We start from the raw sequence: 107,768 nt of genomic DNA, 5'->3' as shown, positions 1-107,768 counted from the left end.
TTCCCGGGCAGCCATCCGGCCCAGCTGACCACGCTGACCCGCCGCGCCGAGCTCGTGGAAGAACTCGGCATCGACGTGTTCCTGGTGGTGCCGTTCACCGCCGAGTTCATGAAGCTGACGCCGGAGCGCTACATCCACGAGCTGCTGGTGGAGCGGCTGCACGTGGTGGAGGTCGTGGTCGGGGAGAACTTCACGTTCGGCAAGAAGGCGGCAGGAAATGTGGAAACGCTACGGCAGGCGGGGGAGCGGTTCGGGTTCGCGGTGCGGGCGATGTCGCTGGTCGCCGAGCACCACGACGACCAGACGGTGACGTTCTCGTCCACCTACATCCGGTCCTGCGTCGACGCCGGTGACGTCGTGGCTGCGGCCGAGGCGCTGGGCCGCCCGCATCGCGTCGAGGGCGTGGTGGTGCGTGGCGACGGCCGCGGCCGGGTGCTGGGCTTTCCGACCGCCAACGTGGCGCCCCCGATGTATGCGGCGATTCCGGCAGACGGCGTGTATGCGGCCTGGTTCACCGTGCTCGGGCACGGGCCCGTCGTCGGCTCGGTCGTGCCGGGCGAGCGCTATCAGGCCGCCGTGTCCGTCGGCACCAACCCGACGTTCTCCGGCCGGACCCGCACCGTCGAGGCGTACGTACTGGACACCTCCGCCGACCTCTACGGCCAGCACGTCGCCGTCGATTTCGTCGCCCGCATCCGCGGGCAGCGCAAGTTCGCCGAGGTCGGGGAGTTGATCAGCGAGATGGAGAAGGACACCGAGCGGGCCCGCACGATTCTGTCGGCCCAGTGACATCCTGCTAAACTCGCCGCCGACATGGCGACGTGCTGCAGTCCGCGGCGGCCTCGCTGATTTTCGAAGATCGTGGACCGACGTATGGAGTTGAATTCGTGGCGCTCACTGCCGAACAGAAGAAAGAAATCCTGAGGGAATACGGCCTGCACGAGACCGACACCGGCTCGCCGGAGGCCCAGATCGCGCTGTTGACTCGGCGGATCAACGACCTCACCGAGCACCTCAAAGTGCACAAGCACGACCACCATTCGCGGCGGGGCCTGCTGCTGCTGGTCGGCCGGCGGCGCCGGCTGGGCAAGTACCTCGCCGAGATCGACGTCGAGCGGTACCGGTCGCTGATCGACCGCCTCGGCATGCGCCGGTGACGCTGCCGGCGATCAATCTCGGGCTAGGCGCACCGGCGTGCCGTAGCGACTGAACACGGGATCGGCCGTCACGATCTCGAGGTCCTCCAGCGCGGCCTGTGCCACCAGCATGCGATCGAACGGATCTCGGTGTATCGGCGGCAGTTGCGCTACTCGCAGCGCATGGCTGTGAGTCACAGCAAGGGGTACGACACCGGACCGCCGCATCCGATCGGGCACGTAATCGGCGGGCGGCTCGGGAAGCGGTAGCTTGCCGAGCTCGTATTTGATCGCGATCTCCCAGGAACTGGCCGACGACAACACGAGCTCGTTGCCGAGGTCTTCAAGCATCGCCAGCACCTGTCGGCTGATGCGGGTGGGGTCGGTTTGCAGCCACAACCACACGTGGGTGTCGAGCAGCAATCTCATGCTTCGAACGTCTGCACCACGTCAGCGGGCAAAGGGGCGTCGAAGTCATCGGGGACGACGAACCTGCCGACGTCGACGCCGAATTCGCGCTGCCGTCGAGCGGGACTCGGCACCAGTACCGCAACCGGCTCACCGCCGCGGACGATGGTGATTTCCTCGCCGGCTTCTACCCGCCGCAGCAGTTTCGAGAAGTGAGTCTTCGCATCGTGGACGCCGACCTCCATAGCGCCAGCGTAGACTAAGTCGTGGACTAAGTCGTCGCAACCACCTGGGCGGAGCAAGCTCGGCTGCGAAATAGGGTTGCCACCAGCACCGGTGTAAAGTAAGGACGTTCCGAGCCATCCGGCTCGGACTCGCATGTCAGACAGTGGCCAGCCTGCATCGGGCGGTCTTCGGTAGTGGCTGTCGGGCTCCGCATACAGAGTCCGGCCGCTTCGATCGACGGCCGTAGCCGCATCAGGCCGATGCCGTTCAGGTTGCCCGCCACTGCCTCCGTGCGACGACAACCGAACGAAGGAAGGCCCCCGGATTGTCATGTCTGTAGCCGAAATCGACGAGGGCGTTTACGAGTCAACCGCCACCATCGACAACGGGAGCTTCGGCACCCGCACCATCCGCTTTGAAACCGGCCGGCTGGCCCAGCAGGCCGCCGGCGCCGTGGTCGCCTATCTCGACGAGGAGACCATGCTGCTCTCGGCGACCACCGCGAGCAAGCAACCCAAGGAGCACTTCGACTTCTTCCCTCTCACCGTCGACGTGGAAGAGCGCATGTACGCTGCCGGCCGCATCCCCGGCTCGTTCTTCCGCCGCGAGGGGCGGCCGTCCACCGACGCGATCCTGACGTGCCGGCTCATCGACCGCCCGCTGCGCCCGTCGTTCGTCGACGGCTTGCGCAACGAGGTGCAGGTGGTGGTGACCATCCTGTCGCTGGACCCCGACGAGCTCTACGACGTGCTCGCCATCAACGCCGCATCGGCCTCCACGCAGCTGGCCGGCCTGCCGTTCTCCGGGCCGGTCGGCGGTGCTCGGGTGGCGCTGATCGACGGCACCTGGGTCGCGTTCCCCACAGTCGCGCAGCTCGAGCGGGCAGTGTTCGACATGGTGGTCGCCGGCCGCGTCGTGGGTGACGACGTCGCGATCATGATGGTCGAGGCGGAGGCCACCGAGCACGTCATCGAGCTCATCGACGGCGGTGCGCAGGCACCCACCGAGTCGGTGGTGGCCGAAGGCCTGGAAGCGGCCAAACCGTTCATCAAGGCGCTGTGCGTGGCTCAGCAGGAGCTGGCCGATCGGGCCGCCAAGGAGACTGCAGATTACCCGGTGTTCCCCGAGTACAGCGACGATGTCTACTACGCCGTGTCGTCGGTGGCCACTGACGACCTGACGCAGGCGCTGACGATCCCGGGCAAGGTCGAGCGCAACCAGCGCACCGAAGAAATCCGCGCCGAGGTGCTCACCCGACTCGCCGACACATACGAAGGCCGTGAGAAGGAAATCTCCGCGGCGTTCCGGTCGCTCACCAAAAAGCTTGTGCGCCAACGTATTCTGACTGATCACTTCCGCATCGACGGCCGTGGCATCACCGATATCCGGGCGCTGAGCGCCGAGGTGTCCGTGGTGCCCCGGGCGCACGGCAGCGCATTGTTCGAGCGCGGTGAGACCCAGATTCTCGGCATCACCACGCTGGACATGATGAAGATGGCCCAGCAGATCGACTCGCTGGGCCCGGAAACCACCAAGCGCTACATGCACCACTACAACTTCCCGCCGTACTCCACTGGCGAGACCGGCCGCGTCGGCTCGCCGAAGCGGCGCGAGATCGGTCACGGCGCATTGGCGGAGCGGGCGCTCGTGCCGGTGCTGCCGTCGGTCGAGGAATTCCCGTATGCGATCCGGCAGGTGTCCGAGGCGCTCGGCTCCAACGGCTCCACCTCGATGGGCTCGGTGTGTGCGTCCACGCTCGCGCTGCTCAACGCGGGTGTGCCGCTGAAGGCGCCGGTGGCCGGCATCGCCATGGGTCTGGTGTCCGACGACGTCGAGCTGGACGACGGCAGCACCGAGCGGCGGTTCGTCGCGCTGACCGACATCCTGGGCGCCGAGGATGCGTTCGGCGACATGGACTTCAAGGTCGCCGGCACCAAGGACTTCGTCACCGCACTGCAGCTGGACACCAAGCTCGACGGCATTCCGTCGAAGGTGCTGGCCAATGCGTTGTCGCAGGCCAAGGATGCGCGGCTGACCATCCTGGACGTGATGGCCGAGGCCATCGACCGGCCTGACGAGATGAGCCCGTATGCGCCGCGCGTCACCACGATCAAGGTTCCGGTGGACAAGATCGGCGAGATCATCGGGCCGAAGGGCAAGATGATCAACTCGATCACCGAGGAGACCGGCGCCCAGATCTCGATCGAGGACGACGGCACCGTGTTCGTCGGCGCCACCGACGGCCCGTCGGCGCAGGCCGCGATCGACCGGATCAACGCGATCGCCAACCCGCAGCTGCCCAAGGTGGGCGAGCGGTTCCTGGGGACGGTGGTCAAGACCACCGACTTCGGCGCGTTCGTGTCGCTGCTGCCCGGGCGCGATGGGCTGGTGCATATCTCCAAGCTCGGCAAGGGCAAGCGGATCGCCAAGGTCGAGGACGTGGTGAACGTCGGCGACAAGCTGCGCGTGGAGATCGCCGACATCGACAACCGCGGCAAGATCTCGCTGATCCTGGTTTCCGACGACGATTCAGCCGAGGCCTCACCTGCCCCAGCGGATGCCGCGCACACCGGCCCGTAACGCCGGCGCCGACCTCCGGCGCACCACACTTCCCGGCGGTCTGCGCGTCGTCACCGAATGCCTGCCCGGCGTCCGCTCGGCGTCGGTGGGCGTCTGGGTGGGTGTCGGTTCCCGCGACGAAGGTCCCAGCGTGGCGGGGGCGGCGCATTTTCTCGAGCACTTGTTGTTCAAGGCGACCCCCACCCGCACCGCGGTGCAGATCGCGCAGGCCGTCGACGCGGTCGGCGGTGAGCTGAACGCGTTCACGGCCAAAGAGCACACCTGCTACTACGCCCACGTGCTCGACGCCGATCTCGAGTTGGCGGTCGATCTGGTGGCCGACGTGGTGCTCAACGGGATCTGCTCGCCCGACGACGTCGAACTCGAACGCGACGTCGTACTCGAGGAACTCGCGATGCGCGACGACGATCCCGAGGACGCGATCGCCGACGTGTTCCTGGGTGCGCTGTTCGGCTCGCACCCGGTGGGCCGGCCGGTGATCGGGACTCACACGTCGGTGTCGGCGATGACGCGTGCGCAGCTGCATTCGTTCCACGTGCGGCGCTACACCCCGGAGCGGATGGTGATCGCGGTCGCCGGCAACGTCGAGCATGACCACGTCGTGTCGCTGGTACGCCAGTACTTCGGTGCCCGGCTGCAGCGGGGCCGCATCCCGGTACCGCCGCGCAAAGGCGCCGGGCGGGTGCCGGGGCGTCCGACGCTGCGACTGTGCCCACGCGACGCGGATCAGACGCACATGATGCTCGGGGTCCGCTGTCCCGGTCGGCACTGGAAGCATCGCTGGGCGCTGGCGGTGCTCAACACGGCGATCGGTGGCGGGCTCAGTTCGCGGCTGTTCCAACAGATCCGGGAGGAGCGCGGGCTCGCGTACAGCGTGTACTCGACGGTCGACACGTTCGCCGAGAGCGGTGCCCTGTCCGTCTACGCGGCATGCCTGCCGGACCGGTTCGGCGACGTCGTCGACGTCACCATGTCAGTACTCGACGATGTCGCTCGGAACGGGATCACCGCCGAGGAATGCCGCATCGCGAAGGGCTCGCTTCGCGGCAATTTGGTTCTGGGACTGGAGGATTCGGCGTCGCGGATGAACCGGATCGGCCGCAGTGAACTGAACTACGGCGAACACCGCAGCATCGAGCACACGCTCGGCCTGATCGACGCCGTCACTCTCGACGAGGTCAACGCCGTGGCGCGGCGGGTGCTGGCCGGACCGTACGGGGCGGCGGTGCTCGGTCCGTACAAATCGAAACGCGAACTCCCACAGCGGCTTCGGAAGGTCTGACGAATGGACGTCGAAGGCAGGGTGGCAGTCGTCACCGGCGGGGGCTCGGGTATCGGGCGAGCGCTGGCCCTCGCGCTCGCCGAGTCGGGCGCGCGTGTGGTGGTTGGTGACGTCGACGGCGGGGCGGCGCAGCGGACCGCCGAGTCAATCGCGGGGGATGCGGTGGCACGCCAGGGCGACGCCAGCGTCGAGGGTGACATCGTCGAGCTGATCCGCTCGGCCACAACAAATTTCGGTGAGGTGGATATCTACGTCGCGAACGCCGGCATCGGGGGAGCGCCCGGGCTGGGCACCGGCGACGCGGACTGGGACCGGGTGCTGGACGTGAACCTGCGCGCGCACATCCGCGCAGTCAGGCAGCTGATCCCCACCTGGGTGTCGCGCGGCTCTGGCTACTTCGTGTCGGTGGCGTCCGCCGCCGGGCTGCTGACTCAACTCGGCGCCGCTGGATATGCGGTGTCCAAACATGCGGCGCTCGCCTTCGCGGAGTGGTTGGCGATCACCTACGGCGACGACGGCGTGGGCGTCAGCTGCGTCTGCCCGATGGGGGTGGAGACTCCGCTGCTGACCGAGCTGCGTGAATCCCCTGATGCCGATGGACGATTGGCGGGCCGTTCGGTCACCAGTGCGGGTGAGGTGCTGACGCCTGAGACGGTGGCTAGGGCTACGTTGGATGCGGTGCAGCAGAACAGGTTTCTGGTGTTGCCGCACCCGGAAGTGCTCGACATGTACCCGATGAAGGGCTCTGACTACGAGGGGTGGATCGCCGGCATGCGTCGGTATCGCCGGAGTTTGACCGCCGATGGCTGAGCTGTCGCGGCGCGGGCTGCTCCTCGGTGCGGTGCTGATAAGTGCCGCCGGGTGCAGCGTGAAGTCGACGCTGGCCGACCCAGCCGAGCCGCTGCCTGCGCTCGACGAACAGATCGCGGCTCTGGAACGTCGGCACAACGCCCGAGTGGGGCTGTTCGCGTCGGACCTCGGGTCGGGGCGCTCAGCGGAGTACCACGCCGACGACACGTTCGCGATGTGTTCGACGTTCAAGGGCTACGCCGCGGCGAGCGTACTGCAACGCTGCGACCGCGCAGAACTGCATCTGAGCGATGAGGTGTTCGTCGATCCCCAAGCGGTCGTGCCCAATTCGCCCGTCACGGAACCACAGGCCGGGCATGCGATGACACTCGGGCAGCTGTGTGCGGCAGCGCTGCAGCGCAGCGACAACACCGCAGGGAACCTGCTGCTGACCACGATCGGTGGGCCGGGGCAGATCACCGCGTTCGCGCGCAGCATCGGCGACGACAGGACGCGCCTCGATCGCTGGGAGACCGAACTGAACACCGCGCTGCCGGGGGATCCGCGCGACACGTCGACCCCACGGGCGCTGGGCAATGGTTACCGCGATTTATTGACCGGTACGGCGTTGACGGTGTCCAGTCGCCAGCAGCTCGACGATTGGATGAGGGCCAATGTGACGTCGAGTATGCGCGCGGGATTGCCGCAGGGATGGACCAGCGCCGACAAGACCGGCAGCGGCGACTACGGCAGCACCAATGACGTCGGCATCGCGTACGGGCCGGATGGGCGGAAGGTTCTACTGGCGATCATGACCCGGACGGCCGGTGACGATCCGAAGGCGGACAACGACCGGGCGCTGATCGGCGAGCTGACTTCGCTGACCTTCTCCGCTCTCAACTGACGTCGGCTAACCCAACACGGCCGCCGGTTCGGTGAAGGGCAGGCCGAGGTCCTGCGCCACCTGCTTGTTGAGCAAGGCGCCCTGGTGCGTCGAAAGTCCCTTTGCCAATGCAGGATTCGCTCGGCATGCGTCGCGCCAGCCGCGGTCCGCGAGTGTGAGTGCGTAGGGCATCGTGGCATTGGTGAGCGCGAATGTTGACGTGCGGGGCACAGCACCGGGCATGTTGGCGACGCAGTAGAAGACGGTGTCGTGCACGGGGATGGTCGGCTCGTCGTGGGTGGTGGGTCGGGAGTCCTCGAAGCAGCCGCCTTGGTCGATGGCGACGTCCACCAGCACGGCGCCGGATTTCATTTGCGCCACAAGGGCTTTGGAGATCAACCTGGGTGCTTTCGCCCCGGGGACGAGCACCGCGCCGATCACCAGGTCGGCGCGCTTGACCGCGCTCTCCAGCTCGAGGGTTGACGAATAGCGGGTGCTGATACGTCCGCCGAACTCCGCGTCCAAGGCGCGCAGCTTGGCGACGTCGACGTCGAAAACAGTGACGTGGGCTCCCATGCCGCAGGCGATGCGCGCGGCGTTGTAGCCGGCAGTGCCGGCGCCGATCACCACGACGTCGGCGGCCCCGACGCCGGGCACGCCGCCCATGAGTACGCCGCGGCCGCCGGTCGGTTTCATCAGGTGGTATGCGCCTACTTGGGCGGCGAGTCGTCCGGCGACCTCGCTCATCGGTGCCAGCAGAGGCAGTGCGCCGTCGGCAGTCTGCACCGTTTCGTATGCGATCGCGGTGACGCCCGAGCGCAGCAGTGCTTCGGTGCACGGCTGCGACGCCGCGAGGTGCAGGTAGGCGAACAGCGTTTGGCCGCGGCGCATCAACGCGTATTCGGCTTCGATCGGCTCCTTGACCTTCAGCAGCAGATCCGCGTGCCCCCAGACGCGTTCGGGGTCGGCGACGATCTGGGCGCCGGCGGACTTGAAGTCGGTGTCCGAGATCGACGAGCCACGGCCGGCGCCCGCCTGGATGACGACGTCGTGCCCGCGCCGAGTGAACTCGGCTACTCCAGCCGGCGTGATCGCGACCCGGTATTCGTTGTTCTTGAGTTCGGTGGGGACGCCGACGCGCATGCTGGCTCCTTGATGGCCGGTGAACCAATTCTGAAGAAGCTTCGGTTTCCGTGCAATCCACCGGTACAAAATTCTGTAGAGTCGCAGTGTGACAGAACGATCGACGAAGATCGGGGTGGACCGCGGGGAGCGCCCGAAGAATGTTCAGCCGCAACTCGACGACGTCGACCGGCGAATTCTCACCGCTCTCCACGACGACGCGCGGATATCCAATAGCGCGCTGGCAGAGCTGGTGGGCATCGCGGCGTCCACGTGCCACGGTCGCCTGCGTCGCCTGCAGGACATCGGCGTGATCCGCGGCTTCTATACCGACGTCGATCCGGCGGCGATCGGCCGGCCACTGCAGGCGATGATCGCCGTGAGCCTGCAGTCGAGCGCTCGCGGACGCATCCGCCACTTCATCGCCGAGATCCGCAAACTGCCGCAGGTGATCGATGTGTACTTCCTGGCGGGCGCCGACGACTTCATGCTGCACGTCGCCGCGTGCGACACCGAGGACCTGCGGGCGTTCGTCGTCGAGAACCTCAACGCTGACCCCGATGTCGCGGGCACGCAGACGTCGCTGATCTTCGAGCATCTGCGCGGCGGCGCACCCTTGTAAAGCGCGAACGTGCGTGAAATGGCAGGTGCGACGGCGTGTCGCTGTACAGACACGCGCGCTCGCGGGGGCAGGCCGCGGCAGTAGGCTGCACGGCATGCGAGTCGGAGTACTGGGTGCCAAAGGCAAGGTCGGTGCGACGATGGTCGCGGCCGTCGAGAAGGCTGACGATCTGACGCTTTCCGCGGAGGTCGACGCCGGTGATCCGCTGTCGCTGTTCGTCGACACCGACACCGAAGTCGTCATCGACTTCACCCATCCCGACGTCGTGATGGACAACCTGAAGTTTCTGATAGACAACGGAATTCACGCCGTCGTCGGCACGACCGGATTCACCGACGACCGATTGCGGCAAGTCGAAGAATGGCTTGAAGACAAGCCTCAGACGGCGGTTCTGATTGCGCCGAACTTCGCGATCGGCGCCGTCCTGTCGATGCGCTTCGCCCAAGAGGCGGCCCGGTTCTTCGAATCCGTCGAGGTCGTCGAACTGCACCACCCCAACAAGGCCGACGCGCCGTCGGGCACCGCGGCGCGCACCGCAAAGCTGATCGCCGAGGCGCGAAAAGGTCTGCCGCCCAACCCCGATGCCACCTCGAGTGCGTTGCCGGGCGCACGGGGCGCCGACGTCGACGGCATCCCGGTGCACTCTGTGCGGCTGGCCGGGCTCGTCGCGCATCAGGAGGTGCTGTTCGGCACCGAAGGGGAGACGCTGACTATTCGTCACGACAGCATCGACCGCACGTCGTTCGTCCCCGGCGTGCTGCTCGCGGTGCGGCGCATCCGAGAAAGGCGGGGTTTGACCGTCGGCATCGAACCGCTGCTCGACCTGTGAACGACGCGCGCCGCATCCAGCTGCTGATCGGTTTCTTCTGCGTCGCGCTGATCGTCTACTTCGTGATGCTGGGCCGCATCGCCACCGCGCTCGTCGTCTCGGGTCAAGCCGCAGCGATCGGGCTCGGCCTGGCCCTGATGGTCCTTCCGCTCATCGGGCTCTGGGTGATGGTCAGTACGCTTCGTGCGGGCCTGGCTCACCAGCGCCTGGCCCACCTCATCCACGACGACGGCATGGAGCTCGATGTCAGCGCGGTTGCGCGGCTGCCGTCCGGTCGGATCCGGCGCGATGCGGCTGATGCGCTGTTCGACGCTGTGCGTGAAGAACTCGACCGCGATCCCGACGACTGGCGCCGGTGGTATCGGCTCGCTCGCGCCTACGACTATGCCGGTGACCGGGCTCGGGCCCGCAAGGCGATGAGCAAGGCCGTCGACATGCAAGCCCGCGAGGCCAGGCGATGACCAAGACGCTGCTGGTCGTGCATCACACCCCGTCGCCTTCCACCCGCGAGCTCCTGGAAGCTGTTCTTGCCGGAGCCAACGACCCGGACATTCACGGGGTCGACGTGGTGGTGCGGCCGGCACTCGCGGCCACCTTGCCCGACATGCTGCACGCCGACGGCTACCTATTCGGTACGACGGCCAACTTCGGGTACATGTCCGGTGCTCTCAAGCATTTCTTCGACACCGTCTATTACCCAAGCCTTGATCACGTCGCGGGGCGGCCGTATGGGCTGTGGGTGCACGGCAACAACGACACCGTCGGCGCGGCGGCGGCCGTCGAGAAGCTCGCCACGGGACTGGAACTGGCCAAGGCTGCCGGGACGCTTGAAGTCACCGGCGCAGTGACTTCGGCAATGCGCGAACAGGGCTATGAACTCGGTGGCACGCTGGCCGCACTGTTGATGGAGTGAAGACCATCCCTTTCACTGCGATCACAACGGTGACGCGTGGAAGGCTTCTGGGGACGCTGCTGGGATGCGCTCCGACCGAGACGTTAGCTTCGCGGAAAGTCAGCTAAGCGTACCCACCCCAATCTGGTGGTCACTAAATTGAACATCGATCGGTAGCTCGACTGCCTCGTTTTGCTGCAGGATTGCGGTATCGTACGCAATACTTGCCTGCGCTCGGGAGTCGAGACTGCAACTAACTTCCGGCCAGAGGGGGATGACCGTCGACGATCAAGATTCGCTGACACCGCGAATTGCGGAGAACGCGTCGGACTCCGAAACCTTTCCGAAGTCTGAGAGTCCGACGCAGCCGCCACAGCGCAAGTCGTCCCGCGGAAAGCTGGTCAGGCAAAAAACTTCGATGTTCATCGAGCACCCCCTATGGACCACCTTGGGGGCGATTACCGGAGTCATTGGCATCGTGATATCAATCATTCAATTGACGGATAGCTCGAACTACACGCCTGCGGCCATCGAAGTTGCAATCGTGAATATGGGAGCTGCCGAAGAAATCGAGGCTCGGCGGACTTCGGCCGGCAAAGACGAGACCTTGACGAGTGTTATCGCACCGCCGGTCGAAATCACGCTTAAGAACAATGGCGACAAGCCATCCCTCATCACGCAAGTCAACGCAGAGGCTTTGTTCTTCGCTCAACTGAGCGACTGTACGAAGCCGGCTTCTGCCACTACTACTTCGTCGGTGTATGGCGCGTATTCGATTAAGTTACCGACCGCGGATAATGCGAACCGCATTGAGCAGCGGATACATATGACGAGTATGCGATTCGAAGTGAAGCCCGGCGCCGTCGACCGTATAACGCTGACTGTGGGCCCGGACAAGCAGACTTCCGCTACGACCGTCATGGCGGTACATTTGACACTTACTCATGACGGGTCGGAGACGCTCGACGTTGGAACGGTGCTGACCGCAGCCACGCGAAAGGACCTCGAGGCTCGAGATGGGTCTCCCGTAGATCAGATTTGTGTAAAAGAGAATTTACAAGTGTTGGACAAACTGTACTCGATTCAAGGTTACCGGGCTCCCGACTTAGACCGAATGCGGAAGAAATATCAAACGCTAACGAGCTAGAATCGCAGTGGTATCTTGGCTCGCCGTTGCTGATTGCAGCCTCGTCGCTCAACACGCCTTTTGGGGCGACGCTGGCGGCCGATCATAGTTATAACGAACGCGATTCTGCTTCGCGATAAGCGGCGAGCGGTTATGCTTCTGCCAAGTCTTCGCTTCCGAAAAAGGAGTATATTAGAAATGAATCGACCCTTTGGCTCGGAACCGCATCACCCTGAGATGGGAGCTAGTTCTGAACACTGGTCCGCGCCTACTCGACCTACGGGTGGTGACGGCTTTAAGCCGCCGGGTAGCCCATTAGGTCCACACCGCAACTTCTTCACACGCGCCTTAACGGCCTTAGCCAAGCATCCGGCATGGACAGCTTTTGGCGCGGCGGTCGGCATCATCGGAATTGTATTATTTGTCGTACAACTCGTGGTTCCATCTGAAACGGACGCCCCGGCCCTTGAGGTTGCCGCACTTGCGGTCGGGACTCCCGAGGAGATAGATGGTACGGAGGGTACCTCTATCACTGGGAGCAATTATCCAGATCGGCCGATGTCTTTTAGCGTAACTCCTGTCGACATTACCCTCAAGAACAATGGCGATAAGCAGGCTGTCGTAACAAAGGTGGAGGCAGAATTGCTTTACTCCGCTATGCTGTATGACTGCACCGAGAGCGGAGCTGGACCGGCCGTGATAACCGGTAACTATGCACTGCAGTTTCCCCTGCAAGGCGATTTTGAATTCGGTGATCTCAAGCATGAGAACGCATCCACCACTATGCAGTTCGTCGTCAAGCCTGATTCGATTGACCGGATGCAGGTAACGGTAGGCCCGCAGCGGCAAAGCGGAAACAATTATCCAACGGTGTTGGCCGTTCGTTTGAACCTTGTTCACGACGATTCCCAGAAACTCGACGTAGGCACAGTTGCCGTGGCTGCGAACGCGGACAAAATACAAAGCCAAATCGAGAAGGCTAAGAGCCGTTCGTGCGCCGAGAAGAACCTCTCTAAGCTTGACGAGCTCTATGCCGTCGCAACCGTGCATTCGCCGGAGCTGGACCGTCTGCGGCAGAGGTACGAGCAGTTGGTGGGGCGTTAACCCATACTCGCATGCCATGCCGCAGCAACTCTAGGGTCGGCTAAGAACCACGTTTCGCCGAGGCTCGACACTGTCGGCGCGGCGGCGGCCGTCGAGAAGCTCGCCACCGGACTGGAACTGACCAAAGCTGCCGGGACGCTTGAAGTCACCGGCGCAGTGACTTCGGCAATGCGCGAACAGGGCTATGAACTCGGTGGCACGCTGGCCGCACTGTTGATGGAGTGACGAGAGGACTGCCACATGCCCGGTCTTGCCGAACTCGCCATCGGCGCCGCGCCCCTGGCCGGGGGAGCCATGCTGGGTTTGGCGGCCGGCCAGCTGAAGGGTCCTGACTTCCGGGGCACGATCAAACAAGACATGGAGTTGTTGCAAGCCCTGCCGCCGGAGCAAGCGGCTCGCCGTGCAGCCCTGCAGCGCACGATCGACCAGCGCATCGACGATCTCGTCGAGGCCAACGAACGCACCCGCCGACTCAGAGTGGCCGCTGCCGGCTACCAGGGCAACTGGCGCGACATCATCCTGTTCATCTCCGCGGTCTTGTTCACCATCATCTGGTGGACCAAGGACAAGCACGGCAACAACTGGCTGCCCATGCTGGTGGTGCTGATCGCCATCTGCATCGTTTCCGCGTTCTACGCGTTCCGTGGCATTCGCCGCAGCCTGGCGGCGCTGCTGCGCCGTCCGAAGCGCTAGCCCGGCAGCGCCGCCTCGAACAAGCGCTGCAGCGCAAGCCAATGCCGCTCGGCGGCTTGCGGGTTGTACGGTACGTTGTCCGGCACCGCGAATCCGTGTGCGGCAGGGTAGGTCTCGATCGTGTGCGGCACCCCGGCGGCCTCGAGTGCCTTGTCCAGGATCTCCGCCTGCTCTGCAGTGAACGACCCGTCGTTCTCGGCTGCGGCCACGTACACGGTCGCGGTCATCCGATCGGCAAGCAGATGCGGACTGTCTTCGCCGTCGGTGACCAGTCCACCGCCGTGAATCGACCCGGCCGCCGCCACCCGATGAGGCACCCGGCCCGCGACGATCACCGAGATCCGCCCGCCCATGCAATAGCCGCACACGCCGAACCGGTCCCCGCGCACCTCGGGCCGCTGCTCGAGAAAGTCGAAGTAGGCGGCCGCATCGGAGGCCATCATGTCTTGGCTGATGCTGCCGATCATCCCGAACAGCCGCTTACGCTCAGCCGCGTCGCTGAACGCGGTCTTCATGTCGAACGGCCGCCAGCCGGGGTGGCGGTAGTAGACGTCGGGCAGCAGCACCGCGTAACCGAACCCGGCCAGCGTGTCGGCCATCTCGTGGAACGTGTCGCGCACGCCGCCGGCATCCGGGTACATGACGACGGCCGGCCACGGGCCGCTGCCGTGAGGCGTGTGCAGGGTGACGGGGCAGGACCCGTCCGGGGTGCTGACGGTGGTTGCGACGCTCGGCATGGTTCCGTTCTACCTGCCGTCCCGACAAGTAAGCTGACCGACGTGCCGATCGCCACGCCTTACGAGGATCTGCTGCGCCTGGTGATGGAGCGGGGAACGCCGAAATCGGACCGCACCGGCACTGGCACAAGAAGCCTGTTCGGTCATCAGCTGCGCTACGACCTGTCCGCCGGATTCCCGCTGATCACCACCAAGAAGGTCCACGTCAAGTCGGTCATCTACGAGCTGCTGTGGTTTCTGCGCGGCGACTCCAACGTCGGCTGGCTGCGCGAGCACGGCGTCACGATCTGGGACGAATGGGCTTCGGAGACAGGGGATTTGGGGCCGGTGTACGGCGTGCAGTGGCGGTCTTGGCCTACACCGTCGGGTGAGCACATCGACCAGATCAGCGCCGCGCTCGAGTTGCTGCACACCGACCCGACTTCCCGACGGATCATCGTATCGGCGTGGAATGTGGCCGACATCCCCAAGATGGCGCTGGCCCCGTGCCATGCGCTGTTCCAGTTCTACGTCGCCGACGGCCGGCTCAGTTGTCAGCTGTACCAGCGCAGTGCCGACCTGTTCCTCGGCGTGCCGTTCAACATCGCCAGCTATGCGTTGCTCACCCACATGATGGCCGCTCAGGCCGGGCTGCGCGTAGGCGAGTTCGTCTGGACCGGCGGCGACTGCCACATCTACGACAACCACGTCGAGCAGGTCGCCGAGCAGCTGAGCCGCGAGCCTCGCCCGTACCCGCAACTTGTTCTCGCGCACCGGGATTCGCTGTTCGACTACACCTACGACGACATCGCGATCGTCAACTACAACCCGCATCCGGCGATCAAGGCGCCCGTGGCGGTATGACGCACGTTGGGCTGATCTGGGCCCAAACGACTTCGGGGGTGATCGGTCGCGCCGGCGGTATCCCGTGGCGCCTGCCCGAAGACATGGCCCGCTTCAAAGAACTCACGATGGGCCACACCGTCGTGATGGGCCGGCGCACCTGGGAGTCGTTGCCGCCCAAGGTTCGTCCGCTGCCGGGGCGCCGCAACGTCGTCGTCACCCGACAATCCGACTACGGCGCCGACGGAGCTGACGTGGTGACGTCACTGCACGATGCGCTCACAGATCAACAGGTGTGGGTGATCGGGGGAGGGGAGATCTATCCGCTGGCGCTGCCCCACGCGTCGGTGTGCGAGGTCACGGAGATCGATCTGGACATCCCGCGGCAGGACGACGACGCGGTGGCTCCGGTTCTCGACGAGAGCTGGGTTGCCGAGGACTCGGAGTGGCAGTCGAGCCGCAGTGGCCTGCGCTACCGGTTCAGCACCTACCGTCGGCGATGACGGTCCTCACCCGCGATCAGGCTCGTCGGATCGCGGTTGCCGCCCAAGGATTCGCCGAGCCGGTGCCCGCACGCGTCACCCGTGCGCATCTGCGTCGCTTGATAGCGAGAATCCAAGTGCTCCAGCTTGATTCGGTATCGGTAGTCGTCCGCGCTCATTACGCGCCGGTGTTCAGCCGGCTGGGACCCTATGACCGCGCACTGCTGGACAGGGCGGCGTGGAGTCACAGCGCGCGCTCGCCGCGGTTGCTCGTCGAGTACTGGGCGCACGAAGCCGCGCTGATGTCGGTCGACGACTGGCCGCTGATGCGCTGGCGGATGCGCGAGTACCGGTACGGCCGGTGGGGCAAGCACATCGTCAAGGCCAACCCACAACTCGCCGAGGACATCATCGCTGCGGTCGCCGAACTGGGCCCGTCCACGGCCGGCCAGATCGAGGAGTATCTCGAGTCCGAGCCGCGGCGCGCCAAAGGGGCATGGTGGAACCGCAGCGACACCAAATGGGTGGCTGAGGCCTTGTTCGCGTCGGGAGTACTGACGACGGCCACGCGCGTCGGTTTCGCACGTCACTACGACCTGACCGAGCGGGTGCTGCCGCCGGAGGTGCTGGCGCGCCGCCTCGACGACGACGAGGCCATCCGGCAGCTGACGCTGCGGGCGGCGACGGCACTGGGTGTGGGTACTGAGGCTGACATCCGCGACTACTTCCGGCTGTCGGCCCGTCAGGTCAAGCCCGCGATCGCCGCGCTGTTGGCAGCCGGTGAGTTGCAACGCGTCGACGTCGAGGACTGGACCGCGCCTGCGTATCTGCGTACCGGGCAGATGGTGCCGCGCCGCGACCGCGGCACGGCGCTGCTGTGCCCGTTCGACCCGCTGATCTTCTTCCGGCCCCGTGTTCAGCGGGTGTTCGGTTTCCACTACCGCATCGAGATCTACACGCCCGCGGCCCAGCGTCGATTCGGCTATTACGTGTGGCCGTTCTTGCTCGACGGCCGACTGGTCGGCCGCGTCGACCTCAAGCGCGCCGACGACGCGCTGCACGTCGTCGGCGCTTTCGTCGAGCCGGGGGAGTCGCCGTCACGCGTCGCCACCGCGTTGGCCGAGCAATTGCACAACATGGCGACGTGGCTCGGGCTGAGCGAAGTGGCCGTCGGCGAGCGTGGCAACTTGGTCGACGAGTTGCGACTTCGGTGCGCAAAACGGCGCTGAGCGCCTGTTTGCGCACCGAAATCGCCGGTTAGGCTTGCCCACCGTGGCCCAGACCGCGCCGCTGAAGGTGCAGCTGATCGCGAAGACCGAGTTCGTCGCGCCGCCCGACGTCCCGTGGAGCACGGACGCGGACGGCGGGCAGGCGCTGCTCGAGTTCGCCGGCCGCGCCTGCTACCAGAGCTGGTCGAAGCCGAACCCGCGGACAGCGACCAACGCCGCATACCTGCGGCACATCATCGACGTCGGGCACTTCTCGGTGCTCGAGCATGCGTCGGTGTCGTTCTACATCACCGGGATCTCCCGCTCTTGCACCCACGAGCTGATCCGCCACCGGCACTTCTCCTACTCGCAGCTGTCGCAGCGCTTCGTCCACGAGCGCGAATCCCAGGTGGTGCTGCCACCGGGCATCGAGGACGATCCGGAGTTACAGCAGCTGTTCCTCGACGCGGCCGACGCCAGCCGTCACGCATACACCACGCTCCTGGACAGGCTCGAAGCCAAGTTCGCCGACCAGCCGAACGCGGTCCTGCGACGCAAGCAGGCCCGCCAGGCGGCGCGGGCGGTGCTGCCCAACGCCACCGAAACCCGCATCGTGGTCACGGGCAACTACCGGGCGTGGCGGCACTTCGTCGCGACGCGGGCCAGTGAACACGCCGACGTCGAGATCCGCCGGCTGGCAATCGCCTGCCTGCGCCAGCTCGCCGATGTCGCGCCCGCGGTGTTCGCCGACTTCGCGATCACCACGCTTGCCGACGGGACGGAGGTCGCGACGTCTCCTCTGGCAACCGAGGCTTGACGGGTAGCCTAAGTGCCTGTGAGCACCAGCGGAATCGACGTCGGCGCGCGACTGGGCACCGTGCTGACCGCGATGGTGACGCCGTTTGCGCCAGACGGCTCGCTGGACCTGTCCGCCGCTGCGCGGCTGGCCACCCACCTCGTCGAGTCGGGATGCGACGGGCTGGTGGTGTCGGGCACCACCGGCGAGGCCCCCACTACCTCCGATGACGAGAAGATCGCGCTGCTGCGCGCGGTCCTGGAAGCCGTCGGCGACCGCGCCAAGGTGACCGCCGGTGCCGGCACCTACGACACGGCGCACAGCATCAAGCTGGCCAAGGCATGCGAAGCCGAAGGGGCGCACGGCCTTCTCGTCGTCACCCCCTACTACTCGAGGCCGCCGCAGTCCGGACTGGTCGCTCACTTCACCGCCGTTGCCGACGCGGTGAACGTGCCGGTGGTGCTCTACGACATCCCGCCGCGGTCGGTGATACCCATCGACTTCGACACCATCCGCGCACTGGCCGACCATCCCAACATCGTCGCTGTCAAGGACGCCAAAGGCGATCTGCACGGGGCCGCCGAGATCATCGCGTCGACCAAGCTCGCGTACTACTCCGGTGACGACCCGCTGAACCTGCCGTGGCTGGCCATGGGCGCCATCGGCTTCATCAGCGTGATCTCCCACCTGGCCGCCGGCCAGCTGCGAGAGCTGTTGTCCGCGTTCGAATCCGGAGACGTCGCGACCGCCCGCAAGATCAACGTGTCGCTGAGCCCACTGTGCGACGCGATGAAGCGGCTCGGCGGTGTCACCATGGTCAAGGCCGGCCTGCGTCTGCAGGGCATCGACGTCGGTGATCCGCGGTTGCCCCAAGTCGCCGCCACCCCAGCAGAAGTCGACGCACTGGCCGCCGACATGCGCGCCGCTGCGGTCCTGCGCTGATGGCCGAGCTCACGCCGCCGGGGCCGTTGGCGCCCGGCGCGCTTCGCGTGACGGCACTGGGCGGGATCGGCGAAATCGGCCGCAACATGACCGTTTTCGAGCATCTCGGCCGGTTGTTGATCGTCGACTGCGGGGTGCTGTTTCCCGGTCACGACGAACCTGCGGTCGACTTGATCCTGCCCGACCTGCGCCACATCGAAAACCGGCTCGACGACGTGGAGGCGCTGCTGCTCACCCACGCGCACGAAGACCACATTGGGGCCATCCCGTACCTGTTGAAACTGCGCGGCGACATCCCCGTCGTCGGTTCGAAGTTCACGCTGGCTCTGGTCGCCGAGAAGTGCCGCGAACACCGCCTCAAGCCGACGTTGATCGAGGTCTCCGAAGGGCAAAAGCAGCGCTACGGCGTGTTCGAGTGCCGCTATTTCGCGGTCAACCATTCGATTCCCGACGCGCTGGCCATTGCGATCGACACCGGCGCCGGCACCGTTCTGCATACCGGCGACATCAAGTTCGACCAGTTGCCGTTGGATGGTCGCCCGACCGACCTGCCCGGCATGTCGCGGCTCGGCGACAGCGGCGTGGATCTGCTGCTCGTCGACTCCACCAACGCCGAAATGCCGGGTGTCGGCCCGTCGGAAAGCGAGATCGGACCCGCGCTGCACCGGCTGATCCGCTCGGCCGACGGTCGGGTGATCGTCGCATGCTTCGCATCCAATGTGGCTCGGGTGCAACAGATCATCGACGCGTCGGTGTCGTTGGGCCGCAAGGTGTCATTCGTCGGCCGGTCGATGGTGCGCAACATGGGCATCGCACGAGAACTGGGGTTCCTGCAGGTCGCCGACGACGACGTGGTGGATATCGGCGCCGCGGAGGAGATGCCGCCAGAGCGGGTGGTGCTGATCACCACCGGCACGCAGGGCGAGCCGATGTCGGCGCTGTCGCGGATGAGCCGCGGCGAGCACCGCAGCATCACGCTGACCGCGGGCGATCTCATCGTGCTGTCGTCGTCGCTGATTCCCGGCAACGAAGAGGCGGTGTACGGCGTCATCGACGCATTGTCGAAGATCGGCGCTCGCGTGGTCACCAATAATCAAGTGCGAGTGCATGTTTCGGGTCACGCTCACGCCGGGGAGCTGCTGTTCCTGTACAACGGGGTCCGGCCGCGCAACGTGATGCCCGTGCACGGCACCTGGCGGCATCTGCGGGCCAACGCCGCGCTGGCTGCCAAGACCGGTGTGCCCGAAGAGTCGATTCTTCTGGCGGAGAACGGTGTCAGCGTCGACTTGGTCGCAGGCAGGGCGCGCATCTCCGGAGCGGTCCACGTCGGCAAGATGTTCGTCGACGGGCTGGTGCTGGGCGACGTCGGCGATGCGACGCTGGGCGAGCGGTTGATCCTGTCGTCGGGCTTCGTGGCGGTGACGGTGGTGGTGCGTCGGGGGACTGGTCGGCCGGCCGCGCCCGTGCATCTGATGTCGCGGGGTTTCTCGGAAGACCCCAAGGCGCTGGAGCCGGCCATGCGCAAGGTCGAAGCAGAGCTGGAACTGCTTGCGCAGGAACGGGTTACCGAGCCCACGCGGATCGCCCAGGCGGTGCGGCGCACCGTCGGCAAATGGGTGGGCGAGACATACCGTCGTCAGCCGATGATCGTGCCGACAGTCATCGAGGTCTGACGCCCGGGGTTTCGACGGCGTCAGCGTTTGTTGACGTATCCGGCGTCGACGGGCAGTGTCACGCCGGTGATGTAGCGGGCAGCGTCGGACACCAGAAACGCCACCGCGTTGGCGATGTCCTCTGGCGCCAGCACGTCGACAGGCAACGCATTGCCCATGTCGACGTCGGCCGTGCCGACCACCTCCTCGAGCCATCCGCGGATGAACTCGTTGTTGATCATCGGGGTGTCGACACCGGCCGGGTGTATGGAATTCACCCGGATCTTATGCGGCGCAAGGTGATTGGCGTACACCCGCATCAGCCCGACCATCCCGTGCTTGGCGGCCGCGTAGCCGATGGACCCGGGATCCTCGCTGCCACCGCCGACCAGTCCCATCACCGAGCTGATCAGTACGATCGACCCGCCGCGGCCCTGCTCGACCATGATGGGCTTCGCGGCCTCCACGGTGTGGAACGCGCCGGTGAGGTTGACGTCGATCACGTCGCGCCAGCCGTCCTCACCGGCTTGCATCGGGGCGATCCCGGCATTGGCAACGACGATGTCCAGCCCGCCGAGCTCGTCGACCCCCGCCTGCAACGCGCTGGCCAACCCGGCCGCGTCACGCACGTCGGCCTCTGTGGCGACAATGCGTGCCCCGGTCTCCTCCACCAGCTTCACCGTCGCAGCCAGGTCGTCGGCAGTGGCCAAAGGGTAAGGGACCGAGGCGATCTGGTCGCACAGATCGACGGCGATGACGTCGGCGCCTTCGCAGGCCAGCTTCACTGCGTGGGCGCGACCCTGCCCGCGGCCCGCGCCGGTGACAAACGCGACCTTTCCGTCTAGCGAACCCATCTGCTAGCCCCGCAGCGTGCCCTTGGCCGGATCGCCCGCAGGCACGGGTTGCAGCATCTTGATGTCGGGCGCGCCGTCCAGGTGCTCGCCGACCTCACCGAACAAGGTCGCGATCGCGGGTGCGGTGCTGTGCGTCTTGAGCGCCTCCTCGTCGGCCCACTGCTCGACGAACACGAACGTGCCATTGCTCTCGTGCAGCGCGTACAGCTCACAGCCGGGCTCCTGGTGCACCGCTTCGATCGCCCGCTTACAGGCGTCGCGCACAGTGTCGACGGACTCGGGCTTGGCGGTCATGGTGGCGACGACGACAACGGCCATGTGACTCCTCGGTTCAATGCGGATGAGATCCGCTTCACCGTAACCGTGAGCACTTCGTAGCGACCGTGCCACTCCGCGACAATGACTCCGCAACGTCGGTGCCGTTCGCTGGTCGGCATGTCCACCATCTACGCACAAATCGGCGGAGCCGTGGCCCTGGACGCCGTGGTCGACGACTTCTACGGCCGTGTGCTCGACGATCCCGAACTCGCCGGCTTCTTCCGCGGCGTCAACATGTCGCGCCTCAAAGGCCGGCAAGTCGAATTCTTCGCAGCCGCGCTCGGAGGACCCGAGCCGTACACCGGGGCGTCGATGCGCCAGGTACACCAAGGCCGCGGCATCACGATGCGGCACTTCGATCGGGTCGCCGGCCACCTGACCGCAAGCCTGGAGGCAGCCGGTGTGCCGGGGGAGACGGTCACCCAGATCATCGCGGTGATAGCGCCGCTTGCCGACGACATCGTGACCGCCAAGTCGGCATAACGAGACGCTTTTGTAACTAGTGTGGCGAATGGTGCGATTGAGGCTCATGGGACTAGGCTTGCCGGCATGCCCAGCAAGACCGCAGCCCGCTCGGGGAGTCGAACGACCAGGTCAAAGGCCAGTTCGCGGAGCGGCTCGCGGCCGGCACCACGTAAGAAACCGGTCAATCGGCGCAAGCCGGCCGGCCATGGATCCGTCGCCGCCGGAGCGTTTGCGGTCGGCCGCGGCGCACGGGCTACCTGGCTGCTGGTCGCCCGGGCTACCGGCACAGCGGCACGGTCGGTGGGCCGGGCTCACGACATCGAGCCGGGTCATCGCCGCGACGGCATCGCGCTGGCACTGATCGCCGTTGCGGTGCTGATCGCCGCCAGCAGCTGGTTCGACGCAGCCCGACCTGTCGGCCTGTGGGTGGATACGGCGCTGCGCACGCTGATCGGCTCGGCCGTGGTGCTCCTGCCGATCATCGCGCTCGCCGTCGCGGTGACGTTGACCCGCACCGAACCCGAACCGGAGGCGCGGCCCCGGCTGGTGCTCGGCTCGACCATGATCGCGCTGCCCGCTCTCGGACTCTGGCACTTGTGGTCCGGTTCGCCGTCGACACCTGCCGGTCGCCAGCACGCCGCCGGTTTCGTCGGGTTCGCGATCGGCGGACCGCTGGCGGACGGCGTGACTGCGTGGATCGCCGCGCCGCTGCTGTTCATCGGGGTGCTGTTCGGCGTGCTGCTACTCTCAGGCACCACCGTCCGCGAGGTGCCGGCGACGCTGCGCGCGATGTTCGCCGTCCGAGGCCTGCCCGCCCGGCACGAGTACGACAACGACGACAACGACTACGACGACAAGGACGACGACTCGTCCGAATACGACGACTACGACGAGGCGCAGGCGTCGAAACCGGCTTACGGCGGATACCCGAACGCCGACGCCTACCCGCTCGACGAGGACGCGCCGACCATCCCCGAACCTCCCGTCGCGGCGGGGCCGCCCGCCGAGACCAAACCGCGCCGCCGCGCGAAGAAGCCCGCCGCCGCGGATTTCGCCGTGCTCGACCGGGTCGTCGAAGGTCCCTATGTCCTGCCGTCGCTGGACCTGCTGATCCCCGGCGATCCGCCGAAGCGGCGCAGCGCAAGCAACGACCACATGGTCGAGGCGATCTCGTCGGTCCTGCAGCAGTTCAAGGTCGACGCCGCCGTCACGGGCTGCACTCGCGGCCCGACCGTCACCCGCTACGAGGTAGAGCTCGGGCCCGGCGTGAAGGTCGAGAAGATCACGCAGCTGCAGAAGAACATCGCCTACGCCGTCGCCACCGAGAGCGTCCGGATGCTCGCGCCGATCCCCGGCAAATCCGCCGTCGGCATCGAGGTGCCCAACGTCGACCGCGAGATGGTGCGGCTGGCCGATGTGCTCACCGATCCGTCCACCCGTCGCGACCACCATCCGCTGGTGATCGGACTCGGGAAAGACATTGAGGGCGAATACGTTTCGTGGAACCTCGCCAAGATGCCGCATCTGCTGGTGGCCGGTTCCACCGGTTCGGGCAAGTCGAGCTTCATCAACTCGATGCTGGTGTCGCTGCTGGCCCGTGCCACACCGGAGGAGGTCAGGATGATCCTGATCGACCCCAAGATGGTGGAACTGACGCCGTACGAAGGCATTCCGCACCTGATCACCCCGATCGTCACGCAGCCGAAGAAAGCGGCGGCCGCGCTGGCATGGCTGGTCGAGGAGATGGAGCAGCGCTACCAGGACATGCAGGCCTCGCGGGTGCGTCACATCGACGACTTCAACGCCAAGCTCAAGGCGGGCCAGATCACCACGCCGCTGGGCAGCAAGCGCGAGTACCAGCCGTACCCCTATGTGGTGGCAATCGTCGACGAGCTCGCCGACCTGATGATGACGGCGCCGCGCGACGTCGAAGACGCAGTGGTGCGGATCACGCAGAAGGCCCGCGCCGCCGGCATCCATCTTGTGCTGGCCACGCAGCGCCCGTCCGTCGACGTGGTGACCGGACTGATCAAGACCAACGTGCCGTCCCGGTTGGCATTCGCGACGTCGTCGCTGACCGACAGCCGGGTGATCCTCGACCAGCAGGGCGCCGAGAAATTGATCGGGATGGGCGACGGGCTGTTTCTGCCGATGGGCGCCAACAAGCCGATCCGGCTGCAGGGCGCCTACATCACCGACGAAGAGATCCACGCTGTCGTCGCCGCGTGCAAAGCCCAGGCCGAGCCGCAGTACACCGAGGGCGTCACTGCCACCAAGACCAGCGGCGAGCGCAAAGAGGTCGACCCCGACATCGGTGACGACATGGACGTCTTCCTGCAGGCCGTGGAACTGGTGGTGTCGTCGCAGTTCGGATCGACGTCGATGCTGCAGCGCAAGCTGCGGGTGGGGTTCGCCAAGGCCGGACGGCTCATGGATTTGATGGAGACCCGCGGCATCGTCGGCCCCAGTGAGGGGTCCAAGGCCCGCGAAGTGCTGGTCAAGCCCGACGAACTCGCCGCGACGCTGGCGTCGATCCGCGGCGTCGACGCCGCCGACGACGGCGAGTAGCGATTTCGGTGCGTTTCCCGGCGCTGAGCGCCGGTTAGCGCCCCGAGATCGCCTAGAGCATCAATAGCATTCGCGAGTTTCCGAGAATGTTGGGCTTGACGTAGGACAGGTCGAGAAACTCCGCCACACCGGTGTCGTAGGAGCGGCACATCTCCTCGTAGACCTCCGCGGTGACGGGGGTGCCTTCGATCTCGACGAAGCCGTGCTTGCTGAAGAATTCGGTCTCGAAGGTGAGCACGAACACGCGCTGCAGCTCCAGTTCGCGCGCGACGCGGAGCAACTGGTCGACGATCGCGTGGCCGATGCCCCGGCCCTTGACCTTCGGGTGCACGGCGACCGTGCGTACCTCGCCGAGGTCCGACCACATCACATGCAAAGCCCCGCAGCCGATCACTTCGCCGTCGAGTTCGGCGACCCAGAATTCCTGGACTGCCTCGTACAGTGTGACGAGGTTCTTCTCCAGCAGAATCCTGCCGGCGTAGATGTCGACCAGGTCCTTGATGGCCGGCACGTCGGATGTTCTCGCCCGCCGAATCACCAGGCCGTCGGGACGCGCGTCGCTCACACACCGAACATATCGGCTGCGTGCAACGGATATTCTGATGCGGTGCCAGCGCCCACCTCACGTGACCCGGCGGCGGCGACCACGTCACCGACGGCGCGGCTGGTCAATATCGCCAACGTGCTGACCGCTGTCCGGCTTGTGCTCGTGCCGGTGTTCCTGTTCGCGCTGCTCGCCGACGGTGGCGATGAAAGCCGTTGGCGGATCGCGGCATTCGTGATTTTCGCGGTGGCCATGATCACCGACCGGTTCGACGGCGCGTTGGCCCGCAGCTACGGGATGATCACCGAGTTCGGCAAGCTGGCCGATCCGATAGCCGACAAGGCGCTGTTGGGCGCGGCGCTCGTCGGGCTCTCCCTGCTGCACGAATTGCCCTGGTGGGTGACGGTGGTCATCCTCGTCCGCGAGATCGGGGTGACCGTGCTGCGGTTCGCCGTGCTGCACCGCGGCGTGATCCCGGCAAGCCGCGGCGGCAAGCTCAAGACGCTGGTGCAGACGGTCGCGATCGGGCTGTTCATCCTGCCGCTGGCCGGGATGTGGCACACCGCCGCGGTGGTGATCATGGCCGGCGCGATCCTGCTCACGGTGGTCACCGGAATCGACTACGTCACGCAGGCGGTCAAGGGCGCACGCCGGGCTGAGGACCGGGCCGCCGGGAACCATCCGGCGGGCGGCTGACGTTGCCAATGGAGAGGTCGTCCGTAGAGATCCGCCACTGAAGGAGTGCACCATGGCAGCGTTGCTGCGCGAGGTGATCGGCGACGTGCTTCGCCGCGCCCGCATGTCGCAGGGGCGGACCCTGCGTGAGGTTTCCGACTCGGCGAGAGTGAGCCTGGGCTATCTGTCGGAGGTGGAGCGGGGACGCAAAGAAGCGTCGAGCGAACTACTGACTGCGATCTGCGGGGCGCTGGACATCCCGCTGTCCGAGGTGCTCACGGATGCCGGCCGCCAATTGCAGCGTCAGGAGCGCGCCGAGGTGGCCGACGTTGTCACCACGGCGGCCAAGATCGACGAGGCAACCAAGGTGGTCATCCCGCCGGTCGTCTCCCTGGCGGCCGACGAGGGCGTGCCCGAAGAGCAGATGGCGCTCGCGTGACCCCCTGCGGTTGACGGCGGGAAACGGATAAATTGGCCACACGCCCGTTGTCTAGGCCCGACAGCACGACACCAACTCCAGAAACGAAGGTGGAACCGACTCATGGCCAACCCGTTCGTCAAGGCGTGGAAGTACATGATGGCGCTGTTCTCGTCCAAGGTCGACGAATACGCCGACCCGAAGGTCCAGATCCAGCAGGCCATCGAGGAGGCACAGCGCCAGCACCAGGCGCTCACCCAGCAGGCCGCCCAGGTGATCGGCAACCAGCGTCAGCTGGAGATGCGGCTCAACCGTCAGCTCGCCGACGTGGAGAAGCTGCAGGTCAACGTGCGCCAGGCGCTGACCTTGGCCGACCAGGCCACTGCGGCAGGGGATGCAGCCAAGGCCGCCGAGTACAACAACGCTGCCGAGGCGTTCGCGGCACAGCTGGTCACGGCCGAGCAGAGCGTCGAGGACCTCAAAGCCCTGCATGACCAGGCGCTCAACGCTGCCGCGCAGGCCAAGAAGGCGGTCGAGCAGAACGCGATGGTGCTGCAGCAGAAGATCGCTGAGCGCACCAAGCTGCTCTCGCAGCTGGAGCAGGCCAAGATGCAGGAGCAGGTCAGCGCGTCGCTGCGGTCGATGAGCGAGCTGGCCGCACCGGGCAACACGCCCAGCCTCGACGAGGTCCGCGAGAAGATCGAACGCCGCTACGCCAACGCGCTGGGTGCCGCCGAGCTGGCGCAGAACTCGGTGCAGGGCCGGATGCTCGAGGTACAGCAGGCCAGCGTGCAGATGGCCGGGCATTCGCGGCTCGAGCAGATCCGGGCGTCGATGCGTGGGGAGGCTCTGCCCGCCGGCGGCACGACAGCGTCGCCCACGCCGGCCACCCCGGCTACTGAGCCGGCGCAGCAGAACCCCCTCAGCCAGCAGTAAGGCCCGTGTCGATGGCGGTGAAACCTCGAAGCGCCTACCGCTCGCTGTGGCAGCGGGGTGTCGACACCGTCAGTGAGTACGCCGACCTGCTGGCGCACACGATCAAGCGTGCCGCCGATCCGCGGGCGCGGCTACTGCGCAAGCGCCGCTGGGCGGCGCGGCTGACGCTGTTGTTTACCGGCACGTTCTTGTTCTGGGCGATGGTGACGGCGTTACTGGCGTCGTGGAGCACGCCGGCGTGGGCGCTGCCCATCCCCGGCGCGTTCGCGGTGGGATCGGCCTGGCTGGCGACGCTGCTGGGCTTGCGGTGGCGCTGGCTGCATAAGGAACCACTGCCCGCACCCCGCCCGGGCGTGGTGCGCCGGCTGCCTCCGTTCGGGTCGGCGGCGCGGGAGCCCATGGCCGCGCTCGCCGCGGCAGAACGCGGGATGTTCTCGTTGCTCGGGGTCATCGAGCGCGCAGAGCTGTTGCCGCCCAATGAAATTCAGGAAGTGACCCGAACCGCCGACGAGGCAGCCGCAACGATGGCGGCCACAGCCCGCGACATCGTCTCGATGGAGAAGACCATGCGCGCCACCCCGTCGTCACGCGTGTCGCTGAGCCCGACGATCCACGCTTTCGCCCAGCAGCTCGACCACGGCGTGCGCCAGTACCACGACATGGTCAACGCCGCCGCGCAGCTGGTGTCCACGTCGAGCTCGCCGATGTCGCGTCAGCAGTACCGCAACGAGCTCGTCGGCGCCACCGACCGTCTGCTCGGCTGGGCGCAGGCGTTCGACGAACTCAACGGCCCTCGACGGCTGATCGGCTAGCTACAGCGACCGCCGCAGCGGCGGGATCGCGATAGCGAGCAGCCCGCGCACCACCGCCTTGAGGAAGTCCACCGCGTCGAAGTAGTCGCGCCACAACGTGATTCGGCCGTCGCGGACCTCGAACACGCCGCACACCCAGAACTGCGCCTGGAACGGGCCGAACGCCAGCACGTCAGTGCGTTCGGTGAGCACCGACGAGCCTTCGGTGGCAATCCGGTGGAACTTGACGTCGAAACCCGCGCTGGGCCGGCTCAGCCCCCGCATGAGTTTCATCGTGCGCCGGCGGCCGCGAACCCTCGAGTAGCCGACGTTCTCGTAGACGACGTCCTCGGCGAGCGCGGCGTCGGCGGCGTCGAAATCCTTGTCGCGCAGGGCGTAGAGAAAGCGCTCGACGACGGCCGCCGGGTCGGTGGTCACTGGACGGGCGGGCAGCTGATCGGTCATGCCCGCCAGCCTAGGAGCATTGCGTGTGGCAGGGTAGGCCGGTGCGTGTGGCCGTGGTCGCCGGGCCTGATCCGGGGCACTCGTTCCCGGCCATCGCGTTGTGCCTGAAGTTCCTGGCCGCCGGTGATCAGCCGACGTTGCTGACCGGCGTGCAGTGGCTGGACACCGCGCGCGCCGCGGGTGTCGACGCGATCGAGCTTTTGGGCCTAGACCCCACCGAGCTCGACGACGACCGTGACGCCGGCGCGAAGATCCACCAGCGGGCGGCGCGGATGGCGGTGCTCAATGCGCCTGCGCTGGCGGCCCTGGAGCTCGACGTGATCGTGTCCGACGTGATCACCGCCTGCGGAGCGCTGGCCGCCGAGATGGTCGGCGTGCCGTGGATCGAGTTGTCTCCCCATCCGTTATATATGCCGTCAAAAGGCTTGCCGCCCATCGGAAGTGGGCTCGCGCCCGGTGTCGGAATCCGCGGCCGCGTGCGAGACGCCGTGATGCGCCGCCTGACGGCGCGCTCGCTGCGGGAGGGGCAGCGGCAACGCGCGGCGGCGCGGGTGGCCGTGGGCCTGCCGGCGAAGGGTGTCGATCCGCTGCGGCGGCTGATCGCGACCCTGCCGGCGTTGGAGGTGCCTCGGCCGGACTGGCCGGCCGAGGCCGTGGTGGTGGGGCCGCTGCACTTCGAGCCCACCGACGCCGAGTTGTCGCTGCCGCCCGGCGACGGGCCCGTCGTCGTGGTGGCGCCGTCGACGGCGCAGACCGGTGCGCTGGGCTTGGCGCAGGTAGCGCTGGACTGCTTGATTCCGGGCACGACGCTGCCGGACGGGGCGCGGGTGGTGGTGTCGCGGCTCGCCGGTGAGGATCTGCCGGCGCCGCCGTGGGCGGTCGTCGGGTTGGGGCGTCAGGACCGGCTGCTGTCGCGTGCCGACGTCGTCGTGTGCGGCGGCGGGCACGGGATGGTGAGCAAGACCCTGCTGGCCGGCGTGCCGCTGGTGGTGGTGCCCGGGGGCGGAGACCAGTGGGAGATCGCGAATCGCGTTGTGCGACAAGGAAGTGCGCGGCTGGTTCGGCCGCTGACCGCCGAGGCGCTGGCATCGTCGGTCGGGGAGGTGCTGGCGTCACCCGGTTACGGTGCGGCCGCGCGGCAGGCGGCCGCGAGCGTCGCCGACGTGGCAGATCCGGTACGGGTGTGCCGCGACGCGGTGGCGTAATTTGGGCTGCGATGCGGCTGACGGAATTCCACGAACTGGTCACTAAACAGTTCGGTGCCGCGTATGGGGCGTCGGTGCTTGTCGACCATGTGCTGACCAGTCTGGGAGGACGCACAGCGGCGCAGGCGATCGAGGACGGTGTCGATCCGCGTGACGTCTGGCGGGCGCTGTGCGCCGACTTCGACGTGCCTCGCGACCAATGGTGAGTGGCTCGGCGTGTCATCTTGAGTCGAACAGATGTTCGTCTACAGTGGTCGATGTGCGGCGGACGGGACTTGTCGGTGGTCTGCTCTAGCGTCGCGACCAACTGATCGAGACCTCGATCAACCGAACATCACTACGTGAGAGAGGCATCACTCATGACGCAGGCTCCTGACCGCGACAAGGCGCTGGAACTGGCGCTGGCCCAGATCGAGAAGGCCCATGGCAAAGGCTCGGTGATGCGCCTGGGGGACGAGGTGCGTCAACCCATCTCGGTGATCCCGACAGGCTCGATCGCGCTCGACGTGGCGCTGGGTATCGGAGGCCTGCCCAAAGGCCGGGTCATCGAGATCTACGGCCCCGAGTCCTCGGGTAAAACCACCGTCGCTCTGCACGCGGTGGCCAACGCCCAGGCGGAGGGCGGCATCGCGGCGTTCATCGACGCCGAGCACGCGCTGGACCCCGAATACGCCAAGAAGCTCGGTGTGGACACCGAGTCGCTGTTGGTGAGCCAGCCCGACACCGGCGAGCAGGCGCTGGAGATTGCCGACATGCTGATCCGCTCCGGCGCGCTGGACATCATCGTGATCGACTCGGTGGCGGCGCTGGTGCCGCGCGCGGAGATCGAAGGCGAAATGGGCGACAGCCACGTCGGTCTGCAGGCCCGGTTGATGAGCCAGGCGCTGCGGAAGATCACGGGCGCGCTGAGCAATTCGGGGACGACGGCGATCTTCATCAACCAGCTGCGGGAAAAGATCGGTGTGATGTTCGGGTGCGGTTCCTATGACACCCGCGTCCAGTTGGCCGACGGCACCACCGAGAAGATCGGCAAGATCGTCAACCAGAAGATGGACGTCGAGGTGTTGTCCTATGACCCGGACACCGACCGGATCGTGCCCCGCAAGATCGTGAACTGGTTCAACAATGGTCCCGCCGAGCGGTTCTTGCAGTTCACCGTCGAGAAGTCCGGCGGAAACGGCAAGTCGCAGTTCGCCCTGACGCCTAACCACCTCATCCGCACGCCGGCTGGTTGGACGGAGGCTGGTGACATCATCGCGGGCGATCGTGTGATGGCGAGCGAGCCGCATCTGCTCAGCGAGCAACAGTTCCAGGTGGTGCTCGGTTCGCTCATGGGAGACGGCAACCTTTCACCGAACCGGCGCAACCGCAACGGTGTGCGGTTCCGGTTGGGACATGGCGCCAAGCAAGTGGACTACCTGCAGTGGAAGACCGCCCTACTGGGCAATATCAAGCACACGATGAGAGTGAACGACAAAGGCGCTCGCTTCGTGGACTTCACTCCGTTGCCGGAACTAGCTGAATTGCAGCGTGCGGTCTATCTCGGAGACGGCAAGAAGTTCTTCTCCGAGGAGTACCTCAAGGCGCTCACCCCGCTGGCGTTGGCGATCTGGTACATGGACGACGGCTCTTTCACTGTGCGGTCGAAAGGAGTGCAGCAGCGCACCGCTGGGGGCAGTGGCCGCATCGAGATCTGCGTTGAGGCGATGAGCGAAGGTACCCGAATGAGATTGCGGGACTATCTTCGTGACACCCATGGCCTCGATGTCAGGCTCCGTCAGCTGGGCAGGGCTGGTAAGGCAGTGTTGGTGTTCTCCACGGAGGCCACAGCGAAATTCCAAGAGTTGGTGGCGCCTTACATCGCGCCGTCGATGGAGTACAAGTTGCTGCCTCGTTTCCGCGGACAGGGCACGGTGACGCCGCAGTTCGTCGAACCCTCGGAGCGGCTGGTACCTGCGCGCGTCCTCGACGTCCACGTCAAGCCGCGCACTCGGTCGATGAACCGCTTCGACATCGAGGTCGAAGGCTCGCACAACTACTTCGCCGACGGGGTGATGGTGCACAACAGCCCCGAAACAACCACGGGCGGAAAGGCATTGAAGTTCTACGCCTCAGTTCGCTTGGATGTCAGGCGAATTGAGACACTGAAAGACGGCACCGACGCGGTGGGCAACCGCACCCGCGTCAAGGTCGTCAAGAACAAAGTCAGCCCGCCGTTCAAACAGGCCGAGTTCGACATCCTGTATGGCAAGGGCATCAGTCGCGAAGGCTCGCTGATCGACATGGGGGTGGAGCAGGGCTTCATCCGCAAGTCCGGCTCGTGGTTCACCTACGAAGGCGAGCAGCTGGGCCAGGGCAAGGAGAACGCCCGCAACTTCTTGCTCCAAAACGTCGACGTGGCCAACGAGATCGAGAAGAAGATCAAGGAGAAGCTCGGCATTGGCGCCGTGATCACCGATGACGTACTGCCAGCCCCCGTCGACTTCTGAGAAGCGCGAGGAGCAGGCGCGGGCACTGTGTCTGCGCCTGCTCACCGCGCGGGCCCGCACCAGGGCAGAGCTGGCCGCACAGCTGAAGAAGCGTGGCTATCCCGACGACGTCAGCGCCAAGGTGCTGGATCGGTTGACTGATGTCGGTCTGGTTGACGACGCCGGGTTTGCCGAGCAGTGGGTGCAGTCACGCGGAGCCAGCGCGTCAAAAGGCAAGCGCGCGTTGGCCGCCGAGTTGCGGACCAAGGGTCTCGACAATGACGTCATCGAGGCGGCGCTGGGTCGGCTCGATGCGGCTAGTGAGCATGACAGGGCCGTCACGCTGGTCCGCACGAAGCTGCGCCGGGAGAACCTCGACGGCGACCAAGCCAAGGTCATGCGGCGGCTGGTCGGAATGCTGGCGCGGCGCGGCTACAGCGAAGCCCTGTGCTTCGACGTCGTCAAGACCGAGCTGGCGCTGGAGCTGGAGCGGCGACGGACGTAGACGCTGGGTGGGGCGTTTGGCGTGGCTGGCTCAGGGTAGCCAGCCGAGATGGAAAACCGCCTCGCATTGGTGACGGGCGCCTCGAGCGGGATCGGATACGAACTGGCCCGATGCTTCGCCAGAGATCGATACGACCTGGTCCTGGCCGCTGACGAGCCAGCCGTGGTCTCACGAGCCGACGAGCTTGCCGACGCTGGCGTGCGTGCCCGGCCGGTTCAGGTGGATCTTCGCCATCCCGAGGGAGTCGAACGTCTCTACCGCGCGGTCACCGAAGACGGGCGCCCGCTTGACGCGGCGGTGCTCAACGCCGGTATCGGTCGGGCCGGGCCTTTTCTCGAGGGGAGTCTGGAGGACGACCTCGCGATCGTCGCGCTGAACGTGCGCTCCACGGTCCATCTGGCCAAGCTGGTGATCAAAGACATGGCTGCTCGCCGAGCCGGCAGGGCGTTGTTCACCTCGTCGATCGTGGCGGGAATGCCCGGATGGGATCAGTCGATCTACAACGCGTCGAAATCGTTCGTCCAGTCGTTTGCCCTGGCTCTTCACGACGAGTTGCGCGGCACCGGAGTCAGCGTCACCGCGTTGATGCCTGGCCCTACCGCGACCCGCTTCTTCGCGCGCGCTGGTATGGCCGACACCTTGCTCGGCCGTATGCCCAAAGAAGACCCATGCCGAGTGGCCGAGCAGGGCTACGCCGCGATGATGCGCGGCGATCGGAAGGTCATTGGCGGGTCATGTATTTCGAAAGCTGTAGGCGTCACTAACTGGTTCTTGCCCGACTCGGTGAAGTCGGCTGCGAACCGGTTGATCCTCACCCGAACAGGAAGCCACTGAAAGGACGCGGAATGACATCGCCGAAAGAAGCCGACAGCCCACTGACCGCGACGCGGGACACGACGGCAACGCGTCAGCGGGTCTGGGAGGTGATCGCGGACGGCTGGACGTATTCGCAATGGGTGGTCGGCAACACCAGGATGCGGGCAGTCGATCCTCGCTGGCCCGCCCCGGGCAGCAAGATTCACCATACGATCGGCATTTGGCCGGTGGTGCTGAACGATGAGACCGAGGTCGAGTCGTGCAAACCGGAGGAAGAGATCGTTCTCCTCGCAAAGGGCAGGCCGTTCGGCGGGGCGCGAATAACGTTGCGGCTCTTCGATAATGAAGACGGATGTCGGATCGACATGGCTGAGGTCCCTGTCGGCGGTCCGCTCAGTTGGGTGCCGCGCCGACTGGCGCTGGCTGCGGCATGGCCCAGAAACAAGGAATGCCTGCGCAGGCTGGCTGCTCTGGCCGAACGCCGCAGTGAGCCTCAGTGAGCAGCCGAACGGCTGACGCGGTCGTCATCGGCGCCGGCCACAACGGGCTGGTGGCTGCCGCGATGCTTGCCGATGCCGGCTGGGATGTGCTCGTGCTCGAAGCACAACCCGCACCGGGCGGCGCGGTCAAAAGCGCCGAACTGTTCCCGGGATACATTAGCGACTTGTACAGCGCGTTCTACCCGCTGTCGGTGGTGTCGCCGGCGCTGCAGGCGCTGAACCTCGAAGAGCATGGGCTGCGCTGGACTCATGCCCCAGCCGTCGTCGGACATCCAAGCTCGGCTGATGACGAGGATGCGCCGCTGATCTACCGAGACCTGCACCGCACCGTGGCCGAACTCGACCGACGCCATCCTGGCGACGGGCAGCGGTGGGCCGAGTTGTTCGAGCAGTGGCAAGACATCAAGGACGGCCTGCTGGCAACTCTGTTTGCGCCGTTCCCCCCGATTCGCGGTGCAACTGCGCTCTTACGCAAGCTCGGCGCATCCGGCGCTCTCGATTTGGCCCACATGCTCATGCTGCCCGCCGGTGTGATGGCTGAGCAGCTCTTCGGCGGCGAGGCGGCCCGGCTTTTGCTGTTGGGAAACGCAATGCACGCCGATGTGCCGATCGACGCTCCCGGTAGCGGGGTGATGGGGTACCTGCTGATCATGATGGCCCAAGACGGTGGCTGGCCGGTACCCGTCGGCGGTGCCGGTCAGCTGGCGGCGGCGCTGGTCAACAGGGCTACCTCCGCCGGCGCGCAGATCCAGTGCGGCCGCGAGGTCGTCGGGATCGACGTGCGCGGCGGCCGCGCCGTCGGAGTGCGCGTCGCCGACGGCACGACCGTGCAGGTGCGCCGGGCCGTGATCGCTGACACGTCTGCGCCGCGGCTCTTGTGCGAACTGCTCCCTGCCGATGTGATCCCCGACGTGGTGTCTCGCGGTATGAGCCGATTCATTTGGGACACACCGGTTTTGAAGATCAACTATGCGTTGGACTCTGCGATCCCATGGCGGTCCAAGGCCTTGACCGAAGCGGGCACGGTACACCTCGGTGCCAACCATGACGGGCTGGTGCGGTGGATGGCCGACTTGAACACCGCCACCGTTCCACAGCGCCCGTTCATGTTGTTCGGGCAGATGACCACCGCCGATCACACCCGCTCACCAGCAGGCACTGAAAGTGCTTGGGCTTACACGCATTTGCCTCGCGGCGTATTCGACGACGCGTCCGCCGACCGACTGTCGCAGGCTGTCGACGAAGTGCTCGAAGAACACGCGCCCGGGTTCAGCGAGCACGTCGTCGGCAAAGTCACTCAGCGGCCTTCCGACCTCGAGGCCAGCGACGCCAACTTGCACGGCGGAGCGGTCAACGGTGGAACGTCTCAGCTGTACCAACAGTTGATCTTTCGGCCTGCCCCTGGATTCGGCCGAGCCGAGACACCGGTCGAAAACGTCTTTCTCGGCAGTGCGGGCGCTACCCCGGGCGGGGGAGTGCACGGTGTGTGCGGCCGCAATGCCGCTCGTGCGGCGCTGATGTCCGACGGTGCGCGCGGTTGGCCGCGACGACGGCTGAGCCGGGCGCTGCTGCGCCGAGTGTCGGGTTGATCCACGCCTCATCATGAAAAGCGTGGAACAACCTCACACTCGGCGCAGGGGCAAATCTCAATACCGGTCGATTCGCGGCGGCGGCGGCGCCTTGTAGCCGGACGGCCCCAGGTTCTTGTCGAACGCCGCCTGCCATGCGCCGCTGTCGATCATCTTCTGCAGCGCACCATTGATCTTCACCCGAAGATCATTGTTGTCCTTCGCCAGTCCGATTCCGTACAGTTCCAGCGAAAACGGCTGCCCCACAAGCTTCATCGTGCCGGGATCCTGTGCGGCGTAGCCGGCCAGGATCACCGCGTCCGTGGTCACCGCCTCTACCATGCCGTCCTTCAACGCCTGCACGCACGCCGAGTACGTGTCATACAACCGCAACTGCACATCCGGATACTTCTGCTTGATCCGCTGCGCCGATGTGGAATCCGGCACCGAGCACACTATCCGGTTGCCAGTCAACGACTCTGGGCCGACGATGTAGTTGTTGTCCGCACGCACCAACAGGCTTTGCCCCGACTGGAAATAGGGTCCGGCGAAGCCGATCTTCTGCTTACGCTCTGGCGTGATCGAATACGTGCCCACGACGTAGTCGACCTCGCCCTGCTCGATCAGCTGTTCGCGGTCTGCCGGCCGCGCCTCCTTCCACTCGATCCGGTCATCCTGGTATCCGAGCTGCCCGGCCACATATCTCGCCACATCCACGTCGAAACCGCTCATCGAGCCGTCCGGCTTTCTCAGCGACAAACCCGGTTGGTCGTACTTCACGCCGATGGTGATCTTGTCTGCACTCGGCTGCCTCACCACGAGGATCACCACGGTGGCGATGACCGCGAGCACGAGGGCGCCAAGTATCAGCAGGCGGCGGCGGCTGAGCAGCTTGTCTCCCAAGAACTTCCCCCTGCAGCTCTACGCTCCAGCCGTGTCCATTTCGGCCGTTCGTGTGACTGGCGCCGTCGCCGCAGCGGTACGGCTACGACGACGCAGCCTAGCCTCCAGCCGGCCGGCAAGCCATGACAACGTCACGTTCGCCATGATCATCAGGACAGCGATCACCACCAGAGCGGGCACATAGTTGCTGTACTGCGCACCGATCAAGGTGCCCTGGCGGACCATCTCCAGAAATGTGATCTGGTAGCCGATGGCCGTGTCCTTGAGCACCACCACCAATTGCGAAACCAGCGCGGGCAGCATCGCCGTGATCGCCTGCGGCAGCAGGATCAACCGCATCGTCTGGCTGGGACGTAGACCGAGCGCCAACGCGGCCTCGGACTGGCCCCGGGGCAGCGCATTGACCCCGGCGCGCACGATCTCGGCGATCACCGCGCCGTTGTACAACGTCAACCCTGTCACCACACCGGCCAACGCCAACTGCTTGGACGGGAATACGTCGTACAGCGCATACAGGAAGTACGCGAAGATCATCATGATCAGTACCGGCACCGCGCGGAAGAACTCGACGACCGTGCCGGACATCCACCGGATCGCCCGCGATGTCGACAACCGGCCCACTCCCAGCACCACGCCCAACGCAAACGCGAGCACGATGGATATCGCCGCCGCTGTCAACGTGCCTTGGACGCCGGGCAGGATGTAGGTCTGCCACAGATTCGACGTCGTGAAAGGTCGCCACTTCTGGGCGCTCAGTTGATCTTTCGCGTCGAGCCGGGCTATCACCACCCACATCGCTGCTGCCAGCGCCACCACGATGACCACGGAGACGATCCGGTTGCGTGCCACCGCGCGAGGCCCTGGCACGTCGTAGAGCACTGTCGATTCGCTCACCTCGCTACCGCCAACCGTCGTCCGAGATACGTGAAGACCACACCCAGCGGCAATGTCAACACCACGAAGCCGGCTGCGAAGATCGCGCCGACGGCAAGCAGTGCGGCGGTGTTCTCGATCATGTCTTTCATCAGCAGCGCCGCCTCGGCTACACCGATCGCCGAGGCGATCGTGGTGTTCTTGATGAGCGCGATGAGGACCGACCCCAGCGGCGCGATCACCGCCCGAAAGGCCTGCGGCAGCAGGACTATTCGCAAGTTCTGACTGAACGTCAGCCCCAGCGAACGCGCCGCCTCGGCCTGTCCGAGCGGTACGGTGTTCACCCCGGCGCGGACCGACTCGCACACGAAGGCGGCGGTGTAGATCGCCAACCCCAGCACGGCCAGCCGAAAGTTACTGTCTTCGATAAAGGTTGGCGACTTCCCCGAGGCGAGTGTGATTCCGAGGGTTTGTGCCAAACCGAACGAGCAGAACAACAGAATCAACGTCAGCGGCGTGTTGCGCAGGATGGTGACGTACGCCGCGCCCAGCCACCGCAGTATCGGCACCGGCGAAAGGCGCATCGCGGCAAGCATTGTGCCGAGCACCAGCGCACCAATCGCCGAGTAGAGAGCGAGTTTGATCGTGGTCCAGAAGGCGTCGATGATCTGGCTGCGATACTGCGACAAGACCTGCGAGCCGGCCTCGGCCGCCGGGCGCGCCACATATCGGTCGATCTTCGGCGGCGGAGGAGGCGTATAGCCCGACGCGCCGAGATTCTCCTCGAAGAACTTCTGCCACTGCCCGGTGTCGATCATCTTCTGCAGCGCATCATTGATCTGCGTACGCAGTTCGTCGTTGTCCTTGGCCACCCCGATGCCGTAGAGCTCCGTCGAGAACGGTTTCCCGGTCAGCTTGAGCACGCCGGGATTCTGCTGCACGTAGCCGGCGAGGATGACCCCGTCGGTGGTGACGGCGTCGACGGCCCGGTTCTTGAGCGCCTCCACGCACAGCGAGTAGGTGTCATAGCGCTGCAGCTGCACGCCCGGATACTTGTCCTTGATCCGTTGCGCCGGTGTGGAACCGGCTACCGAACACAGCCTCTTGTTGTTCTGGAGCGACTCCGGGCCGACGATGTCCGTCTCGTCCGACCGCACCAGCAGGCTTTGACCGGTCTGGAAGTACGGGCCCGCGAACGCGACCTTCTTCTTGCGCGCATCGGTGATCGAATAGGTGCCGACGATGTAGTCGACTTGGCCGTTCTGGATCAAGGTCTCCCGCTGGCCCGACGGCGCTTCTTTCCATTCGATCTCATTCGGCTTGTAGCCCAAGTGTTCTGCGACGTACCTGGCTACGTCGATGTCGAATCCGCTCAGCGAACCGTCGGGTTTGCGCAGACTCAGACCCGGCTGGTCGAACTTCACACCGACGGTCACCTTGTGGCCACCGGTGCCGCAACCGGACATCATGAGCGTCGACATCAGCATCGCAACAAGCGCGGCCAGCTGAAGCGGTCGTCGACGCATGCGGCGTTCCAATGTCAGTGCTCGAGGATCTTGCCGAGGAAGTCCTTGGCACGGTCGCTCTCGGGAGATTCGAAGAACTGCGCCGGTTCTGCCGCTTCCACGATCGCACCGTCGGCCATGAACACGACCCGGTTGGCAGCGCGCCTCGCGAATCCCATCTCGTGGGTCACCACCACCATCGTCATGCCGTCAGAGGCCAGATCGGTCATGACGCCCAGCACTTCGGCGATCATCTCGGGGTCGAGCGCGCTCGTCGGTTCGTCGAACAGCATCACCTTCGGATGCATGGCCAATGATCGGGCGATCGCCGCCCGCTGCTGCTGGCCGCCGGACAGCTGCGCCGGGTACTTGTCGGCCTGGTTGGCGATGCCGACACGATCCAGCAGCTCCAACGCCTCCTTGCGGGCCTGGTCGCGTTTGACCTTGCGGACCTTGACCGGGGCGAGCATGACGTTGTCGATGATCGTCTTGTGGGCGAACAAGTTGAAGGACTGGAACACCATGCCGACATCGGACCGCAGCCGCGCCAGCGCCCGGCCCTCAGCAGGCACCGGGACGCCGTCCACGGTGATCGTGCCGGAGTCGATGGGTTCCAGCCGGTTGATGGTGCGGCACAGCGTCGACTTGCCCGATCCCGACGGGCCCAGGATCACCACCACCTCGCCCCGCTGCACGTCGAGGTCGATGTCTTTGAGCACGTGCAGGTCGCCGAAATGCTTGTTGACGCCGCGCAGCGAAACCATCGGTGTCGCGCCCTCAGCCATGGGGCTGACCATACCCAGCGGATGCTCAGCTTGACCCGGTGACCAGAATTGCGATTTGAGGCCCTCCGTACCATTGGGCACGTGACTCAGACGGTGGCGACGTCATCGCAGGCGGCCCGGACCTACCAGGTCCGCACCTATGGCTGCCAGATGAACGTCCACGACTCCGAGCGCCTGGCCGGGCTGCTGGAGTCGGCCGGATATGTCAAAGCCGACGACGGCGCCGACGCCGACGTGGTGGTGTTCAACACGTGCGCGGTGCGCGAGAACGCCGACAACAAGCTGTACGGAAACCTCAGCCACCTGGCCCCGCGCAAGCACCGCGACCCCGGAATGCAGATCGCGGTGGGCGGCTGCCTGGCGCAGAAGGATCGCGACGCGGTGCTGAGCCGGGCCCCGTGGGTGGACGTGGTCTTCGGCACCCACAACATCGGTTCACTGCCAGTGCTGCTGGAACGCGCCCGGCACAACAGCACCGCGCAGGTGGAGATCGCCGAGGCGCTCCAGGAATTTCCGTCGAACCTGCCTGCGGCGCGCGAATCCGCCTATGCCGCCTGGGTTTCCATCTCGGTAGGCTGCAACAACACCTGCACGTTCTGCATCGTGCCTGCGTTGCGCGGCAAGGAAGTCGACCGCAGCCCCGACGACATCCTCGCCGAGGTTCGCTCGCTGGTGGACCAAGGCGTGCTCGAAATCACGCTGCTGGGCCAGAACGTCAACGCCTACGGCGTGTCGTTCGCGGACCCACGGCTGGCGCGCGAACGCGGCGCGTTTGCGTCGCTGCTGCGCGCCTGCGGCGACGTCGACGGGCTCGAGCGGGTCCGCTTCACGTCACCGCATCCGGCCGAATTCACCGACGACGTGATCGAGGCGATGGCCGAGACGCCGAACGTCTGCCCCGCCCTGCACATGCCGCTGCAGTCCGGCTCCGACCGCGTACTGAAGGCGATGCGCAGGTCCTACCGCGCCGAGCGTTACCTCGGGATCATCGACCGTGTGCGCGCCGCAATGCCGCACGCCGCGATCACCACGGACCTGATCGTCGGGTTTCCCGGTGAAACCGAAGATGACTTCGCAGCCACGCTCGAGGTGGTCGAGCGCGCCAGGTTCGCCAGCGCGTTCACCTTCCAGTACTCCAAGCGGCCGGGCACTCCGGCTGCGGACATGCCCGGTCAAGTGCCCAAAGATGTTGTGGCAGAACGGTATCAGCGGCTGATAGCGCTGCAGGAACGGATCTCGCTGGAGGAGAACCGCGCCCAGGTCGGCGCGACGGTGGAACTTCTGGTGGCTGCGGGGGAGGGCCGCAAAGACGACCGCACGTCGCGGATGAGTGGTCGGGCTCGCGACGGCCGGTTGGTGCACTTTGCGCCCGACGGCGACATCCGCCCAGGCGACGTCGTCACCACCGTCGTCACCGGTGCGGCGCCGCACCACCTCATCGCCGACGGGCCCGTCCTCACCCACCGCCGCACCCGCGCCGGTGACGCGCACGAGGCCGGGCGGCGCCCGCGCACCGTCGGGTTGGGGCTGCCGCGCATCGGGGTGTCACGGTGAGCAACAACGACTTCGAGGCGTTCAAGAAGGACATCGACGCCGCAGAGCGACGGGTGGCCGGCGAAATCGAGCCCGGCGCGCGGGCTTTGGTGGTCGCGATCCTGGTCTTCGTCTTGCTGTTGTCGTTCGTGCTGCCGCATACCGGCCACGCTCGCGGCTTCGACGCGCTGCTCGGTGGTCCCCGCGCGGCGGAGGCCGCAATCGCGCTGCCGCAGCGGGTGTTCAGCTGGCTGGCGTTGGTGTTCTCTGTCGGGTTCTCGATGCTCGCGCTGCTGACCCGCCGCTGGGCGCTGGCCTGGCTTGCGCTCGCCGGCTCAGCGGTGGCCAGCGCGGCCGGCATGCTGGCGGTGTGGTCGCGGCAGACGGCCGGCGCGGGCCATCCAGGTCCGGGCGTGGGGCTGATCATCGCCTGGATCGCGGTGATTCTGCTGACGTTCCACTGGGCACGGGTGGTGTGGACCCGCACCGCGGTACACATCGCGGCCGAGGAGGCACGCCGCCGGGCGGCCGCCGAACGCCAGTCCAAGGACCTTCTGCAAACCCTCGACGACGACGAGGACGACTCCGAAAAGTAGCGGCGCCTAGCGGCTGCGTCTGCCCAGCGCCCCCTCGGCGGTCTCCGCCCACTCACGCCACTGCCGCGCGTTCGCGCGTGCCTCCTCGGCCTCGGCGGTGCGGCCGGCCGCCTCCGCCTTCTGCGCTTGCTGTTCGAATTGCTCTGCGCGAGCACGGAATTGCTCCGCGCGAGCCTGCGCCTGCGGATCGATGGAGTCCGGCGCCGAGGCCTCGCGAACCCGCTTCTCCACCGCGCGCAGCCGGCGTTCGAGTTCGGCCGCGCGATCGCGGGGCACCTTGCCGATCGCGTCCCATTTCTCGGCGATCGAGCGCAACTCGGCCCGGGCGGCAGCGATATCGGTGGTGTCGAGTTTCTCGGCCCGCGCCAGCAGTTGCTCCTTCGCGGCAGCATTCGCCCGCAACTCGGCGTCACGTTCGGCGCTCACGGCGTTGCGGGCGGAGAAGAACTTGTCCTGCGCCGCTTTGAACCGCTTCCACAGCGCGTCGTCGACCTCTTTGGCCGCCCGGCCCGCGGCCTTCCACTCGGCGAGCAGCTGACGGAACGCCGCGGCCGTCGCATTCCAGTCGGTGGAATCGGCCAGTTCCTCGGCGCGCTCGCACAGCCGCTCCTTGGCTTGCCGCGCACTGGCGCGCTCCCGGTCCAGCTCGGCGAAATGCGAGCCGCGCCTGCGGTTGAACGTCTCCCGCGCCGCCGAATAGCGCTTCCACAGCGCGTCGTCGGTCTTGCGGTCGACGCCGGTGATGGTCCGCCACTCCTCGAGGATGGCCCGCAGCCGATCGCCGGCCGCCTTCCACTGCACCGAATTCGCCGCCAGTTCTTCGGCCTCCGCGACCAGCGCCTCTTTGCGGGCGATCTGCTCGGCGCGGTGCTCGTCGCGCCGCGCTTTCTCGGCCTGCGCAGCTTCGTCGGCGCGCTCGCGGATCGTCCGCAGCCGCGCGGCCAGCGCGTCGACGTCACCCAACACCGCCGCCGTCGCCAGCCCTTCTTCGAGGCTGGCCGCCGACGACCGGATCTTGCGGGCGTCGCTGGTGCCTGAGGCCAGCCGCCGCTCCAGTAGTTCGATCTCCGTCTTGAGGTCGTCGTAGCGGCGCCCGAAATGGGCGTAGGCCGCCTCCGGATCACCGGCCTGCCAAGCCCCGATCACCCGCTCACCCGCGGAGGTGATCAGCCAGACGGTGCCGTCGGGATCCACCCGCCCGAACCGATGCGGATCGCTGCCGGCCGACGCACCCGGCCGAGCGGCCGGACGGACCGGCCCCGGTCGTGGAACCGGCCTCGGTACAGCGGAAGGCCGGGAGTCCTGCGCCTCCGGGTGGGCGGCATCGCTTTCCGTCATCTCGTACACCTCTCGCGGGTCGCAGCCCGCACACCTGCCGCGCAGCGCGGCGCCTGGTAGCTATCGTCGAAACCGCGAACGCCTCGACCTCCGCTATTCAAGCAGGTCGATGTGGTGTGCGCCCCCACGTTCCGCTACCTGCAAAGGAGCGCTGATGGCCAAGGCCGACATCGCCGCCCTGCTCGCGCTGGGCGCGGCCCTGTTCATCGCGATCGGCGACGTCATCCACCAGCGCTCGGCGCACCAAATCACCGACGAGCCGGTCGGCCACGTCGAGCTGTTCGCCCGCCTGCTGCGCGACCGGCAGTGGTGGGCCGGCAGTCTGGTGGCCGCCGCAGGCTTCGGGTTTCAAGCCGCCGCACTGGCTTTCGGCTCGGTGCTGCTGGTGCAGGCGCTGATCGTGAGCTCGCTGCTGTTCGCTCTGCCGATGAGTGCCAAACTCGCCAGTCACCAGGTCACCCGCTGGGAATGGCTCTGGGCGGTGATCCTCGCGGGCAGCGTCGCAGTGATCGTCACCGTCGGCAATCCGCAGGCCGGGCAGTCGCGGGCATCGCTGGAAACCTGGTCGGTGGTCGCGGCGGTCCTCGGGCCTGCGCTGCTGCTGTGTGTGATCGGCGCACGGATCTGGTCCGGCTCGGTGGCCGCGGTGCTGCTGGCGCTGGTGTCCGGATCGCTGTGGGGTGTGTTCGCCGTGCTCACCAAGGGCGTCGTCGACCAACTCGACGACGGCATTCTGCCGCTGCTGCGCAGTCCCGAGCTCTACGCATGGGTGGTGGTCGCCCTCGCCGGAACAGCGTGGCAGCAGTCGGCCTTCCGGGCGGGAACCATGACCGCGTCGCTGCCCGCGATGACCGTGGTAGAGCCCGTCGTCGCCTCCGTGCTCGGCATCGTCGTGCTCGGCGAAACGCTCGAGACCAACGACATCGGGTGGTTCGCTCTGGCGGTGGCCGTCGTGGCGATGGTCGCTGCGATCGTCGCGCTCGCTCGCGGCGAAGCGCTGGCCTCTGATTCGGCGGACCACGCCGCCGTCGCGCAGCGCATACCGTGAAGCCGTGCTGAGCGCCGTCGCGATCGTCCCGTCGGCACCTGTGCTGGTGCCGCAGCTAGCCGGTGCGGCGGCCGCCGAGCTCGTCGACCTGCGCCGTGCGGTGTTCGCAGCGGCCGGCGCGCTGCCACCGCGCTGGCTGGCCGTCGGCGTGGGTCCGGCCGATCAAGTGATCGGACCGCATGAAGCCGGCACCTTCGCCGGGTACGGCGTCGACGTGCGTGTCGGGCTGTCGCCCACTGCCGCCGACGTCGGGCAGCTGCCGTTGGCCGCGTTGATGACGGCCTGGGCGCGCGGCGAGTCGAGCCCCGACGCGCACGCCGAGGTGCGGGTGTTCAACGCCGGCCACACCGCCGACGACGCCCTGCGCCGCGGGCGGGAACTGCGCGACGTCGTCGACCGGGGCGCCGAGCCGGTGGGCGTGCTCGTCGTCGCCGACGGCGCCAACACCCTGACCGAACGAGCCCCCGGCGGCTACGACCCCGCCTCTGTCGAGGTGCAAAGGGCGCTCGACGACGCCCTCGCGGCGGGCGACGTCGGGGCGTTGGCCCAGGTGCCGCCGTCGATTCCCGGCCGGGTGGCCTGGCAGGTGCTGGCCGGTTTGGCCGGCGACCGCCCGCGATCGGCCAAGGAGCTGTACCGGGGCGCGCCGTTCGGAGTGGGCTACTTCGTAGGCGTGTGGGTGCCATGAGCCGGCCGATCGCGATCATCGGCCCGACTGGCACCGGCAAGTCGCAGCTGGCGCTCGACGTCGCAGAGGCTGTGGGTGGCGAGATCGTCAATGCCGACGCGATGCAGCTCTACCGCGGCATGGACATCGGCACCGCGAAGCTGGCGCCTCAGCAGCGCCGCGGCATCCCGCACCACCAGCTCGACGTCCTCGACGTCACCCAAACCGCGACCGTCGCCAACTACCAGCGCGGCGCAGCCGCCGACGTCGAGGCGATCCTGGCCCGCGGCGGGGTGCCCGTGATCGTCGGCGGATCGATGCTCTACGTGCAGTCGCTGCTGGACGACTGGGCCTTCCCCGCCACCGACCCTGTGGTCCGCGGTCGCTGGGAGCAGCGGCTGGCGGAGATTGGCGTCGAGCGGCTGCATCGCGAACTGGCGCAGGTCGACCCGGCCGCAGCGGCGTCGATCCTGCCGTCCGACGGGCGGCGGATCGTGCGGGCGCTGGAAGTGGTGGAACTGACCGGGCGGCCGTTCGCGGCGTCGGCGCCGACCATCGGAACTCCGCGCTGGAACACCGTGATCATCGGGTTGGATTGGGACACAGCCGAACTCGATGAGCGTCTAGCCAAGCGCACCGAGCAGATGTTCGCCGACGGGCTGGTCGACGAGGTCGTCACGCTGCTAGGCAGGGGTCTGCGGGACGGCGTGACGGCGTCACGGGCGCTCGGCTATGCGCAGGTGATCGCCGAGCTCGGCCGCGGGGGCGACGGCAGCGCCGCGCGTGAACCGACGTTCGTCGCCACCCGCCGCTATGTGCGCCGCCAGCGCTCGTGGTTCCGCCGCGACCACCGCATCCAGTGGCTCGACGGCGCCGATCCGGGCAATGCAGAGGCCGTGGTGCGGGCATGGCGGCACGTATCCTGGGCAGGTGATGCGTCCCGACGACTGTGATGCCGGCGCAGCCGGGATCGTGGGGCTACCACCCGCGTACGGGGGAGGGCGGCGCACATGATCTTCGCCAAGGGCCACGGCACCCAGAACGACTTCGTGCTGTTGCCCGACATCGAGGCAAAGCTGCCACTGACTCCGGATCTGGTGGTCGCCTTGTGCGACCGTCGCCGCGGGCTCGGTGCCGACGGGGTGCTGCGGGTGACCACCGCCGGCGCCGCGGCGGCTTGCGGAGCAATTCCGCGGGTGCCCGAAGGCGTGCAGCCGCAGGACTGGTTCATGGACTACCGCAATGCGGACGGGTCGGTTGCCGAAATGTGCGGCAACGGCGTGCGCGTGTTCGCCCATTACCTGCGCGCCAGCGGGCTGGAGGCGCGCGACGAGTTCGTCGTCGGCTCGCTGGCGGGTCCGCGGCCAGTGCAGGTACACCGCGTCGACCACACCTTCGCCGACGTCACCGTCGAAATGGGCAAAGCCAACCAGCTTGGCACCGGCGAGGCGGTCATCGGCGGCCGTCGCCTCAGCGGGCTGGCCGTCGACGTCGGCAATCCGCATCTGGCGTGCGTCGATGCGGAATTGACCGACGACGAGCTACGCGCCTTGGACGTTGCGGCGCCGGTAGTGTTCGACCGCAATCAATTTCCCGACGGCGTGAACGTCGAGGTGCTGACGGCGCCGGTCGGCGGTGCGGTGTCGATGCGGGTGCATGAACGGGGAGTCGGCGAGACCCGTTCGTGCGGAACCGGAACCGTCGCCGCCGCGGTGGCGGCACTGGCGCACGACGGCGCGTCCACGGGCTCACTGACGGTTCGTGTCCCGGGCGGCGAGGTGCTCGTCACCGTGACCGCGGCGACCAGCTACCTGCGCGGTCCGTCGGTACTGGTCGCCGGCGGGGAAATCTCGGAGGAATGGTGGCAGGCGCAGCGGTGTTAAATCAGGTGCGCGCCGCAGATCCGGCGGGCACCATGTCTTATTGCTTATGACTGATCCAGAATTTCCTGTAGACGACACACCCAGCATCGGCGAACTGGCCCTCGAAGACCGGTCCGCCCTGCGCCGCGTGTCCGGGCTGTCGACCGAACTTGCCGACGTCTCCGAGGTCGAGTACCGCCAGCTGCGGCTTGAACGCGTGGTGCTGGTCGGCGTGTGGACCGAAGGCAGTGCGGCCGACGCCCAGGCCAGCCTGGCCGAGTTGGCGGCGCTGGCTGAAACGGCGGGCTCGCAGGTGCTCGAGGGCGTGATCCAGCGCCGCGACAAGCCCGACGCGTCGACCTACATCGGCTCCGGCAAGGCCAACGAGCTGCGCGAGATCGTGCTCGCCACCGGCGCCGACACCGTGATTTGCGATGGCGAGCTGAGTCCGGCACAGCTGACGGCGCTGGAGAAAGCCGTGAAGGTGAAGGTGATCGACCGCACCGCGCTGATCCTCGACATCTTCGCGCAGCACGCCACCAGCCGGGAGGGTAAGGCGCAGGTGTCGCTGGCGCAGATGGAATACATGCTGCCGCGTCTGCGCGGCTGGGGCGAGTCGATGTCACGTCAGGCCGGCGGCCGCGCAGGCGGCAGTACCGGCGGTGTGGGTCTGCGTGGCCCCGGTGAAACGAAGATCGAAACAGACCGCCGCCGGATCCGTGAGCGAATGGCCAGGCTGCGCCGCGAGATCAAAGGCATGAAGCAGGCCCGCGACACCCAGCGCGGCCGACGGTTGCGCAGCGACGTGCCGTCGATCGCGATCGTCGGGTACACCAACGCGGGCAAGTCGAGTGTGCTCAACGCACTCACCGGCGCCGGCGTGCTGGTCCAGGACGCCTTGTTCGCCACCCTCGAACCGACCACGCGCCGAGGAGAATTCGACGACGGGCGGCCGTTCGTCATCACAGACACCGTCGGGTTCGTCAGGCATCTGCCCACGCAGCTGGTCGAGGCGTTCCGCTCGACTCTGGAAGAGGTCGTCGACGCGGACCTGTTGGTGCATGTGGTCGACGGGTCGGACGCCAATCCGCTGGCACAGATCAACGCGGTGCGCGCGGTGATCCGCGAGGTGATGATCGAACACGACGCCCATGCCGCACCGGAACTGTTGGTAGTGAACAAGATTGATGCCGCCGGTGATCTCATGCTCGCCAAGTTGCGACGCGCGCTGCCCGGCGCGGTGTTCGTCTCCGCTCGAACCGGCGAGGGGCTGGACCACCTGCGGGCCCGGATGGCCGAGCTCGCCGTACCCACCGACACCGCGATCGACGTCGTGATTCCTTATCACCGCGGCGATTTGGTGGCCCGCGTCCATGCCGACGGCCGCGTGCAGGAGTCCGAACACAACGCCGACGGCACCCGGATCAAAGCGCGGGTTCCGGTGGCCTTGGCGGCGAGCCTGCGCGAATTCGTGTCGAGCTAGCGTCGGCGCCTATGCGATTTCGTACACGTCGGCTGCGCCTGCGGCCATAATGCGTTGCGCCAGTTCGGCTTTCAACACGTCCAGCCGTGCCTCCTGCGCCTCTGTGCGAGCGTCGTTCTGGGCCAGGTCGATGAATTCTTCAGTGACGAAGCCGTCGCGCAGCACCAGCGTCACTGAACGGTCGCCGATGCGGACTTCGAAGACAAAACTCTCCCGCAGCCGTCCGAGGTCGCGACGTGACAACGCGGGATCCACGACGTAGCGACCGTCGCTGACTGCCCGCGTCACCGCCTCGATCCCGTCGCGTGCCCCCGGCCCGCGGAACGCGGTGCGCACCACCACCTCGCGGCGCGGCGGCGGCGCGTCGGGCGAGAGCACCTCGAACGCGCGCTGCAGAACTTTGAATGCGTTGGCCACACCGCCGGGGGAGCCGGGGCCGTGGTAGCGCATCAGGTCGTCGAACGCGAACTCGAGGATCCGCCCACGCTCCTGGACGCGGATGATCTCGGCCACGGCCTCACTGTAGGCCGCGTGGCCGGGGCCAAACCAACCATCCGGTTGGTATATCTTTGGGCGCAGGTTCCCGATACCGGAGGTCACCCCGTGGGCAATGTCGTCAGATACCAGCGCACCCTTTTCGAGCCCGAGCACGAGCTGTTCCGCGAGTCGTATCGCTCCTTCTTGGAACGCCACGTCGCGCCGTACCACGAGCAGTGGGAGAAGGACAAGATCGTCGACCGCGGCGTCTGGCTGGAGGCCGGCAAGCAGGGCTTTCTGGGAATGGCGGTGCCCGAGGAATACGGCGGCGGCGGCAACGCCGACTTCCGGTACAACACGGTCATCACCGAGGAGACGACCAAGGGCCGCTACAGCGGAATCGGCTTCGGGCTGCACAACGACGTGGTGGCCCCGTATCTGCTGAGGCTGGCCAACGAAGAACAGAAGCAACGCTGGCTGCCGAAGTTCTGTACCGGCGAGCTGATCACCGCGATCGCGATGACCGAGCCGGGCACCGGCAGCGACCTGCAGGGCATCAAGACCCGCGCGGTCAAAGAAGGTGACCACTACATCCTCAACGGGGCAAAGACCTTCATCACCAACGGCATCAACTCCGACCTGGTGATCGTCGTCGCGCAGACCGATCCGGAGAAGGGTGCGCAGGGTTTCTCGCTGCTGGTCGTCGAGCGCGGGATGGAAGGCTTCGAGCGCGGCCGTCATCTGGACAAGATCGGGTTGGATGCCCAGGACACCGCCGAGTTGTCGTTCACCGACGTCAAGGTGCCCGCCGAGAACCTGCTCGGTGAGGAAGGCAAAGGCTTCATCTACTTGATGCAGAACCTGCCCCAGGAGCGGATCTCGATCGCGATCATGGCGGCCGCGGCGATGGAAGCCGTGCTCGAGTCGACTCTCCAATACACCAAGGAGCGCAAGGCTTTCGGCAAGCCGATCGGCAGTTTCCAGAACAGCCGCTTTCTGCTCGCCGAGCTGGCCACCGAAGCAACCGTCGTGCGGATCATGGTCGACGAGTTCATCCGGCTGCACCTCGACGAGAAGCTGACCGCCGACCAGGCCGCGATGGCCAAGTGGTACTCCACCGAGAAGCAGGTCCATCTGATCGACCGGTGCCTGCAGCTGCACGGCGGCTATGGCTACATGCGCGAGTACCCGATTGCGCGCGCGTATCTGGATGCCCGGGTGCAAACGATCTACGGCGGTACGACCGAGATCATGAAGGAGATCATCGGACGCTCGCTGGGCGTCTGAGCCGGCGAAACGTCAACTGGCGCAGTCCGTTCGGCGGTGAGCCCCGCGGGCTGCTCCGTGGTGCGGATCAGGGAACCGGGTACGGCCACACGCAGATGTAGATGTTGCCGTCGCAGCGGGTGAGCACTTCCTGACTCGGGGCGCCGACGAACGCGCCGCCCGGTCCCAGCTGCGGAATGCAGCCGTAGCCGTTGGGATTGGGCACCATGCCCCGCGGGCACATCGCGACATGGCTTTCGGCGCTGGGCGAGCCGACCGCGGGGACGACGAGCGCCGCTGCTCCCATCACCGCTGCTCCTATCGCCTGCACCGCCCGGGACGCTCGCATGAGTCCACCATGCACCCGAGGCGCGGTGTGCGGGTCAGATTTTGCGGATCACCGTGACCACACGGCCGAGAATGGCGGCATCGTTGCCGGGAATCGGATCGAACGCCGGGTTGTGCGGCATCAGCCAGACCTGGTTGCCGGTCCGCTTGAACGTCTTCACGGTGGCTTCTCCGTCGATCATCGCCGCGACGATGTCGCCGTTGTCGGCGGTGTTCTGCTGTCGCACCACCACCCAGTCACCGTCACAGATCGCGGCGTCGACCATCGACTCGCCCACGACCTTGAGCAGGAACAACGATCCCTCGCCCACCAATTCTCGCGGCAGCGGGAACACGTCTTCGACCGCCTCCTCGGCGAGGATGGGGCCGCCTGCGGCAATGCGTCCGAGCACGGGCACGAACGTCGGCTCCGGCAGCGCGTCCGAACCGGCGACGTCGGTCGTGACGGCCGTCGCCGCGTCGTCGGCCCCGCGGACATCGACGGCGCGGGGACGATTCGGGTCGCGGCGCAGATAGCCCTTGCGTTCCAGCGTGCGCAGCTGATGTGCCACCGACGACGTGGAAGTGAGGCCGACGGCGTCGCCGATCTCCCGGATGCTCGGCGGATATCCCCTGGTGGTGACCGATGCGCGGATCACCTCCAGGATGGTCCGCTGACGCTGGGTGAGACCGCTGCTGTCACTCATAAGTGCAAATCTAGCGGTCGTCACCGACATCTTCAAACATGTGTTCGAGGCGTGTCGCGTTCGTGATGCGTGGTCACGAGCGCCATGTCGTGGCGAGTGGGCTGTCGTATGCCTCTGGTACACATCGATCAAACGTTCGGATTCGAACGCATGATCGACTATATTCGAACAAAGGAGCGAACGGTGGCGACAGAAGGGGCGCTCATGACCGTGATCGACTGGGACGTACCGGCGCCGACGCTTAGGGCTCGCCGTCCCGCACCGAAGCGGCCGGGCGGTGCCGCCCTCACATATCGGCGCACAGGCGTGGCGATGTCGTATGCACCGCACCGGCCGCGACGCGTCAGCGCGACCGTGACCGTCATGCTGGCGGCGGTCGCGGCGTTGATCACGGTGTGGCTCATCGCGATCGCCCAAGCCCGCAGCGCCGACACGACGGGCACCGCCGCGCCGCAGCAGTTGGCGGTCGTACAGGTGCAGCCCGGCGAGAATCTGCAGCGGCTTGCGGCCAGAGTGGCGCCGGACGCGCCGGTGGCCGGGGTGATCGAGCGGATCCGGGAGCTCAATCACCTTGACTCTGCAGCGCTGGATGCCGGGCAGACGCTGATCGCCCCGCTCGGATGATGTCCCCGGCGACGTTGGCCCGCGTCCGCCGCCCGCGGGTAGTCTCGGAGGCGTTCGACTCGACCGAATGTCTTCGCGGCGAAGGAGCAGTCATGCACTGTCCGTTCTGCCGCCATCCCGATTCCCGGGTGGTCGACTCACGGGAAACCGATGAGGGCCAAGCGATCCGACGCAGACGCTCATGCCCAGAATGCGGGCGAAGGTTCACCACCGTCGAGACGGCCGTGCTGGCGGTGGTCAAGCGCAGTGGGGTCACCGAACCGTTCAGCCGCGAAAAGGTGATCCGCGGTGTGCGACGGGCATGTCAGGGCCGCCAGGTCGACGACGACGCGCTCAACCTGCTGGCGCAGCAAGTGGAAGACACCGTGCGGGCCACCGGTTCACCCGAGGTGCCCAGCCACGAGGTCGGCCTGGCCATCCTGGGTCCCCTGCGCGATCTGGACGAGGTGGCCTACTTGCGGTTCGCCTCGGTGTACCGGTCGTTCACCTCCGCCGACGACTTCGAGCGGGAGATCGAGGCGCTGCGGGCGCATCGCAAGGTCAGCGCGTCGAAGTAACCCCTTCAGTCGACGCGCACGGTGCCGTCGTCGACGACGCGGCCGCCCACCGTCACCCACCCCTCAGGGCTCCACCGGGTGGAGATGACGGACCCCTTGCCCTGGGTGATCGTGAGATCTCGGCTGAGAATGTCGGTGATGCGTACGGCCGCGGCGCCGGTCGCCTCGTCTTCGGCGACGCCGAGATCGGCCGCGAACATCCGCGACCGCAGGTGTCCGCGCGACTTGTCGAGCCAGGCCCAGATGTAGTGCGGGTCGTCGTCGGGGTAGTCGTCGGGATCCGCGTTGACGACGTCATCCGGCGAGGGCAGTTCGTGGAAGACAAACTCGGGCGCCCAGTCGGCGCGTGCGCGTACCGTCGTCAACTCGTCCTCGTAGCCGACGGCGACCACACCCGCTGGCACTTGCAACGTGCGGATCGCAAGCCCCTGTTGTTTGAGCCACCACGACAACCCCACCGTCGGGTGCCCGGCGAACGGCAACTCCGTCGCAGGAGTGAAGATGCGAGCGTGGGCGGTGGTTGCGCCCGGATCGGGCATGTCGACGAAAATTGTTTCGCTGTAGCCCAATTGAGCCGCGAGCCCTTGCCGGTCGCGCGGCGCGACGGTGCTCGCGTCGACGATGCCGAGCGGATTGCCGAAGTTTCCTTCCGCGTCGGTGAATACCCGCACCACGAACACGTCGGTACCCATGCGCCCGACTCTACTCAGCGGGAGCGCCGGATCAGGTTGCGCTGCGCTCGTCGGAACTCATCGCGTCGAGCACCGCGACGCGGGTGTCCATCGGACCCGAAATCGTCTGGTCGCTGACGCCGGCGCGTAACAGCGACCGCAGCCGATCCTGGTCGTATTCCGCGGGTTCCGTGGAATCGATGAACTGCTCGACGACCTCGACGAAGCGGTCCGGGTCGTCGTGGAACGGAAAATGGCCGGAGTTCTCGAAGACCTCCAGCCGTGAACCCGGCATCGCGGCGTGCGCCATCTGCGCATGAGCCACCGGGATCACCGAATCGTGCTCTCCCCAAATCAACTGCACCGGAACAGATTGCGTCAAATAACATCGGTCCAGCATGGTCACCACCTGGCCGCGCCAGTCCACCACCGCGCGCAGCGTCCGCGAAAACGCCGACGACGCCGTCGGCTCCGGCAATTCCGCGAGCACCCGCAGCACGTCGGGCAGGTCATGGCCGAACCGCGTCGGGGCCAGGCCCGGTGCCGCGGTGGCAGCGGCATTGAGCATGGCGCCCAACATGCGCCCGACGGTCTGCAACGCAGGCAACGCTCCCGGAAGCCGCAACAGCGCCAGCGCCTCGGTGCCCATCGGCAGCGACGCGAGGCGCAGCGCGAAGTGGACGTCCTTGGTCACCCCGCCCGTCCCGACGAGCACGATGCGTTCCACCAATTGCGGGTACTGGTAAGCGAATTGCATCGTGACGCCGCCGCCGAGCGAGTGCCCGATCACGGTCACCCGGTCGATGTCGAGCACGGCCAGCAGGTCGCGCATGCCGTTGGCGTACGCGGCAACCGAGTAGTCGGCCCGCGGTTTGTCCGACTTGCCGTGACCGAGCAGGTCCGGGGCGATCACCGTGAACCGTTGCGCGAGTTTTGTCTGCACGGCCTCCCAGGTCGACGAGTTGTCCCCGATGCCGTGGATCAGCAGGATCGCGGGCCCGTCACCGGCGACGCGAAACGCGCGGCGGTAGCCGTGAATCGTGCGGAACTCCAGCGTCGTTCGCACGTCGCGTACCGGCCGCAGATTCGTCGTCCGCGCAGTCATAGGGCCACCTCCGCTTCGGGCCGGCGGCCCGGGTCAGCTCACTTCTTGTCGTCGCCGTCTCGGAAACCGTCCGAGAAGTCACCTGTCTGCTGCGCCAGGAAGCGTTCGAACTCCCCGGCCAGTTCTTCGCCGCTGGGCAGCTCTTCGTCGCGCGCCAGCAGCGACCGGTTCTCCTGGGCCGCGACGAACGCGTCGTACTGACGCTCCAGCGCGGACACCACCTGCGCAACTTCGGGGCTGGAGTTCACCTGCTCGTCGACCTTCGCGCGGATCTCGGCAGCGGCCTCGGTGAGCGCCGCCAACGGGATCTGCAGCGATGCGACTTTGCTGACTTCGGCCAGCAGCGCCTCTGCCGCGGCGGGGTAATCGGTCTGCGCCAAGTAGTGCGGGACGTGCACGGTGAAGCCGACGACGTCGTGGCCGTGCTGGGCCATCCGGTATTCCAGCAGATTCGACGCGCTGCCAGGCACCTGCACCTCGCCGACCCAGGGCTGATGATGGGCGATCAGCTCCTTGTTGTTGGAGTGTGCCGTCATGGTCACCGGCCTGGTGTGCGGCACAGCCATCGGGATGGTGCCCAGACCGATCGTCTGCCGCACGCCCAGCCGCTCGGCCAGCAGTCGCACCGCGGTGACGAACCGCTCCCACTTCAGGTCGGGTTCCATGCCGGCCAGCAGCAGAAACGGTGTCCCGACGGTGTCGTGCAGCGCGTAGAGGCTCAGTTCCGGATCGTCGTATGCGGTGAAGTGGTCGGTCTTGAACGTCATCAGCGGTCGGCGCGAGCGGTAGTCCAGCAGCTCGTCGATCGCGAACGATGCCACCAGCTCGGTGTCGAGTGCCTGGCGCAGGTAGCGCGAAGACAGCCGGATCGCATGGCCTGCGTCCGAGAAACCTTCCAGTGCGTGAATCAACACCGGACCGCGGCCGTCGGGCGACGACAATTGCGGAGCCGGAAACTCGAGCTCGTACATTCCACTCTGGTCCGGCCGGTATTCATCGCGGTGCTCAGCCATTCTTCTCGCCTCCTTCCGCGGACCCGGTGACGTCTAGTGTCGCTGCCGATCGGCTGAGCCGCCACCGCAGGCCGCAATATCGCGAACGCGGGTACCCCTGTTTGCTCAACGCGACACTGGCATCGTTGCGTTCCAGGATGATCGACATGATGCGTGTGCGGCTGGCTCCCCTGCTGCTTCTGGCCGTCTGCCTGCTGAGCTGTACGCCGCGACATCAGCCCGGCGTCGCGGATGCGCCGCCGCCACCGACGTCGGCGACCGCCGCGCCCGTCGCTCCCGATCCGCTGGTGGGGGCGTTGTTCCTTGGGGCCTCAGACATGCACACCTGTACCGGATCGGTGCTGCATTCGGCCACCGGCGACCTGATCCTCACCGCCGCACACTGCGTGGCCTCGGGCTATCCGACGACATTCGCGCCCGGATTCGGCGGCCGGGCCGGCGCCGCCGGCACCTGGACCGTCGGAGCGATCTACCTCGACCCGCGATGGCTGGCCAGCAGGGATCCCGTCGCCGACTTCGCCGTGGCACGGGTCAGCCGTGACGACGGTCGCTCCATCGAATCGGTGGTCGGTGCAGGGCTGCGCCTGGGTGCAGCGCCGCCGCCCGCGGCCGTCGTCACCGTGACCGCCTACCCGATGGGCACCGGTGGTGCTCCCATCGGCTGCCGCGCCGCCACTGCGACGGCGCCCGGCGGGTTCCCGTCGCTGACATGCGCGGGCCTGATGGCCGGTACCAGCGGCGCGCCGTGGCGCATCGACGGCACGGTGGTCGGACTGGTGGGCGGCCCGCACGGCGGCGGTTGCGACGACAGCGTCTCGTACTCTTCTCCGTTCGACCGCCGCGTGGCCGACCTGCTGCATCGGGCAGAAGCCGGCGGGGCCGGTGACACCGCGCCCGCGGTGTTCGAGGACGACTGCTAGCTACGAGCGGTACTGGCTCAGCGCGCGCATCTTGTTCATCACGTCCAGCGCGGCGACCTTGTATGCCTCCGAGAACGTCGGATAGTTGAACACTGCGTCGACGAGGTACTCGATGGTGCCGCCACAGCCCATCACCGCCTGGCCGATGTGCACGAGCTCGGTGGCGCTGGTGCCGAAGATGTGCACGCCGAGCAGCTTCAGGTCGTCGGTGGACACCAGCAGCTTGAGCATGCCGTACGAGTCGCCGGCGATCTGGCCGCGCGCGAGTTCCCGGTACCGCGACACCCCGACCTCGTACGGGATCGAGTTCTTGGTCAGCTCCACCTCGGTGGCGCCGACGTAGGAAATCTCCGGGATCGAGTAGATGCCGATCGGCTGCAGGTCCGTCATGCCGGCGGTGGGTTCGCCGAATGCGTGGTAGGCCGCCAGCCGACCCTGCTCCATCGAGGTTGCGGCCAGCGCAGGAAATCCGATGACGTCGCCGACGGCGAAGATGTGGTCGACCTTGGTCTGGAACCTGTCGTCGACGAAGATGCGACCGCGACTGTCCGCCTCGAGCCCGGCGTTGGCCAGGTCGAGATGATCGGTTTGGCCCTGGCGGCCGGCGGAGTACATCACGGTCTCGGCAGGGATCTGCTTGCCGCTGGCCAAGGTCGTGACAGTGCCGGCGGAGCCGACGTCCACCGCTGTCACCTCCTCGCCGAACCGGAATGTGACCGCCAGATCGCGCAGGTGAAATCGCAGGGCCTCGACCACCTCGGGGTCGCAGAAGTCCAGCATCGTGTCGCGCTTTTCGACGACGGTCACCTTGGTGCCCAGCGCGGCGAACATCGACGCGTACTCGATGCCGATCACGCCTGCACCTACTACGACCATCGACGACGGCAGCGCCTTGAGGTCCAAGATGCCGTCGGAGTCCAGCACCCGGCATTCGTCGAACTCGACACCGGCCGGACGCGCCGGCTTGGTGCCCGTGGCGATCACGATGTAGCGACCCGTGATCGTGATCCGGTCGCCCCGGTTCGGGTTCTCGATGAGGACGGTGTGCTCGTCGACGAACCGGCCATGCCCGATGTAGACCTCGATGTTGTTGCGCATCAGCTGCGAGCGGACCACGTCCTGCTCTTTGTTGACGACGTGCGTGGTGCGAGCCAGCAGATCAGCCGGCGTGATCTTGTCCTTGACCCGGTAGCTCGCGCCGTACAGTTCGCGCTGGCTCATGCCGGTGAGGTAGAGCACGGCCTCGCGCAGTGTCTTCGACGGAATGGTTCCGGTGTTCACGCAGACGCCGCCGAGCATCCGGCCGCGCTCGACGATGGCGACGGACTTGCCGAGCTTCGCCGCGGCGATTGCGGCCTTCTGCCCCCCGGGGCCGGAACCGATGACGACGAGGTCGTACTCCATTGCCATGTGTAGACATCTACGCCGTTTGGCGTGATCTTGCACCCGGACCGAACCAAGAGCTGTGCCCCGGTGCCCTACGTCCGCGGCTGGGGCGGTTCATCCACAGTCTTGCGTTCGTCCACAGCGAGGGACCATCGGTTCGTCAGCGCCCCGTTGTCGACGGTGCCGCCCGCAAGGGTCAGAACATGACCACTTCACAGCCTGACTTCATTCTCAACAGGCCCGGCGCGCTGATCGCGGCGCTGCCCGCGGTGCTTGGCTTCGTTCCCGAGAAATCATTGGTGCTCGTCACCGTCGACCGCGGCGAGATGGGGGCGGTGATGCGGGTGGATCTGTCGCCACAGCTGGCCGACACCGTCGAGCATGTCGCCGAGGTGGCCGCGGCGGCCGGGCCGGACGCGGCGATCGCGGTGATCGTCGACGCTGACGGGGCGTTGTGTCCTGCGTGCGCCGACGACTTTCGCGACCTCGCGTCGACGTTGTCGGATGTGCTTGCACTACAAGACATTACGTTGTTGGCCACTCACGTGGTGAATCGTGTCGCCGCGGGTGGTCGGTGGCATTGCGCCGACATGTGCGGAGCGGGCGGCACCGTCGACGACCCGGCATCGTCGCCGCTGGCCATGGCCGCCGTGCTGGACGGTCGGCGGCTCTATGCGCGCCGCGAAGACCTGCAGAAGGTGGTCGAGGTGACCGATGCCGCGCGCGTCGAGCGGTTGGCGCGGCGGATTCGGCGGCGACTCAAGGCACGGGCAGAAAGCGATGAACAATCCCCGCGAGGTGACGTCAACTTTGCGGTCGCACTCGCGGCGAAGATGGCTGGCGGAACGGAGCCCTCGGATGCTCAGGTCGCCGAAATGGCTTGCGCCCTGGCCAATGTGGACGTGCGAGACACGCTGTTCGCGTTAGCGGTCGGCGACAAGGCGGCTGAGGCCGAGGAGCTGTGGGCGATGTTGTCACGTGTGCTTCCGACGCCGTGGAGAGTGGAAGCCCTTGTGTTGCTTGCCTTTTCGGCCTATGCCCGCGGCGACGGTCCGCTCGCCGGGGTGGCACTTGATGCGGCGCTGCGCTGTGACAACGAGCACCGGATGGCCTCGATGCTCGACACCGCGCTTCAATCGGGATTGCGCCCGGACGCGGTTCGCGAACTGGCGATCAGCGGTTACCGCGTGGCGGATCGGCTCGGGGTCGGCCTGCCGCCGCGGCGAAGATTCGGTCGACGGGCGAGCTAGACCTTCTCGACCTTCACCGCGTGCGCCATGTGATGGGGCAGTTCGACGTCCTCGTGCCCGGGAATCACGATCGTGACGCTGCCGGACGGATTGGTCTGCACAGTCACCCTGGCGTTGGGCACCACGCCGGCGTCCTTGAGCCGGGTGATCAACTCGACGTCGCCCTGCACGTGTTCGGTGAGCTGCCGGACCACCACGGCCACGGGAGCACCGGCGGGCAGCTCGGTCAACCGGACCAAGCTGCCGCGCTCGGGCTGCGAGGTCGGGTCGACGCCCAGCTCGGCAAGGCCGGGGATGGGGTTGCCGAACGGAGAGATGGTCGGGTTGTCGAGCACCTGCACCAAGCGCCGCTCGACCTCCTCGCTCATCACGTGCTCCCAGCGACAGGCCTCGGCGTGTACGTCTTCCCACGGCAGCCCGATGATGTCGACCAGCAGGCGTTCGGCCAGGCGGTGCTTGCGCATCACGGCGACGGCCAGTGTGCGCCCCTTGGGGGTCAGCTCCAGGTGACGGTCGCCGGCGACATGCAGCAGGCCGTCGCGCTCCATCCTCGACACGGTTTGGCTGACGGTCGGACCGCTCTGCTCGAGCCGTTCGGCGATGCGGGCACGCAGCGGCACCACGCCCTCTTCCTCGAGGTCGTAGATGGTCCGCAGATACATCTCGGTCGTGTCGACAAGATCGTTCATTCACCCACCCTCCGTCGGCTGCAGTCTACCGGTCTAGCTGGCAAAAAGGCGGCCTCGCGCCGTCGGGGCATCCCGCGCCGCACCGGCAACAACACGCATCACCCGTCCCGTCACGCCAGTGTGCCCACCGGAAGTTCCGGTGGGCACACCGTGGGGGGAGTCAGCTTGCGTAGGAGCGAAGCCGATCGGCGCGTTCGCCGTGGCGCAGCTTCGCCATGACCTCGCGCTCGATCTGACGCACCCGTTCCCGGGAGAGCCCGAACAGCTTGCCGATCTGGTCGAGCGTGCGGGGCTGGCCGTCGTCGAGGCCGAACCGCAGGCGGATCACCTGCTGCTCGCGCTCGTCGAGTGTGGCCAGCACGTGCCGAATATCGGTGTGCAGCAACTCGGAGATGACGGCGTTCTCAGCCGACATCGCCTCGGCGTCTTCGATGAAGTCGCCGAGCGGGGCTTCCTCGTCACTGCCGACCGGCATGTCAAGGCTCACCGGATCACGGCTGTGCTCCAGCAGGTCGTTGATCTTCTCGACGGGAATTCCGGACTCGGCAGCCAGTTCCTCGTCGGTTGCTTCACGGCCGAGGTTCTGATGCATCTCGCGCTTGATCCGCGCCAGCTTGTTGACCTGCTCGACGAGGTGCACCGGCAGTCGGATCGTGCGGCTCTGGTCGGCCATGCCGCGCGTGATCGCCTGACGGATCCACCAGGTGGCGTACGTCGAAAACTTGAAGCCCTTGGTGTAGTCGAACTTCTCCATCGCGCGGATCAGGCCGAGGTTGCCTTCCTGGATCAGGTCCAGCAGCGGCATGCCCCGCCCGGTGTAGCGCTTGGCCAGCGACACCACGAGCCGCAGATTGGCTTCGAGCAGATGGCGCCGCGCTGCCTCGCCGTCGCGCACGACCATCTGCAGCTCGCGCTTGCGGTTCTCGCCGAGGCGCTTGCGCGTGTCGAGCAGGTGCTGGGCGTACAGGCCGGCCTCGATCCGCTTCGCCAGCTCGACCTCGTCGGCCGCGTTGAGCAGCGCCGTCTTGCCGATGCCGTTCAGATACACCCGCACGAGGTCGGCAGCTGGACTCTGGGCGTCCAGATCGTTGTCAACCCGGCTGGTGGTGGCATTTGCCATTGCGGCCTCCTGATCGCCTCGAACTGTCATGGAGTGCAACGCTCGAAGCGCGGTCGAAGTTCCCGTGCAATCAGTCGGGTAGCCCCTCTGAACTGCGGTTATTCAGTGGCGGCCTGAGAATAGGCTGAGAAATAAAGCCAGAGTGCCCTAATCCGGCTTGGGCTCGGTCGGATTCGGCCGGTCGAATTGCGGCGCGGCAGCGTGCCCTAGGTCAAGTTCTTGGCGATGCGCTGTCGGGAACAACGGCGTGCGGTGGGACTGCTTGTCGAACCGCCGAGGTTCCTCCGCGCGGCGCGGCGGGCGGTCGTTGGCGATCAGCACCGCCATCCACGGCAGCGGCACCGACGCCGCGACGATCAGCAGCGAGATCAATCCGTTGTGCCAAATGCCGTACGCGATCGCAGCCAGAATCAGCGCGGGGATGCGCCACGTCATCAACGTCAGGTACTTGCGCACCCGCCTGCGGTGTTCTTCTTCGTAGGGGAGCGCGGCGGCGGTGATCAGGACGGGCCGACCGTCGTCGTCGAAACTCAGCTCGTGGCCGTGTTTCATCCCTCCACTGTTTCACAACATGGCGCGGCCTGCGGAGGCGGTTTATTACGGTTCCCGGACCGGGCACAATGGCGAGCATGCAGACCGACACGATCGAGCGCACCAAGCCCGACGAACGCGTCGACGACGGGACCGACAGCGACACCCCGAAGTACTTCCATTACGTGAAGAAGGACAAGATCGCCGAGAGCGCCGTGATGGGCACCCACGTGGTGGCGCTGTGCGGCGAAGTGTTCCCGGTGACCCGCTCTCCCAAGCCGGGATCGCCCGTGTGCCCGGATTGCAAGCGGATCTACGAAACGCTCAAGAGGGGCTGATCCGCTCGGCCGTCGCCGGTTGCGGTTCGGGTTGCGGTTCGTCGGCGACGATCTCTTCGGCCCGTGCCTTGAGCCACCACCGCAACCGCCGGGCATGGGTATCCGGTGCTGGCCACTGCTCCTGGATCGCGTTGTTGAGTTCGGCGCCGATCACAACCGCGAACCCGAGGAAGAACGCGAACAGCAAGAAGGCGATCGGGGTGGCCAGCGCGCCGTAGGTGTAGCCGGTGCTGGTGATCCACTGCAGATACAGCCGCAGCACGTAGCTGGCCAGCAGGAACACCAACGTGGCCAGCACCGCCCCGAGGACGAGGCGATGGGTGGGCAGCGGGTTCGGCAACGACACCCGGTAGAGCACCGTCACGATGAGCACCAGGCCCAGTCCGAGCAGCGGGTAGTAGCAGTACTGCAATACCGTGTTCCAACTGTCGGGAATCCACTGCGCGATCTTTTGCGGGCCCAGCGCGATCAACGGCATCACCACGATCGCGACGACCAACATCGCCACGTAGATGCCCAGCGCGAAGAACCGCTGCCGCACCGGATGGCGCAGCGGTGTCTGGCCGTGCGCTTCCACGACCGAATCGACGAACGCCGAAATCGCCGACGATCCCGCCCATAGCGAGATCACGAAGCCAAGTGACACCACTTCGCCGCGAGCCCCTTGCACGATGTCGGTGATCGTCGGCGCGATGATCTCGTTGACCACGCTGGGGGAGAAGAAACTGTTCGCGGCGCTGACTAGCCGGTGCTCGATCGTGGGCAGTGTGTCCGGACCGAAGAACGGCGCGATGTAGGCGAGGCTGCCGAGAAGCCCCAGCAACAGCGGGGGAAGCGACAGCACTTGCCAGAACGCAGCTTGCGCCGACTCGGAAAATATTGAGTCGTCCCAAGCCTTGCCCAGCGTCCGGATGACGACGTGGCGAACCTGGTGTTTGGACACTCGCGCCGGCGCTTGGTCAGTCATGACCCGTCCAGCATTGCTGAACGACGGTGCGCCTGCCCAGCACCCCGGCGGTTACGCCTCGACGGCGCTCACCTCGAGCACCGCCGCCAGCTCGACCAGCTTGGCCTCGTGCTTGTTGGCGTGGTGTTGGCAGAAGAGCAGTTCGCCTCCGGAGGGCAACTTGGCCCGAACGCGAGCCGCAGCACCGCAGCGATCGCAGCGGTCAGCCCTGGTGAGTTCCGGACTGGTAAGCGTTGCGGTCATTGGTGTTCCCTTCTCGCGTTGTGGCTGTGGGCCCCTCTCGCGTCTCTAACTGTGACAGACACTTTCCCGTTCGGCTTTGTTCCGAAGCCCGCTGCGGGTGTGTCGTGTCTCACGTTTCACATCGCCTGTAGTAGGCGCATGGTTACCCAGATGTCTGTCCTGTTACATCTCTGTTCAGCAACAGATTGGGCGGACGCGCGACGACTCGGCGAGTACCGCCCGCCGTCGCTACGGGAGACCGGCTTCGTGCATCTGTCCACACCCGAACAGGTGCACCTTCCGGCCAACCGGCTCTACGCCGGGCGAACCGACCTCGTCCTCTTGCACATCGACCCCTCACGGCTTGAAGGGCCGGTGCGCTGGGAGCCCGGAGTAGCAACGGATCCCGCCTCGATGATGTTCCCGCACCTGTACGGTCCGCTGCCGGTGCGGGCGGTTTTCGCGGTGAGCGAATATCGGCCCGGGGCGGACGGCCGGTTTCCGCCGCTTCAGTCGGCGACGTAGGCGTCGGCCTCGATCTCGACTAGCAGCGCCGGGTCGATGAGCGCGGAGACCTCGACCATGGTGGCCGCGGGCCGGATGTCGCCGAACACCTCGGCGTGCGCCGCGCCGACGCGACGCCACTGGCTGATGTCGGTGACATAGATGCGAGTGCGGATCACGTCGGCCAGTGAGCCGCCCACTTCACGCAGTGCGGCATCGATCCGGTGCAGCGCGTCGCGGGTCTGAGCGGCGACATCGGTGCCGCTGCCGGTGGTGCCGGAGACCGCGATGTGTGGCCCGACCCGGACCGCGCGCGCATAACCCACTGCCGATTCAAAAGGCGAGCCGGAAGACAAGTTGCGCCGCACCCTGCGGAGCGTATCCAAGTGCCTCCCTACACTGACCGTCCGTGGGAATTCTCTTGGGTTTCGCGCCGTGGGTCGTCTACTGGGTGCTGGTCGGCAATGTCCCCTTCACCGCTGCGGTGCTGGTGGCGCTCGGCATTGCCGTGCTGTCGTTCGTCATTGCACGCGTTAAGAGTGCGCCCGCGCGGACGCTCGAAATCGGTGCTGTCGCAACATTTGTGGTGCTCGGGGTGCTGACGTTCACGGTGAGCCAGTCGTTCCTGGAACGCTGGATGCAGCCGTTGAGCAACGCCGGCATCTTCCTCGTTGCGCTCATCGGTGTACTGATCGGAAGGCCGTTCGTGCGTGAATTCGCCGAAGTGGGTCAGCCGCCCGAGGTGATCGAAAGTGAGCTTTTCGGCCACATCACCACGCTGCTGACGTGGATATGGGTCGCCGCATTCGCCGGGATGACAGTGTCGTCGGCGATTCCGCCGATCATTCAAGGCGATGCGACGATTCTCGACACGACGACCCCGCTGTCGTTCGTCTGTTACTGGGTGATTCCGTTCGCGCTGCTGGGGCTGGCGGCGTTGGCGTCGCGGTTGCTGCCGGAGCGGATGGCGCCCGCGCCCGAGGATGTGGTCCGTCAGACCACGTTCGTGGCGTACTCCGAAGCCACGATCGACGAGCTGTACTACCTGGCACAGGAGCACGCCAAACGCGAAGTGGGACCGGGCAAAGAGCCCTACGACGTCAAGGTCGGGGGCAAGGGCACTCCGCTGGTGGGCGACGAGTCCCGGCAGTCGTGGCCGTCGACGTACAAGGTGCGCGTACGCAGCTGAGCGCGTGGCGGCTCGGGGGAGGCCCATCGACTTCGTCTTGAAGATTTCGAAAAAAGTGTCCCCGCCGGGGCGAGTGGTCGCTCCTAGCAGGTGAACGCAGCCCACCGGAGGTTGCGCCACCCGAAGGAGACACCATGTCCACCATCCAAACCAAGTCCCAGAACCGGCGGACAAAGGCGGCTGCCGCCGCGATGCTGTTGGCCGCCGGCGCAGTGGTCGCCGGGGCTGTGAGCACCGCCGCACCGGCCAATGCACAAGACAAGTACGTCGCGATCTCGTTCTCACCGGAGACCGGTGCTTACGGCTGGGGCAACAACTACAACGACCTGGACGGCGCGCGGATCCGCTCGCTCGTCGAGTGCCAGAACCACGGCGGCTCACACTGCGTGTTCATCGCATGGGCTCAGAACTGGTGCGCGGCGCTGGCGGTCGGCGACCGCGGCGTGTACGGGCAGTACGACAACTACTACGGCTGGTATGGCCCGACCCTCGCCGATGCCGAGCAGCAAGCGCTGGCCAAGAACGGCGGAGGCCGCATCCTGGTGTCGCGTTGCGCGACCGGAAACCAGGGCGTGGGCTAACAGCAGCACCTGCGGTCGGCCCGCCATCGCCTGTCGGTGGCGGGCCGGCGTTTGGCAGCGCCAGATGTGGGGATATCGAACGCATGAAATTGCATCCGATGCCGGCGTTGTGCGCCGCGGCGTTGACAACCTGCGCGCTGGTGACTGGATCGCCGCCGGCCGGCGCAGCGCCGTGTCCCGACGTGGAGGTGGTCTTCGCCCGGGCGACGACGGAGCCGCCCGGCATCGGGGGAGTGGGGCAGGCGTTCGTCGATGCTCTCCGTTCCCGAGCCGGCGGGAGGTCGGTCGGGGTGTATGCGGTGAACTATCCGGCCAGTGAGGACTTCGCCCCGTCGGCGTCGACTGGTGCTGCGGATGCCAGCGCTCATGTGCAGGCGACGGCGGCGAGCTGTCCCAACACCAAGCTAGTGCTCGGCGGATACTCGCAGGGCGCGATCGTGATCGATTTGATCACCGCGGTACCGGTTCCGATCGGGGGTTTCGAGCCGGCGCCGATGCCGCCGGACGTCGCGGATCATGTTGCCGCCGTTGCTGTTTTGGGAAACCCGGCGGACAGGTATGTGGGTGCGCCACTGAACGTGATCAGCCCGCTGTATGGAGCGAAGGCCATCGACTTGTGCGCGCCGGGAGATCCGATCTGCTCGCCGGGGAACGTGTCGGTACCGAGTCGCGACGAGATGTTTTCCGCCGCGCACCTGTCGTATGTGACGTCTGGGCTGGCGGCGCAGGCGGGGTCGTTTGCGGCTGGTCGGTTGTAGCGGAGCCGGGCATTCCGAAGGGTTCGCGGAAAGCGTTGTGGGACAACGTTTTCCGCTCGTCAGCAGTGCATCAGGCGGCACGGGCAATGCCGATAGTTTGCTGTCGTGTAACAGCAATGCTGATAGCCGACGCAGAAGCCGCCACACAATTGTCGGGACGGTTTGCTGATTGCTGAGACAATGCTGTCGATCGCTTGTGATACTGCTTCGCATCCCCTGACAAAGACGTCTCGGGCGAAGGAGGCGGCGAAATGACGACGATTACTCGAGGACTAGCGATCGGGGCCTTGCTTGCCGGTGCTGCGGTTGGCCTGGCGAGCCCGGCATGGGCTGATCTGACCCCCGGCAATTACACCGCGACCATGCTCGACCCAGGAGCGTCGGGGAAAAAGGTTGGTGGCACAGTCAACTGGCCCGTAACCGAATGCGGACCCGATTGCCTACATATCAACGCGTGGGACCTGCGCCGGCAGGGCAATACGTGGACGGGCAACGACTCGAACGGCGCGCAGGTGTCAGTCGACAACAGCTCGTTGATTCTGACCATTCACTACGCGAATCCGCAGCAACCCGATGTCGTGATCGGCCTGACCAGAAACGGCTGAGCAGCGCGCTCAGTCCAGGTAGTCGCGCAATACCTGAGAACGGCTGGGGTGGCGCAACTTTGACATCGTCTTGCTCTCGATCTGGCGGATGCGTTCGCGCGTGACGCCGTACACCTGACCGATCTCGTCGAGCGTGCGCGGCTGTCCGTCGGTGAGCCCGAACCGCAGCCGCACCACGCCGGCCTCGCGCTCCGACAGCGTCTCCAGCACCGACTGAAGCTGATCCTGCAACAGCGTGAAGCTCACCGCGTCGACGGCCACTACGGCCTCGGAGTCTTCGATGAAATCGCCCAGCTGCGAGTCGCCTTCGTCGCCGATGGTCTGGTCCAAGCTGATCGGTTCACGCGCGTACTGCTGGATCTCCAGCACCTTCTCGGGCGTGATGTCCATTTCCTTGGCCAGCTCTTCGGGTGTCGGCTCGCGGCCCAAGTCCTGCAACAGTTCCCGCTGAATGCGGCCGAGCTTGTTGATCACCTCGACCATGTGCACCGGAATACGGATGGTGCGCGCCTGATCGGCCATCGCGCGGGTGATCGCCTGCCTGATCCACCAGGTGGCGTAGGTCGAGAACTTGTAACCCTTTGTGTAGTCGAACTTTTCGACCGCGCGGATCAAACCGAGGTTGCCCTCTTGGATGAGGTCCAAGAACGCCATGCCGCGGCCGGTGTAACGCTTGGCCAGCGACACCACGAGTCGCAGGTTCGCTTCGAGGAGATGGTTTTTCGCACGATCGCCGTCACGGCAGATCCACATCATGTCGCGACGCTGAGCGGGGGGCAGCTTCTCGCCGCGCTCGGCCATCTCGGCCATCAGCTGCGTGGCGTACAGGCCGGCCTCGATCCGCTTCGCCAGCTCCACTTCCTCCTCGGCGTTGAGCAGCGCCACCTTGCCGATCTGCTTGAGGTAGGCGCGCACCGAGTCGGCCGATGCGGTCAGTTCGGCATCCTTGCGGGCCTGGCGCAGCGCTTCGGATTCCTCTTCGTCCCAGACGAAGTCGCCCGACGCCTTGTCCTTCTCGCTCGGTTCGGCGATCTCGTCGTCCTCGGCGGCCGGCAACTCCTCGCTCGCTTCGGCGGTCTCGCTCTCGCCTTCGGCCTCCTCGGCCTCCTCGGCGGCGTCCTCGTCCACTTCCTCTTCGAGGTCCTCGAGTTCTAGATCCGCATCGTCGACGACGATGTCGTCGACCGGCTCCTCGAGTTCGAGATCGGTGTCGAGTTCTTCGGCGGCGTCTTCGACGCCGGCGCCCTTGGTGTCGACGGACTCCGGCGACGTCGCCTTCTTCGACCGGCTGCGCGAGGGCGCCTTGGCCGGTTCGGCCTCAACCGCCTCGTCGCGGGCAGTCCGGGGCTTGGTGGTTGCCTTCGCGGCTGCCTTATCGGGCGCCTTAGCCGCCGTCGACTTCGAATGAGCCGTCTTCGTCGCCTTCGTCGCGCGCTTGGCCGGCGCGGACGCCTTGGCCGCTGTCCGCTTGGCGGGGGTCTTGGTAGCGGTGCGCTTCGCCGGCTCTTCGGTCGCCTGGCTTGCCTTCGTCGCTGCCACGTACACCCTTTCGCGTCTGCCGACATCGCCAGCGTTGCGCAGGGGCCTCACCTGGAGCGGCCCAGTTGCGGCTGCCTTGCGCTGTGTCGAATGTCGGCGTGTTGTTTCAGTCTTTGATTCTCGCCGCTGTCTTCGATTTGCGGCCGCCGACGACCATTGTAACGACAGTGCCCGCTCAAACCCCGCTGAGCGGGCTGATTGTGCTGGTCACATCGACCTCTGCGGCCATTGCCGCGCCGACGATTCCGGCTGTGTTCTGCAGCGCTGCTGCAACCACCGGGGTGCGGCACTTGAGCAGTGGGATCCATTTGTCGGCTTTGCGGCTGATGCCGCCGCCGGCGATGAACAGATCCGGCCAGATTGCGTTCTCGATCGCCACCAGCACTTTGGTCACTTCGGGCGCCCAGCGCTTGTAGCTCCAGCCGTGCTTTTCCTTCACCGACGACGCAGCCCGGTGCTCGGCCTCCATTCCGCCCACTTCGATGTGGCCGAATTCGGTGTTGGGCAGCAGCACGCCGTTGTGGATCACCGCCGAGCCGATACCGGTGCCGAACGTCAGCAGCACGATGACGCCGGTCTGGTCCTTGCCCGCCCCGAACCTTTCTTCGGCCAGGCCCGCCGCGTCGGCGTCGTTGAGCACGGTCACCGGCTGCCCGTCGAGTGCCGCGCCGATCACTTTCGTGGCCTCGAGGCCGATCCACGCCTTGTCGACATTGGCAGCCGTGCGGATCACGCCGTTGGTGACCACGCCGGGATACGTCACGCCCAGCGGCTCGGTCCAGCCGAACTCCCTGACCACGGCCGCGATCGTCTTGGCCACGGCCTCGGGAGTGGCCGGCTGCGGCGTCGGCAGCTTGAACCGGTCGCCGATCAACTGGCCGGTCTGCAGGTCCACGATTCCGCCTTTGACGCCGCTTCCGCCGACGTCCACGCCGAACCCGCGACGACGCGCGCCGGCGGGCCTTGCGCTGTCGGTGATCGGGGTGTCGGTGGCGGTCATGGGCACTCCTGGGCGAGGCGGCGGCAGTCGACGCGACCCCAACCCTACTGGCTGCCGCTGGCGCGAGTCGGGATTCGCGTGCTGCGATGTTGCGGTGACCGTACGCGACGACGACGCGGCCGAACTGCGCTCGGTGGCTGAGAAACTGGCGGCGGAGGCGGCCGAGTTCGTGCGCGCTCGTCGCGCCGACGTCTTCGGCGGCGGCCGGCAAGATTCCGACGACGTGGTGCAGTCGAAGAGCACGCGCACCGATCCGGTGACCGTGGTGGACACCGAGACCGAACGGCGGCTGCGCGACCGGTTGGCCCGGCTGCGTCCCGGCGAACCGGTGCTGGGGGAAGAGGGCGGCGGATCGGGCGTCGACGCCGACGCTGACGCGGTCACCTGGGTGCTCGACCCGATCGACGGCACGGTCAACTTCGTGTACGGAATACCCGCCTATGCGGTGTCTGTGGCCGCCCAGCGCGGCGGCGTGTCGGTGGCAGGCGCGGTTGCCGACGTGACGCGCAATCAGGTGTATTCCGCGGCCAGGGGGCTGGGGGCGCGCATGGTCGACGGACACGGACTGTCAAAAGCCTTGCAGTGCAATGAGCTTCACGAATTGTCGATGGCACTGGTCGGCACCGGCTTCGGGTATTCACCGCAGCGGCGCGCCGCTCAGGCCCAGGTGCTGACCGGCGTGCTGCCCCGCGTACGCGACATTCGCCGGGCAGGCTCGGCCGCGCTGGATCTCTGCATGGTGGCCAGCGGCCTGCTGGACGCCCACTACGAGCATGGGCTCAACCGCTGGGACTGGGCGGCCGCTGCGCTGATCGCCGCCGAAGCCGGCGCCCATGTTCAGCTACCGCAAGCCGACGGGCCCGACCTGACGTTGGTGGCGGCACCGGGTATCGCTGCCGAACTTCACGAACTGCTCGAGCGCCTAGGGGCCCACGATCGGCTGCCCGACGGCTAGCACGAGTTGTCGTGGATCTTCGGCAGCAGCGAAAGATCCGGCGGTGCGGCCGCCTCAGGTCGCAGGCTGGCCAGCATCGCGTCGATGTCGTCGCTGTGGCTCAGCGCCTTGAACTCCGTGCCCAGCGCCAAGTCAACCGTGTCGTCGGGACGTTGGTCCTGATACAGCTCGACGCACGGCGCGACCAGCCAGACCGCCGCCGCGGCCGCCTGACCGGCCTTACCGAATCTGATCTGCCCTTGACACACCAGCCTGGTGTTGGCGTAGACGGCGTCGTTGTCGGCACTGGGCTGACCGAAGCCCAAATCGCGAAGGCCGTCGGCCACCGTGGCGGCCTGTCCGCCCTGCCCGCTGGCGTTGAGCACCCTGACCTTCACGTCGGCCAACTTGGCCGGCGCCACGTCGGTCATATTGGCGCGCGAGACTTCTTCGCCCAGCGTCGGCTGCGACGGGTCGCTCGGCCCGGGTGGTGGATTGCAGGCGGTGGCTTGATGCACATCGGAAGGACGGGTCAGGGCGATTACCCAGATGACGGTGGTGGCGAGCAGCAGCACCACCCCGACGATGATGGCCGGCGTGTAGTTTCGTCGCCGAAACGGCCGTCCGTGCCGGTCGTAGGCGGTGCCTTCGGTGATGAGCGCGACCACCCCTGCACTGTAGAGGCAGGCGCCGACGTGATCCGCAACACTCCCGTAAGGAGTGTGATGTAAATCACAGTTGAACAGTTCGGAATCCGGGCACGAATCGTTTGGCGGATGCGTTCGAGGCTGGTACAAAGCTCTGCTGCAATAAGTAGATAAGGGGGCAAGGGGATGGCTACGGACTACGACGCCCCGCGGCGTACCGAGACCGACGACGTGTCCGAGGACTCACTCGAGGAGCTCAAGGCGCGCCGCAACGAGGCGCAGTCGGCGGTGGTTGACGTCGACGAGTCGGAGTCGGCCGAGTCCTTCGAGCTGCCCGGTGCGGATCTGTCGGGGGAAGAGCTGTCGGTGCGCGTCATTCCGAAGCAAGCCGACGAGTTCACGTGTTCCAGTTGTTTTTTGGTTCACCATCGCAGCCGGCTGGCCAGTGAAAAGGACGGCCGGATGATCTGTACCGACTGCGCGGCCTAAGGGCGCTCAGGGCGCAGGCGACTGCTGTAGCGCCGTTAGCACGCGCTCCGGGCGGCGACTGCTCACCAGCCAATAAGGCGTCGGGTCATCGGGGTCGTCGAGAACGAGCAACACCATGGGTCCGACCCACGGTCGATGCAGAACGTAGGCCGCAGGATCGAGTTGGCGACCCAGCGCCGCCGATTTCGCCGATGTCGGAATCTCTGCGAAGCGGCTGACCACCGCGGCCGGCAGGTGTGCCGGACCGGCCCACAGCTCGGCGCCCTCGGCGCCGTCGACCACGCGAATTTCCACGCGGCCGAACCAGATCAACACGCCCGCGGCGACGGCGCCAAGCAATGCGAACGACACCCAGCCGGGAAGCTGGCGCGCCGCCTGGTTGACCTCCAGCGCCACCAGCGCGGCCAGCCCGAACGCCGGCGGCCACCACCACCACGGCACCGTCAACCGCTCGCGATAGCGCACCGATTGCGACGTTGCGGGGCTTGCCGACACCCGGCCAAGGGTAGTCTTTGGGGTCGTGTCCACCCGTCTGGCGGTCGTGCGCTTGGACCGCGACTTGCCGATGCCCAGCCGAGCCCACGACGGCGACGCCGGTGTCGACCTCTATAGCGCACAAGACGTCGAGCTCGGTCCCGGCGAGCGGGCGCTGGTATCCACCGGCATCGCGGTGGCCATCCCGTACGGGATGGTGGGACTGGTGCATCCGCGCTCGGGATTGGCTGCGCGCGTTGGACTTTCGATTGTCAACAGTCCCGGCACCATCGACGCCGGCTATCGCGGCGAGATCAAGGTGGCGCTGATCAACCTCGATCCCCGCACGCCGATCGTCGTGCACCGCGGTGACCGAATCGCCCAGCTGCTGGTGCAGCGGGTCGAATTGCCGGAATTGATCGAGGTGTCGTCGTTCGACGAAGCCGGCCTGGCGCAGACGACGCGCGGTGAGGGCGGGCACGGCTCCTCCGGAGGACATGCGAGTTTGTGATGGCAGAAGGCAATCAATCCATCGACCCGGACGTCGACGGGCCGTTCGACATCGAAGACTTCGACGACCCGGCGCAGGCCGAAGTCGCGCGACTCGACCTGGGCTCGGTTCTGATACCGGTGCCTGAAACCGGCCAGCTTCAAGTCGACGTCACCGAAATGGGCGTGCCGAGCGCGGTCTGGGTTGTCACGCCCAACGGGCGGTTCACGATCGCGGCCTACGCCGCGCCGAAGAGCACCGGGTTGTGGCGAGAGGTCGCCACGGAGCTGGCCGAGGCGCTGCGCAAAGACGGCGCGAAAGTGTCGATCGAGTCCGGCCCGTGGGGCCGCGAAGTGGTGGGCGTCGGAAACGGCACCGTGCGGTTCATCGGAGTGGACGGCTACCGGTGGATGGTCCGCTGCGTGGTCAACGGACCGGACCAGACCATCGACGCGCTTGCGGCCGAGGCCCGCAATGCGTTGGCCGACACGGTGGTTCGCCGAGGCGACACGCCGCTGCCGGTGCGCACGCCGCTGCCGGTGCAGCTGCCCGAGGTGATGGCCGCCCAATTGCGGGCCGCGGCCGAGCAGCAGGCCGCCGCCCAGCAAGCTCAGCAGCAACCTCAGCAGCAGGACGAACCGCCGCAGCCCACGGCGCGCCGCACCGCGCCCGGCTCGGCGATGCAGCAGCTGCGTACCTCGATGGGCGGCGCTTAGCGCGCTCAGGCTTCGTTGAGTGCGGCCAGGCACGCCGCCCCGAGCGCTGAGGGGTCGGCACCGAATTGGTCCAGGGTCACCGTGCGCAAGGCTGCCCTCGGCGCCGCGGTAGCCCACTGGACAGCCACGTCCACCGGATGCACCGGGTCATCCACGGCACCCACGACACCCAACGGGACAGTCAGCCCTTCGAGCTGCGCGCAGGTGGGTGCGACGTAGCCGGCCGCCTCTTCCATGGCGTCGGGCAGTGCCGGCCACTGCGCAGCCCAGGAGCGGGCGAGTTCGTCGGCAAGCCATGGCGGGCTCGACGCACGCATCTGAGCCGTCGCTGCGGCCAGGCCGTCACGTCGCAGCACGAGCGCCGACTGACGGGCGGCCAGGGCGGCGGGCGCGGTCGCCGGCGAGCCGGTCCAGGCCGGCAACGCCGCCATCACCGCCACCGCGCGGCGCGCGTGAGCAAGCGCCCACGCCACCGCGACCGCTGCGCCGATCGACACGCCGCCGACGGCTATCGGACCGTCGGCCGCCGCGTCGTCCAGCGCGGCGAGGTAGCCGGCGACCAGGCCGCCCGGCCGCGGTGCCACCGGGACGACCCGTGCGCCGGCCCGATGCAACGACGGGGAAAAGGCCCGGTAGACGTAGTCGTCGTCGGAACCGGTGCCGGGCAGCAGCACCGTGCACACTCCGCGCAGGTCGACCGCCACTGTTCGATCCTGCCTGCCTCGCTGCGCGACACGCACAGCAACTCCTAGGTCACATGGCAGATCGACTTCAAGAGGTCTACCGTTGCGGGGGCAGGATGCAAACACACAGACGTGTCAGGAGCGGGTCATGGCTGTGGCCGATGGCAGGGCCGACGGAATACTGAAACGGCTCACTCGTCGGCTGACCGAAGACCCCGAGCAACTCGACGCCGAAGAGCTCACCGACGAAGCGGCGAGTACCGGCGCCCAGCGGGCGATCGACTGTCAGCGCGGTCAGGAAGTCACCATGGTCGGCACGCTGCGCAGTGTGGAAACCAATGCGAAGGGGTGCGCCGGCGGGGTCAAAGCCGAGCTGTTCGACGGCACCGACGTGGTGACGCTGGTGTGGCTGGGCCAGCGGCGGATCGCGGGCATCGAACCCGGACGCACCCTGCGAGTGCACGGTCGGCTGGGCAAGCTCGAAAACGGATCCAAGGCCATTTACAACCCCCACTACGAAATCCAGCGTTGAGCGACCTCGACCGCGAAATTCGTGTGAAAGAAAAGCGCGACGTTCCGCGGCAGCTGCTGGCCCAGATGGGCGGGGTCAGCGGGCTGGTCTACTCCTCACTGCCGGTGGTGGTTTTCGTCCCGGTGTCAACGGCGTTCGGCCTGATGCCGGCGATCATTTCCGCGCTTGCGGTCGCAGCGTTGATCCTTGTCTGGAGGCTGTTCCGGCGGGAAAGCGTGCAGCCTGCGGTGCAAGGGTTCCTCGGCGTAGCCATCTGCGCGGTGATCGCATATGTGATGGGGGAGAGCAAAAGCTATTTCCTGTTGGGCATTTGGAGCTCGTTGTTCTGGGCCGCGGTGTTCGCGATTTCGGTCGTGGTGCGCCGGCCGATCGTGGGTTACATCTGGAGCGTCATCAAGGAGCACGACTCCAGCTGGCGCAAGGTGCGAAAAGCGGTGTGGGCCTACGACATTGCGACACTGATCTGGGTGGGCGTGTTCTTGTCGCGATTCCTCGTGCAGCATTACCTGTACGACTTGGGCCAGACCAACTGGCTCGGCGTGGCGCGGATCGCGATGGGATGGCCGCTGACGATCCTCGCCGCGCTGTCGATGTATTTCCCGATCCGGATCGCCCAGCGCGCGGTGCACGACGCCGAACAGCGCGAAAGTGACGTTCTGCAGGAATAGGTCGATTAGCAACCGACACAACGTCGCTCTCGACGACTACACCTCTGGCAGCAGCAGCTTGCGCAGTTCGTCTTCGACCTCTGTGGTCGCCACGAACAGCAGCTCGTCACCGCCTTCCAGCGGCTCGTCGGCCTCGGGCACGATCACCCGCGGACCGCGCAGGATGGTCACCAGCGCAGCGTCGCGGGGCAGCTCCAGCTTGCGCACCGGCCTGCCGCCCCACGGGGTGTTGTCGGGCAGGGTGATCTCCACCAGGTTGGCTTGGCCCTGCCGGAATTCCATGAGCCGCACCAGATCTCCGACCGCAACCGCTTCCTCGACGAGTGAGGCCAGCATTCGCGGCGTGGACACGGCGACGTCGACGCCCCACGCGTCGTCGAACAGCCACTCGTTGCGGGGGTCGTTGACCCGCGCGACTACTCGCGGCACCGCGAACTCGGTCTTGGCCAGCAGGCTCACCACCACGTTGGCCTTGTCGTCACCGGTCGCAGCGACGACGACGTCGTACTCCTCCAAGTGCACCGATTCCAGCAGCGACAATTCGCAGGCGTCGCCGAGATGCCAGCGGGCCGCCGGGATTGCGTCGACGTCGATGTGCTCGGGATTGCGCTCCAGCAGCATGATCTCGTGGTCGTTCTCGATGAGCTCGCGAGCGATCGAGCGCCCGACGGCGCCGGCCCCGGCGATGGCGACTTTCATGGACCCAAGTCCTCACTGGGGGGAAGTGCCGCAATGGCCATCGCCTCCGCGATGCGTCCTGCGATCGCCGCGATGTACACCTGATCGCCGGCCTGGATCACGGTTTTCGGCTCGGGCAGCAGACCGCCGCCGAACCGGATCATGAACGCCACCCGCGCGCCCGTCGCCGCCTCCAGGTCGGTGACGCGGTGGCCCACCCAGTCCTCGTGCAGCGCAACCTCGGCCACGCCGACGTTGCCCGACGGGTCGCGCCACTTGGTGGTTTCGGTCTCGCGGGTCAGCACGTTCAGCAGCCGGTCGGTGGTCCACGGCACGGTGGCCACCGTGGGAATGCCCAGCCGCTCGTACACCGCGGCGCGCTTGGCGTCGTAGATGCGGGCGACCACCCGCTGCACGCCGAATGTTTCGCGCGCCACCCGCGCCGAAATGATGTTCGAGTTGTCGCCGGAGGACACCGCCGCAAACGCGCCGGCCTCTTCGATGCCGGACCGCAGCAACACATCGCGGTCGAACCCCATGCCCAGTACCCGCTCGCCGGGGAATTCCGGCGATAGCCGGTGGAACGCCGTGCTGTCGCGGTCGATGATGGCGACGTCGTGGCCGATCCGGGCCAGTCCGTCGGCCAGCGAGGCGCCGACGCGGCCGCATCCCATCACCACGACGCGCAACTTCCGTCCTTTCCGGTGGCTGGGAGCCCCTCCCGCGGCGCGCACAACTGTGGGCACAACGCTACAGCCACCTGCCCGGTGCGAATAGTGTTGGTCCTCGTGTCCAAGCTTTCGACCGCGGCCCGGCGGCTGTTTCTGGGACGGCCGTTCCGCAGTGACAAACTGGCGCACACGCTGCTGCCCAAGCGGATCGCGCTGCCGGTGTTCGCTTCCGATGCGTTGTCGTCGGTGGCGTACGCGCCGGAGGAGATCTTTCTGGTGCTGTCGGTGGCCGGGCTGGCCGCCTACTCGATGGCTCCGTGGATCGGTGTGGCCGTCGCCGCGGTGATGCTCGTGGTGATCGCCAGCTACCGCCAGAACGTGCACGCCTACCCGTCCGGCGGCGGTGACTACGAGGTGGTGACCACCAACCTCGGGCGCACCGCGGGCTTGACCGTCGCCAGTGCACTGCTGGTCGACTATGTGCTGACCGTCGCGGTGTCGATGTCGTCGGCGATGAGCAACATCGGCTCGGCGCTGCCGTTCGTCGCGCAGCACAAAACCGGGTTCGCCGTGGCCGCGATCCTGATCCTGGCGTCGGCGAACCTTCGCGGGATACGGGAATCCGGCACAGCGTTCGCGATCCCCACCTACGCGTTCATGATCGGCATGTACCTGATGCTCGGCTGGGGCTTCTTCCAGCTGTACGTCTTGCAGACGCCGCTGCGCGCCGAGTCGGCCGGCTTCGAGCTGCACGCCGAACACACCGACATCATGGGCTTTGCATTGACGTTCCTTGTAGCACGGGCGTTTTCGTCCGGCTGCGCCGCGCTGACCGGTGTGGAGGCGATCAGCAACGGCGTGCCGGCGTTCCGAAAACCGAAGTCGCGCAATGCCGCAACCACGCTACTGATGCTCGGCCTCATCGCCGTCACGTTGTTCTTGGGGATCATCCTGCTGGCCAAGGCCACCGGCGCCAAAATCGCCGAGCGGCCGCACGAACAGCTGATCGGCGCACCGGCCGACTACCACCAAAAGACGCTGATCGCCCAGCTCGCGGAATCGGTGTTCCACGACTTCCCGCCGGGGCTGTTCTTGATCGCCGGCGTCACCGCGCTGATCTTGGTCCTGGCCGCCAACACCGCGTTCAACGGTTTCCCGGTGCTGGGTTCGATTCTCGCGCAGGACCGCTACCTTCCGCGCCAGCTGCACACCCGCGGCGACCGCCTGGCGTTCTCCAACGGCATCCTGTTCCTGGCGTTCGCCGCGATCGCGTTCGTCGTCGCGTTCCGCGCCGAGGTGACTGCGCTGATCCAGCTCTACATCGTCGGGGTGTTCGTTTCGTTCACGCTGAGCCAGATCGGGATGGTGCTGCACTGGACCCGTTTGTTGCGCGCTGAGGAGGACGCCGCGGAGCGCCGGCGGATGCAGCGCTCCCGGGTGATCAACACCGTCGGGTTTCTGTGCACTGGCACGGTTCTGATCATCGTGGTGCTGACGAAGTTCGTGGCGGGCGCGTGGATCGCGATCCTTGCGATGTCGGGACTCTTCGTACTGATGAAGATGATTCACCGCCATTACGACACGGTGAGTCGCGAACTGGCCGACCAGTTGGAGCAGCAGGGCGACGTGGTGCTGCCCAGCCGCAACCATGCGGTGGTGCTGGTGTCGAATCTGCACTTGCCGACGCTGCGTGCGCTGGCCTACGCGCGGGCCACCCGGCCCGACACGCTGGAGGCGATCACGGTCAACGTCGACGACGACGAGACCCGCGACCTGGTGCACAAGTGGGAAGAAAGCGATATCACGGTGCCGCTCAAGGTGATTGCGTCGCCGTACCGCGAGATCACCCGGCCGGTGATCGACTACGTCAAGCGGCTCAGGCAGGAGTCGCCGCGCACGGTGGTCACCGTGTTCATTCCCGAGTACGTCGTGGGCCACTGGTGGGAACACGTGCTGCACAACCAGAGCGCGCTGCGGCTGAAAGGCCGGTTGCTGTTCGAACCGGGCGTCATGGTGACATCGGTGCCGTGGCAGCTCAGCTCCTCCGAGCGCCTCAAGACGCTGCAGCCGCACAGCGCGCCCGGTGACGCCCGCCGCGGAATCCTCGATTGACCGAACTCACGCTCACTGTCGGCGCGCCCGCCAACGGCGGCAGCTGCGTGGCGCGCCACGAGGGCCGCGTGGTGTTCGTCCGCTACGCGCTGCCGGGCGAAACCGTGCGGGTGCGGATCACCGCCGACAAGCACGCGTACTGGCACGCCGAGGCCGTCGAGGTCGTCGACCCGTCGCCGCACCGGATCGAGTCGCTGTGCCCGGTCGCCGGGCCGCAGGGTGCCGGGTGCTGCGACCTGGCGTTCGCCGATCCCGACGCTGCCCGCGTCCTCAAGGGTCAGGTGGTGGCGAACCAGCTCGAGCATCTCGCCGGCTTGAACCCTGGGCAGCTCGTCGCCGAGCGCGTGGGGATCGGCGAGGCGACGGGCTGGCGCACCCGAGCTCGGCTGGCCGTCGACATGCACGGCCGGGTCGGCTATCACCGCTATCACTCCAACGATCTGGTGACCGCGCCCGACTGCGGACAGTTGCCGCCGCGCATGCTCGACGGCGTCGTCGACCGCACGTTCGAGTCGCGCGCCGAGGTGCATGTGGTGCTCGACGACGACGGGCAGCGGCACGTGGTCAGCGCAGGTCCGTGGGTAGGCCGGGGGCCGCGCGGCCGGGGGTTTCCGCGACCCGACTTCCGCGTGGTGCAGGGCAGCCGCGAATCGGTGCAGCGGGTGGGCGAGCGGACCTGGCTTGTTCCGGTGACCGGTTTTTGGCAGGCCCACCGCGACGCGGCCCGGGTGTACAGCGAACTGCTCGCCGACTGGGCCGACCTGGCTCGGGGGATGACGGCCTGGGATCTGTACGGCGGCGTCGGGCTGTTCGCGGCGGTGCTGGCCGACGGTGTCGGCGAGATCGGCCAGGTGCTGTCCGTCGACATGTCGCGCTCGGCGTCGTCGGCGGCTGCCCGGGCGCTGGCCGACCTGCCGCAGGTGCAGGTGGTCAACGGATCGGTGCGCAAAGTGCTGACCGGCCTGCGTGAGCGGCCCGACGTCGCAGTGCTCGACCCGCCGCGCGCCGGCGCCGCCAAGGAGGTGATCAAGCTGCTGGCCGACAGCGGGGTGGCGCGGGTGATCCACTTCGGCTGTGAAGTTGCCTCGTTCGCCCGCGACGTCGCGCTTTACCGTCAGCATGGGTTTGCTGTGGAGCAGCTGCGGGTGTTCGACGCGTTCCCGCTGACCCACCATGTGGAATGCGTCGCAATCCTTACGGCCGCCTCGTCATAGCAGACTTGCGGCCGGCGTCCGTGCGTACACTGGCGGAATGCTGGAACAGATCCGCGGTCCTGCAGATCTGCAACGTCTCTCGCAAAAGCAGCTCACCGACCTTGCCGACGAGATCCGGCAGTTTCTGATCCACAAGGTCGCTGCCACCGGCGGGCATCTGGGGCCGAACCTCGGGGTGGTGGAGCTGACGCTGGCCCTGCACCGCGTCTTCGATTCGCCGCACGACCCGCTTATCTTCGACACCGGCCATCAGGCGTACGTGCACAAGATGCTGACCGGTCGCGCGCACCGGTTCGACACCCTGCGCAAGAAGGACGGCCTGTCGGGCTATCCGAGCCGGGCCGAAAGCGACCACGACTGGGTGGAGTCCAGCCACGCGTCGTCGGCGCTGTCGTACGCCGACGGGCTGGCGAAGGCCTTTGAGCTGACTGGCCACCGCAACCGCCATGTGGTCGCCGTGGTCGGGGACGGCGCCCTGACCGGCGGGATGTGTTGGGAGGCGTTGAACAACATTGCGGCGGGCGGGCGCCCGATCGTGATCGTGGTCAACGACAACGGGCGCAGCTACGCCCCGACGATCGGCGGGTTCGCCGAGCACCTGGCTCGGCTGCGGCTGCAACCCGGCTACGAGCGGATGCTCGAAGGCGGCCGGCGCGCTGTGCGCGGCATGCCGGTGATCGGCGAGTTGTGCTACCAGGCGCTGCACAGCATGAAGGTGGGCATCAAGGACGCGCTGGCTCCGCAAGTGATGTTCACCGACCTCGGGCTGAAGTACGTCGGGCCGGTCGACGGACACGACGAACACGCCGTCGAGACCGCGTTGCGCAGCGCCCGCGGCTATGGCGGGCCGGTGATCGTGCACGTGGTCACCCGCAAGGGCATGGGATACGCGCCGGCCGAGAACGACGAAGCCGAGCAGATGCACTCCTGCGGGGTCATCGACGTGCACACCGGACTGTCCACCGCGGTGGCCGCGCCGGGCTGGACGTCGACGTTCGCCGACGCACTGGTGGCCTACGGCGCCCAGCGCCGCGACATCGTGGCGATCACCGCTGCGATGCCCGGACCCACCGGATTGTCCAAGTTCGGCGAGCGCTTCCCGGACCGGCTGTTCGACGTCGGGATCGCCGAGCAACATGCGCTGACCTCCGCCGCGGGGCTGGCGATGGGCGGCCTGCATCCCGTGGTGGCGGTTTACTCCACATTCCTGAACCGGGCGTTCGACCAGATCATGATGGACGTCGCGCTGCACAAGCTGCCGGTGACCATGGTGCTGGATCGGGCCGGCATCACCGGCAACGACGGCGCCAGCCACAACGGCACCTGGGATCTGTCGATTCTGGGCATTGTCCCCGGCATGCGGGTGGCCGCGCCCCGTGACGCCGCCCGGCTGCGCGAGGAGCTCGGCGAGGCGTTGGACGTCGACGACGGTCCCACCGCACTGCGCTTCCCCAAAGGCGATGTGGGAGAGGACATTCCAGCGCTCCGTCGAGTCGGCGGTGTCGATGTGCTCGCCGAGCCCGCGGCTGGGTTGTCCGCGGACGTGCTGCTGGTGGCGGTCGGCGCGTTCGCACCGACGGCGCTGTCGGTGGCCGAGCGGCTGCGCAACCAGGGCATCGGCGTCACGGTGGTGGACCCGCGCTGGGTCCTGCCGGTACCCGACGCGATCCGCGAGCTGGCGGTCGGTCACAAGCTCGTCGTCACGATCGAAGACCACGGCGTGTCCGGTGGTGTCGGCTCCGCGGTGTCGGCGGCGCTGCGGCGCGCCGAGGTCGACGTGCCGTGCCGCGATGTCGGTGTGCCGCAACAGTTCCTGGCGCACGCATCGCGCAAGGAGGTGCTCGCCGAGGTGGGGCTCACCGATCAGGACATCGCCCGGCAGATCACCGGCTGGGTGGCCGCGCTGGGGACGACCGACGTCGAGCGCGCCGAAAACCCAAGCGGCGCAGACAAGTTCGAGTAGGGACCTCGCCACGGTCAGGTGATGTCCGCGATCAGTGGGGCAACAGGGCCTGCCTCACTGATCGGATCGGTGTTCTACCACTACGCATACGTCGGCAACATGGAAGGCGATGTGGTTGAACAAGTTTGGGGCTTCTGCCTGACCGCGCTGGGTGATGACCAGCTACCGCGGTTGGCACAAGGTAGGTATCTGTTTGGCTGAGTTCAGGTCAACGCCGCCGCGAGCGCCGGAACGACGAGCTCTCGCTGCCATGGCCGCGCGCCGCCGTCGCGCAGGAACGTGTCGATATCGGCCGCGGTCCCGCCGGGCCAGTCCCAGCACAGCCGCTTCAACAGATCAGGCGACAGCAGGTTCTCGGTCGGCACACCGACCCGCTCGGACAGGGCGCCCAGGCCTTCGCGCGCCGCTTGCAATCGGGCCGCCGCTTCCGGCTTGCGCCGATGCCAGCGAGACACCGGGGGAGGTCCGTTCGGCGGTTCGGAATTCGTCAGCTGCTCAGGGTTTTCCCGGGCCCGGGCGAGCGCCGCGAGCCACACCGATGCGTTGCGCCGCTGGCGCGGGCCGCGGAAGACCGGCAGGGCGGTCAGCTCTGCGACGGTCTTCGGGTCGGCGACCGCGGCCTCGATGATCGCCGAGTCGGGCAGGATCCGGCCGGGGGCGATGTCTCGGCGACGGGCGATCTCGTCGCGCACAGTCCACAGCTCTCGAACCGCGGTCAGCGCCCTCGCATCCCGCACCTTGTGGATGCCCGATGTCCGGCGCCACCGGTCCCGCCGCGGCGGGGCAGGCTCCATCGTCAGCAGGTAGTCGAATTCCTGCTGCGCCCACTGCGTCTTGCCTTGCTCCGCCAGCACCTGCTCGACGGCGTTCTTCAGGTCCAGCAACACCTCGACGTCCAGGGCCGCGTAGTTCAGCAGCGCCGGCGGGAGCGGCCGTTTCGACCAATCGGCGGCGCCGTGACCTTTCGCCAGCCCGAGCCCCAGCAGTCGGCTCACCATGGCGGCAAGGTTCACCCTGTCGTATCCGGCGAGCCGGCCCGCCAGCTCGGTGTCGTAGAGGGCGGGTGGCCGCATGCCCAGCTCGGCCAGACAGGGCAGGTCCTGGTCTGCGGCGTGCAGGACCCAGGTGTCGGTGCTCAGCACCTCCGCGACCGGGCGCAGATTTTCGGTGGGGTCACCGTCGGCTGCGACCGGATCCACCAACACCGTGCCTGCACCAGCGCGCCGAATCTGGATCAGATAGGCCCGGTTGCTGTAGCGGAATCCCGACGCACGTTCTGCGTCGACGGCGAATGGGCCGTGCCCGGACGCCAAAAGCTCAGCGGCAGATGCGATTTCGTCGGCAGACGCGGACAGCTTCGGCACGCCGTCCGATGGGTGAAGCAATGGCATCGGTTCGGGCTCTTCGATGTCCGAGCCCACCCGCTCGGGTTCCGCGACACTCACGCCCGCGAACGCGACCCCAGGTCGGTGACCCCCACCGGCGGCAGCCCCGCCGCATGCTCGAGCACCTCGCAGAACGCCTGCACATGCACGTTGAGCTCCGGCGTGATGGCCGTCCACGAGGCTCGCAGCTCCAGCTGGTGTGCCCGCGGCGGACCCGAGATGTCGCCGTATCGCACCGACGTCGTGGCGGTGACCGTGCCGCCCAGCGCGGTGGCGGCTCCAGCCCGCGCCTCCAGCGCATCCACCAGCCAGCTCCAGGCGACCTCTGGCAACAGGGGGTCGACGGCTTCGCTGGAGTCCAGGTCGGCCTGAATGTAGGCCACCAGGCGCATGGTGCCGTCCCACGCCTCCGCGCCCTCGGGGTCGTAGAGCAGGATCAGCCGTCCGAACGCGTCACCTTCGGACCGCTCCGGCACGATGTCGGTGTCCGGATGCCGCACCTCCGCGCCCAGGGCGTAGCTGAACGGTGCGAGCCGCTGCGGCGGCCGGATGGGGCCGAGCTCGATCTCCCGGCGCACCTCGGCGGCATTCATCGCCGCGACCGCCGCCTGGAACGGAGCCGGTTCGGCAGAGCTCATGACCCTCGACGCTAGTCCATCGCAGGCCGCGGGGTGGCAGGCGCGCCGGATTGCCCATGGCAGCATGGGTGGTGATGAGTACCCGCCGTGACCTGCCCAAGGCGCCGTACCTGGCGGCCGCGACCGGCCGCAAGCCGAGCCGTATCCCGGTGTGGTTCATGCGCCAGGCGGGCCGGTCGCTACCGGAGTACCGCGCAGTGCGGGCCCAGCGCAGCATGCTGGAGGCCTGCTTCGACGCCGAACTGGTCTGCGAGATCACCCTGCAGCCCGTGCGCCGGCACGGGGTGGATGCCGCGATCCTGTTCTCCGACATCGTGGTGCCACTGCGTGCGGCGGGTATCGCATTGGACATCGTGCCCGACGTCGGGCCGGTGATCGAACACCCCGTCCGGACCCTTGCTGATATCAAGGCACTGAAACCGCTTGAGCCGGAACGTGTTTCATCTGTCTCGCGGGCGGTGGGGCTGTTGGTCGATGCGCTGGGTGACGTCCCGCTGATCGGCTTCGCCGGCGCCCCGTTCACGCTGGCGTCCTACCTCGTGGAGGGCGGCCCGAGCCGGCACCACGAGCGCACCAAGGCGATGATGCTCGGTGATCCGCAGAGCTGGCATGCGCTGATGGCGTCCTTGACCGACCTGACCATCGCGTTCCTGCGCGTCCAGGTCGACGCGGGCGTCGACGCGATCCAGGTGTTCGACTCCTGGGCCGGCGCGCTGTCGCTGGCCGACTACACCGAGTACGTATTGCCCCACAGCACAAGGGTTTTCGACGCACTGGCCGCCGCGGGGATTCCGATGACGCACTTCGGCGTGGGCACCGCCGAGCTGCTCGGCGCGATGTCGGCGGCGGGCGCCTCGGTGGTCGGGGTGGACTGGCGCACGTCGCTCACCGACGCCGCGTCCCGTGTGCGTCCCGGGACCGCGTTGCAGGGCAACCTCGACCCGGTGGTGCTGCTGGCCGGCTGGCCGGTGGTCGAGGCGCAGGCTCGCCGCGTGGTCGACGACGGGCGCCGCGCGGTGGACGCCGGGGCGGCGGGGCACATCTTCAACCTCGGCCACGGGGTGCTACCAGATACCGACCCGGGTGTCGTCACCGAACTGGTCACGCTGGTGCACTCTCTGTGACCGTCCTGTATTGCGTTGTGGGAGGCGGTATTTCGGGCCTGTCCGCGGCGTGGACGCTGCGGCGGCTGCTGGGTGAGGACGCCGAGATCACGCTTTTCGAGCCCGCCGACACGCTGGGCGGAACGCTGCGCACCGTTCCGTTCGCGGGACACGCGGTCGACGTGGGAGCCGAGGCGTTCGTCGCGCGGCGTCCGGAAGTGCCTGCGCTGCTGGCCGAGCTCGGGATGGCCGACGCACAGGTCGACACCACCGGGGTTCGCCCGCTGATCTACGCCGGCGGCGGCCTGCACCCGCTACCGGAACGCACCGTCAACGGCATCCCCACCTCGGCGGAGTCCATGGCCGGCCTCGTCGACGACGCCACCGTCGCGCAGATCGCCGCCGAGGCGTCGCGACCATGGCGGTGGACAACCGGCGCCGACGTCTCCGTCGCCGACGTGGTGGCCGATCGGTTCGGCTCGCAGGTGGTAACCAGGTCCGTCGACCCGCTGCTCGCCGGCGTCTATGCCGGCTCGGCGGCCAGCATCGGTCTGCGGTCGGCCGCGCCCGGAGTGGCGTCGGCGCTGGACAACGGCGCAGCCAGCCTGACTGCAGCGGCACGCGCGGCGCTGCCGCCGCCGTCGGGCGGCCCGGTCTTCCGCGCCGTCGAGGGGGGATACCGGCGGCTCGTCGACGAGCTTCGCCGCCGAAGCGGCGCGCGGATAGTGCAGAGCGCCGTGACGTCGCTGCGCTGGGACGCCGACGGCTGGCAGGTCGGTGACGAGCACGCGGACGCGGTGGTACTGGCGGTGCCCGCGCAGCAGGCGGCGGCTCTGCTCGCCGACGTCGCCCCCGACTCCGCGTCGGCTGCTGCCCGCATCCCGGTCGCGTCGTCGGTGGTGCTCGCGTTGGCCCTGCCCGCCGGCACTCAGCTGCCGCAGCGCTCCGGGGTGCTGGTGGCCAGCGGAGAACCGTTGCGCGCCAAGGCGATAACGCTGTCGAGCCGGAAGTGGGGGAGACCCGGCGACGTCGAGCTGCTGCGGCTGAGCTTCGGGCGCTTCGGCGACGACGTCGCCCACACGGCCAGCGACGATCAACTGGTGTCGTGGGCGCTCGACGACCTGGCGGCGTTGTTCGGGATCGCGGTCGACCCCGTCGACGTGCACGTGGCGCGGTGGCTGGACGCGATGCCGCAGTACGGGCCCGGCCACCGCGGTCTGGTCGAGCGGATCCGGGCCGGCTTGCCCGACACGTTGGCGGTGGCGGGCAACTACCTCGACGGCATCGGGGTGCCCGCGTGCATCGCCTCGGGCGCTGCGGCGGCCAACCGGCTCGTCAGGGCGTCCGTGGCACGATAGAGGCATGGCCCGGCTCGACTACGACGAACTCAACAGCACGATCCGCTACCTGATGTTCTCCGCGTTCGCGGTACGTCCGGGCGCCTTGGGCGACGACCGCACGTCCGTCGTCGACGAAACCGCCACGTTCCTCAAGCAGCAGGAGGACAACGGCGTCGTGGTGCGCGGCGTCTACGACGTCGCGGGCATGCGGGCCGATGCGGACTTCATGTTTTGGACGCACGCCGACCGGGTCGAGGCGTTGCAGGCCACCTATTCCGATTTCCGGCGCACCACGGCCCTGGGCCGGGCCAGCACCCCGGTATGGAGCAGCGTGGCGCTGCACCGGCCCGCCGAGTTCAACAAGAGCCACATCCCGGCGTTTCTGGCCGGTGAGGAACCCGGGGCATACGTGTGCGTGTACCCGTTCGTGCGCTCGCTCGAGTGGTATCTGCTGCCCGACGAGGAACGCCGCCGCATGCTCGCTGAGCACGGCATGGCGGCGCGGGCCTACAAAGACGTGCGCGCCAACACCGTGCCGGCGTTCGCGCTGGGCGACTACGAGTGGATTCTTGCGTTCGAGGCGCCGGAGCTGCACCGCATCGTCGACCTGATGCGCGAACTGCGGGCTACCGATGCGCGTCGGCATACGCGTCTGGAGACGCCGTTCTTCACCGGCCCGCGGGTCTCGGTGGAACAGCTCGTCGAGCGCCTGCCTTAAGCGATTTCGGTGCGCTAACCGGCGCTGACCGCCGGTTAGCGCACCGAAATCACGAAGCGGGCTTGAGGCGCAACGCGATCGAGTTGATGCAGTAGCGCTGATCGGTCGGGGTGGGGTAGCCCTCACCGGCGAACACGTGACCCAGATGGCTGTGGCAGTTGGCGCACAGCACCTCGGTGCGCGTCATGCCCAGTGAGGTGTCCGGCCGCAGGATCACGGCGTCGGATCGGGCTGGGTCGAAGAACGACGGCCAGCCGCAATGGGATTCGAACTTCTCGGTGCTGCGGAACAACTCGGCACCGCAGGCCCGGCATTCGTAGACACCTTCGGTTTTGGTGTCGGTGTACTCGCCGGTGAACGGCCGCTCGGTGCCTGCTCGCCGCAGCACCTCGAACTCCTCGGGCGTGAGCCGCTCACGCCATTCCGCGTCTGACAGTTCGAGTTTCGGGCGAGACGTCATGCGTTCACGCTAGCGCGCCGCTCGTCGGCCGTCATCCAAGGCGGGTCGATTCCGAACTGCAGCCGGTTTTCGGCCTTGGCGTCTAGATAGCGGAAGTAGAGCACGCTGAACACCACCACCAGCATCAGCGACCAGCCCCAGGTGACACGCAGATATTCCAGCGCCCTGCCGGTGCTGGGCCAGTACTGAAGCAACCACCTGTCGGCGGACAAGAAGCCGTAGACAGCAAGCCATGCCGGCCAATTGCGGATCACCGAGTTGCGCAATACCACCGTCATCAAGAACGGAAACAGCGTCATCGAGTAGTAGGCCTGACCGAGCGAACCGAGCAGCCATGACGCGATCAGCAGCACACCCGACGAAGTGCAGTACCAGAACAACGGATCGCGGGTGCGGTAGTACTTGTACAGCAGCCACAGCGAGACAACCACCAAGACGCCGAAGATCAACCGCAGCAACAGAATCAGCCATGACGGCAAGCCGTAGTAGATGCCGTTGCCCGCGATCGAGCTGTTGAAGTAGTCCCGAGTGGTGAACAGGATGTACGGCAAGGTCCGCCGGTAGAAGTTCATCGGGTCGGCGACCAACGGGAAGGCCGCGATGTTGAACACCAGCGGCACGGCGATCGCGGTCACCAACGCGCGCCATTGGCGGTTGAGCAGTGGCAACAGCAGCAGCGGCGCCAGCAGCGGTTTGACCACCAGCGACAGCCCGACCGCCACACCGGCCCACCACTGGTGGCTCTCTTTTCCGTCCAGCAGCCACCGGAAGAACAGCACCTCGAGCAGCAGGATGATTCCGTTGATGTTCGCGAAAACCAGTGTGTTGATGACGGCTTCGCTGCAGAACATCGCGGCCAGCAACGCGGGGAACGCGACCGAGGTGACGGAAAACTTGAACAGCCGTACCAGGAGGTATGCCGCCAGCACCATCGCGACGGTGTTGAAGAAGATGAACCAGTAGCGCGAGGCGTCCACCGGCAGATAACCGAACGGCGCCATCAGCAGTGTGCCGCCGGGCGGATACAGGTAGTGCGGGTCGACGTAGTCGAAGTGCTCGTTGTAGATGTCGAGTCCGCGGCGGAAGTTCGACACGGCGCGATAAACCGGCCCGTAGTCGTCGGTGATGTAGCCGTTGGTGGCCAGCACGTAGCTGCGGTGGATCACGAACAGAATTGCCAGCGGCCACAAGATCGTGCGCAACACCGCAGAGGCAGTAGGCGGGGTGGTGCGGGGCCGGAAGACAGCTAGTACCGAGTCTGTAAGCGCCACGAGCGCACCGTACCCGACGCCGATGTCGAGATCAGGCGGGGCAATACGTGTCGGTCGCGGGAAGGTTTCCGCTGTCGAGGTAGCCGACCAGCGGGGGCACCGCGCACGGCGAATAGATGCTGACGCCGTGGCCGATGCCCTGCCACATCACCCGCTTGCTGGCCACGCCGGCGTTGAGCACGGTCGCCGACACCGACGCCACCCCGTCACTGCCCGCGACCGCGTCGTTGAGCCCGCCCATCAGCAGGACGTTCACCTTGAGGTTCTTCGGATCCGGCGGCGCGGTGCCGCTGGGCCAGTTGAGGCACTTGACCAGATCGAGCGCCCCGACGGCGCCGAACTGCGGGTACTCCTTACCCCACTCGACGACAAGTTCGCGGACCCGGTCGGGCGTGGGCCGGTTCAGGGAGTCGCTGCACTGGTTGACGAACTGCCCGTCGGTCTGCCGCGTCGACTGCGCCTGATTGATGAGGTTGTTGAGCTGGTTGACGTCGCCGGAGCGTGCCGACGCCAGCGCGGTCGCCAGCGCGTTCGTCGACGACGCCCGGTCTGCGCGCGGGAACGCCAACGCGGTGCTGATCGCCGACGTGACCGCTGCCGTCGATGCGCCTCCCGGCCCACGGCCGGCGCGGGCCGCCGCGATCAGCGCGTCGACCGCGCCCTTGGGATCCGGCCCGAGCGGGCAGTTCGCGGCCGCACACTGGGCGGCGAACGCGTCAAGCGCGGCCTGCTCGCCTTTGATCTGCTGCTCCTCGGCGCCTTCGGCGTTGATCGCGGGCGGAATCGGCGAGTCCAGGACCAGCCGGGCCACCTTGTCGGGATGCCGGCCGGCGTAGGCCAGCGCCACCTGCGCGCCGTTCCCGATGCCCAGCAGTGCCAGCGTCGGCACGTCCCACGTCGTCCGCAGTCGCTCGATGTCTTCGGCGGCGTGGGAGTTGTCGTAGGCGTTGTCGCCGGGGGAGATGGTGTCGGTGCAGTTGGTGGTGGCGGTCACGACGATCTCGCCGAGCTTGGCGACGGGATCGTCGCCGGATTCGAACTGAGCTTGGTCGTGCATTTCCTGCCGGTCGAACGAGTCGCGGCAGTCCAGCGCACCGGACAGGCCGATCCCGCGACGGTCGATAGCCACGACCGGCCGGCTCTTGAGCACGTCTGTTCCGGCGCGTGTCAGCCACGTCGGCAACTGGACCGACGACGGCAGATCCGATCCGGTGGTGACCACCAGCGGCCCGGCGTCGGGCGGAGTCTGCGCCGAGCGGGCGCGGACCACGCCGATGGTCACGGTTCCGCTGGCGTTGTTGATGGGGTCGAGGTCGGCGTCGAAATTGGCGCAGTCCAACGTCACCCCGACCGGCGGGGCCACGGCCAGCTCGGAAAACAGCCGCGAGCTGCAGTCTTTCCACGCGAGGTCGTTCTTCGGTGCCTCGACCGGCGGCGGGCCGTGCGGGGCGGGCGCGGATGTCGGGCCGGCGTGCGACCCGTGACCTGAGTCGGTGGCGTACCGCGGGTTGGCAGCCAAGCCAGGGGCGCATCCGGCGAGCACGCCGACGGTCGCGACGATCGCCACGGCGCGCCCCGGCCCGGAAAACGGCATGCCGACCAGACTAGCGAGCAGACCTAAAGGGCCCGGCTGTAGCGCAAGTACAGGTAGCCGTCGGCGTCGCTGAGGATCTGCGCGGTGCGCAGCCGGATGTCGACGGAACCCGGTGCGGTCAGCACGCGTGGTGCGCCGCCGCCCACCAGCATTGGCGCGATGGTCAGCGCCAGCTCGTCGAGCAGGCCCAGCGCCACGATGTCGCCCAGCAGCATCGGGCCGCCCTCACACAGCACGCGACGAAGCCCCCGCTCGGCGAGCATGCCCAGAACCGCGGCCGGGTCGACGGTGATCGGGTCCCCAGTCGACGCGTCGAGCACCTCGGCGTTGCCCTGCAGGCGGTCGCGTGTGGCCTCGACAGATGCGGCGGTGGTGAAGATCAGCGGCGGGGTCTCGGTGAGTGTGAACAGGCGGCTGGCCGGATCGAGGGCGCCCGACGCGGTGACCACGGCGATCGGTGGGATCTCGGACTGGCCGCGCGCTTGGCGGGCCTGACGGGAGGCCACGCTCAACTGGACGCCCGAGTAGTTCTCGGCGCGGACGGTGCCGGCTCCCACAAGGATCACGTCGGCGAGCTCGCGCATGATCTTGAACAGCACCCGGTCACCCGCAGCGGCAAGCCCACCGGCGCGCCCGTCGACGGTGGCGCCGCCGTCCACGCTGGCGATCATGTTGGCCCGCACCCAACACCCGCTCAGCTGGTCGGGGTAGGCATAGAGCGCCGGCAGCTCGGCTGCGTCGACGGATGTCATTGAGTCCAGCCGGGTGAACTTGGCGGCGGCGTCGTCGTCGGTCATTGGACCGATTGCAGCACATCGGGCATGGGGCGGACCCGTCGCACCATCACGAAGTCGTGTTCGACAGCACTGCCCAGCTGAAATGTCTTGGTGCCGTTGACCTCGAAGCCGTGTTTCGCATAAAAGCGTTGTGCCCGTTGGTTTTGCTGGTTGACGCCCAGCCAGATGCTTTCGGCGCCCATCGCCGTGGCTGTCTTCAGGGCTGCGGTCATCAACGCGGCCGAGACGCCGGCGCCGTGGCCGTCGGGCAGCACGTACATCTTCGACAGCTCGACGGCGGGCCGGACGGTTACCGAGCGCTGCACGTCCGGCTCGTCCGGTACACCCCGAATCAACATGCAGTAGCCCAGGATTCGGCTGCCGGCGCGGGCGACGAGAACGGCCCGATCGGGATCGGCGAGGTACTCCGCGAACCGCTCGGCGGACAACTGGTTCTCGATGAAAGCCGTGATGTTTCTAGCAGTCGCGCCGGGCGGGCACGCCAGCGGGAACGTGCGGGAGGCGACGGCGGCCAGCTCGTCGATGTCAGCGCGGCAGGCGGTGATGATCTCTAGATGTTCCACTGCGCCAGGTGGACACCGGTCTTCGGGTCGATCAGCACCACATTGGTCACCAGGTCGCGGTAACAGTCCCAGTACACACCGCCGCTGACGGTCGAGCCTTGCGGTGCGTTGAGCAGTGCGTATTGCAGCGCGTCGGGCGCGTCGGTGCTGCGGGGGAGGTAGGCGTCGCCGGTGGGGGTGACGCCCTGAAACGAAAACTTCGGCGCCATCGCGGACTTCGAGGGCACCTCGACCGCGGTGACCGCGACCTGCGCGCGCCAGACCTCCGAGCGGGGCCACCGCGGCGGATAGCCCCATCCGGGCGGAATGTCGGACGGCAGCACACTGCTCACCGTGACGTCGGCGGTGACGGTGCCGTCGGTGACGCGCAGGGTATCGCCGAGGCGACCGATCGGGCCCACGCCCGCAGAGGCGTCAGGTGCGACGGACACGCCGGCGATCAGCATCGCAGCGAACAGTCCGAGCAACCAGCGGCGCATCATGTCCTCCTTAGCTGCCTCGCATGATGTCACACGAAAGCGCCGGAAAACATGGGTTACTCAGCCCAGGGGCCGACGCCACCGGTCTTGGCGATCGTGATGTGAGTGACGAAGCCGGGCGGCGGGTCGTCCATCGGAGGGAACTTCGCGTCCGGGCCGATCATGGTCTTGGCCAGCTCTCGCAACAGTTCGGGCGCCCCACCCTCCTCCACGCGTGCCGTGCCCGTGATCGAAAGGTAGGGCGTCATGGGCCCACTGCGGTCCTCGGAGAGGACGGTAAGCGCAACCCGGTTGTCGCGCTTGATGTTTCGCACCTTGCGGTGCTCGCCCAGATGGGCGGTCACCAACTCGTCGTCGTCCTCGGGTGTGGTGCGCAACGCAACCCAGACCACGCTGACGTGCGGGCTGCCGTCGGGGTTGAGGGTGACCAGGGTGGCGTCGGCGCCGTATCCGATCAGCGCCCGCGCGTGCTCGTCGAGCTTCATGAGCCGGACATTACGCGGGATCGTCAGCAGCTGCGGCTCCCTCAGCGCCGACGAACGCCTGCAATGCGGCGACCACGTCGGCCTCCACGTCGGCTTTGGCTACGCCGAGGCGGTGCAATGGCCCGTCGCCATCCTCTGTCTCCAGCAGTGCCAGCAGGATGTGTTCGGTGCCGATGTAGTTGTGGCCGAGCCGCAGCGCCTCGCGGAATGTGAGCTCGAGAGCCTTGCGTGATGCGCTGCTGAAGGGCACGAGGGCCGGGATGTCGTCTTGTCGCGGCGGCAGCGGTGCCGCGCTACGAAGCGTTGCGACGTCGACACCACGCTCAGCGAGGACGCGCATCGCCAGCGAGTTCTCGTCGGCGGCCAGTGCACGGATGAGGTGCGCCGGAGTGATCTCGGCGTTGCTTGCTTCGCGCGCCTGGTTTTGCGCCGCCACGACCACCGCCCGGGCGCGCGGGGTGAACCGACTGAAGCCCTGCGCCGGGTCCAGCGTCGTCTCGAGTTTGGGCACAAACCTTTTCTGCGCGGCCTGCTTGGACACGCCCATGCTCTTGCCGATCTCGGTCCATGACGCGCCGGACCTGCGCGCTTGGTCGACGAAGTGGCCGATCAGGTGGTCGGCGAGCTCGCCGAGATGCTCGGCGACCAGCACCGCGTCGGTCAGCTGGTCGAGGGCGTCGGCGTGAACTTTCCTGATGGCGTCGATGAGATCGTCGAGACGGACATTGACGAGCTGCGTAGCAGGCATGGCGTCAACCTTAGGTTGACCATGCCACAGCGTCAACTTTTAGTTGACCGTCGGCGCCGCGCAAAAAAGGAATGGTGATTGAGGTCACGCCGGGCGGGTAGTAAGTTCCGGCGAGAGTGGCACTCGGCATTGGAGGTTTGGTATGGGTGAAGGCGAGCTGCGGCCGGTTCGCCGGGCGCGTCGACTGTTGATCGCTGCGGTGGTCGCAGTCTTACTGCCCGGCTTGGCAAGCGTGTTGAGCGCACCGGACGCCAAAGCATTCTCCCGGCCAGGCCTTCCAGTCGAATATCTTCAGGTCCCGTCGCCGTCGATGGGCCGTGACATCAAGGTCGAGTTTCAGCCCGGTGGCTCACACGCGATCTATCTGCTCGACGGCTTGCGAGCCCGCGACGATTGGAACGGCTGGGACATCGAGCTTCCCTCGTTCGAGTGGACGCTGAATTCGGGCTTGGCCACCGTGATGCCGGTCGGCGGCATGTCGAGCTTCTACACCGACTGGTACCAGCCGGCGGTGGGCAACGGCGGGACGTGGACCTACAAGTGGGAGACGTTCCTGACGTCCGAGCTGCCGTCGTGGCTGGCCGCCAACAAGAGCATCAGCCCCACCGGCAATGCGGTGGTGGGTATTTCGATGTCCGGTTCGTCGGCACTGATCCTCGCGGCGTATCACCCGGACAGGTTCATCTATGCCGGATCGCTGTCGGCTCTGCTGGACCCGTCGCAGGCCATGGGGCCGTTTTTGATCGGCATCTCGATGCGCGACTCCGGTGGCTTCAGTGCGGACGCGATGTGGGGTCCGTCCAGCGATCCGGCCTGGGCCCGCAACGACCCGACGGTTCAGATCCCGCGGCTGGTCGACAACAACACGCGGCTGTGGGTGTACGCCGGGAACGGCACGCCGAACGAACTCGGCGGCGCGGACGTACCGGCCAAGGTGCTCGAGAGCATCATCCGGGACAGCAATATCAAGTTCCAGGACAAGTACACCGCCGCCGGTGGGCACAATGCGACGTTCAACTTCCCGCCGAACGGGACGCACAACTGGGCTTACTGGGGAGCGCAGTTGCAGGCGATGATCCCCGATATCAAGGCCACGCTGGGGTAGCCGGAGCGGCGACGGAGGAGCGGTGCTGGCTTCTTAACATCCGCGGTTGCATCCAGGTCGCCTGACGAGGGACCAGACGCAACCAACCTTGTCCGACGTCACATCGACCCTACGGCGCGAAGCTCGCGCTGCACCAAGGCGATTGGTCACCGGGCGAAGGGACTAATGTCTCTAAGCCCACAGCAGAATTTCGCGATCGCAAAATGCGAGAAAGCGTAAATTTGAGTGACCGAGGTCGGGGACGTCGAGGAGGCTTCGGATGAATACAAAGTTGCGCCGCATCGCGGTGTGGATAGTGTCGCTGGCCGCGTTGACGTTGGGACCTCTCGCCGCCACGACAGTCATCAGTCCGGCAGTCAGCTGGGCCTGCGACGGCGGGACGGTTTGGGATCCCGGAGCCAACGCATGCGTGGCACCGGCGCCGCCGCCACCCGCGCCGCCGCCGGTTCCGGTGACCATGTGCATCGGTGCGCCCGTGCCATTCGTTCCGATGAGTTGGTGCTTCCCCGTCGGAGGCTGAGCTCGCCGTTGTAATGAGGTTCACGCGTCGGCTGCGCGTAGGCCGGGTAACAGTCGGCCGGAAGTCAGCATCTGCGACGGAAGGATTCGTGCATGACCGTCACGCGTGACATCGACGCGCCACGCCACCGGGTCTGGGACGTGCTGGCCGACGGGTGGACTTACTCGCAGTGGGTGGTCGGCAACAGTCGCATGCGCGCCGTCGACAAGAACTGGCCGGCGCCGGGTTCCACGATCCAGCACTCGATCGGTGTGTGGCCTCTGGTGATCGACGACGAGACCGTCGCCGAAAAGTGCGAGCCCGAACGCGAACTCGTGTTGCTGGCCAAGATGGGACCGCTCGGTGCGGCGAAGGTGACGCTGCGGCTTTCAGACATCCCGAACGGGTGTCGGGTGGAGATGTCAGAAACCCCCGCGCGAGGCGCTTTGAATGTGGTGCCAGATCAACTGGCGCAGATTGCGATGGACGTCCGGAACCGGGAGTGCCTGTTGCGGCTCGAGAACTTGGCCAAGCACCGCGACCCAAGCGAACTGACGTAGGCCCGTTGAGTGCGCGGCGCGTCGAGTCAAACCGAAGGGCCGTAATAGATCTTGTTGAAGTCCTGCACCCAGCCGTGGCCGTTGCAGCTCAGCGGCAGGCCGTCGGGGCTTTGGGCTGTGCCCTTCTCGCCTTGGCAGGGCGCACCCAGTGGACGTACGCCGACGAGAGGCTCTGTCGACACCCAGCGGTTGGTGGCGGAGCAGATCAGGGTGTCGGTAGGCGACGAGCCGAGGCCGAAGGCGTAGCGGTCAGAGGCGATGCAGTGCTGGCCCTCGACGGCGTTGTGGGCCACGCCCGGAACGCAATCCACGCCGTCGCAATACGACGGCCAGGCGGACGCGGTGCCCGCGCTCACCCACGGCGCCGCGACGAAGCCCACAGCAAGCGCAAGTACCGTCGTGAATCTCATGCCCGCCCCTTCGCGTGAATCTGATTGCTCGCTTTGCGCTCAGCCTAGATTCCGCGGCGTGTCCGCGTACAGGCGTTAGCGGTCTTGACGGTTGCGAGGCGGTCAGAGCCGCCCCACGGCGAACGCTGCGCCTTCGTTCACCATCCCGTTCAGCGCGTAAAGGGCATGCGCGACGGAGGGTTGACCACCCGGAGTGCCGTTGCAGATCGTGTCGTCGGGATTGCAGAGTTCGAGGGTCTTGGGCTTGTACAAGGGGCCGATCACGATCGGCGGCGCGCCGTACTGCTGCAACCACGCGTCCGACGGCTTGCCGAAGAGCACGACAGCGGCGACGTGGTCTGCGACCTGCGGCGGCATCGGCTGGGGGATGTACGACAAGAACTCCGGGGGGATGCTCGCCGGGACGGAGGCTGAAGTGACGAAGCCCGCGACCGCCGCACCTTGCGAGTAGCCACCGAGCACGATCCTGGTGTTGGGGCAGTTGGCGGCCGTGGCTTCGATGTGCGAGCCGGCGTCGCGGATGCCGTCGACGACGGTTCTGGCGAACTGGATGCCCGCGCCGAAGTCGCCGCTGGCTTCGTAGTTGACCGGATACACGGCGACGGACCGACCGCCGGCTTGCTCGGTCACAGCGTTGACGAACGCTTGGCCGACGCCGCCGACGCCGGGAGGCTCGCCGGTGCCGCGGGCGAACACGACCTCGACGTCGGGACAGGGCTGGGCGGAGGCGAGGGGGAGGGGCGCCGTGACGAGAGCTGCGAAGGACAGCACCATCACCGCGAGAAGACGCGGCCAGCTCTTGATTGTTGTGTGCCTGCGCCCGTTCACCTGCGCCATTGTTGATCCCCTCTCACCGTGGCGAGCAACCGCGCGGCTTTACCGCTTCGTCGGTCGTTCGAAGTGAGTGAGCAGTTCCCGTTGGTCAGCGATTCCAAAACCTGCCGGTTTTCAGCACCTCAGCGCCGCCGCTGCTGCCGGGAACGGCATCTATGCGCGGTCGGCGCGCTCGACTCGGATCATCCACCTGCGGCCGGGACCGACTAGATTCCGGCTTCACGGTCGGGCGCGCTGCTCACCCGAGGTCGTAGTTGTCGCGGGAGATCCGGAAAAAGCGCCCCGTACTGGTGTCGGTGCATCTCATGGCCGACGGCTCGCTGGCACAGGTGATGGCGCCGAGTGACATGGTTTCGCCGTAGTTCAGTGGCGGCAACGGCGGGTCGACGAGCACACCGCCGACACAGTCGAGGTGCGGCGGCCTGCCCTCATACATCGAGATCTGACTGCCCCAGCCGCCTAGGAAGCAGGTGCTCGGCCGTCCGTCAGGCCCGACATATTGGCGCGGCGGCATGGCGTAGGTGGGATCTTGAACCTGGCACGTGGCTTCGCCCTTGCCGTAGTCGGCCGGATCGAAGTTGCTGTGGTTGCGTTGCATGACGCACCAGACGTCGCCCGACGGCGACTGGAACTTGAGGTCGTTCGAGAAGTCGTCGTCGGCGCTGGCGGTTGCAGACAAGGTGGTGGCAGCGAGCGTCCCGGAGGCGAGCAAGGCCAGGGCGAGCTTCGTTCTTTGCTTCAGGGAGATCCGCTGGTGCGCGAGCCGCTTCTTCATGTCGGCGTCCTTTCGATGGACCATGCTGCCGCAGATCTACCGAAGTTGTACCGCGTCAATCGGCCGTGCGTCCTGGTTCTGAGCAGCAATGGGTGAGGCAATGGCGCAGACGACTGGGCCGACGTCAGCGAACGCGCGTATGCCGAGTCGTCAGGTGCTATTGAAGGCTCTGATGAAGCGCGGAGAATCGTGTCTTCGGGCATGCGTCGATGCTGGTGCGCGGTACTGGGATTGAACTTGATTTCCGGCGCTTCTGCGGTACTGGTTCTGACCAGCAAAAATAGGCGGTGAACTGGTCAAACGCGACACAGTACCGCGAGAATTACACGGAACCAAGCGGAAGCTCTGATAGGTTCATTGTGCACGAATTGTGCACGAATCGGAGGCACCGTGGCCCGTGAGAAGCGCCCGTTCGGCACCATCCGCAAGCTGCCGTCGGGCCGGTATCAAGCCCTCTACACCAACCCCGCCGGCCGCCGCGTCGCCGCGCCACACACCTTCGCTGCGCGCATCGACGCCGAGGGATGGCTACACCAGCGCCGCGTGGAGGCTGAGACCGGCAAATGGAATCCCGCCGCGGTCACCAAGCCGACCAAGACAACGTTCGGCGACTACGCCGCGACTTGGCTGGCCGGCCGCCAGGTCGCCGGGCGGCCCATTAAGGAGCGCACCCGCGAGCACTACACCACGATCCTCGACGACCATCTGCTGCCCGCCTTCGGGCCGAAGCCACTGGCGTCGATCACGCCGAAGGACGTGCGCGACTGGTACGGCAAGACGCTCGTCGACCGCCCGACGCTGCGAAGCCACGCTTACAGCCTTCTGCGCACCATCATGGCGAGCGCGATCAACGACGAACTCCTCGACGCCAATCCGTGCCGCATCGTCGGCGCCGGCCGGGCCAAGCGCGTCCACAAGATCAGGCCCGCGAGCGTCGAGGAGCTCGCCGCGCTCACCGAGGCGATGCCTGAGAAGCTGCGGCTCATGGTCACTCTCGCGTCGTGGTGCGCGCTGCGATTCGGCGAAACTATCGAACTGCGCCGCGGCGACATCGACCTATCCGACGAAGTGATCCGCATTCGCCGCGCCGCGGTACGCATCCGCAGCGGAGGCAAGTACGTGATCACGACACCTAAGTCTGACGCCGGCGTGCGCGACGTCGCCGTCCCGCCGCACATCATCCCAGCTATCGAGGACCACCTCGCGAAATTTGTTGGCAGCAAGCGCGATTCGCTGCTATTTCCGGCAGACGGCGGCGGCCACCTGCAACCGTCCACGCTGCAACGACACTGGTATAAGGCCCGTGCGCAAGCCGGCCGCGATGATCTGCGCTGGCACGACCTACGCCACTCCGGCGCGGTGCTGGCCGCCGCCACAGGCGCGAGTCTGGCCGAGCTCATGGCTCGGCTCGGACATTCCACGCCACAGGCCGCCCTGCGTTACCAGCACGTGGCCGCTGGCCGCGACCGCGAGATAGCGGCACTGCTGAGCAAACTCGCTGACAGCAGGGAACTGTGATGGCTGATTATCCGGACTTCGCCATCAAGTGCCGCCACGGCCGGGACAGCGGTGCCACGTTAGTCGTGCGCTACAAATGGACGGACAAGCAAGGGCGCTGGCTCCCCGAGCGCGGGAGAAACAACGTCAAAATCACCTATCTGCGCGGTGATTCGTCAGCAGACTGGTGGCGTGTCGCAGACCCGGCGCTAAGCGCCGAGGTCGGGCTTGTACCGCTTGGTCCTCACGACACGCGACCAGACCGCGAACATCACCAGATCACCTGCGGCGCAGGCAAATGCCGAAACAATGTGGCGGCGGACGAAGATCGCCTTGTACGGCTGTTCGCCACGCTCGCGTTCAATGCGGCGCATCCGCTGGAAGGTCCATCGTCGACGTCTGCCGCCTTATTGGCGCTCATGCGCGTCGACCGAGACCGCGGTGAGATCACACTGACCCTGGACGAGCTGCGGACGGCGCTGCACATGGGTAACGGCGGGAGATAGCCGCTCGCTGCCGCGTGTCTCCTCACGCTGCTAATATCGCGGTGTCTGCGGGCGCCGCCGCGCACCCGAGACGGCCCGCCGGATGCGAGTCCGGGCAACTAGTGATGCCCGGAGGACTCGCATGTCAGCATCAGTTCTCCGCCGCTTCGTCACCATCGGTGAGGCGGCAGAGTATCTAGCGGTCACAGACCGCACCATCAGGCAGATGATTGCCGACGGCCGGCTCACCGGCTACCGCGGCAGCGCACGGCTAGTGCGCGTAGACCTCAACGAAGTCGACGCCGCCATGAGGCCGTTCGGCGGCGCGGTGTCGTCGTGACGGCCGAGCGAGGGTCGGGGCCTCCCGAAAACGAAGACCAGGCCCCACAAGGAGACCCGGCCGGCGTCGTAAGCGGTCACCACACCACCACCAACACCGCTGATTCTACGGCCACCGGCCGACACCGGCGCCACGGCCGCGGCGCCGAACTTCTCGAGCAGCTACGGCGCAGACACCAGGCGTCGCTGCGGATGCCGCCCCTCGAGCACAGCCGGCAGCGTGATCCCGACCGCCTGAGGTGGTGTCGCCGATGACCGACGACGAGCACCCCGGCCTGACCGTCGCCCGGCGCGTCGCCGCAGAGACCCGACAGCGCCGACGAGCCAACGGCACGCCGGTTGACCTCGACCGCGGGCCTTCGCGGCCCGCCGACTACCCCGGCCCACCCGACCCGCCGCCAGACGACGACGTATCGGCCGCGATGCGCGCACGGTTGGTCGACGGCGCATCGTTCGTGCTCGACATACCCGAGACGATCCCGGCGCTATGGGGTGATGGCGGCGAGGTTCTGTGGGCCGAGGGCGAGTCAGTGATGATCGCCGGGCCGATGGGCCTCGGCAAAACAACGCTGGCCGGCCTACTCATCCGCGCGCAACTCGGTCTCGCGACCGATGTGCTGGGCTACAAGGTGGCGCCGCGGCCCGGCCGCGTGCTCTACCTCGCGATGGACCGGCCGCGACAAATCGCGCGCTCGTTCGCCCGCCAATTCACCGAAGCCGACCGCGACGTGCTCGCCGAGCGCCTGGTGATCTGGCGCGGCCCGCCGCCGGCCGACGTCGCCCGTAACCCAACGGTGCTCGCACGGCTCGCCGAGGCCGCCGACGCGGCAACGGTTTACGTCGACTCGCTCAAAGATGCCGCGATCGGGCTCAGCGAGGACGAGGTCGGCGCCGGATACAACCGTGCCCGCCAACATTTACTCGCCAGCGGCCGTGAGCTCGCCGAGCTCCACCACACCACCAAGCGCGGCGCCGGCGGCGGCCCGCCGAAAGACGCCGCCGACGTGTACGGCTCGGCGTGGATCACCAACGGCACCGGCTCAATCGTGTTGCTGCTCGGCGAGCCGGGCGATCCGGTGGTCGAGTGCAAGCACGTCCGCGCACCGGCCGAACAGGTCGGCCCATACCAATTGCTGCACGACCAGGATGCCGGCGTGCTCACGGTGTTTCACCACACCGACGTTGTCGAGCTCGTCAAGGCAACAGGCCACGATGGCCTCACCGCGAAAGACGGCGCGTGTGCGCTCTATGGGCTCAAGCCACCGGGCGTCGGTGCGCCCGCAGCCGAGAGGCGCGCGTTCGACGCGGCCGTCGAGAAGGCCCGCCGGCGCCTCAACAAGTACGTAGCCGACGGCGTCCTGACACGGGTGGGCGGCGGCAAGGGCAGAGGCGACGAGACCGCGTGGTTTCTGGCCGAGCGAACGGCGGGAGAGCAGTGAGCAGAGAAATCATGCGTAATCACGTTTTCGGGAAAACCGCAGGTAGAGGAATCACGCGACCAACAGCGCCGACAACGAATCACGCTGCCCCCCAAGTAATCACGCGAACAACGAAACCGCAGGTAGAGCAATCACGCACCAAATCACGGCAATCACGCGCCACGCAATCACGTTTCCCCCCACCCTTTTATAAGGGTGGGGGAACGGTTGCCGATCGCTCGCCCGGCGTGACTAATCACGAGGCCAGCGAGCCATGAGGTTGAATCGCCAGCCCGACGTGAGGGTCACCGTCGCGGCCCTCGCCGGGCCGCCGCCGCGAGTTCGGATCACCGTCGGCGCGCTCAGCTACACCGCCGACCCCGACGAGTGTCTGCGGCTTAGTGATCGGCTCGTCGACGCTGTCGAGCAATTACGCGAAGCCTGTCGCGATCGACACCCCGCCAACCGACGTCAGGAGAACCGATGACCGCCCAACCTTGCGCCGAGTGCGGCGCACCCGCCGCCCGCCGGCTCTGCGATGACTGCCTCGAGACGTTCGCCCAGGAGCTCGAGTCCCGCCACGGTCTACCGCGCGGTGGCCGCGACCCCGCCGAGGTGCGTCACGAGCTCGTGTGCCGCCGCGCCGCGGCGCTGCTGCTGCACGGCCGGCTCACCGCCAGCCGCGACGACGAGCACGCCGGCATGACGCTCGTGCTGACCGAGTGCCATGCCCGGCCCGGCCTGACACCGGGCGCCGCGCTCGTCGGCCCGCTGCTCACGCTGGCGGCGTGCGTAACCGAGCCCTGGCGCCCGCAATTCGTCGAGCGGCTCGCCGTCGCCGGCGGCATCGCCGCGGCCGAGGCCGAAATCACCGATGACGCCGCGCTCGCCCGCGACTGCCAAGCGACCGAGGCCGCCGAGATAGTGTTGCGCGGCCGGCTCATCGGCGACGCCGAGCTCGAGGCGCACGGCTGGTCGCTGGCCGAGGCCCTCGCCACCGGCTACCACGAGCAGCACATCACCGCGACCGGGCCGGGCCTGCTGCTCGGCCCGCTGCTGGGCCTCATCAACGACCACCTACGCGGCGCGGCACGCGAGCGGCTCGTCGACGCGCTGCGCGACGTCCTAATGACTTGGGCACCCTCACCTGACAACACCGAGGGCCTGTCGTGATCGCCGCGCAGCGCGGCGTGTTCCTTGACGTCGCCGACGCCCGCTATGTCGCCAGCGTTGTCGACCACATTTGCGCGACCACGACGCCGCCGGCCCGGCTGGCCCACCTCGCCAAGCAATTACGCAAAGCAATCGCAGCCGCAAGCCCGGCCGCAAGTTTGCGTGCAGCACAAGGTGATTCCAGCGACCCTGCGACATGTGGAACCTACGATCTGCTCACCGCAGGTGAGGTGGCCGACCTGCTCGACTGCACTCTCGCCAACGTGCGGGACCTTCGCCGTCGCGGCCGGCTACCGGCCCACAGGGCCGGCCGCGACTGGCTCTACCCGGCCCTACCCGTCCTCGCCCGCGCCGAGCGCAAATCGCAGCGCCGCAACAGAATCGCCTGAGCCGGGAGGTCGCCGTGCCCGTTGATGTGCGCCGCGTGCCCGGTCTCGAACTGCTGAAGTGCGGCCGCTGGGACGGTGTCACGGGTGAGTTCGAGATCGGCCCCGAGCACCTGCGGTCGGCCATCGAGGCCCACCGGGCCGGGATCATCCGCAAACCCGTCGTGAAGCTGGGACACACCGGCATGGGCGACGCATCGCCGGCCCTCGGTTACGTCGACAATCTGAGGCTGACCGACGGCGGCAACGCGTTGGTCGGCGACCTCGTGAATGTCCCTGCGGCCGTGGCGAAGCTGATCCGATTTTCATACCCCGATCGCTCAATCGAGGGATGGCTTGAGTACGAGGACCCGGCCACCGGCCGCGTGTGGCCGTTCGTTTTGACCGCGCTCGCGTTGCTCGGCGCTGCTGCGCCGGCGGTGTCGACGCTGCGCTCGCTGCAAGACGTCGGCGATTTGTTCGGCCTCGACGTCGCCGCCGCCCACCGCGGCCGCCCGGTCGTGATCGCTGCCGCCGCGTTCGCACCTGATGACGACCTTGAGGCGCGCCGCCGGCGTGCTGTGCAAGTTGCTGCCGCACGTCGGCGGCGAACCAACCGCTCGACGATTGGAGTTTGATCGTGTCCACAACCATTGAATCGGTCTACGTCTACCGGCCAGGGCAGGACGTGACAGCGGTCGCGACCGCCGACGTCACCGGCCGCCGTTTCGTCGCGGTCTCCGGTAACCGAGTCGGCGGCAACATTGCCGTCGCCCACGCGAGCGCCGGCGGCCGTGTCCTCGGCGTCGCCGCCCACGACGCCGCGACCGGCGAGCTCGTGCAGATCGCCCGCGCCGGCGTCGTCAAGGTCACTGCGGCCGGCGCGATCACCGCCGGCGCCGCCGTGCAGGTCGGCGCCAACGGCACCGCAACCACCCTGAGCACCGGCGTCGCCGTCGGATACGCCGTCACCGGCGCCGCCGACGGCACCGCAGCCGAAATCGCCCTGATCTGAGAGGAATTGACCAATGCCCAACCCGCTGCTGCCCGAGCTCACCGGACGCCGGCTCACCGTCGACGCCGCGCTCAAGCAACCGACGATCATTCGCGACCAGATCGCGAAACTCGCCGACGATCAGATATTGCTGCCCAAGGTGTTTCGCCCGTTCGGCGCCCAGGTACAGGGCGGCGGCCTGCTCTATAGCGTCATCGCAGCGAGCGACTTTTTCACCAGCGACGTCGAAAAGCGTTCTCCCGGCACCGAGTACCGCGTCGTCGAGGGAGTCGAGCCCGAGCCCAAGCTCGCCGTCGTCGAGGACTGGGGCTCGAAATTCGCCGTTGCCGATGAGGCTCGCACCAGAAACCAGGTCAGTTACCTGGATCAACAGACGACACAGCTCGCTAACACGATCGCACGCAAGCTCGACACCCGTGCCGTCGAGGCGCTCGAGGCCGCCGACATCGACAGCGTCGCCGTCACCCAGGATTGGGATTCTCTGCAATTCGTCGGCCCTGATACGGGATTGACGCCGTCGGCTGATCGGCCCACGGCTCATTTCGCACAGGCCCAGGAGCTCGCCGACCTTGACGAGCTCGGCATCCAACTGGACACCCTGCTCGTGCACCCGTCGCAGGCGCGGGCGCTGCGCGAGGCATACGCCGAAAACCTCGGCGCGATGCTCGATTCCGTCGGGCTCAAGATGTTCAGCAACCCGCGCATTCCGGCCGGCACCGCGTATGTGTGCCAGGGCGGCATGGTCGGAACCGTCGGATTCGAGGCCCCGCTCACCGTCGACGTCTACGACGACCGCAGCATCCGGTCCACATGGGTCCAGGCGTACGCCGTGCCCGCATTCGCTGTCGACCGCCCATACGCAGCCAAGAAACTGATCGGCCTCGCCGCTTAACCCCAAGGGAGACAACCACAATGGCGCTCACACTCGAATTTGACGACGCCGAGGCCGCGGTGCTCCTCGACCGGCTCGGCCTGCCCGAGGACACTACCGACACGCAACTCGTCCTCGACACCCTCAAGGACGCGCTGCGCGGTGCGCCGCTGATGGCCGACGCGCCACCGTCTCAGATCGCCGCCGCCGCAAAGCGGCACGACCTCGAGATTGTCGACACGCAGACGCTCGCCGCGCTGCGCCACGACGCCGCCGAGGGCCGCAAGATCGCCGCGGCCGCCCGCAAGGCCGAAATCGAGCGTCACGTCGACGAGGCGGTATCGGCCGGCAAGATCACGGCCGCCCGAAAAGCGCACTGGCTGACGCTAATCGAGGCCGATCCCGGCATGGCCGAGGTCCTCGCTGCGGTGCCCGCTGAGACGGCCGTTCCCATGACCGAGCAAGGGCACAGCCTCGAGCCCGTCGATGCCGACGCCGGTTCTACTTGGTTCTACTGAAACCAGACGTCGCCGCTGCGGACTATGCACCCGCGCGCGACCACGGTGCCGGGCCGCGAAACCGGCTACGGCATGGCCACCTCCCGCAGCCCGGCACCGTGACCCCCACCGACGAGCACGACGAGCGGTACCGCGAGGAACTCCTCGCCCAAGCCGCCGCATTCCCCGCGGAGCTCGCCCGCTGCACTTGCGGCACACCGTCATTCAACCCCAACGACCACGCCAACCGCTGCCCGCTCGGACCCACACCGCCGCTGTCCACCAGGCCCGGCACGGCCCGCCACCTACCGACTGCCCGAGGAGATGATCTGATGCCCAACACCTCACACCGCGCACCCCGGCCCAGCAGCACCGCACGCGGCCTCGGCCACCAACACCAACAACACCGAGCCCGGCTACTGCTACGCCACGTCGACGGGACCCCGTGCTGGTGGTGCGGCCGCAAGCTCTACAAGGACCCGAAACGCAACTACGACGGCCGCACCCTCCACGCCGACCACAGCCGCAGCCGCTCCACATACGGGGTAGGCAACACCGTCGCCGACCGGCTGCTCCACGCAACTTGTAACGAGCAGCGCGGCAACGGTGACCACGACGACCAGCGACCCGCCATTACCCGCCCCAGTCAGCCCCGCAACGTCGACCCGGAACTCGGCGAACTGTGCTACTTCGATTGGCCGCCGCTCTGAACGGCCATCAGCCCGAATACAGCATCGACGCAGGTCAGGGCCTCATTTTCTGGAAGGGCCGGGCCCCCCAGACCGCCGCGGTGGTCTAGAAAATTTTTTTTAAACCGCGGCTCAATTTTTTCGGCCGATCGCCAACAAACGGGATGCCGACGGGATGGCTCGCGGGTATGTCACGGCGCGGTGAGCGGCCGAATGCTCGGTTCTCCGTGCTGCACCGGACTAGGGGTTATGCTCCGTCCGCGTGAAAGACTGGTGGAAGCGTCACGCTGGCTGGCTGGCAGCCGCGTTCGCGGTCCTGACCCTGGTACTCCTCGTCGCCGTGTGTTTTCAGGCCGCAATGCTGCACACGAGGGGCTGGCGGCTCGCTATGGGCAGCCTGCCGGAGTACCTCGCCGCACTAGGTAGTTTGTCGACCCTAGGTGTGCTGGCACTAGCCGTTGAAGAGTGGAGACGTCAACAGCGCGAGCGGCGTGATCAGGTCGCGCATCAGGCGCGGCTGATCATCGCGGAGGCCGTCCCGCGTGCTGAGATGGTGCCGCCTGCCAATCAAGCTCCTGTCCAACCCGATGGGAAGCCTGAGTATCGGTATGTGGTCATCCGCAATCACAGCCGAGAGCCCGTTTTCAACGTCCGCATCCCCGATGGATCGCACCTTGGAACTAAGGAAGCGATGCCGTGGGTCACGAGCGTCGCGGAGGTCAGGGCACAGCACGAAGATGGTTCCTCCTACTCGCCCACGCCGACCATCATTCATCGGCATTGTCCGGACCTCGTACCTGTACTTGCGCCGGGCCAAGCCACGTTTCAACTTCACCTCGAGACGGTGCCGCGCGACGAGCAACCGACCGAATACGTGTACTTCACCTTCACGGATGCGCGGGGCGTGAAGTGGGAGCGGCTCGGAAGCCAACAGCCAAAACGGCTACTCGACTAAGTTTGCTCGATCAGCCGGCCGCCTCCATCGCGGCGCGGACCTCGGAGTCGTCGAGGCCGACGTACCGTTCTGTCGTCGCGACGCTCTCGTGCCCGAGCAATATTTGCACGGCGCGCAGGTTGCGCGTGCCGCGGTAGGCGCGGGTGGCGAATCGGTGCCGCAATGTGTGCATCGACCAGCCGTCGGGCAGCGCGGCGGCCACGAGCTTGCCGACCTGGCCGGCGCTGAGGTGACCGCCGACACCGTTGGGGAATAGCCAACCGCCGGCGGTGGGGTACGTCTCGCGTAGGGCATCAGCCAGCGAGTCGCTGATCGGCACCACCCGCGTCTTGCCGCCCTTGCCATGCACGACCAGCGACCATCCGGTCGTGTCCTCGACGAGGTCGCGGTGGTGCACGCGCGCCACCTCGGCCCGTCGGAGCCCAGCCTCGCCGGCGAGCCGCAGCATCAGCGTGGTCCGCGGGTCGGCCGCTGCGAGTGCGTGCCGCCAAGCATGATCGGGCGCCGGCCGCGGCGGTGCCTTGCGCTGTCGCACGCGAGGGAGCTCATCGCCGAGGTACACCGGCACGCGGCCCGTCTTGTACGCCCAGGTGAAGAATCCCCGCGCGGCGGCCCGATAGCTGCGGCGCGTTTCGATCGACCAATGCGTCTGCCGGCCGAACCATGCGACCAGCCGCTCGCCGGTCACGTCGCCCGGCGGGCAGTCGAGGCCGCGCGCGATGCGCCACAGCAGGGCGCGACGGTAGCCGATCGTGGTTTCGCGCTGGCCGACTGCGGCGAGGTAGGTGAGGTAGTACTCGATCAGCGGCGCCCACGCCGGCGGCGCGGCGGTGGTGGATCGCGGTCCCGGCCGCCGCGCGGTGTACCGGGTCGAGAGGTACGCCTCGACGGCGGCGAGCGGCCCGACCTCGAGCGCGGCGCCCTGGCCGTCGACGAGCCGGAACACTGCGCCGCGCTGGGACAGTCGCAGACCGAGCCGCGCGGCCCTCCGCCGGGCGATGCGGGCTCGGCCCTCGGCGCTCATCGGCGGTTCTTCTTACTGCCGCCGGTAAAAAGCTGTTCGAGCTCGTCGGCGGCCTCGAGGAGCACCGCAGCGAGCGAGCGGGCCTCTGCGGCGTCGAGGAGCTCCGCGTCGGCGAGCTCGAGGGTCACACCGCGGAGCACGGTGCCGTCGTCGAATTGCCGCCCGGTGATCGTCACAGTGGCCGGGCCGACGGTGCAGGTGGTGCCGTCGTACCAGCGCGCCGCGCCGGCGCCGTCAGGCTCCCAGGGGAACACGCGCCGAGCGTCGGCCGGCGCTGCAATCGAGGCTGTCACGCGGCATAGCTAACACCGCTGCTGATCGAAATCGCAAGGGGCGCAGGCGAATTAGTGCATTGCCGGCGTGTTGGTGCAATGCACTGCGATTGTGCGATGCCCAGCGAAATGGCGACATACGCGGCGATCGTGCCTCAGGGGAACGGCTGAGAACGCGTGTTGTGCACGTTGAGTGCACGCCGCTTGGAGAAGGACTTGAAAACAGGCATTGACCTGCGATAACACTAGTGCGCGGTACTGGGATTGAACCAGCGACCTCTTCCGTGTCAGGGAAGCGCTCTCCCGCTGAGCTAACCGCGCCTGATTAGAGGTGGAGACGGGAATCGAACCCGTGTGCACGGCTTTGCAGGCCGTTGCCTCACCACTCGGCCACTCCACCGCTGGGTTTGATGCGACTGCACCTTCGAGCGGATGACGGGATTCGAACCCGCGACCCTCACCTTGGCAAGGTGATGCGCTACCAACTGCGCTACATCCGCGCGCCACGGACGAGAACGTCGCCACGTGCGAACCGAAACGATAGTCCACCCCAGTATGGCCGCACAAATTCCTCGGCCGCTCCTCAGACCGGCCATCTGCTCAGCGTATTCTGGCCGAAACTGCCGCCCGTGCTAGTCTTCGACGTCGTTCGCCGGGTCATGGTCCGGGTGCGCGGTCTCGTAGCTCAGCGGGAGAGCGTCCGCCTCACACGCGGAAGGTCACTGGTTCGATCCCAGTCGGGACCACTCAGGTAGTCCCAGGTCAACG

General features: G+C 67.0%; 127 protein-coding genes, 4 tRNA genes and 2 pseudogenes (1 of these 133 running past the window's edge). 80 read left to right on the top strand and 53 right to left on the bottom strand.

Annotated elements, in window-relative coordinates:
• Window positions 1-789, top strand: the 3' portion of a protein-coding gene (locus AC5Y4N_RS10270; RefSeq protein ID WP_499910355.1) for a bifunctional riboflavin kinase/FAD synthetase. It extends 186 nt beyond the left edge of the window; the window shows 789 of its 975 coding nt (coding positions 187-975); its start codon lies beyond the left edge, outside the window; its stop codon occupies window positions 787-789.
• Window positions 790-887: 98 nt separating this feature from the next.
• Window positions 888-1,157 carry a 30S ribosomal protein S15 gene (gene rpsO / locus AC5Y4N_RS10265; protein ID WP_499910357.1) on the top strand — a complete coding sequence of 90 codons (270 nt, stop codon included), beginning with the start codon at window positions 888-890 and terminating at the stop codon, window positions 1,155-1,157.
• A gap of 12 nt (window positions 1,158-1,169) precedes the next feature.
• Here rpsO and AC5Y4N_RS10260 read toward each other — a convergent pair whose 3' ends face one another.
• Together AC5Y4N_RS10260 and AC5Y4N_RS10255 are read right to left on the bottom strand one after the other, a co-directional pair.
• A complete protein-coding gene (locus tag AC5Y4N_RS10260; RefSeq protein WP_499910359.1) occupies window positions 1,170-1,565 on the bottom strand; it encodes a type II toxin-antitoxin system VapC family toxin in 396 nt (131 codons plus the stop codon).
• The gene (locus AC5Y4N_RS10255) at window positions 1,562-1,789 is read right to left on the bottom strand and encodes a type II toxin-antitoxin system Phd/YefM family antitoxin (RefSeq protein WP_499910361.1); all 228 of its coding nucleotides are present in this window, start codon (window positions 1,787-1,789) and stop codon (window positions 1,562-1,564) included. Before AC5Y4N_RS10255 ends, AC5Y4N_RS10260 begins: the two co-directional genes overlap by 4 nt.
• 310 nt (window positions 1,790-2,099) lie before the next feature.
• On the opposite strand from AC5Y4N_RS10255, the gene AC5Y4N_RS10250 reads away from it, so the two are divergent.
• From AC5Y4N_RS10250 to bla, 4 genes are read left to right on the top strand one after another with little or no spacing between them, the layout of a single operon-like run.
• Window positions 2,100-4,349: a polyribonucleotide nucleotidyltransferase gene (locus AC5Y4N_RS10250; protein ID WP_499910363.1), complete on the top strand. Its 2,250-nt coding sequence runs from the start codon at window positions 2,100-2,102 to the stop codon at window positions 4,347-4,349.
• Complete coding sequence (locus AC5Y4N_RS10245) at window positions 4,315-5,631, top strand: M16 family metallopeptidase (protein WP_499910624.1); 1,317 nt, start codon at window positions 4,315-4,317, stop codon at window positions 5,629-5,631. The genes AC5Y4N_RS10250 and AC5Y4N_RS10245 overlap by 35 nt, the downstream gene beginning before the upstream one ends.
• A 3-nt stretch (window positions 5,632-5,634) precedes the next feature.
• Window positions 5,635-6,441, top strand: a complete 807-nt coding sequence (locus AC5Y4N_RS10240; protein ID WP_499910365.1) for an SDR family oxidoreductase — start codon at window positions 5,635-5,637, stop codon at window positions 6,439-6,441.
• Window positions 6,434-7,324 (top strand): class A beta-lactamase, encoded by an 891-nt coding sequence (gene bla / locus AC5Y4N_RS10235; protein WP_499910368.1) that lies wholly within the window; start codon window positions 6,434-6,436, stop codon window positions 7,322-7,324. Before AC5Y4N_RS10240 ends, bla begins: the two co-directional genes overlap by 8 nt.
• A 6-nt stretch (window positions 7,325-7,330) precedes the next feature.
• Here the strand turns inward: bla and ald are convergent, their stop codons facing one another.
• Entirely contained in the window at window positions 7,331-8,446 is a 1,116-nt protein-coding gene (ald, locus tag AC5Y4N_RS10230; RefSeq protein WP_499910371.1) for an alanine dehydrogenase, read from the bottom strand.
• An 88-nt stretch (window positions 8,447-8,534) separates the two neighbouring features.
• On the opposite strand from ald, the gene aldR reads away from it, so the two are divergent.
• From aldR to AC5Y4N_RS10190, 8 genes and pseudogenes are all read left to right on the top strand, one after another.
• The gene (aldR, locus tag AC5Y4N_RS10225) at window positions 8,535-9,047 is read left to right on the top strand and encodes an HTH-type transcriptional regulator AldR (RefSeq protein WP_499910374.1); all 513 of its coding nucleotides are present in this window, start codon (window positions 8,535-8,537) and stop codon (window positions 9,045-9,047) included.
• 94 nt (window positions 9,048-9,141) lie between these two features.
• A complete protein-coding gene (gene dapB, locus AC5Y4N_RS10220) occupies window positions 9,142-9,876 on the top strand; it encodes a 4-hydroxy-tetrahydrodipicolinate reductase (protein ID WP_499910376.1) in 735 nt (244 codons plus the stop codon).
• Complete coding sequence (locus AC5Y4N_RS10215) at window positions 9,873-10,337, top strand: hypothetical protein (RefSeq protein ID WP_499910378.1); 465 nt, start codon at window positions 9,873-9,875, stop codon at window positions 10,335-10,337. The genes dapB and AC5Y4N_RS10215 overlap by 4 nt, the downstream gene beginning before the upstream one ends.
• Window positions 10,334-10,789: a flavodoxin family protein gene (locus AC5Y4N_RS10210; protein WP_499910380.1), complete on the top strand. Its 456-nt coding sequence runs from the start codon at window positions 10,334-10,336 to the stop codon at window positions 10,787-10,789. The genes AC5Y4N_RS10215 and AC5Y4N_RS10210 overlap by 4 nt, the downstream gene beginning before the upstream one ends.
• 253 nt (window positions 10,790-11,042) lie before the next feature.
• Entirely contained in the window at window positions 11,043-11,915 is an 873-nt protein-coding gene (locus tag AC5Y4N_RS10205; RefSeq protein WP_499910382.1) for a hypothetical protein, read from the top strand.
• 177 nt (window positions 11,916-12,092) lie between these two features.
• Window positions 12,093-12,998, top strand: coding sequence for a hypothetical protein (locus tag AC5Y4N_RS10200; protein WP_499910384.1), 906 nt, complete (start codon window positions 12,093-12,095; stop codon window positions 12,996-12,998).
• A gap of 66 nt (window positions 12,999-13,064) precedes the next feature.
• Window positions 13,065-13,223: pseudogene (locus AC5Y4N_RS10195) on the top strand (flavodoxin); the annotation flags it as partial.
• A gap of 15 nt (window positions 13,224-13,238) precedes the next feature.
• Window positions 13,239-13,691 carry a hypothetical protein gene (locus AC5Y4N_RS10190; protein ID WP_499910386.1) on the top strand — a complete coding sequence of 151 codons (453 nt, stop codon included), beginning with the start codon at window positions 13,239-13,241 and terminating at the stop codon, window positions 13,689-13,691.
• Here AC5Y4N_RS10190 and AC5Y4N_RS10185 read toward each other — a convergent pair.
• Entirely contained in the window at window positions 13,688-14,428 is a 741-nt protein-coding gene (locus AC5Y4N_RS10185; protein ID WP_499910389.1) for a dienelactone hydrolase family protein, read from the bottom strand. The genes AC5Y4N_RS10190 and AC5Y4N_RS10185 overlap by 4 nt on opposite strands.
• Before the next feature lie 42 nt (window positions 14,429-14,470).
• Between AC5Y4N_RS10185 and AC5Y4N_RS10180 the strand changes: the two genes are divergently transcribed.
• From AC5Y4N_RS10180 to AC5Y4N_RS10155, 6 genes are read left to right on the top strand one after another with little or no spacing between them, the layout of a single operon-like run.
• Complete coding sequence (locus AC5Y4N_RS10180) at window positions 14,471-15,271, top strand: thymidylate synthase (RefSeq protein WP_499910391.1); 801 nt, start codon at window positions 14,471-14,473, stop codon at window positions 15,269-15,271.
• Window positions 15,268-15,753 carry a dihydrofolate reductase gene (locus AC5Y4N_RS10175; RefSeq protein ID WP_499910393.1) on the top strand — a complete coding sequence of 162 codons (486 nt, stop codon included), beginning with the start codon at window positions 15,268-15,270 and terminating at the stop codon, window positions 15,751-15,753. Before AC5Y4N_RS10180 ends, AC5Y4N_RS10175 begins: the two co-directional genes overlap by 4 nt.
• Window positions 15,750-16,961, top strand: coding sequence for a winged helix-turn-helix domain-containing protein (locus AC5Y4N_RS10170; RefSeq protein ID WP_499910627.1), 1,212 nt, complete (start codon window positions 15,750-15,752; stop codon window positions 16,959-16,961). Before AC5Y4N_RS10175 ends, AC5Y4N_RS10170 begins: the two co-directional genes overlap by 4 nt.
• Window positions 16,962-17,004: 43 nt before the next feature.
• Window positions 17,005-17,757 carry an FAD-dependent thymidylate synthase gene (gene thyX / locus AC5Y4N_RS10165; protein WP_499910395.1) on the top strand — a complete coding sequence of 251 codons (753 nt, stop codon included), beginning with the start codon at window positions 17,005-17,007 and terminating at the stop codon, window positions 17,755-17,757.
• Window positions 17,758-17,775: 18 nt separating this feature from the next.
• On the top strand, window positions 17,776-18,678 hold the full coding sequence (gene dapA / locus AC5Y4N_RS10160; protein ID WP_499910397.1) for a 4-hydroxy-tetrahydrodipicolinate synthase: 903 nt from the start codon (window positions 17,776-17,778) through the stop codon (window positions 18,676-18,678).
• Window positions 18,678-20,351 (top strand): ribonuclease J, encoded by a 1,674-nt coding sequence (locus AC5Y4N_RS10155; protein WP_499910399.1) that lies wholly within the window; start codon window positions 18,678-18,680, stop codon window positions 20,349-20,351. The genes dapA and AC5Y4N_RS10155 overlap by 1 nt, the downstream gene beginning before the upstream one ends.
• 20 nt (window positions 20,352-20,371) lie before the next feature.
• Here the strand turns inward: AC5Y4N_RS10155 and AC5Y4N_RS10150 are convergent, their stop codons facing one another.
• Window positions 20,372-21,184, bottom strand: coding sequence for a mycofactocin-coupled SDR family oxidoreductase (locus AC5Y4N_RS10150; RefSeq protein WP_499910401.1), 813 nt, complete (start codon window positions 21,182-21,184; stop codon window positions 20,372-20,374).
• A gap of 3 nt (window positions 21,185-21,187) precedes the next feature.
• Window positions 21,188-21,502, bottom strand: coding sequence for a putative quinol monooxygenase (locus AC5Y4N_RS10145; protein ID WP_499910403.1), 315 nt, complete (start codon window positions 21,500-21,502; stop codon window positions 21,188-21,190).
• Between the two features lie 117 nt (window positions 21,503-21,619).
• Between AC5Y4N_RS10145 and AC5Y4N_RS10140 the strand changes: the two genes are divergently transcribed.
• Window positions 21,620-21,985 (top strand): group I truncated hemoglobin, encoded by a 366-nt coding sequence (locus AC5Y4N_RS10140; RefSeq protein ID WP_499910405.1) that lies wholly within the window; start codon window positions 21,620-21,622, stop codon window positions 21,983-21,985.
• A 66-nt stretch (window positions 21,986-22,051) separates the two neighbouring features.
• The gene (locus tag AC5Y4N_RS10135; protein WP_499910407.1) at window positions 22,052-24,535 is read left to right on the top strand and encodes an FtsK/SpoIIIE family DNA translocase; all 2,484 of its coding nucleotides are present in this window, start codon (window positions 22,052-22,054) and stop codon (window positions 24,533-24,535) included.
• Window positions 24,536-24,587: 52 nt separating this feature from the next.
• Here the strand turns inward: AC5Y4N_RS10135 and AC5Y4N_RS10130 are convergent, their stop codons facing one another.
• Window positions 24,588-25,100, bottom strand: a complete 513-nt coding sequence (locus AC5Y4N_RS10130) for an amino-acid N-acetyltransferase (protein WP_499910412.1) — start codon at window positions 25,098-25,100, stop codon at window positions 24,588-24,590.
• A 42-nt stretch (window positions 25,101-25,142) separates the two neighbouring features.
• Here AC5Y4N_RS10130 and pgsA point away from each other — a divergent pair, with 42 nt between their 5' ends.
• The 4 genes from pgsA (at window position 25,143) to pspM (ending at window position 27,920) form a co-directional block, all read left to right on the top strand.
• Window positions 25,143-25,775, top strand: coding sequence for a CDP-diacylglycerol--glycerol-3-phosphate 3-phosphatidyltransferase (pgsA, locus tag AC5Y4N_RS10125; protein WP_499910414.1), 633 nt, complete (start codon window positions 25,143-25,145; stop codon window positions 25,773-25,775).
• Between the two features lie 52 nt (window positions 25,776-25,827).
• Window positions 25,828-26,193 (top strand): transcriptional regulator ClgR, encoded by a 366-nt coding sequence (clgR, locus tag AC5Y4N_RS10120; RefSeq protein WP_499910417.1) that lies wholly within the window; start codon window positions 25,828-25,830, stop codon window positions 26,191-26,193.
• A 102-nt stretch (window positions 26,194-26,295) separates the two neighbouring features.
• Entirely contained in the window at window positions 26,296-27,108 is an 813-nt protein-coding gene (pspA, locus tag AC5Y4N_RS10115; protein WP_499910419.1) for a phage shock protein PspA, read from the top strand.
• A gap of 11 nt (window positions 27,109-27,119) precedes the next feature.
• Window positions 27,120-27,920 (top strand): phage shock envelope stress response protein PspM, encoded by an 801-nt coding sequence (gene pspM, locus AC5Y4N_RS10110; RefSeq protein ID WP_499910421.1) that lies wholly within the window; start codon window positions 27,120-27,122, stop codon window positions 27,918-27,920.
• Here pspM and AC5Y4N_RS10105 read toward each other — a convergent pair whose 3' ends face one another.
• Window positions 27,921-28,373, bottom strand: coding sequence for a limonene-1,2-epoxide hydrolase family protein (locus tag AC5Y4N_RS10105; protein ID WP_499910630.1), 453 nt, complete (start codon window positions 28,371-28,373; stop codon window positions 27,921-27,923).
• Window positions 28,374-28,405: 32 nt separating this feature from the next.
• Here AC5Y4N_RS10105 and AC5Y4N_RS10100 point away from each other — a divergent pair, with 32 nt between their 5' ends.
• From AC5Y4N_RS10100 to AC5Y4N_RS10070, 7 genes are all read left to right on the top strand, one after another.
• A complete protein-coding gene (locus AC5Y4N_RS10100) occupies window positions 28,406-29,569 on the top strand; it encodes a glycosyltransferase (RefSeq protein ID WP_499910423.1) in 1,164 nt (387 codons plus the stop codon).
• 11 nt (window positions 29,570-29,580) lie between these two features.
• On the top strand, window positions 29,581-29,775 hold the full coding sequence (locus AC5Y4N_RS10095; RefSeq protein ID WP_499910425.1) for a DUF3046 domain-containing protein: 195 nt from the start codon (window positions 29,581-29,583) through the stop codon (window positions 29,773-29,775).
• Between the two features lie 153 nt (window positions 29,776-29,928).
• The gene (recA, locus tag AC5Y4N_RS10090) at window positions 29,929-32,058 is read left to right on the top strand and encodes an intein-containing recombinase RecA (RefSeq protein ID WP_499910428.1); all 2,130 of its coding nucleotides are present in this window, start codon (window positions 29,929-29,931) and stop codon (window positions 32,056-32,058) included.
• Window positions 32,027-32,542, top strand: coding sequence for a recombination regulator RecX (gene recX, locus AC5Y4N_RS10085; RefSeq protein WP_499910431.1), 516 nt, complete (start codon window positions 32,027-32,029; stop codon window positions 32,540-32,542). Before recA ends, recX begins: the two co-directional genes overlap by 32 nt.
• A gap of 48 nt (window positions 32,543-32,590) precedes the next feature.
• Complete coding sequence (locus AC5Y4N_RS10080; RefSeq protein WP_499910434.1) at window positions 32,591-33,376, top strand: SDR family NAD(P)-dependent oxidoreductase; 786 nt, start codon at window positions 32,591-32,593, stop codon at window positions 33,374-33,376.
• An 11-nt stretch (window positions 33,377-33,387) separates the two neighbouring features.
• Window positions 33,388-33,858, top strand: a complete 471-nt coding sequence (locus tag AC5Y4N_RS10075; RefSeq protein ID WP_499910436.1) for an SRPBCC family protein — start codon at window positions 33,388-33,390, stop codon at window positions 33,856-33,858.
• Window positions 33,855-35,447 (top strand): phytoene desaturase family protein, encoded by a 1,593-nt coding sequence (locus tag AC5Y4N_RS10070; protein ID WP_499910439.1) that lies wholly within the window; start codon window positions 33,855-33,857, stop codon window positions 35,445-35,447. Before AC5Y4N_RS10075 ends, AC5Y4N_RS10070 begins: the two co-directional genes overlap by 4 nt.
• Window positions 35,448-35,504: 57 nt before the next feature.
• Here AC5Y4N_RS10070 and AC5Y4N_RS10065 read toward each other — a convergent pair whose 3' ends face one another.
• The 5 genes and pseudogenes from AC5Y4N_RS10065 to AC5Y4N_RS10045 all read right to left on the bottom strand — a co-directional run bounded on the left by AC5Y4N_RS10065 (window position 35,505) and on the right by AC5Y4N_RS10045 (window position 39,471).
• A complete protein-coding gene (locus AC5Y4N_RS10065) occupies window positions 35,505-36,278 on the bottom strand; it encodes a glutamate ABC transporter substrate-binding protein (protein ID WP_499910633.1) in 774 nt (257 codons plus the stop codon).
• Between the two features lie 69 nt (window positions 36,279-36,347).
• A complete protein-coding gene (locus AC5Y4N_RS10060; protein WP_499910441.1) occupies window positions 36,348-37,223 on the bottom strand; it encodes an amino acid ABC transporter permease in 876 nt (291 codons plus the stop codon).
• Entirely contained in the window at window positions 37,220-37,891 is a 672-nt protein-coding gene (locus AC5Y4N_RS10055) for an amino acid ABC transporter permease (RefSeq protein ID WP_499910635.1), read from the bottom strand. The genes AC5Y4N_RS10060 and AC5Y4N_RS10055 overlap by 4 nt, the downstream gene beginning before the upstream one ends.
• A 42-nt stretch (window positions 37,892-37,933) precedes the next feature.
• Window positions 37,934-38,689 (bottom strand): annotated as a pseudogene (locus tag AC5Y4N_RS10050) (glutamate ABC transporter substrate-binding protein); the annotation flags it as partial.
• A 53-nt stretch (window positions 38,690-38,742) separates the two neighbouring features.
• On the bottom strand, window positions 38,743-39,471 hold the full coding sequence (locus tag AC5Y4N_RS10045) for an amino acid ABC transporter ATP-binding protein (protein WP_499910637.1): 729 nt from the start codon (window positions 39,469-39,471) through the stop codon (window positions 38,743-38,745).
• A 93-nt stretch (window positions 39,472-39,564) separates the two neighbouring features.
• Here AC5Y4N_RS10045 and miaB point away from each other — a divergent pair, with 93 nt between their 5' ends.
• Window positions 39,565-41,046, top strand: coding sequence for a tRNA (N6-isopentenyl adenosine(37)-C2)-methylthiotransferase MiaB (gene miaB, locus AC5Y4N_RS10040; RefSeq protein ID WP_499910639.1), 1,482 nt, complete (start codon window positions 39,565-39,567; stop codon window positions 41,044-41,046).
• Window positions 41,043-41,621, top strand: coding sequence for an Rv2732c family membrane protein (locus tag AC5Y4N_RS10035; protein ID WP_499910444.1), 579 nt, complete (start codon window positions 41,043-41,045; stop codon window positions 41,619-41,621). The genes miaB and AC5Y4N_RS10035 overlap by 4 nt, the downstream gene beginning before the upstream one ends.
• Window positions 41,622-41,627: 6 nt before the next feature.
• On the opposite strand, the gene AC5Y4N_RS10030 is transcribed toward AC5Y4N_RS10035, so the two are convergent.
• A complete protein-coding gene (locus AC5Y4N_RS10030; RefSeq protein WP_499910446.1) occupies window positions 41,628-42,959 on the bottom strand; it encodes a DUF349 domain-containing protein in 1,332 nt (443 codons plus the stop codon).
• A 154-nt stretch (window positions 42,960-43,113) separates the two neighbouring features.
• Here AC5Y4N_RS10030 and AC5Y4N_RS10025 point away from each other — a divergent pair, with 154 nt between their 5' ends.
• From AC5Y4N_RS10025 to hflX, 5 genes are read left to right on the top strand one after another with little or no spacing between them, the layout of a single operon-like run.
• Window positions 43,114-44,007, top strand: coding sequence for a DMT family transporter (locus AC5Y4N_RS10025; protein ID WP_499910448.1), 894 nt, complete (start codon window positions 43,114-43,116; stop codon window positions 44,005-44,007).
• Between the two features lie 4 nt (window positions 44,008-44,011).
• Entirely contained in the window at window positions 44,012-44,695 is a 684-nt protein-coding gene (locus tag AC5Y4N_RS10020; protein ID WP_499910450.1) for a class III extradiol ring-cleavage dioxygenase family protein, read from the top strand.
• Entirely contained in the window at window positions 44,692-45,627 is a 936-nt protein-coding gene (miaA, locus tag AC5Y4N_RS10015) for a tRNA (adenosine(37)-N6)-dimethylallyltransferase MiaA (RefSeq protein WP_499910453.1), read from the top strand. The genes AC5Y4N_RS10020 and miaA overlap by 4 nt, the downstream gene beginning before the upstream one ends.
• Window positions 45,628-45,684: 57 nt before the next feature.
• Window positions 45,685-46,557: a diaminopimelate epimerase gene (dapF, locus tag AC5Y4N_RS10010; protein ID WP_499910456.1), complete on the top strand. Its 873-nt coding sequence runs from the start codon at window positions 45,685-45,687 to the stop codon at window positions 46,555-46,557.
• A gap of 46 nt (window positions 46,558-46,603) precedes the next feature.
• Window positions 46,604-48,019: a GTPase HflX gene (hflX, locus tag AC5Y4N_RS10005; protein WP_499910460.1), complete on the top strand. Its 1,416-nt coding sequence runs from the start codon at window positions 46,604-46,606 to the stop codon at window positions 48,017-48,019.
• Window positions 48,020-48,028: 9 nt separating this feature from the next.
• Here the strand turns inward: hflX and AC5Y4N_RS10000 are convergent, their stop codons facing one another.
• Entirely contained in the window at window positions 48,029-48,532 is a 504-nt protein-coding gene (locus tag AC5Y4N_RS10000) for a hypothetical protein (protein WP_499910462.1), read from the bottom strand.
• 90 nt (window positions 48,533-48,622) lie between these two features.
• Here AC5Y4N_RS10000 and AC5Y4N_RS09995 point away from each other — a divergent pair, with 90 nt between their 5' ends.
• The gene (locus AC5Y4N_RS09995) at window positions 48,623-49,783 is read left to right on the top strand and encodes an acyl-CoA dehydrogenase family protein (protein WP_499910464.1); all 1,161 of its coding nucleotides are present in this window, start codon (window positions 48,623-48,625) and stop codon (window positions 49,781-49,783) included.
• Between the two features lie 67 nt (window positions 49,784-49,850).
• Here AC5Y4N_RS09995 and AC5Y4N_RS09990 read toward each other — a convergent pair whose 3' ends face one another.
• Both AC5Y4N_RS09990 and lexA read right to left on the bottom strand, forming a co-directional pair.
• Window positions 49,851-50,111 (bottom strand): hypothetical protein, encoded by a 261-nt coding sequence (locus AC5Y4N_RS09990; protein ID WP_499910466.1) that lies wholly within the window; start codon window positions 50,109-50,111, stop codon window positions 49,851-49,853.
• Between the two features lie 34 nt (window positions 50,112-50,145).
• Window positions 50,146-50,796, bottom strand: a complete 651-nt coding sequence (gene lexA, locus AC5Y4N_RS09985) for a transcriptional repressor LexA (RefSeq protein ID WP_499910468.1) — start codon at window positions 50,794-50,796, stop codon at window positions 50,146-50,148.
• A 183-nt stretch (window positions 50,797-50,979) separates the two neighbouring features.
• Between lexA and AC5Y4N_RS09980 the strand changes: the two genes are divergently transcribed.
• Both AC5Y4N_RS09980 and nrdR read left to right on the top strand, forming a co-directional pair.
• Window positions 50,980-51,420, top strand: coding sequence for a LysM peptidoglycan-binding domain-containing protein (locus AC5Y4N_RS09980; protein ID WP_499910470.1), 441 nt, complete (start codon window positions 50,980-50,982; stop codon window positions 51,418-51,420).
• A 92-nt stretch (window positions 51,421-51,512) separates the two neighbouring features.
• Complete coding sequence (nrdR, locus tag AC5Y4N_RS09975) at window positions 51,513-51,977, top strand: transcriptional regulator NrdR (RefSeq protein ID WP_499910473.1); 465 nt, start codon at window positions 51,513-51,515, stop codon at window positions 51,975-51,977.
• A gap of 5 nt (window positions 51,978-51,982) precedes the next feature.
• Here nrdR and AC5Y4N_RS09970 read toward each other — a convergent pair whose 3' ends face one another.
• The 3 genes from AC5Y4N_RS09970 to AC5Y4N_RS09960 are packed head-to-tail and all read right to left on the bottom strand — an operon-like array spanning window position 51,983 to window position 54,766.
• Complete coding sequence (locus tag AC5Y4N_RS09970; RefSeq protein ID WP_499910476.1) at window positions 51,983-52,669, bottom strand: PhzF family phenazine biosynthesis protein; 687 nt, start codon at window positions 52,667-52,669, stop codon at window positions 51,983-51,985.
• Between the two features lie 31 nt (window positions 52,670-52,700).
• On the bottom strand, window positions 52,701-53,753 hold the full coding sequence (locus AC5Y4N_RS09965) for an alpha/beta fold hydrolase (RefSeq protein ID WP_499910479.1): 1,053 nt from the start codon (window positions 53,751-53,753) through the stop codon (window positions 52,701-52,703).
• 38 nt (window positions 53,754-53,791) lie between these two features.
• Window positions 53,792-54,766, bottom strand: coding sequence for a proteasome assembly chaperone family protein (locus AC5Y4N_RS09960; protein ID WP_499910483.1), 975 nt, complete (start codon window positions 54,764-54,766; stop codon window positions 53,792-53,794).
• Between the two features lie 146 nt (window positions 54,767-54,912).
• On the opposite strand from AC5Y4N_RS09960, the gene AC5Y4N_RS09955 reads away from it, so the two are divergent.
• Complete coding sequence (locus AC5Y4N_RS09955) at window positions 54,913-55,686, top strand: trypsin-like serine peptidase (RefSeq protein WP_499910641.1); 774 nt, start codon at window positions 54,913-54,915, stop codon at window positions 55,684-55,686.
• Here the strand turns inward: AC5Y4N_RS09955 and sthA are convergent, their stop codons facing one another.
• On the bottom strand, window positions 55,687-57,090 hold the full coding sequence (sthA, locus tag AC5Y4N_RS09950) for a Si-specific NAD(P)(+) transhydrogenase (protein WP_499910643.1): 1,404 nt from the start codon (window positions 57,088-57,090) through the stop codon (window positions 55,687-55,689). It lies immediately after the preceding gene.
• Window positions 57,091-57,275: 185 nt separating this feature from the next.
• On the opposite strand from sthA, the gene AC5Y4N_RS09945 reads away from it, so the two are divergent.
• Complete coding sequence (locus AC5Y4N_RS09945; RefSeq protein ID WP_499910487.1) at window positions 57,276-58,322, top strand: DUF4192 domain-containing protein; 1,047 nt, start codon at window positions 57,276-57,278, stop codon at window positions 58,320-58,322.
• Here AC5Y4N_RS09945 and AC5Y4N_RS09940 read toward each other — a convergent pair.
• The 3 genes from AC5Y4N_RS09940 to AC5Y4N_RS09930 form a co-directional block, all read right to left on the bottom strand.
• Entirely contained in the window at window positions 58,319-59,011 is a 693-nt protein-coding gene (locus tag AC5Y4N_RS09940) for an iron-dependent transcriptional repressor DtxR (RefSeq protein WP_499910490.1), read from the bottom strand. The two genes, AC5Y4N_RS09945 and AC5Y4N_RS09940, sit on opposite strands and share 4 nt — an antisense overlap.
• Window positions 59,012-59,171: 160 nt before the next feature.
• Window positions 59,172-60,131 carry a sigma-70 family RNA polymerase sigma factor SigB gene (sigB, locus tag AC5Y4N_RS09935; protein ID WP_499910494.1) on the bottom strand — a complete coding sequence of 320 codons (960 nt, stop codon included), beginning with the start codon at window positions 60,129-60,131 and terminating at the stop codon, window positions 59,172-59,174.
• A 147-nt stretch (window positions 60,132-60,278) separates the two neighbouring features.
• On the bottom strand, window positions 60,279-60,683 hold the full coding sequence (locus AC5Y4N_RS09930; RefSeq protein WP_499910496.1) for a DUF3099 domain-containing protein: 405 nt from the start codon (window positions 60,681-60,683) through the stop codon (window positions 60,279-60,281).
• Between the two features lie 77 nt (window positions 60,684-60,760).
• On the opposite strand from AC5Y4N_RS09930, the gene AC5Y4N_RS09925 reads away from it, so the two are divergent.
• The gene (locus tag AC5Y4N_RS09925) at window positions 60,761-61,000 is read left to right on the top strand and encodes a DUF3039 domain-containing protein (RefSeq protein ID WP_499910498.1); all 240 of its coding nucleotides are present in this window, start codon (window positions 60,761-60,763) and stop codon (window positions 60,998-61,000) included.
• On the opposite strand, the gene AC5Y4N_RS09920 is transcribed toward AC5Y4N_RS09925, so the two are convergent.
• Window positions 60,987-61,967 (bottom strand): YihY/virulence factor BrkB family protein, encoded by a 981-nt coding sequence (locus AC5Y4N_RS09920; protein ID WP_499910500.1) that lies wholly within the window; start codon window positions 61,965-61,967, stop codon window positions 60,987-60,989. The two genes, AC5Y4N_RS09925 and AC5Y4N_RS09920, sit on opposite strands and share 14 nt — an antisense overlap.
• Before the next feature lie 51 nt (window positions 61,968-62,018).
• Entirely contained in the window at window positions 62,019-62,210 is a 192-nt protein-coding gene (locus tag AC5Y4N_RS09915; protein ID WP_499910502.1) for a DUF7455 domain-containing protein, read from the bottom strand.
• Between the two features lie 150 nt (window positions 62,211-62,360).
• Here AC5Y4N_RS09915 and AC5Y4N_RS09910 point away from each other — a divergent pair, with 150 nt between their 5' ends.
• Window positions 62,361-62,714: a DUF952 domain-containing protein gene (locus tag AC5Y4N_RS09910; RefSeq protein WP_499910504.1), complete on the top strand. Its 354-nt coding sequence runs from the start codon at window positions 62,361-62,363 to the stop codon at window positions 62,712-62,714.
• Here the strand turns inward: AC5Y4N_RS09910 and AC5Y4N_RS09905 are convergent.
• Complete coding sequence (locus tag AC5Y4N_RS09905) at window positions 62,699-63,061, bottom strand: RidA family protein (RefSeq protein ID WP_499910506.1); 363 nt, start codon at window positions 63,059-63,061, stop codon at window positions 62,699-62,701. The genes AC5Y4N_RS09910 and AC5Y4N_RS09905 overlap by 16 nt on opposite strands.
• A 41-nt stretch (window positions 63,062-63,102) precedes the next feature.
• On the opposite strand from AC5Y4N_RS09905, the gene AC5Y4N_RS09900 reads away from it, so the two are divergent.
• The 4 genes from AC5Y4N_RS09900 to AC5Y4N_RS09885 all read left to right on the top strand — a co-directional run bounded on the left by AC5Y4N_RS09900 (window position 63,103) and on the right by AC5Y4N_RS09885 (window position 65,826).
• A complete protein-coding gene (locus tag AC5Y4N_RS09900; RefSeq protein WP_499910508.1) occupies window positions 63,103-63,882 on the top strand; it encodes a hypothetical protein in 780 nt (259 codons plus the stop codon).
• A gap of 134 nt (window positions 63,883-64,016) precedes the next feature.
• Window positions 64,017-64,463, top strand: a complete 447-nt coding sequence (locus AC5Y4N_RS09895; protein WP_499910510.1) for a DUF4189 domain-containing protein — start codon at window positions 64,017-64,019, stop codon at window positions 64,461-64,463.
• An 83-nt stretch (window positions 64,464-64,546) separates the two neighbouring features.
• Window positions 64,547-65,221 carry a cutinase family protein gene (locus tag AC5Y4N_RS09890; protein WP_499910512.1) on the top strand — a complete coding sequence of 225 codons (675 nt, stop codon included), beginning with the start codon at window positions 64,547-64,549 and terminating at the stop codon, window positions 65,219-65,221.
• 251 nt (window positions 65,222-65,472) lie between these two features.
• Window positions 65,473-65,826, top strand: coding sequence for a hypothetical protein (locus AC5Y4N_RS09885; RefSeq protein ID WP_499910515.1), 354 nt, complete (start codon window positions 65,473-65,475; stop codon window positions 65,824-65,826).
• A gap of 9 nt (window positions 65,827-65,835) precedes the next feature.
• Here AC5Y4N_RS09885 and AC5Y4N_RS09880 read toward each other — a convergent pair whose 3' ends face one another.
• Both AC5Y4N_RS09880 and ppgK read right to left on the bottom strand, forming a co-directional pair.
• A complete protein-coding gene (locus AC5Y4N_RS09880) occupies window positions 65,836-67,365 on the bottom strand; it encodes an RNA polymerase sigma factor (RefSeq protein WP_499910517.1) in 1,530 nt (509 codons plus the stop codon).
• Window positions 67,366-67,540: 175 nt separating this feature from the next.
• Window positions 67,541-68,365 (bottom strand): polyphosphate--glucose phosphotransferase, encoded by an 825-nt coding sequence (ppgK, locus tag AC5Y4N_RS09875; protein ID WP_499910519.1) that lies wholly within the window; start codon window positions 68,363-68,365, stop codon window positions 67,541-67,543.
• Between the two features lie 94 nt (window positions 68,366-68,459).
• Between ppgK and AC5Y4N_RS09870 the strand changes: the two genes are divergently transcribed.
• The gene (locus tag AC5Y4N_RS09870) at window positions 68,460-69,320 is read left to right on the top strand and encodes an inositol monophosphatase family protein (RefSeq protein WP_499910521.1); all 861 of its coding nucleotides are present in this window, start codon (window positions 68,460-68,462) and stop codon (window positions 69,318-69,320) included.
• Here AC5Y4N_RS09870 and cei read toward each other — a convergent pair.
• On the bottom strand, window positions 69,317-69,967 hold the full coding sequence (gene cei, locus AC5Y4N_RS09865; protein ID WP_499910523.1) for an envelope integrity protein Cei: 651 nt from the start codon (window positions 69,965-69,967) through the stop codon (window positions 69,317-69,319). The genes AC5Y4N_RS09870 and cei overlap by 4 nt on opposite strands.
• Before the next feature lie 165 nt (window positions 69,968-70,132).
• On the opposite strand from cei, the gene AC5Y4N_RS09860 reads away from it, so the two are divergent.
• Window positions 70,133-70,435, top strand: a complete 303-nt coding sequence (locus AC5Y4N_RS09860; RefSeq protein ID WP_499910525.1) for a DUF4193 domain-containing protein — start codon at window positions 70,133-70,135, stop codon at window positions 70,433-70,435.
• Window positions 70,436-70,441: 6 nt separating this feature from the next.
• On the opposite strand, the gene AC5Y4N_RS09855 is transcribed toward AC5Y4N_RS09860, so the two are convergent.
• Window positions 70,442-70,930 (bottom strand): DUF3093 domain-containing protein, encoded by a 489-nt coding sequence (locus tag AC5Y4N_RS09855; RefSeq protein WP_499910527.1) that lies wholly within the window; start codon window positions 70,928-70,930, stop codon window positions 70,442-70,444.
• Between the two features lie 25 nt (window positions 70,931-70,955).
• Here AC5Y4N_RS09855 and dut point away from each other — a divergent pair, with 25 nt between their 5' ends.
• Together dut and AC5Y4N_RS09845 are read left to right on the top strand one after the other, a co-directional pair.
• Complete coding sequence (dut, locus tag AC5Y4N_RS09850) at window positions 70,956-71,420, top strand: dUTP diphosphatase (protein ID WP_499910529.1); 465 nt, start codon at window positions 70,956-70,958, stop codon at window positions 71,418-71,420.
• On the top strand, window positions 71,420-72,115 hold the full coding sequence (locus AC5Y4N_RS09845) for a DUF3710 domain-containing protein (RefSeq protein ID WP_499910531.1): 696 nt from the start codon (window positions 71,420-71,422) through the stop codon (window positions 72,113-72,115). The genes dut and AC5Y4N_RS09845 overlap by 1 nt, the downstream gene beginning before the upstream one ends.
• Before the next feature lie 5 nt (window positions 72,116-72,120).
• Here the strand turns inward: AC5Y4N_RS09845 and AC5Y4N_RS09840 are convergent, their stop codons facing one another.
• A complete protein-coding gene (locus tag AC5Y4N_RS09840) occupies window positions 72,121-72,819 on the bottom strand; it encodes an alpha/beta hydrolase (RefSeq protein ID WP_499910533.1) in 699 nt (232 codons plus the stop codon).
• A 127-nt stretch (window positions 72,820-72,946) separates the two neighbouring features.
• Here AC5Y4N_RS09840 and AC5Y4N_RS09835 point away from each other — a divergent pair, with 127 nt between their 5' ends.
• The gene (locus AC5Y4N_RS09835; RefSeq protein ID WP_499910535.1) at window positions 72,947-73,330 is read left to right on the top strand and encodes an OB-fold nucleic acid binding domain-containing protein; all 384 of its coding nucleotides are present in this window, start codon (window positions 72,947-72,949) and stop codon (window positions 73,328-73,330) included.
• Between the two features lie 65 nt (window positions 73,331-73,395).
• Window positions 73,396-73,998, top strand: coding sequence for a DUF3159 domain-containing protein (locus AC5Y4N_RS09830; protein WP_499910645.1), 603 nt, complete (start codon window positions 73,396-73,398; stop codon window positions 73,996-73,998).
• Window positions 73,999-74,034: 36 nt separating this feature from the next.
• Here AC5Y4N_RS09830 and AC5Y4N_RS09825 read toward each other — a convergent pair whose 3' ends face one another.
• Together AC5Y4N_RS09825 and AC5Y4N_RS09820 are read right to left on the bottom strand one after the other, a co-directional pair.
• Complete coding sequence (locus AC5Y4N_RS09825; protein WP_499910538.1) at window positions 74,035-74,697, bottom strand: potassium channel family protein; 663 nt, start codon at window positions 74,695-74,697, stop codon at window positions 74,035-74,037.
• Window positions 74,694-75,365, bottom strand: coding sequence for a potassium channel family protein (locus AC5Y4N_RS09820; RefSeq protein WP_499910541.1), 672 nt, complete (start codon window positions 75,363-75,365; stop codon window positions 74,694-74,696). Before AC5Y4N_RS09820 ends, AC5Y4N_RS09825 begins: the two co-directional genes overlap by 4 nt.
• A gap of 99 nt (window positions 75,366-75,464) precedes the next feature.
• Between AC5Y4N_RS09820 and AC5Y4N_RS09815 the strand changes: the two genes are divergently transcribed.
• From AC5Y4N_RS09815 to AC5Y4N_RS09800, 4 genes are read left to right on the top strand one after another with little or no spacing between them, the layout of a single operon-like run.
• Window positions 75,465-77,459 (top strand): APC family permease, encoded by a 1,995-nt coding sequence (locus tag AC5Y4N_RS09815; protein WP_499910543.1) that lies wholly within the window; start codon window positions 75,465-75,467, stop codon window positions 77,457-77,459.
• Window positions 77,456-78,673, top strand: a complete 1,218-nt coding sequence (locus AC5Y4N_RS09810) for a class I SAM-dependent RNA methyltransferase (RefSeq protein ID WP_499910545.1) — start codon at window positions 77,456-77,458, stop codon at window positions 78,671-78,673. The genes AC5Y4N_RS09815 and AC5Y4N_RS09810 overlap by 4 nt, the downstream gene beginning before the upstream one ends.
• Window positions 78,674-78,710: 37 nt before the next feature.
• Window positions 78,711-80,636: a 1-deoxy-D-xylulose-5-phosphate synthase gene (dxs, locus tag AC5Y4N_RS09805; protein WP_499910547.1), complete on the top strand. Its 1,926-nt coding sequence runs from the start codon at window positions 78,711-78,713 to the stop codon at window positions 80,634-80,636.
• Window positions 80,637-80,657: 21 nt separating this feature from the next.
• Window positions 80,658-80,837: a hypothetical protein gene (locus tag AC5Y4N_RS09800; RefSeq protein ID WP_499910550.1), complete on the top strand. Its 180-nt coding sequence runs from the start codon at window positions 80,658-80,660 to the stop codon at window positions 80,835-80,837.
• A 2-nt stretch (window positions 80,838-80,839) separates the two neighbouring features.
• Here AC5Y4N_RS09800 and AC5Y4N_RS09795 read toward each other — a convergent pair whose 3' ends face one another.
• The gene (locus tag AC5Y4N_RS09795; RefSeq protein WP_499910647.1) at window positions 80,840-82,027 is read right to left on the bottom strand and encodes an HRDC domain-containing protein; all 1,188 of its coding nucleotides are present in this window, start codon (window positions 82,025-82,027) and stop codon (window positions 80,840-80,842) included.
• Window positions 82,028-82,077: 50 nt separating this feature from the next.
• Window positions 82,078-82,659, bottom strand: coding sequence for a DUF3000 domain-containing protein (locus AC5Y4N_RS09790; RefSeq protein ID WP_499910552.1), 582 nt, complete (start codon window positions 82,657-82,659; stop codon window positions 82,078-82,080).
• Between the two features lie 74 nt (window positions 82,660-82,733).
• Between AC5Y4N_RS09790 and hemE the strand changes: the two genes are divergently transcribed.
• Genes hemE through hemQ form a run of 3 tightly spaced genes read left to right on the top strand, consistent with a single transcriptional unit; the run spans window position 82,734 to window position 85,820 of the window.
• A complete protein-coding gene (gene hemE / locus AC5Y4N_RS09785) occupies window positions 82,734-83,783 on the top strand; it encodes a uroporphyrinogen decarboxylase (protein WP_499910554.1) in 1,050 nt (349 codons plus the stop codon).
• On the top strand, window positions 83,780-85,120 hold the full coding sequence (locus AC5Y4N_RS09780) for a protoporphyrinogen oxidase (RefSeq protein WP_499910556.1): 1,341 nt from the start codon (window positions 83,780-83,782) through the stop codon (window positions 85,118-85,120). The genes hemE and AC5Y4N_RS09780 overlap by 4 nt, the downstream gene beginning before the upstream one ends.
• 4 nt (window positions 85,121-85,124) lie before the next feature.
• Window positions 85,125-85,820 (top strand): hydrogen peroxide-dependent heme synthase, encoded by a 696-nt coding sequence (gene hemQ / locus AC5Y4N_RS09775; protein ID WP_499910558.1) that lies wholly within the window; start codon window positions 85,125-85,127, stop codon window positions 85,818-85,820.
• A 49-nt stretch (window positions 85,821-85,869) separates the two neighbouring features.
• Here the strand turns inward: hemQ and msrB are convergent, their stop codons facing one another.
• Genes msrB through AC5Y4N_RS09735 form a run of 8 tightly spaced genes read right to left on the bottom strand, consistent with a single transcriptional unit; the run spans window position 85,870 to window position 92,016 of the window.
• Complete coding sequence (gene msrB / locus AC5Y4N_RS09770; protein WP_499910560.1) at window positions 85,870-86,280, bottom strand: peptide-methionine (R)-S-oxide reductase MsrB; 411 nt, start codon at window positions 86,278-86,280, stop codon at window positions 85,870-85,872.
• Window positions 86,277-87,551 carry an arabinofuranan 3-O-arabinosyltransferase gene (gene aftC / locus AC5Y4N_RS09765; RefSeq protein ID WP_499910562.1) on the bottom strand — a complete coding sequence of 425 codons (1,275 nt, stop codon included), beginning with the start codon at window positions 87,549-87,551 and terminating at the stop codon, window positions 86,277-86,279. The genes msrB and aftC overlap by 4 nt, the downstream gene beginning before the upstream one ends.
• Before the next feature lie 31 nt (window positions 87,552-87,582).
• Window positions 87,583-89,154: an alpha/beta fold hydrolase gene (locus AC5Y4N_RS09760; RefSeq protein ID WP_499910649.1), complete on the bottom strand. Its 1,572-nt coding sequence runs from the start codon at window positions 89,152-89,154 to the stop codon at window positions 87,583-87,585.
• A 14-nt stretch (window positions 89,155-89,168) separates the two neighbouring features.
• Window positions 89,169-89,942 (bottom strand): pyrimidine reductase family protein, encoded by a 774-nt coding sequence (locus AC5Y4N_RS09755; protein WP_499910564.1) that lies wholly within the window; start codon window positions 89,940-89,942, stop codon window positions 89,169-89,171.
• The gene (locus AC5Y4N_RS09750) at window positions 89,939-90,505 is read right to left on the bottom strand and encodes a GNAT family N-acetyltransferase (RefSeq protein WP_499910566.1); all 567 of its coding nucleotides are present in this window, start codon (window positions 90,503-90,505) and stop codon (window positions 89,939-89,941) included. Before AC5Y4N_RS09750 ends, AC5Y4N_RS09755 begins: the two co-directional genes overlap by 4 nt.
• On the bottom strand, window positions 90,493-90,984 hold the full coding sequence (locus AC5Y4N_RS09745; RefSeq protein ID WP_499910568.1) for a DUF1942 domain-containing protein: 492 nt from the start codon (window positions 90,982-90,984) through the stop codon (window positions 90,493-90,495). The genes AC5Y4N_RS09750 and AC5Y4N_RS09745 overlap by 13 nt, the downstream gene beginning before the upstream one ends.
• A 56-nt stretch (window positions 90,985-91,040) precedes the next feature.
• On the bottom strand, window positions 91,041-91,469 hold the full coding sequence (locus AC5Y4N_RS09740) for a TIGR03618 family F420-dependent PPOX class oxidoreductase (protein ID WP_499910570.1): 429 nt from the start codon (window positions 91,467-91,469) through the stop codon (window positions 91,041-91,043).
• Between the two features lie 10 nt (window positions 91,470-91,479).
• A complete protein-coding gene (locus AC5Y4N_RS09735; protein WP_499914333.1) occupies window positions 91,480-92,016 on the bottom strand; it encodes a Clp protease N-terminal domain-containing protein in 537 nt (178 codons plus the stop codon).
• Between the two features lie 343 nt (window positions 92,017-92,359).
• Between AC5Y4N_RS09735 and AC5Y4N_RS09730 the strand changes: the two genes are divergently transcribed.
• The 3 genes from AC5Y4N_RS09730 to AC5Y4N_RS09720 all read left to right on the top strand — a co-directional run bounded on the left by AC5Y4N_RS09730 (window position 92,360) and on the right by AC5Y4N_RS09720 (window position 94,381).
• Window positions 92,360-93,322: an esterase family protein gene (locus AC5Y4N_RS09730; RefSeq protein ID WP_499910574.1), complete on the top strand. Its 963-nt coding sequence runs from the start codon at window positions 92,360-92,362 to the stop codon at window positions 93,320-93,322.
• A gap of 259 nt (window positions 93,323-93,581) precedes the next feature.
• Window positions 93,582-93,842, top strand: a complete 261-nt coding sequence (locus tag AC5Y4N_RS09725) for a hypothetical protein (protein WP_499910576.1) — start codon at window positions 93,582-93,584, stop codon at window positions 93,840-93,842.
• A 92-nt stretch (window positions 93,843-93,934) separates the two neighbouring features.
• Window positions 93,935-94,381 carry an SRPBCC family protein gene (locus AC5Y4N_RS09720; protein WP_499910578.1) on the top strand — a complete coding sequence of 149 codons (447 nt, stop codon included), beginning with the start codon at window positions 93,935-93,937 and terminating at the stop codon, window positions 94,379-94,381.
• Window positions 94,382-94,407: 26 nt separating this feature from the next.
• On the opposite strand, the gene AC5Y4N_RS09715 is transcribed toward AC5Y4N_RS09720, so the two are convergent.
• The 3 genes from AC5Y4N_RS09715 to AC5Y4N_RS09705 all read right to left on the bottom strand — a co-directional run bounded on the left by AC5Y4N_RS09715 (window position 94,408) and on the right by AC5Y4N_RS09705 (window position 96,400).
• Window positions 94,408-94,791 (bottom strand): hypothetical protein, encoded by a 384-nt coding sequence (locus AC5Y4N_RS09715; RefSeq protein ID WP_499910581.1) that lies wholly within the window; start codon window positions 94,789-94,791, stop codon window positions 94,408-94,410.
• A 102-nt stretch (window positions 94,792-94,893) separates the two neighbouring features.
• Window positions 94,894-95,565, bottom strand: coding sequence for a cutinase family protein (locus tag AC5Y4N_RS09710; protein ID WP_499910654.1), 672 nt, complete (start codon window positions 95,563-95,565; stop codon window positions 94,894-94,896).
• 298 nt (window positions 95,566-95,863) lie between these two features.
• Window positions 95,864-96,400, bottom strand: a complete 537-nt coding sequence (locus AC5Y4N_RS09705) for a DUF6636 domain-containing protein (RefSeq protein WP_499910584.1) — start codon at window positions 96,398-96,400, stop codon at window positions 95,864-95,866.
• Between the two features lie 378 nt (window positions 96,401-96,778).
• Between AC5Y4N_RS09705 and AC5Y4N_RS09700 the strand changes: the two genes are divergently transcribed.
• From AC5Y4N_RS09700 to AC5Y4N_RS09685, 4 genes are all read left to right on the top strand, one after another.
• Window positions 96,779-97,918: a tyrosine-type recombinase/integrase gene (locus AC5Y4N_RS09700; protein ID WP_499910658.1), complete on the top strand. Its 1,140-nt coding sequence runs from the start codon at window positions 96,779-96,781 to the stop codon at window positions 97,916-97,918.
• Complete coding sequence (locus tag AC5Y4N_RS09695; protein WP_499910586.1) at window positions 97,918-98,403, top strand: hypothetical protein; 486 nt, start codon at window positions 97,918-97,920, stop codon at window positions 98,401-98,403. The genes AC5Y4N_RS09700 and AC5Y4N_RS09695 overlap by 1 nt, the downstream gene beginning before the upstream one ends.
• A gap of 82 nt (window positions 98,404-98,485) precedes the next feature.
• Window positions 98,486-98,722: an excisionase family DNA-binding protein gene (locus AC5Y4N_RS09690; protein WP_499910588.1), complete on the top strand. Its 237-nt coding sequence runs from the start codon at window positions 98,486-98,488 to the stop codon at window positions 98,720-98,722.
• A gap of 250 nt (window positions 98,723-98,972) precedes the next feature.
• Entirely contained in the window at window positions 98,973-100,160 is a 1,188-nt protein-coding gene (locus tag AC5Y4N_RS09685) for an AAA family ATPase (protein ID WP_499910590.1), read from the top strand.
• 235 nt (window positions 100,161-100,395) lie between these two features.
• On the opposite strand, the gene AC5Y4N_RS09680 is transcribed toward AC5Y4N_RS09685, so the two are convergent.
• A complete protein-coding gene (locus AC5Y4N_RS09680) occupies window positions 100,396-100,569 on the bottom strand; it encodes a hypothetical protein (protein WP_499910592.1) in 174 nt (57 codons plus the stop codon).
• 53 nt (window positions 100,570-100,622) lie between these two features.
• Here AC5Y4N_RS09680 and AC5Y4N_RS09675 point away from each other — a divergent pair, with 53 nt between their 5' ends.
• The 8 genes from AC5Y4N_RS09675 (at window position 100,623) to AC5Y4N_RS09640 (ending at window position 105,704) form a co-directional block, all read left to right on the top strand.
• Window positions 100,623-101,312: a hypothetical protein gene (locus AC5Y4N_RS09675; protein WP_499910594.1), complete on the top strand. Its 690-nt coding sequence runs from the start codon at window positions 100,623-100,625 to the stop codon at window positions 101,310-101,312.
• On the top strand, window positions 101,309-101,701 hold the full coding sequence (locus AC5Y4N_RS09670; protein WP_499910597.1) for a helix-turn-helix domain-containing protein: 393 nt from the start codon (window positions 101,309-101,311) through the stop codon (window positions 101,699-101,701). Before AC5Y4N_RS09675 ends, AC5Y4N_RS09670 begins: the two co-directional genes overlap by 4 nt.
• A gap of 14 nt (window positions 101,702-101,715) precedes the next feature.
• Complete coding sequence (locus AC5Y4N_RS09665) at window positions 101,716-102,315, top strand: hypothetical protein (RefSeq protein ID WP_499910600.1); 600 nt, start codon at window positions 101,716-101,718, stop codon at window positions 102,313-102,315.
• Between the two features lie 2 nt (window positions 102,316-102,317).
• Window positions 102,318-102,692, top strand: a complete 375-nt coding sequence (locus tag AC5Y4N_RS09660; RefSeq protein ID WP_499910602.1) for a capsid cement protein — start codon at window positions 102,318-102,320, stop codon at window positions 102,690-102,692.
• A gap of 13 nt (window positions 102,693-102,705) precedes the next feature.
• Window positions 102,706-103,584: a major capsid protein gene (locus tag AC5Y4N_RS09655; RefSeq protein WP_499910604.1), complete on the top strand. Its 879-nt coding sequence runs from the start codon at window positions 102,706-102,708 to the stop codon at window positions 103,582-103,584.
• A 20-nt stretch (window positions 103,585-103,604) separates the two neighbouring features.
• Window positions 103,605-104,081, top strand: coding sequence for a hypothetical protein (locus AC5Y4N_RS09650; protein ID WP_499910606.1), 477 nt, complete (start codon window positions 103,605-103,607; stop codon window positions 104,079-104,081).
• Between the two features lie 98 nt (window positions 104,082-104,179).
• Entirely contained in the window at window positions 104,180-104,770 is a 591-nt protein-coding gene (locus tag AC5Y4N_RS09645) for a hypothetical protein (protein WP_499910608.1), read from the top strand.
• 241 nt (window positions 104,771-105,011) lie between these two features.
• The gene (locus AC5Y4N_RS09640; protein ID WP_499910610.1) at window positions 105,012-105,704 is read left to right on the top strand and encodes a hypothetical protein; all 693 of its coding nucleotides are present in this window, start codon (window positions 105,012-105,014) and stop codon (window positions 105,702-105,704) included.
• A gap of 10 nt (window positions 105,705-105,714) precedes the next feature.
• Here AC5Y4N_RS09640 and AC5Y4N_RS09635 read toward each other — a convergent pair whose 3' ends face one another.
• From AC5Y4N_RS09635 to AC5Y4N_RS09615, 5 genes are all read right to left on the bottom strand, one after another.
• The gene (locus tag AC5Y4N_RS09635; protein WP_499910612.1) at window positions 105,715-106,728 is read right to left on the bottom strand and encodes a tyrosine-type recombinase/integrase; all 1,014 of its coding nucleotides are present in this window, start codon (window positions 106,726-106,728) and stop codon (window positions 105,715-105,717) included.
• Entirely contained in the window at window positions 106,725-107,021 is a 297-nt protein-coding gene (locus tag AC5Y4N_RS09630; protein WP_499910614.1) for a hypothetical protein, read from the bottom strand. The genes AC5Y4N_RS09635 and AC5Y4N_RS09630 overlap by 4 nt, the downstream gene beginning before the upstream one ends.
• Window positions 107,022-107,249: 228 nt before the next feature.
• Window positions 107,250-107,321, bottom strand: a tRNA-Val gene (locus tag AC5Y4N_RS09625).
• Between the two features lie 8 nt (window positions 107,322-107,329).
• Window positions 107,330-107,400, bottom strand: a tRNA-Cys gene (locus tag AC5Y4N_RS09620).
• Window positions 107,401-107,427: 27 nt separating this feature from the next.
• Window positions 107,428-107,500 (bottom strand) — tRNA-Gly (locus AC5Y4N_RS09615).
• A 174-nt stretch (window positions 107,501-107,674) separates the two neighbouring features.
• Between AC5Y4N_RS09615 and AC5Y4N_RS09610 the strand changes: the two genes are divergently transcribed.
• A tRNA-Val gene (locus tag AC5Y4N_RS09610) sits at window positions 107,675-107,746 on the top strand.
• The last annotated feature ends 22 nt before the right edge of the window (window positions 107,747-107,768 follow it).

The sequence above is a fragment of the Mycobacterium sp. NGS19 genome, from assembly GCF_059813155.1.
The sequence above is the reverse complement of the archived record's forward strand: the minus strand, read 5'-3'. Positions and strand labels throughout refer to the sequence as shown.

Coding starts and splice junctions, on each gene's coding strand:
- AC5Y4N_RS10260 (WP_499910359.1), bottom strand. CDS start 1,565: ATGAGATTGCTGCTCGACACCCACGTGTGGTTGTGGCTGCAAACCGAC.
- AC5Y4N_RS10255 (WP_499910361.1), bottom strand. CDS start 1,789: ATGGAGGTCGGCGTCCACGATGCGAAGACTCACTTCTCGAAACTGCTG.
- AC5Y4N_RS10250 (WP_499910363.1), top strand. CDS start 2,100: ATGTCTGTAGCCGAAATCGACGAGGGCGTTTACGAGTCAACCGCCACC.
- AC5Y4N_RS10240 (WP_499910365.1), top strand. CDS start 5,635: ATGGACGTCGAAGGCAGGGTGGCAGTCGTCACCGGCGGGGGCTCGGGT.
- bla (WP_499910368.1), top strand. CDS start 6,434: ATGGCTGAGCTGTCGCGGCGCGGGCTGCTCCTCGGTGCGGTGCTGATA.
- ald (WP_499910371.1), bottom strand. CDS start 8,446: ATGCGCGTCGGCGTCCCCACCGAACTCAAGAACAACGAATACCGGGTC.
- dapB (WP_499910376.1), top strand. CDS start 9,142: ATGCGAGTCGGAGTACTGGGTGCCAAAGGCAAGGTCGGTGCGACGATG.
- AC5Y4N_RS10210 (WP_499910380.1), top strand. CDS start 10,334: ATGACCAAGACGCTGCTGGTCGTGCATCACACCCCGTCGCCTTCCACC.
- AC5Y4N_RS10205 (WP_499910382.1), top strand. CDS start 11,043: ATGACCGTCGACGATCAAGATTCGCTGACACCGCGAATTGCGGAGAAC.
- AC5Y4N_RS10200 (WP_499910384.1), top strand. CDS start 12,093: ATGAATCGACCCTTTGGCTCGGAACCGCATCACCCTGAGATGGGAGCT.
- AC5Y4N_RS10190 (WP_499910386.1), top strand. CDS start 13,239: ATGCCCGGTCTTGCCGAACTCGCCATCGGCGCCGCGCCCCTGGCCGGG.
- AC5Y4N_RS10185 (WP_499910389.1), bottom strand. CDS start 14,428: ATGCCGAGCGTCGCAACCACCGTCAGCACCCCGGACGGGTCCTGCCCC.
- AC5Y4N_RS10175 (WP_499910393.1), top strand. CDS start 15,268: ATGACGCACGTTGGGCTGATCTGGGCCCAAACGACTTCGGGGGTGATC.
- AC5Y4N_RS10170 (WP_499910627.1), top strand. CDS start 15,750: ATGACGGTCCTCACCCGCGATCAGGCTCGTCGGATCGCGGTTGCCGCC.
- AC5Y4N_RS10155 (WP_499910399.1), top strand. CDS start 18,678: ATGGCCGAGCTCACGCCGCCGGGGCCGTTGGCGCCCGGCGCGCTTCGC.
- AC5Y4N_RS10150 (WP_499910401.1), bottom strand. CDS start 21,184: ATGGGTTCGCTAGACGGAAAGGTCGCGTTTGTCACCGGCGCGGGCCGC.
- AC5Y4N_RS10145 (WP_499910403.1), bottom strand. CDS start 21,502: ATGGCCGTTGTCGTCGTCGCCACCATGACCGCCAAGCCCGAGTCCGTC.
- AC5Y4N_RS10140 (WP_499910405.1), top strand. CDS start 21,620: ATGTCCACCATCTACGCACAAATCGGCGGAGCCGTGGCCCTGGACGCC.
- AC5Y4N_RS10135 (WP_499910407.1), top strand. CDS start 22,052: ATGCCCAGCAAGACCGCAGCCCGCTCGGGGAGTCGAACGACCAGGTCA.
- clgR (WP_499910417.1), top strand. CDS start 25,828: ATGGCAGCGTTGCTGCGCGAGGTGATCGGCGACGTGCTTCGCCGCGCC.
- pspA (WP_499910419.1), top strand. CDS start 26,296: ATGGCCAACCCGTTCGTCAAGGCGTGGAAGTACATGATGGCGCTGTTC.
- pspM (WP_499910421.1), top strand. CDS start 27,120: ATGGCGGTGAAACCTCGAAGCGCCTACCGCTCGCTGTGGCAGCGGGGT.
- AC5Y4N_RS10095 (WP_499910425.1), top strand. CDS start 29,581: ATGCGGCTGACGGAATTCCACGAACTGGTCACTAAACAGTTCGGTGCC.
- recA (WP_499910428.1), top strand. CDS start 29,929: ATGACGCAGGCTCCTGACCGCGACAAGGCGCTGGAACTGGCGCTGGCC.
- recX (WP_499910431.1), top strand. CDS start 32,027: ATGACGTACTGCCAGCCCCCGTCGACTTCTGAGAAGCGCGAGGAGCAG.
- AC5Y4N_RS10080 (WP_499910434.1), top strand. CDS start 32,591: ATGGAAAACCGCCTCGCATTGGTGACGGGCGCCTCGAGCGGGATCGGA.
- AC5Y4N_RS10075 (WP_499910436.1), top strand. CDS start 33,388: ATGACATCGCCGAAAGAAGCCGACAGCCCACTGACCGCGACGCGGGAC.
- AC5Y4N_RS10045 (WP_499910637.1), bottom strand. CDS start 39,471: ATGGTTTCGCTGCGCGGCGTCAACAAGCATTTCGGCGACCTGCACGTG.
- AC5Y4N_RS10030 (WP_499910446.1), bottom strand. CDS start 42,959: ATGACGGAAAGCGATGCCGCCCACCCGGAGGCGCAGGACTCCCGGCCT.
- AC5Y4N_RS10025 (WP_499910448.1), top strand. CDS start 43,114: ATGGCCAAGGCCGACATCGCCGCCCTGCTCGCGCTGGGCGCGGCCCTG.
- miaA (WP_499910453.1), top strand. CDS start 44,692: ATGAGCCGGCCGATCGCGATCATCGGCCCGACTGGCACCGGCAAGTCG.
- dapF (WP_499910456.1), top strand. CDS start 45,685: ATGATCTTCGCCAAGGGCCACGGCACCCAGAACGACTTCGTGCTGTTG.
- hflX (WP_499910460.1), top strand. CDS start 46,604: ATGACTGATCCAGAATTTCCTGTAGACGACACACCCAGCATCGGCGAA.
- AC5Y4N_RS09990 (WP_499910466.1), bottom strand. CDS start 50,111: ATGCGAGCGTCCCGGGCGGTGCAGGCGATAGGAGCAGCGGTGATGGGA.
- lexA (WP_499910468.1), bottom strand. CDS start 50,796: ATGAGTGACAGCAGCGGTCTCACCCAGCGTCAGCGGACCATCCTGGAG.
- nrdR (WP_499910473.1), top strand. CDS start 51,513: ATGCACTGTCCGTTCTGCCGCCATCCCGATTCCCGGGTGGTCGACTCA.
- AC5Y4N_RS09970 (WP_499910476.1), bottom strand. CDS start 52,669: ATGGGTACCGACGTGTTCGTGGTGCGGGTATTCACCGACGCGGAAGGA.
- AC5Y4N_RS09965 (WP_499910479.1), bottom strand. CDS start 53,753: ATGACTGCGCGGACGACGAATCTGCGGCCGGTACGCGACGTGCGAACG.
- AC5Y4N_RS09960 (WP_499910483.1), bottom strand. CDS start 54,766: ATGGCTGAGCACCGCGATGAATACCGGCCGGACCAGAGTGGAATGTAC.
- AC5Y4N_RS09955 (WP_499910641.1), top strand. CDS start 54,913: ATGATGCGTGTGCGGCTGGCTCCCCTGCTGCTTCTGGCCGTCTGCCTG.
- sthA (WP_499910643.1), bottom strand. CDS start 57,090: ATGGAGTACGACCTCGTCGTCATCGGTTCCGGCCCCGGGGGGCAGAAG.
- AC5Y4N_RS09945 (WP_499910487.1), top strand. CDS start 57,276: ATGACCACTTCACAGCCTGACTTCATTCTCAACAGGCCCGGCGCGCTG.
- AC5Y4N_RS09940 (WP_499910490.1), bottom strand. CDS start 59,011: ATGAACGATCTTGTCGACACGACCGAGATGTATCTGCGGACCATCTAC.
- sigB (WP_499910494.1), bottom strand. CDS start 60,131: ATGGCAAATGCCACCACCAGCCGGGTTGACAACGATCTGGACGCCCAG.
- AC5Y4N_RS09930 (WP_499910496.1), bottom strand. CDS start 60,683: ATGAAACACGGCCACGAGCTGAGTTTCGACGACGACGGTCGGCCCGTC.
- AC5Y4N_RS09925 (WP_499910498.1), top strand. CDS start 60,761: ATGCAGACCGACACGATCGAGCGCACCAAGCCCGACGAACGCGTCGAC.
- AC5Y4N_RS09920 (WP_499910500.1), bottom strand. CDS start 61,967: ATGACTGACCAAGCGCCGGCGCGAGTGTCCAAACACCAGGTTCGCCAC.
- AC5Y4N_RS09915 (WP_499910502.1), bottom strand. CDS start 62,210: ATGACCGCAACGCTTACCAGTCCGGAACTCACCAGGGCTGACCGCTGC.
- AC5Y4N_RS09910 (WP_499910504.1), top strand. CDS start 62,361: ATGTCTGTCCTGTTACATCTCTGTTCAGCAACAGATTGGGCGGACGCG.
- AC5Y4N_RS09895 (WP_499910510.1), top strand. CDS start 64,017: ATGTCCACCATCCAAACCAAGTCCCAGAACCGGCGGACAAAGGCGGCT.
- AC5Y4N_RS09890 (WP_499910512.1), top strand. CDS start 64,547: ATGAAATTGCATCCGATGCCGGCGTTGTGCGCCGCGGCGTTGACAACC.
- AC5Y4N_RS09885 (WP_499910515.1), top strand. CDS start 65,473: ATGACGACGATTACTCGAGGACTAGCGATCGGGGCCTTGCTTGCCGGT.
- ppgK (WP_499910519.1), bottom strand. CDS start 68,365: ATGACCGCCACCGACACCCCGATCACCGACAGCGCAAGGCCCGCCGGC.
- AC5Y4N_RS09860 (WP_499910525.1), top strand. CDS start 70,133: ATGGCTACGGACTACGACGCCCCGCGGCGTACCGAGACCGACGACGTG.
- AC5Y4N_RS09845 (WP_499910531.1), top strand. CDS start 71,420: ATGGCAGAAGGCAATCAATCCATCGACCCGGACGTCGACGGGCCGTTC.
- AC5Y4N_RS09835 (WP_499910535.1), top strand. CDS start 72,947: ATGGCTGTGGCCGATGGCAGGGCCGACGGAATACTGAAACGGCTCACT.
- AC5Y4N_RS09830 (WP_499910645.1), top strand. CDS start 73,396: ATGGGCGGGGTCAGCGGGCTGGTCTACTCCTCACTGCCGGTGGTGGTT.
- AC5Y4N_RS09825 (WP_499910538.1), bottom strand. CDS start 74,697: ATGAAAGTCGCCATCGCCGGGGCCGGCGCCGTCGGGCGCTCGATCGCT.
- dxs (WP_499910547.1), top strand. CDS start 78,711: ATGCTGGAACAGATCCGCGGTCCTGCAGATCTGCAACGTCTCTCGCAA.
- AC5Y4N_RS09800 (WP_499910550.1), top strand. CDS start 80,658: ATGTCCGCGATCAGTGGGGCAACAGGGCCTGCCTCACTGATCGGATCG.
- AC5Y4N_RS09795 (WP_499910647.1), bottom strand. CDS start 82,027: ATGCCATTGCTTCACCCATCGGACGGCGTGCCGAAGCTGTCCGCGTCT.
- AC5Y4N_RS09790 (WP_499910552.1), bottom strand. CDS start 82,659: ATGAGCTCTGCCGAACCGGCTCCGTTCCAGGCGGCGGTCGCGGCGATG.
- hemE (WP_499910554.1), top strand. CDS start 82,734: ATGAGTACCCGCCGTGACCTGCCCAAGGCGCCGTACCTGGCGGCCGCG.
- hemQ (WP_499910558.1), top strand. CDS start 85,125: ATGGCCCGGCTCGACTACGACGAACTCAACAGCACGATCCGCTACCTG.
- msrB (WP_499910560.1), bottom strand. CDS start 86,280: ATGACGTCTCGCCCGAAACTCGAACTGTCAGACGCGGAATGGCGTGAG.
- AC5Y4N_RS09755 (WP_499910564.1), bottom strand. CDS start 89,942: ATGACCGACGACGACGCCGCCGCCAAGTTCACCCGGCTGGACTCAATG.
- AC5Y4N_RS09745 (WP_499910568.1), bottom strand. CDS start 90,984: ATGCGCCGCTGGTTGCTCGGACTGTTCGCTGCGATGCTGATCGCCGGC.
- AC5Y4N_RS09740 (WP_499910570.1), bottom strand. CDS start 91,469: ATGAAGCTCGACGAGCACGCGCGGGCGCTGATCGGATACGGCGCCGAC.
- AC5Y4N_RS09735 (WP_499914333.1), bottom strand. CDS start 92,016: ATGGGCGTGTCCAAGCAGGCCGCGCAGAAAAGGTTTGTGCCCAAACTC.
- AC5Y4N_RS09730 (WP_499910574.1), top strand. CDS start 92,360: ATGGGTGAAGGCGAGCTGCGGCCGGTTCGCCGGGCGCGTCGACTGTTG.
- AC5Y4N_RS09725 (WP_499910576.1), top strand. CDS start 93,582: ATGAATACAAAGTTGCGCCGCATCGCGGTGTGGATAGTGTCGCTGGCC.
- AC5Y4N_RS09720 (WP_499910578.1), top strand. CDS start 93,935: ATGACCGTCACGCGTGACATCGACGCGCCACGCCACCGGGTCTGGGAC.
- AC5Y4N_RS09715 (WP_499910581.1), bottom strand. CDS start 94,791: ATGAGATTCACGACGGTACTTGCGCTTGCTGTGGGCTTCGTCGCGGCG.
- AC5Y4N_RS09710 (WP_499910654.1), bottom strand. CDS start 95,565: ATGGTGCTGTCCTTCGCAGCTCTCGTCACGGCGCCCCTCCCCCTCGCC.
- AC5Y4N_RS09705 (WP_499910584.1), bottom strand. CDS start 96,400: ATGAAGAAGCGGCTCGCGCACCAGCGGATCTCCCTGAAGCAAAGAACG.
- AC5Y4N_RS09695 (WP_499910586.1), top strand. CDS start 97,918: ATGGCTGATTATCCGGACTTCGCCATCAAGTGCCGCCACGGCCGGGAC.
- AC5Y4N_RS09690 (WP_499910588.1), top strand. CDS start 98,486: ATGCGAGTCCGGGCAACTAGTGATGCCCGGAGGACTCGCATGTCAGCA.
- AC5Y4N_RS09685 (WP_499910590.1), top strand. CDS start 98,973: ATGACCGACGACGAGCACCCCGGCCTGACCGTCGCCCGGCGCGTCGCC.
- AC5Y4N_RS09675 (WP_499910594.1), top strand. CDS start 100,623: ATGACCGCCCAACCTTGCGCCGAGTGCGGCGCACCCGCCGCCCGCCGG.
- AC5Y4N_RS09655 (WP_499910604.1), top strand. CDS start 102,706: ATGCCCAACCCGCTGCTGCCCGAGCTCACCGGACGCCGGCTCACCGTC.
- AC5Y4N_RS09650 (WP_499910606.1), top strand. CDS start 103,605: ATGGCGCTCACACTCGAATTTGACGACGCCGAGGCCGCGGTGCTCCTC.
- AC5Y4N_RS09635 (WP_499910612.1), bottom strand. CDS start 106,728: ATGAGCGCCGAGGGCCGAGCCCGCATCGCCCGGCGGAGGGCCGCGCGG.